General features: G+C 66.0%; 119 protein-coding genes and 3 tRNA genes (2 of these 122 only partly in view). 57 read left to right on the forward strand and 65 right to left on the reverse strand.

Going from position 1 to position 108699, the window contains the following annotated elements; genetic code table 11:
- Positions 1–142: the 5' portion of an isochorismatase family protein gene (locus ACH0AE_RS10455; protein WP_294443920.1), read on the reverse strand. 539 nt of this gene lie to the left of the window's left edge; 142 of the gene's 681 nt are visible here — the first part of the coding sequence; it begins with the start codon at positions 140–142; its stop codon lies beyond the left edge, outside the window.
- Positions 139–1071, reverse strand: a complete 933-nt coding sequence (locus ACH0AE_RS10460) for a hydroxymethylglutaryl-CoA lyase (RefSeq protein ID WP_294443921.1) — start codon at positions 1069–1071, stop codon at positions 139–141. Before ACH0AE_RS10460 ends, ACH0AE_RS10455 begins: the two co-directional genes overlap by 4 nt.
- 136 nt (positions 1072–1207) lie before the next feature.
- On the opposite strand from ACH0AE_RS10460, the gene ACH0AE_RS10465 reads away from it, so the two are divergent.
- The 9 genes from ACH0AE_RS10465 to ACH0AE_RS10505 all read left to right on the forward strand — a co-directional run bounded on the left by ACH0AE_RS10465 (position 1208) and on the right by ACH0AE_RS10505 (position 9631).
- On the forward strand, positions 1208–2389 hold the full coding sequence (locus tag ACH0AE_RS10465) for a CaiB/BaiF CoA transferase family protein (RefSeq protein WP_406875727.1): 1182 nt from the start codon (positions 1208–1210) through the stop codon (positions 2387–2389).
- Complete coding sequence (locus ACH0AE_RS10470; RefSeq protein WP_294443937.1) at positions 2386–3798, forward strand: 3-isopropylmalate dehydratase large subunit; 1413 nt, start codon at positions 2386–2388, stop codon at positions 3796–3798. The genes ACH0AE_RS10465 and ACH0AE_RS10470 overlap by 4 nt, the downstream gene beginning before the upstream one ends.
- Complete coding sequence (leuD, locus tag ACH0AE_RS10475; RefSeq protein WP_294443923.1) at positions 3795–4412, forward strand: 3-isopropylmalate dehydratase small subunit; 618 nt, start codon at positions 3795–3797, stop codon at positions 4410–4412. Before ACH0AE_RS10470 ends, leuD begins: the two co-directional genes overlap by 4 nt.
- Before the next feature lie 69 nt (positions 4413–4481).
- On the forward strand, positions 4482–5342 hold the full coding sequence (bla, locus tag ACH0AE_RS10480; RefSeq protein WP_294443924.1) for a subclass B3 metallo-beta-lactamase: 861 nt from the start codon (positions 4482–4484) through the stop codon (positions 5340–5342).
- On the forward strand, positions 5339–5758 hold the full coding sequence (locus tag ACH0AE_RS10485) for a GNAT family acetyltransferase (protein WP_294443925.1): 420 nt from the start codon (positions 5339–5341) through the stop codon (positions 5756–5758). The genes bla and ACH0AE_RS10485 overlap by 4 nt, the downstream gene beginning before the upstream one ends.
- A gap of 334 nt (positions 5759–6092) precedes the next feature.
- Positions 6093–7469 (forward strand): YeiH family protein, encoded by a 1377-nt coding sequence (locus tag ACH0AE_RS10490; protein WP_294443926.1) that lies wholly within the window; start codon positions 6093–6095, stop codon positions 7467–7469.
- 342 nt (positions 7470–7811) lie between these two features.
- A complete protein-coding gene (locus ACH0AE_RS10495; RefSeq protein ID WP_294443927.1) occupies positions 7812–8018 on the forward strand; it encodes a hypothetical protein in 207 nt (68 codons plus the stop codon).
- Positions 8019–8106: 88 nt separating this feature from the next.
- Complete coding sequence (locus ACH0AE_RS10500; protein ID WP_294443928.1) at positions 8107–8928, forward strand: hypothetical protein; 822 nt, start codon at positions 8107–8109, stop codon at positions 8926–8928.
- Between the two features lie 163 nt (positions 8929–9091).
- A complete protein-coding gene (locus tag ACH0AE_RS10505) occupies positions 9092–9631 on the forward strand; it encodes an MAPEG family protein (RefSeq protein WP_294443929.1) in 540 nt (179 codons plus the stop codon).
- Between the two features lie 9 nt (positions 9632–9640).
- Here ACH0AE_RS10505 and ACH0AE_RS10510 read toward each other — a convergent pair whose 3' ends face one another.
- The gene (locus tag ACH0AE_RS10510) at positions 9641–10297 is read right to left on the reverse strand and encodes a YoaK family protein (protein ID WP_294443931.1); all 657 of its coding nucleotides are present in this window, start codon (positions 10295–10297) and stop codon (positions 9641–9643) included.
- Positions 10298–10540: 243 nt separating this feature from the next.
- Between ACH0AE_RS10510 and ACH0AE_RS10515 the strand changes: the two genes are divergently transcribed.
- Positions 10541–11497, forward strand: coding sequence for a manganese catalase family protein (locus ACH0AE_RS10515; protein ID WP_294443933.1), 957 nt, complete (start codon positions 10541–10543; stop codon positions 11495–11497).
- A gap of 62 nt (positions 11498–11559) precedes the next feature.
- Here the strand turns inward: ACH0AE_RS10515 and aqpZ are convergent, their stop codons facing one another.
- Positions 11560–12294 carry an aquaporin Z gene (gene aqpZ, locus ACH0AE_RS10520; protein ID WP_294443934.1) on the reverse strand — a complete coding sequence of 245 codons (735 nt, stop codon included), beginning with the start codon at positions 12292–12294 and terminating at the stop codon, positions 11560–11562.
- Positions 12295–12499: 205 nt separating this feature from the next.
- Here aqpZ and ACH0AE_RS10525 point away from each other — a divergent pair, with 205 nt between their 5' ends.
- A complete protein-coding gene (locus ACH0AE_RS10525; RefSeq protein WP_294443935.1) occupies positions 12500–13126 on the forward strand; it encodes a glutathione S-transferase family protein in 627 nt (208 codons plus the stop codon).
- A 155-nt stretch (positions 13127–13281) separates the two neighbouring features.
- On the forward strand, positions 13282–13719 hold the full coding sequence (locus ACH0AE_RS10530) for an acetyltransferase (RefSeq protein ID WP_294443936.1): 438 nt from the start codon (positions 13282–13284) through the stop codon (positions 13717–13719).
- Positions 13720–14284: 565 nt separating this feature from the next.
- Here the strand turns inward: ACH0AE_RS10530 and ACH0AE_RS10535 are convergent.
- Both ACH0AE_RS10535 and ACH0AE_RS10540 read right to left on the reverse strand, forming a co-directional pair.
- Entirely contained in the window at positions 14285–14524 is a 240-nt protein-coding gene (locus ACH0AE_RS10535; RefSeq protein ID WP_406875728.1) for a hypothetical protein, read from the reverse strand.
- A 318-nt stretch (positions 14525–14842) separates the two neighbouring features.
- Positions 14843–15607, reverse strand: coding sequence for a Crp/Fnr family transcriptional regulator (locus ACH0AE_RS10540; RefSeq protein ID WP_294444913.1), 765 nt, complete (start codon positions 15605–15607; stop codon positions 14843–14845).
- Between the two features lie 281 nt (positions 15608–15888).
- Here ACH0AE_RS10540 and ACH0AE_RS10545 point away from each other — a divergent pair, with 281 nt between their 5' ends.
- From ACH0AE_RS10545 to ACH0AE_RS10575, 7 genes are all read left to right on the forward strand, one after another.
- The gene (locus ACH0AE_RS10545) at positions 15889–16242 is read left to right on the forward strand and encodes an ArsC family reductase (protein WP_294444914.1); all 354 of its coding nucleotides are present in this window, start codon (positions 15889–15891) and stop codon (positions 16240–16242) included.
- Between the two features lie 128 nt (positions 16243–16370).
- Positions 16371–16811, forward strand: a complete 441-nt coding sequence (locus ACH0AE_RS10550) for a hypothetical protein (protein WP_294444915.1) — start codon at positions 16371–16373, stop codon at positions 16809–16811.
- A 23-nt stretch (positions 16812–16834) separates the two neighbouring features.
- The gene (gene panB / locus ACH0AE_RS10555) at positions 16835–17695 is read left to right on the forward strand and encodes a 3-methyl-2-oxobutanoate hydroxymethyltransferase (protein WP_294444916.1); all 861 of its coding nucleotides are present in this window, start codon (positions 16835–16837) and stop codon (positions 17693–17695) included.
- Between the two features lie 68 nt (positions 17696–17763).
- Entirely contained in the window at positions 17764–18510 is a 747-nt protein-coding gene (locus ACH0AE_RS10560) for a tetratricopeptide repeat protein (RefSeq protein ID WP_294444917.1), read from the forward strand.
- On the forward strand, positions 18510–19832 hold the full coding sequence (locus tag ACH0AE_RS10565; RefSeq protein ID WP_294444918.1) for a PQQ-like beta-propeller repeat protein: 1323 nt from the start codon (positions 18510–18512) through the stop codon (positions 19830–19832). The genes ACH0AE_RS10560 and ACH0AE_RS10565 overlap by 1 nt, the downstream gene beginning before the upstream one ends.
- Positions 19833–19863: 31 nt before the next feature.
- Positions 19864–21216 (forward strand): ribosome biogenesis GTPase Der, encoded by a 1353-nt coding sequence (der, locus tag ACH0AE_RS10570; RefSeq protein ID WP_294444919.1) that lies wholly within the window; start codon positions 19864–19866, stop codon positions 21214–21216.
- A gap of 81 nt (positions 21217–21297) precedes the next feature.
- Complete coding sequence (locus ACH0AE_RS10575) at positions 21298–21732, forward strand: Hpt domain-containing protein (RefSeq protein WP_406875729.1); 435 nt, start codon at positions 21298–21300, stop codon at positions 21730–21732.
- A 45-nt stretch (positions 21733–21777) separates the two neighbouring features.
- On the opposite strand, the gene bfr is transcribed toward ACH0AE_RS10575, so the two are convergent.
- The 10 genes from bfr to aroQ form a co-directional block, all read right to left on the reverse strand.
- Positions 21778–22263: a bacterioferritin gene (gene bfr / locus ACH0AE_RS10580; RefSeq protein ID WP_406875730.1), complete on the reverse strand. Its 486-nt coding sequence runs from the start codon at positions 22261–22263 to the stop codon at positions 21778–21780.
- Between the two features lie 98 nt (positions 22264–22361).
- Entirely contained in the window at positions 22362–22532 is a 171-nt protein-coding gene (locus ACH0AE_RS10585) for a bacterioferritin-associated ferredoxin (protein ID WP_294444922.1), read from the reverse strand.
- Positions 22533–22611: 79 nt separating this feature from the next.
- Positions 22612–23862, reverse strand: coding sequence for a DUF418 domain-containing protein (locus ACH0AE_RS10590; protein WP_406875731.1), 1251 nt, complete (start codon positions 23860–23862; stop codon positions 22612–22614).
- A gap of 28 nt (positions 23863–23890) precedes the next feature.
- Positions 23891–26113: a phosphoribosylformylglycinamidine synthase subunit PurL gene (purL, locus tag ACH0AE_RS10595; RefSeq protein WP_406875732.1), complete on the reverse strand. Its 2223-nt coding sequence runs from the start codon at positions 26111–26113 to the stop codon at positions 23891–23893.
- Between the two features lie 62 nt (positions 26114–26175).
- Positions 26176–27612 carry a phospholipase D-like domain-containing protein gene (locus ACH0AE_RS10600; protein ID WP_406875733.1) on the reverse strand — a complete coding sequence of 479 codons (1437 nt, stop codon included), beginning with the start codon at positions 27610–27612 and terminating at the stop codon, positions 26176–26178.
- Positions 27609–27929: an arsenate reductase (glutaredoxin) gene (arsC, locus tag ACH0AE_RS10605; RefSeq protein WP_294444103.1), complete on the reverse strand. Its 321-nt coding sequence runs from the start codon at positions 27927–27929 to the stop codon at positions 27609–27611. Before arsC ends, ACH0AE_RS10600 begins: the two co-directional genes overlap by 4 nt.
- A gap of 11 nt (positions 27930–27940) precedes the next feature.
- The gene (locus ACH0AE_RS10610; RefSeq protein WP_294444104.1) at positions 27941–28630 is read right to left on the reverse strand and encodes a hypothetical protein; all 690 of its coding nucleotides are present in this window, start codon (positions 28628–28630) and stop codon (positions 27941–27943) included.
- Between the two features lie 49 nt (positions 28631–28679).
- Entirely contained in the window at positions 28680–30029 is a 1350-nt protein-coding gene (gene accC / locus ACH0AE_RS10615) for an acetyl-CoA carboxylase biotin carboxylase subunit (RefSeq protein WP_294444105.1), read from the reverse strand.
- A gap of 1 nt (position 30030) precedes the next feature.
- Positions 30031–30510: an acetyl-CoA carboxylase biotin carboxyl carrier protein gene (gene accB, locus ACH0AE_RS10620; RefSeq protein WP_294444106.1), complete on the reverse strand. Its 480-nt coding sequence runs from the start codon at positions 30508–30510 to the stop codon at positions 30031–30033.
- A gap of 35 nt (positions 30511–30545) precedes the next feature.
- On the reverse strand, positions 30546–30977 hold the full coding sequence (gene aroQ, locus ACH0AE_RS10625) for a type II 3-dehydroquinate dehydratase (protein ID WP_294444107.1): 432 nt from the start codon (positions 30975–30977) through the stop codon (positions 30546–30548).
- Positions 30978–31156: 179 nt separating this feature from the next.
- Here aroQ and thiS point away from each other — a divergent pair, with 179 nt between their 5' ends.
- Entirely contained in the window at positions 31157–32164 is a 1008-nt protein-coding gene (gene thiS, locus ACH0AE_RS10630) for a sulfur carrier protein ThiS (protein ID WP_294444108.1), read from the forward strand.
- Between the two features lie 61 nt (positions 32165–32225).
- On the opposite strand, the gene ACH0AE_RS10635 is transcribed toward thiS, so the two are convergent.
- The 5 genes from ACH0AE_RS10635 to rsmI all read right to left on the reverse strand — a co-directional run bounded on the left by ACH0AE_RS10635 (position 32226) and on the right by rsmI (position 36207).
- On the reverse strand, positions 32226–32837 hold the full coding sequence (locus tag ACH0AE_RS10635) for a DedA family protein (RefSeq protein ID WP_294444109.1): 612 nt from the start codon (positions 32835–32837) through the stop codon (positions 32226–32228).
- 147 nt (positions 32838–32984) lie between these two features.
- Entirely contained in the window at positions 32985–33938 is a 954-nt protein-coding gene (gene gshB / locus ACH0AE_RS10640; protein ID WP_294444110.1) for a glutathione synthase, read from the reverse strand.
- A gap of 124 nt (positions 33939–34062) precedes the next feature.
- Positions 34063–34443, reverse strand: a complete 381-nt coding sequence (locus tag ACH0AE_RS10645) for a YraN family protein (protein WP_294444111.1) — start codon at positions 34441–34443, stop codon at positions 34063–34065.
- 45 nt (positions 34444–34488) lie between these two features.
- On the reverse strand, positions 34489–35196 hold the full coding sequence (locus ACH0AE_RS10650) for a VIT family protein (RefSeq protein WP_294444112.1): 708 nt from the start codon (positions 35194–35196) through the stop codon (positions 34489–34491).
- A 177-nt stretch (positions 35197–35373) separates the two neighbouring features.
- Complete coding sequence (rsmI, locus tag ACH0AE_RS10655) at positions 35374–36207, reverse strand: 16S rRNA (cytidine(1402)-2'-O)-methyltransferase (protein ID WP_294444113.1); 834 nt, start codon at positions 36205–36207, stop codon at positions 35374–35376.
- 10 nt (positions 36208–36217) lie between these two features.
- Between rsmI and ACH0AE_RS10660 the strand changes: the two genes are divergently transcribed.
- Genes ACH0AE_RS10660 through ACH0AE_RS10670 form a run of 3 tightly spaced genes read left to right on the forward strand, consistent with a single transcriptional unit; the run spans position 36218 to position 39125 of the window.
- Complete coding sequence (locus ACH0AE_RS10660) at positions 36218–37414, forward strand: penicillin-binding protein activator (RefSeq protein ID WP_294444114.1); 1197 nt, start codon at positions 36218–36220, stop codon at positions 37412–37414.
- 33 nt (positions 37415–37447) lie between these two features.
- Entirely contained in the window at positions 37448–38098 is a 651-nt protein-coding gene (locus tag ACH0AE_RS10665; protein ID WP_294444115.1) for a DUF47 domain-containing protein, read from the forward strand.
- Between the two features lie 13 nt (positions 38099–38111).
- The gene (locus ACH0AE_RS10670) at positions 38112–39125 is read left to right on the forward strand and encodes an inorganic phosphate transporter (RefSeq protein ID WP_294444116.1); all 1014 of its coding nucleotides are present in this window, start codon (positions 38112–38114) and stop codon (positions 39123–39125) included.
- 24 nt (positions 39126–39149) lie between these two features.
- Here ACH0AE_RS10670 and ACH0AE_RS10675 read toward each other — a convergent pair whose 3' ends face one another.
- Together ACH0AE_RS10675 and ACH0AE_RS10680 are read right to left on the reverse strand one after the other, a co-directional pair.
- A complete protein-coding gene (locus ACH0AE_RS10675; RefSeq protein WP_294444118.1) occupies positions 39150–39452 on the reverse strand; it encodes a polyhydroxyalkanoic acid system family protein in 303 nt (100 codons plus the stop codon).
- A complete protein-coding gene (locus ACH0AE_RS10680; protein WP_294444126.1) occupies positions 39452–39895 on the reverse strand; it encodes a VOC family protein in 444 nt (147 codons plus the stop codon). The genes ACH0AE_RS10675 and ACH0AE_RS10680 overlap by 1 nt, the downstream gene beginning before the upstream one ends.
- Positions 39896–40089: 194 nt before the next feature.
- Here ACH0AE_RS10680 and lnt point away from each other — a divergent pair, with 194 nt between their 5' ends.
- Together lnt and metK are read left to right on the forward strand one after the other, a co-directional pair.
- Entirely contained in the window at positions 40090–41616 is a 1527-nt protein-coding gene (lnt, locus tag ACH0AE_RS10685) for an apolipoprotein N-acyltransferase (RefSeq protein ID WP_294444128.1), read from the forward strand.
- Positions 41617–41671: 55 nt separating this feature from the next.
- Positions 41672–42883, forward strand: a complete 1212-nt coding sequence (metK, locus tag ACH0AE_RS10690; RefSeq protein WP_294444119.1) for a methionine adenosyltransferase — start codon at positions 41672–41674, stop codon at positions 42881–42883.
- Positions 42884–42899: 16 nt separating this feature from the next.
- On the opposite strand, the gene ACH0AE_RS10695 is transcribed toward metK, so the two are convergent.
- A complete protein-coding gene (locus ACH0AE_RS10695) occupies positions 42900–43331 on the reverse strand; it encodes a phosphatase PAP2 family protein (RefSeq protein ID WP_294444120.1) in 432 nt (143 codons plus the stop codon).
- 263 nt (positions 43332–43594) lie between these two features.
- On the opposite strand from ACH0AE_RS10695, the gene ACH0AE_RS10700 reads away from it, so the two are divergent.
- The 4 genes from ACH0AE_RS10700 (at position 43595) to ACH0AE_RS10715 (ending at position 48584) form a co-directional block, all read left to right on the forward strand.
- The gene (locus tag ACH0AE_RS10700) at positions 43595–44275 is read left to right on the forward strand and encodes a tRNA (guanosine(46)-N(7))-methyltransferase TrmB (protein WP_294444121.1); all 681 of its coding nucleotides are present in this window, start codon (positions 43595–43597) and stop codon (positions 44273–44275) included.
- A gap of 151 nt (positions 44276–44426) precedes the next feature.
- Positions 44427–45005, forward strand: coding sequence for a polysaccharide biosynthesis/export family protein (locus tag ACH0AE_RS10705; protein WP_406875734.1), 579 nt, complete (start codon positions 44427–44429; stop codon positions 45003–45005).
- A gap of 117 nt (positions 45006–45122) precedes the next feature.
- Positions 45123–46394, forward strand: coding sequence for an outer membrane beta-barrel protein (locus tag ACH0AE_RS10710; protein WP_294444123.1), 1272 nt, complete (start codon positions 45123–45125; stop codon positions 46392–46394).
- A 54-nt stretch (positions 46395–46448) separates the two neighbouring features.
- The gene (locus tag ACH0AE_RS10715; RefSeq protein WP_294444125.1) at positions 46449–48584 is read left to right on the forward strand and encodes an AAA family ATPase; all 2136 of its coding nucleotides are present in this window, start codon (positions 46449–46451) and stop codon (positions 48582–48584) included.
- A gap of 513 nt (positions 48585–49097) precedes the next feature.
- Here the strand turns inward: ACH0AE_RS10715 and ACH0AE_RS10720 are convergent.
- The 10 genes from ACH0AE_RS10720 to ACH0AE_RS10765 form a co-directional block, all read right to left on the reverse strand.
- The gene (locus ACH0AE_RS10720; RefSeq protein ID WP_294443770.1) at positions 49098–49514 is read right to left on the reverse strand and encodes a SufE family protein; all 417 of its coding nucleotides are present in this window, start codon (positions 49512–49514) and stop codon (positions 49098–49100) included.
- Between the two features lie 43 nt (positions 49515–49557).
- The gene (locus ACH0AE_RS10725; protein ID WP_294443834.1) at positions 49558–49800 is read right to left on the reverse strand and encodes a hypothetical protein; all 243 of its coding nucleotides are present in this window, start codon (positions 49798–49800) and stop codon (positions 49558–49560) included.
- Positions 49801–49814: 14 nt separating this feature from the next.
- Positions 49815–50063: a hypothetical protein gene (locus ACH0AE_RS10730; RefSeq protein ID WP_294443771.1), complete on the reverse strand. Its 249-nt coding sequence runs from the start codon at positions 50061–50063 to the stop codon at positions 49815–49817.
- Positions 50064–50091: 28 nt separating this feature from the next.
- The gene (locus ACH0AE_RS10735) at positions 50092–50382 is read right to left on the reverse strand and encodes a hypothetical protein (RefSeq protein ID WP_294443773.1); all 291 of its coding nucleotides are present in this window, start codon (positions 50380–50382) and stop codon (positions 50092–50094) included.
- A gap of 12 nt (positions 50383–50394) precedes the next feature.
- Entirely contained in the window at positions 50395–50724 is a 330-nt protein-coding gene (locus ACH0AE_RS10740) for a hypothetical protein (RefSeq protein WP_294443775.1), read from the reverse strand.
- 14 nt (positions 50725–50738) lie between these two features.
- Entirely contained in the window at positions 50739–51011 is a 273-nt protein-coding gene (locus ACH0AE_RS10745) for a hypothetical protein (RefSeq protein WP_406875735.1), read from the reverse strand.
- A 49-nt stretch (positions 51012–51060) separates the two neighbouring features.
- Positions 51061–51444 carry an envelope stress response membrane protein PspC gene (gene pspC / locus ACH0AE_RS10750; protein WP_294443778.1) on the reverse strand — a complete coding sequence of 128 codons (384 nt, stop codon included), beginning with the start codon at positions 51442–51444 and terminating at the stop codon, positions 51061–51063.
- A complete protein-coding gene (pspB, locus tag ACH0AE_RS10755; RefSeq protein WP_294443779.1) occupies positions 51444–51731 on the reverse strand; it encodes an envelope stress response membrane protein PspB in 288 nt (95 codons plus the stop codon). Before pspB ends, pspC begins: the two co-directional genes overlap by 1 nt.
- A 1-nt stretch (position 51732) precedes the next feature.
- On the reverse strand, positions 51733–52413 hold the full coding sequence (gene pspA / locus ACH0AE_RS10760) for a phage shock protein PspA (protein WP_294443782.1): 681 nt from the start codon (positions 52411–52413) through the stop codon (positions 51733–51735).
- An 82-nt stretch (positions 52414–52495) separates the two neighbouring features.
- Complete coding sequence (locus ACH0AE_RS10765; RefSeq protein ID WP_294443785.1) at positions 52496–52633, reverse strand: hypothetical protein; 138 nt, start codon at positions 52631–52633, stop codon at positions 52496–52498.
- A gap of 259 nt (positions 52634–52892) precedes the next feature.
- Here ACH0AE_RS10765 and pspF point away from each other — a divergent pair, with 259 nt between their 5' ends.
- The 3 genes from pspF to ACH0AE_RS10780 all read left to right on the forward strand — a co-directional run bounded on the left by pspF (position 52893) and on the right by ACH0AE_RS10780 (position 54839).
- Complete coding sequence (pspF, locus tag ACH0AE_RS10770; protein WP_294443787.1) at positions 52893–53951, forward strand: phage shock protein operon transcriptional activator; 1059 nt, start codon at positions 52893–52895, stop codon at positions 53949–53951.
- A 97-nt stretch (positions 53952–54048) separates the two neighbouring features.
- Positions 54049–54654, forward strand: coding sequence for a superoxide dismutase (locus ACH0AE_RS10775; RefSeq protein ID WP_294443788.1), 606 nt, complete (start codon positions 54049–54051; stop codon positions 54652–54654).
- A gap of 110 nt (positions 54655–54764) precedes the next feature.
- Positions 54765–54839, forward strand: a tRNA-Asn gene (locus tag ACH0AE_RS10780).
- Positions 54840–55157: 318 nt separating this feature from the next.
- On the opposite strand, the gene ACH0AE_RS10785 is transcribed toward ACH0AE_RS10780, so the two are convergent.
- The 4 genes from ACH0AE_RS10785 to moaA form a co-directional block, all read right to left on the reverse strand.
- A complete protein-coding gene (locus ACH0AE_RS10785) occupies positions 55158–55733 on the reverse strand; it encodes a PilZ domain-containing protein (RefSeq protein WP_406875759.1) in 576 nt (191 codons plus the stop codon).
- 348 nt (positions 55734–56081) lie between these two features.
- The gene (locus ACH0AE_RS10790; RefSeq protein WP_406875736.1) at positions 56082–57014 is read right to left on the reverse strand and encodes an alpha/beta fold hydrolase; all 933 of its coding nucleotides are present in this window, start codon (positions 57012–57014) and stop codon (positions 56082–56084) included.
- A 152-nt stretch (positions 57015–57166) separates the two neighbouring features.
- Positions 57167–57946 (reverse strand): NAD kinase, encoded by a 780-nt coding sequence (locus ACH0AE_RS10795; protein ID WP_294443792.1) that lies wholly within the window; start codon positions 57944–57946, stop codon positions 57167–57169.
- Positions 57943–58965, reverse strand: coding sequence for a GTP 3',8-cyclase MoaA (gene moaA, locus ACH0AE_RS10800; protein ID WP_294443794.1), 1023 nt, complete (start codon positions 58963–58965; stop codon positions 57943–57945). Before moaA ends, ACH0AE_RS10795 begins: the two co-directional genes overlap by 4 nt.
- A gap of 85 nt (positions 58966–59050) precedes the next feature.
- Between moaA and ACH0AE_RS10805 the strand changes: the two genes are divergently transcribed.
- From ACH0AE_RS10805 to ACH0AE_RS10820, 4 genes are read left to right on the forward strand one after another with little or no spacing between them, the layout of a single operon-like run.
- Positions 59051–60640, forward strand: coding sequence for a bifunctional diguanylate cyclase/phosphodiesterase (locus ACH0AE_RS10805; protein ID WP_294443795.1), 1590 nt, complete (start codon positions 59051–59053; stop codon positions 60638–60640).
- Positions 60641–60642: 2 nt separating this feature from the next.
- Entirely contained in the window at positions 60643–61056 is a 414-nt protein-coding gene (locus ACH0AE_RS10810) for an SgcJ/EcaC family oxidoreductase (RefSeq protein WP_294443798.1), read from the forward strand.
- Entirely contained in the window at positions 61053–61682 is a 630-nt protein-coding gene (locus ACH0AE_RS10815) for a lysoplasmalogenase family protein (RefSeq protein WP_294443799.1), read from the forward strand. Before ACH0AE_RS10810 ends, ACH0AE_RS10815 begins: the two co-directional genes overlap by 4 nt.
- The gene (locus ACH0AE_RS10820) at positions 61657–62088 is read left to right on the forward strand and encodes a DUF488 family protein (protein ID WP_294443801.1); all 432 of its coding nucleotides are present in this window, start codon (positions 61657–61659) and stop codon (positions 62086–62088) included. The genes ACH0AE_RS10815 and ACH0AE_RS10820 overlap by 26 nt, the downstream gene beginning before the upstream one ends.
- Positions 62089–62110: 22 nt before the next feature.
- Here ACH0AE_RS10820 and ACH0AE_RS10825 read toward each other — a convergent pair whose 3' ends face one another.
- Genes ACH0AE_RS10825 through gyrA form a run of 3 tightly spaced genes read right to left on the reverse strand, consistent with a single transcriptional unit; the run spans position 62111 to position 65696 of the window.
- A complete protein-coding gene (locus ACH0AE_RS10825) occupies positions 62111–62554 on the reverse strand; it encodes a PaaI family thioesterase (RefSeq protein ID WP_294443803.1) in 444 nt (147 codons plus the stop codon).
- An 8-nt stretch (positions 62555–62562) separates the two neighbouring features.
- On the reverse strand, positions 62563–62868 hold the full coding sequence (locus tag ACH0AE_RS10830) for a DUF952 domain-containing protein (protein ID WP_294443837.1): 306 nt from the start codon (positions 62866–62868) through the stop codon (positions 62563–62565).
- 41 nt (positions 62869–62909) lie between these two features.
- Complete coding sequence (gene gyrA, locus ACH0AE_RS10835; protein ID WP_294443804.1) at positions 62910–65696, reverse strand: DNA gyrase subunit A; 2787 nt, start codon at positions 65694–65696, stop codon at positions 62910–62912.
- A 186-nt stretch (positions 65697–65882) separates the two neighbouring features.
- Between gyrA and ACH0AE_RS10840 the strand changes: the two genes are divergently transcribed.
- A complete protein-coding gene (locus ACH0AE_RS10840; protein WP_294443807.1) occupies positions 65883–66044 on the forward strand; it encodes a hypothetical protein in 162 nt (53 codons plus the stop codon).
- Between the two features lie 17 nt (positions 66045–66061).
- Here the strand turns inward: ACH0AE_RS10840 and ACH0AE_RS10845 are convergent, their stop codons facing one another.
- Positions 66062–66718, reverse strand: coding sequence for an SDR family NAD(P)-dependent oxidoreductase (locus ACH0AE_RS10845; protein WP_294443809.1), 657 nt, complete (start codon positions 66716–66718; stop codon positions 66062–66064).
- 125 nt (positions 66719–66843) lie between these two features.
- On the opposite strand from ACH0AE_RS10845, the gene ACH0AE_RS10850 reads away from it, so the two are divergent.
- A complete protein-coding gene (locus ACH0AE_RS10850; RefSeq protein ID WP_294443811.1) occupies positions 66844–68139 on the forward strand; it encodes a tol-pal system YbgF family protein in 1296 nt (431 codons plus the stop codon).
- Between the two features lie 76 nt (positions 68140–68215).
- Here the strand turns inward: ACH0AE_RS10850 and ACH0AE_RS10855 are convergent, their stop codons facing one another.
- Complete coding sequence (locus tag ACH0AE_RS10855) at positions 68216–68689, reverse strand: Lrp/AsnC family transcriptional regulator (protein WP_294443813.1); 474 nt, start codon at positions 68687–68689, stop codon at positions 68216–68218.
- A 179-nt stretch (positions 68690–68868) separates the two neighbouring features.
- Between ACH0AE_RS10855 and ACH0AE_RS10860 the strand changes: the two genes are divergently transcribed.
- Together ACH0AE_RS10860 and ACH0AE_RS10865 are read left to right on the forward strand one after the other, a co-directional pair.
- Positions 68869–70551 carry a sensor histidine kinase KdpD gene (locus tag ACH0AE_RS10860; RefSeq protein ID WP_294443816.1) on the forward strand — a complete coding sequence of 561 codons (1683 nt, stop codon included), beginning with the start codon at positions 68869–68871 and terminating at the stop codon, positions 70549–70551.
- Between the two features lie 8 nt (positions 70552–70559).
- Positions 70560–71576 (forward strand): polysaccharide deacetylase family protein, encoded by a 1017-nt coding sequence (locus tag ACH0AE_RS10865; RefSeq protein ID WP_294443819.1) that lies wholly within the window; start codon positions 70560–70562, stop codon positions 71574–71576.
- 274 nt (positions 71577–71850) lie between these two features.
- Here the strand turns inward: ACH0AE_RS10865 and ACH0AE_RS10870 are convergent, their stop codons facing one another.
- The 7 genes from ACH0AE_RS10870 to ACH0AE_RS10900 all read right to left on the reverse strand — a co-directional run bounded on the left by ACH0AE_RS10870 (position 71851) and on the right by ACH0AE_RS10900 (position 75577).
- A complete protein-coding gene (locus tag ACH0AE_RS10870) occupies positions 71851–72168 on the reverse strand; it encodes a hypothetical protein (RefSeq protein WP_406875737.1) in 318 nt (105 codons plus the stop codon).
- A 116-nt stretch (positions 72169–72284) separates the two neighbouring features.
- The gene (locus tag ACH0AE_RS10875; RefSeq protein WP_294443821.1) at positions 72285–72692 is read right to left on the reverse strand and encodes a lipocalin-like domain-containing protein; all 408 of its coding nucleotides are present in this window, start codon (positions 72690–72692) and stop codon (positions 72285–72287) included.
- 181 nt (positions 72693–72873) lie between these two features.
- On the reverse strand, positions 72874–73248 hold the full coding sequence (locus ACH0AE_RS10880; RefSeq protein ID WP_294443823.1) for an HdeA/HdeB family chaperone: 375 nt from the start codon (positions 73246–73248) through the stop codon (positions 72874–72876).
- A 134-nt stretch (positions 73249–73382) separates the two neighbouring features.
- Positions 73383–73459 (reverse strand) — tRNA-Pro (locus ACH0AE_RS10885).
- Between the two features lie 68 nt (positions 73460–73527).
- Positions 73528–73601 (reverse strand) — tRNA-Ile (locus tag ACH0AE_RS10890).
- 170 nt (positions 73602–73771) lie between these two features.
- Complete coding sequence (locus tag ACH0AE_RS10895) at positions 73772–74038, reverse strand: hypothetical protein (RefSeq protein ID WP_294443825.1); 267 nt, start codon at positions 74036–74038, stop codon at positions 73772–73774.
- A gap of 129 nt (positions 74039–74167) precedes the next feature.
- Positions 74168–75577 (reverse strand): M20/M25/M40 family metallo-hydrolase, encoded by a 1410-nt coding sequence (locus ACH0AE_RS10900; protein WP_294443828.1) that lies wholly within the window; start codon positions 75575–75577, stop codon positions 74168–74170.
- Between the two features lie 106 nt (positions 75578–75683).
- Between ACH0AE_RS10900 and ettA the strand changes: the two genes are divergently transcribed.
- Positions 75684–77363 (forward strand): energy-dependent translational throttle protein EttA, encoded by a 1680-nt coding sequence (ettA, locus tag ACH0AE_RS10905; protein WP_046408875.1) that lies wholly within the window; start codon positions 75684–75686, stop codon positions 77361–77363.
- Between the two features lie 102 nt (positions 77364–77465).
- Here the strand turns inward: ettA and ACH0AE_RS10910 are convergent, their stop codons facing one another.
- From ACH0AE_RS10910 to ACH0AE_RS10930, 5 genes are all read right to left on the reverse strand, one after another.
- Positions 77466–79109: a M28 family metallopeptidase gene (locus ACH0AE_RS10910; RefSeq protein WP_294443831.1), complete on the reverse strand. Its 1644-nt coding sequence runs from the start codon at positions 79107–79109 to the stop codon at positions 77466–77468.
- A complete protein-coding gene (locus tag ACH0AE_RS10915) occupies positions 79109–79972 on the reverse strand; it encodes an NYN domain-containing protein (RefSeq protein ID WP_406875738.1) in 864 nt (287 codons plus the stop codon). Before ACH0AE_RS10915 ends, ACH0AE_RS10910 begins: the two co-directional genes overlap by 1 nt.
- A 65-nt stretch (positions 79973–80037) precedes the next feature.
- Entirely contained in the window at positions 80038–80277 is a 240-nt protein-coding gene (locus tag ACH0AE_RS10920; RefSeq protein ID WP_294444407.1) for a hypothetical protein, read from the reverse strand.
- 53 nt (positions 80278–80330) lie between these two features.
- Positions 80331–80813, reverse strand: coding sequence for a transcription elongation factor GreB (greB, locus tag ACH0AE_RS10925; protein WP_294444408.1), 483 nt, complete (start codon positions 80811–80813; stop codon positions 80331–80333).
- A gap of 71 nt (positions 80814–80884) precedes the next feature.
- A complete protein-coding gene (locus ACH0AE_RS10930) occupies positions 80885–82864 on the reverse strand; it encodes a lytic transglycosylase domain-containing protein (RefSeq protein ID WP_294444409.1) in 1980 nt (659 codons plus the stop codon).
- Between the two features lie 112 nt (positions 82865–82976).
- Here ACH0AE_RS10930 and dapA point away from each other — a divergent pair, with 112 nt between their 5' ends.
- The 11 genes from dapA to ACH0AE_RS10985 all read left to right on the forward strand — a co-directional run bounded on the left by dapA (position 82977) and on the right by ACH0AE_RS10985 (position 95122).
- Complete coding sequence (gene dapA / locus ACH0AE_RS10935) at positions 82977–83852, forward strand: 4-hydroxy-tetrahydrodipicolinate synthase (protein ID WP_294444410.1); 876 nt, start codon at positions 82977–82979, stop codon at positions 83850–83852.
- A gap of 69 nt (positions 83853–83921) precedes the next feature.
- On the forward strand, positions 83922–84242 hold the full coding sequence (locus tag ACH0AE_RS10940) for a hypothetical protein (protein WP_294444411.1): 321 nt from the start codon (positions 83922–83924) through the stop codon (positions 84240–84242).
- Between the two features lie 48 nt (positions 84243–84290).
- Positions 84291–84773: an SsrA-binding protein SmpB gene (gene smpB, locus ACH0AE_RS10945; RefSeq protein ID WP_294444412.1), complete on the forward strand. Its 483-nt coding sequence runs from the start codon at positions 84291–84293 to the stop codon at positions 84771–84773.
- Positions 84773–85357 carry a DUF2062 domain-containing protein gene (locus tag ACH0AE_RS10950; RefSeq protein WP_294444413.1) on the forward strand — a complete coding sequence of 195 codons (585 nt, stop codon included), beginning with the start codon at positions 84773–84775 and terminating at the stop codon, positions 85355–85357. The genes smpB and ACH0AE_RS10950 overlap by 1 nt, the downstream gene beginning before the upstream one ends.
- A 43-nt stretch (positions 85358–85400) precedes the next feature.
- Positions 85401–87494: a M13 family metallopeptidase gene (locus ACH0AE_RS10955; RefSeq protein WP_294444414.1), complete on the forward strand. Its 2094-nt coding sequence runs from the start codon at positions 85401–85403 to the stop codon at positions 87492–87494.
- Between the two features lie 58 nt (positions 87495–87552).
- The gene (locus ACH0AE_RS10960) at positions 87553–89946 is read left to right on the forward strand and encodes a PAS domain-containing sensor histidine kinase (RefSeq protein WP_294444415.1); all 2394 of its coding nucleotides are present in this window, start codon (positions 87553–87555) and stop codon (positions 89944–89946) included.
- A gap of 64 nt (positions 89947–90010) precedes the next feature.
- Positions 90011–90355, forward strand: a complete 345-nt coding sequence (locus tag ACH0AE_RS10965) for a response regulator (protein ID WP_294444416.1) — start codon at positions 90011–90013, stop codon at positions 90353–90355.
- Positions 90356–90479: 124 nt separating this feature from the next.
- Positions 90480–92201, forward strand: a complete 1722-nt coding sequence (ilvD, locus tag ACH0AE_RS10970; RefSeq protein ID WP_294444417.1) for a dihydroxy-acid dehydratase — start codon at positions 90480–90482, stop codon at positions 92199–92201.
- Positions 92182–92577, forward strand: a complete 396-nt coding sequence (locus ACH0AE_RS10975; protein WP_294444418.1) for a hypothetical protein — start codon at positions 92182–92184, stop codon at positions 92575–92577. The genes ilvD and ACH0AE_RS10975 overlap by 20 nt, the downstream gene beginning before the upstream one ends.
- Positions 92574–93938 carry an NAD(P)H-hydrate dehydratase gene (locus ACH0AE_RS10980; protein WP_294444419.1) on the forward strand — a complete coding sequence of 455 codons (1365 nt, stop codon included), beginning with the start codon at positions 92574–92576 and terminating at the stop codon, positions 93936–93938. The genes ACH0AE_RS10975 and ACH0AE_RS10980 overlap by 4 nt, the downstream gene beginning before the upstream one ends.
- A gap of 5 nt (positions 93939–93943) precedes the next feature.
- A complete protein-coding gene (locus ACH0AE_RS10985) occupies positions 93944–95122 on the forward strand; it encodes a class I SAM-dependent RNA methyltransferase (RefSeq protein WP_294444420.1) in 1179 nt (392 codons plus the stop codon).
- A gap of 15 nt (positions 95123–95137) precedes the next feature.
- Here the strand turns inward: ACH0AE_RS10985 and truA are convergent, their stop codons facing one another.
- A complete protein-coding gene (gene truA, locus ACH0AE_RS10990; protein WP_294444421.1) occupies positions 95138–95878 on the reverse strand; it encodes a tRNA pseudouridine(38-40) synthase TruA in 741 nt (246 codons plus the stop codon).
- Entirely contained in the window at positions 95875–96777 is a 903-nt protein-coding gene (fmt, locus tag ACH0AE_RS10995) for a methionyl-tRNA formyltransferase (RefSeq protein ID WP_294444422.1), read from the reverse strand. The genes truA and fmt overlap by 4 nt, the downstream gene beginning before the upstream one ends.
- Before the next feature lie 56 nt (positions 96778–96833).
- On the opposite strand from fmt, the gene recR reads away from it, so the two are divergent.
- The 3 genes from recR (at position 96834) to rmuC (ending at position 99446) form a co-directional block, all read left to right on the forward strand.
- Positions 96834–97430 carry a recombination mediator RecR gene (gene recR / locus ACH0AE_RS11000; protein WP_294444423.1) on the forward strand — a complete coding sequence of 199 codons (597 nt, stop codon included), beginning with the start codon at positions 96834–96836 and terminating at the stop codon, positions 97428–97430.
- A gap of 31 nt (positions 97431–97461) precedes the next feature.
- Positions 97462–97998, forward strand: coding sequence for a peptide deformylase (def, locus tag ACH0AE_RS11005; RefSeq protein WP_294444424.1), 537 nt, complete (start codon positions 97462–97464; stop codon positions 97996–97998).
- A 62-nt stretch (positions 97999–98060) separates the two neighbouring features.
- Positions 98061–99446, forward strand: coding sequence for a DNA recombination protein RmuC (gene rmuC, locus ACH0AE_RS11010; RefSeq protein ID WP_294444425.1), 1386 nt, complete (start codon positions 98061–98063; stop codon positions 99444–99446).
- Between the two features lie 10 nt (positions 99447–99456).
- Here rmuC and eda read toward each other — a convergent pair whose 3' ends face one another.
- The 8 genes from eda to ACH0AE_RS11050 all read right to left on the reverse strand — a co-directional run bounded on the left by eda (position 99457) and on the right by ACH0AE_RS11050 (position 106892).
- A complete protein-coding gene (gene eda / locus ACH0AE_RS11015) occupies positions 99457–100062 on the reverse strand; it encodes a bifunctional 4-hydroxy-2-oxoglutarate aldolase/2-dehydro-3-deoxy-phosphogluconate aldolase (protein ID WP_406875739.1) in 606 nt (201 codons plus the stop codon).
- Entirely contained in the window at positions 100059–101027 is a 969-nt protein-coding gene (glk, locus tag ACH0AE_RS11020; protein WP_294442772.1) for a glucokinase, read from the reverse strand. The genes eda and glk overlap by 4 nt, the downstream gene beginning before the upstream one ends.
- Positions 101028–101045: 18 nt before the next feature.
- Positions 101046–102878, reverse strand: coding sequence for a phosphogluconate dehydratase (gene edd / locus ACH0AE_RS11025; protein ID WP_294442770.1), 1833 nt, complete (start codon positions 102876–102878; stop codon positions 101046–101048).
- Between the two features lie 123 nt (positions 102879–103001).
- The gene (gene pgl / locus ACH0AE_RS11030; RefSeq protein ID WP_294442769.1) at positions 103002–103709 is read right to left on the reverse strand and encodes a 6-phosphogluconolactonase; all 708 of its coding nucleotides are present in this window, start codon (positions 103707–103709) and stop codon (positions 103002–103004) included.
- 110 nt (positions 103710–103819) lie between these two features.
- Positions 103820–105283 (reverse strand): glucose-6-phosphate dehydrogenase, encoded by a 1464-nt coding sequence (zwf, locus tag ACH0AE_RS11035; RefSeq protein WP_294442768.1) that lies wholly within the window; start codon positions 105281–105283, stop codon positions 103820–103822.
- Between the two features lie 64 nt (positions 105284–105347).
- Complete coding sequence (argC, locus tag ACH0AE_RS11040) at positions 105348–106265, reverse strand: N-acetyl-gamma-glutamyl-phosphate reductase (RefSeq protein WP_294442767.1); 918 nt, start codon at positions 106263–106265, stop codon at positions 105348–105350.
- A complete protein-coding gene (locus ACH0AE_RS11045; protein WP_406875740.1) occupies positions 106262–106615 on the reverse strand; it encodes an SH3 domain-containing protein in 354 nt (117 codons plus the stop codon). Before ACH0AE_RS11045 ends, argC begins: the two co-directional genes overlap by 4 nt.
- Positions 106572–106892, reverse strand: coding sequence for a MarR family transcriptional regulator (locus ACH0AE_RS11050; protein ID WP_294442779.1), 321 nt, complete (start codon positions 106890–106892; stop codon positions 106572–106574). The genes ACH0AE_RS11045 and ACH0AE_RS11050 overlap by 44 nt, the downstream gene beginning before the upstream one ends.
- A gap of 224 nt (positions 106893–107116) precedes the next feature.
- Here ACH0AE_RS11050 and secG point away from each other — a divergent pair, with 224 nt between their 5' ends.
- Together secG and ACH0AE_RS11060 are read left to right on the forward strand one after the other, a co-directional pair.
- Positions 107117–107506, forward strand: a complete 390-nt coding sequence (gene secG / locus ACH0AE_RS11055) for a preprotein translocase subunit SecG (RefSeq protein ID WP_294442766.1) — start codon at positions 107117–107119, stop codon at positions 107504–107506.
- Between the two features lie 85 nt (positions 107507–107591).
- Positions 107592–108699, forward strand: the 5' portion of a protein-coding gene (locus ACH0AE_RS11060) for a CTP synthase (protein WP_294442765.1). The gene runs 527 nt beyond the window's last position; 1108 of the gene's 1635 nt are visible here — the first part of the coding sequence; the start codon lies at positions 107592–107594; its stop codon lies beyond the right edge, outside the window.

The following is a 108699-nucleotide window of genomic DNA, read 5'->3' on the forward strand; positions in this document are numbered from 1 at the left end:
AGGCCTGCTGGAAATCGACGTTCACGATCGCCAGCCGCTCGCCGAAGCCGAACTTCTTGCGGGCCGGGTTCGCCATCACCTCGTCGAACAGCTGGCGTGCCGTCTTGTCTTCGCACACCATGCGCGTGCCAACGATCGTCATGCTACCTCCAGCTTTTGTTCATGTGCCGGCCGGAAGCCGAGCGGCAGGCCGGCATCTGGCGTGAAACCGTAGAGCGGCTCGCCTGGCAGTTCTTTGGCCAGGATGTCGCGCACGGCGTTGAGTTTTTCGAGATCGATCCCGGTGCGAAGGCCCATCGCCTCCAGCATGAACACAAGATCTTCCGTCACGATATTGCCCGATGCGCCAGGGGCGAAGGGGCAGCCGCCCAGCCCGGCGAGCGAGCTGTCGATCGTGGTGAGGCCGCTGTCGAGCGCGGCGAGCGCGTTCGCAAGGCCGAGGCCGCGGGTGTTGTGGAGGTGGATGCCGGTGACGGCTTCCTCACCCACCACGCCGCGCACCAGCTTGATCAGGCGCTTCACCGACGCCGGATCAGCATAGCCGGTGGTATCGGAAATGCCGACCTCGTCGCAGCCGGCGGCCATCAGCCCCTCGGCAAGGCGCGCGATCTGCGCATCGGGGATAGCACCTTCCAGCGTGCAGCCGAAGGCGGTGGAGAGGCTGCCTTCGAAATGCGGGCGGCTGTCCTGCGGCACGGCGGCGACCATCGCGGCAATCTCGCGTGCTTCCGCCAGCACCTGATCGTGCGTGCGGCGCAGGTTGCGCAGCGAATGGGTTTCCGAGACCGACAAGGGGAGCGTCAATTTGTGTGCGCCGGCTTCGATCGCGGCGGCGGCGCCGCGCGCGTTCGGCACCAGCACCGCGACCGTGAGGCCCGGGATGGTGCGCGCGAAGGCGACCACCTCTGCCGTGTCGGCGAGCTGTGGCAGGACCTTGGCCGGCACGAAGCTGCCGACCTCGATCTCGCGCACGCCGGCGGCCGCTTCAGCGGCGATCCAGGCCTTTTTTGCCTCGAGCGGCAAAATGGGTGATATGCTCTGCAGCCCATCGCGGGGGCCGACTTCACTCACCAAAATATCGATTGGTTCTGTCACGTTACGCGCCGCCCCCGTTCCGGTTTATCATGCTGGCCGTTGCCTTATTTGTACTAAGCCTATATCAAATAGGAGACGCCGTTCAAGGCAGGACACCAGCTTCGGGAAAGATATGAACGCTGACGCGCTACCACTCGCCGGCCTCAAGGTCGTGGAGTTCACCCATATGGTGATGGGCCCTGTCGTTGGCGTCATCCTGGCGGACCTGGGCGCCGAGGTCATCAAGATCGAGCCGATCGGGGGCGATCAGACGCGCGAATTGCTGGGTTCGGGCGCGGGATATTTCCCGATGTTCAACCGCAACAAGCGCAGCATTTGCCTGGATCTGAAGAGCGAGGGCGGCGTTGCCGCAGCCAAGAAGCTGCTGGCGGATGCCGATGTGCTGATCGAGAATTTCCGGCCGGGCACGCTCGACAAGCTGGGCCTGTCCTATGAGACGCTGAAGGCGGAGAACCCGCGCCTGATCTATTGTTCGGCCAAGGGCTTTCTCGCCGGGCCGTACGAGAAGCGCACCGCGCTGGACGAAGTGACGCAGATGATGGGCGGCCTTGCCTACATGACGGGCCCTCCGGGACGTCCGCTGCGCGCCGGATCCTCGGTGATCGACATTACCGGCGGCATGTTCGGCGTGATCGGCGTGCTCGCGGCGCTGGAGCGGCGGCACCGGACGGGCGAGGGGGCGGACATCCGCTGTTCGCTGTTCGAGACGACGGCATTCCTGGTCGGCCAGCACATGGCGCAGTCGGCAGTGACGGGGCAGGCGGCCAAGCCGATGCCGGTGCGCATTTCCGCCTGGGCGATCTACGACGTGTTCGAGACGAAGGAGCCGGACCAGCAACTGTTCGTCGGCGTCGTCAGCGATTCGCAGTGGGTTTCCTTCTGCAAGGCGTTCGGGCTGGACGAACTGGGCAACAATCCGGATTTCGCCAAGAACAACCAGCGCGTGCTGGCGCGCGATACCATCCTGCCGCAGGTGCGCGCGCTGTTCGCCACCATGACGCGCGAGGAACTGATCGCGAAGCTGGAAACGACCGGCCTGCCGTTCGCGCCGATCACGCGGCCGGAGGATCTGTTCGAGGACGCGCAGCTGAATGCCGGCGGCCTCGTCGACGTGACGCTGGCGGACGGGCGGACCACTCGCCTGCCGGGCCTGCCGGTCGAGGTGGATGGCGCACGGATGGGCCTGCTCCGCGACATTCCGCAGCCGGGCGGGGACACCGATTCGGTGCTGGCGGAGGCCGGGTTCGACGCGGCGACGATCGCGGCGATGCGCGAACGGCGCGAGGTCGCCTGACGATGGCGCAGACGCTTTTCGACAAGCTGTGGGATCTGCACGCGATCGATGATCTGGGTGACGGCACCTGGCTGCTGCTGATCGACCGTATCCTGCTGCACGAGCGGACCGGCAGCGTGGCGCTGGAGAGCCTGCGCGATGCCGGCCGGGCAGTCGCCTCTCCGCAGCATGTGTTCGTGACGATGGACCATATCGTCGACACGCTGCCGGGGCGCAGCGACAAGACGATCATGCCGACGGGCACGCAGTTCATCACCGCCACCCGCGCCGCGGCGCAGGCGGCGGGGATCACGCTGTTCGACATCGGTGACGACCGGCAGGGGATCGTCCATGTCATCTCGCCCGAGAACGGCATCGTGCTGCCGGGCGCGACGCTGGTCTGCCCGGACAGCCACACCTGCACGCAAGGCGCGCTCGGCGCGCTGGCCTGGGGCATCGGATCCACCGAAGCGGAACATGCGCTCGCCACGCGCACGCTGCGGGTGAAGAAGCCGCGCACGATGCGGGTGCGGGTGGACGGTACGCTCGGCACCGGGGTGACGGCGAAGGACCTGGCGCTGCACGTGGTGGCGAAGCTGGGCGCGGCGGGGGCCGTCGGCCATATGGTGGAATATGCCGGCGAGGCGGTGCGCGCGCTCGACATCGAGGGGCGGCTGACGCTGTGCAACATGGCGACGGAGCTGTCCGCTTTCTCCGCGGTGATCGCGCCGGACGAGACGACGATCGCGTATCTCGAGGGGCGGCCCTATGCGCCCAAGGGCGCCGCGTGGGACGAGGCGGTCGGCTTCTGGCAGACGCTCTACACCGATGACGATGCGGCGTTCGATGCCGAGCATGTGATCGACGCGGCGGACGTGGCGCCGATGGTGACCTGGGGGACGAGCCCGCAGCAGGCGGTGCCGCTGGGCAATCCGGTGCCCGAATTCGCGCAGGGTCAGGGGCGCTGGACGGCGGAAGCGCACCAGCGGGCGCTGGAGTACATGGGGCTGGCGCCGGGCGAGCGGCTGGACGCGCTGCCGATCCAGGGCGCGTTCATCGGATCGTGCACCAATGCACGCCTGTCGGACCTGCGCCGGGCGGCGGGGGTGCTGAAAGGCAAGCGCGTGGCCGACGGCGTGCGCGCGATCTGCGTGCCGGGATCGACCAAGGTGAAGGCGGCCGCGGAGGCCGAGGGGCTCGACGCGGTGTTCCGCGAGGCCGGTTTCGAATGGCGCGAGGCGGGCTGCTCGATGTGCTTCTTCGCCGGGGGCGAGAGCTTCGGCCACCGCGAGCGGGTGATCACCTCCACCAATCGCAATTTCGAGAGCCGGCAGGGGCCGGAGACCCGGTCGCACCTCGCCTCGCCCGAGACGGTAGCGGCAGCGGCGATCGCCGGGCGAATCGTCGATCCGCGGGAGCTTCGCGCATGAGCGCCGCGCCGTTCGATCGCCTGACCAGCATCGCCGCGCCGCTGGTGCGCGACAATGTCGATACCGACGCGATCATCCCGTCGCGCGAGATGAAGTCCGTCTCCAAGAAGGGGCTGGCGGACGGGCTGTTCGCGGGCTGGCGCTATACCGCGGTGGGCGGGCGCGATCCTGATCCCACATTCGTGCTGAACCAGCCGGCCTTTGCGGGTGCGCAGATCCTGCTGGGCGGCGCCAACTTCGGCTGCGGATCGAGCCGCGAACATGCCGCCTGGGCGCTGGCCGAATACGGCTTTCGCGTGATCGTGGCGACGAGCTTCAACCCGATCTTTCGCGGTAATTGCATCCGCAACGGCATCGTGCCGGTGGAACTGGACGCGGCGACGATCGCGGAGCTTGCGCAGCTGAGCGAGGCGGGGGCGGCGATCACTGTCGACCTGGAGGCGCAAGTCGTAAGTGGGGGCGACCGGCGCTGGACATTCGCGATCGAGGACGAGGCGCGGCAGATGCTGCTCGCGGGGCTCGATGCGATCGACCTCACCCTGCAGCGGGCGGAGCAGATCCGCGCCTTTACCGAGCGGGATCGGGCCACGCGCGGCTGGGCGTATCTGGGCTAGCATCGGGCGGATGGCGGTTGCGCGGCCGGCGTGGCGCGCGCACAAACCCCCGCTTTGATGGGGGCGCCGATGACATTGCTTTGTTCCTTTGCCGGCAGGCGGCTTCTGCCCGCGGTGCTTGGCGCCGCTGCGCTCTTCGTTGCAGCGCCGGCCGTGGCGCAAGGTGATCCGCCGGCGTGGACGCGGCCGATTGCGCCGTTCAACGTGCTGGGGCCGATCGATTATGTGGGCACGGAGGGGCTGGCCGCCTATCTGATCCGCACCCCGGCCGGCGCGATCCTGATCGACGCGCCGATGGAGCAGAATGCGGCCGCGATCGAACGGTCGATCGCAGCGCGCGGGGTGAAGCTTGCCGACGTGAAGCTGATCCTGCTGAGCCATGCGCATTTCGATCATGCCGGCGGGCTGGCCGCATTGAAGAAGGCGACGGGCGCGAAGCTGGTGGTCGGCGCCGGGGACGCCGCCGCGGTGAACACCGGGACGCCGCCGGGCGAGACGAGCTACGGCGTCATCCGTTTCCCGGCTGCCAAGGTGGACCGGGCGATCCGTGACGGGCAGCAGGTGACGCTGGGTGGTGTGACGCTGACGGCGGTGGCGACGCCGGGGCACACGCCGGGCTGCACCAGCTGGTCGATGAAGCTGCCGCATCAGGGCCGAACGCTCGACGTGCTGTTCGCGTGCAGCGTGACGGTGGCGGGCAACAAGCTGGTCGGCAACAAGCGCTATCCGGGAATCGAGGCGGATTTCCGCCGCAGCTTCGCGACGCTGGGCGCGATGAAGGCGGACGTGGTGCTGCCGTTCCACCCCGAATCGGTCGACCTGCTCGGGCGGGTGAAGCGTGGGGCGCTGGTCGATCGCGCCGTCCTGCCGAAGATGGTGGCGGACGCGCGCACCGCCTTCGACGCGGATCTCGCCAAGCAGCGCCAATGACCGGGGACGGCATCGCGGAAGCTACCGCCAGTGACGAGGCGGCCGTGATCGCCTTGTGGGAGACGTGCGGGCTGACGCGGCCGTGGAACCCGCCGGCGGCGGATTTTCGCCGCGCGCTGAGCGGCGATGCGTCGGCGGTGCTGGTGCTGCGGCAAAGCGGCGCGATCACCGGAAGCGTGATGGTGGGTGACGATGGCCATCGTGGCTGGGTCTATTATCTTGCCATCGCGCCGGATCGGCGCCGCGGCGGCGCGGGACGGGCGCTGATGGCGGCGGCGGAGACTTGGCTGCGCGTGCGAGGCGCGCCGAAGCTGCAGCTGATGGTGCGCGACAGCAACGATGCGGCGCGCGGGTTCTACGAGGCGCTCGGCTTCGACGTGCAGCCGGTTACGGTGTTCGGGCGCTTCCTGGGTTGAGCGACGGCCCCGGCTGCGGGGGTTCGGGCGCGAGGCAAAATTCGCCCCGACCGGCCATCAACGTCTTCATGCGGGTGTTGAATTCCCTAAAATCGCGCGGGTCCAAGGGGCCGCTTGGCAGTGATCGCGCCAGAGTAATACCGGAATTACAAGTAGGTTAATCCCCAGCTTGATCGGGATCGGCAAAAACTGGACTAGACTGGACAGGTCACGACAAGCAGCGATCCAGCACCAAGTTGGAGGCCGGGCACATGACCGGAAGTCCTACCACGCCGCCATACCGCCCCGCCGCCCATCAGGCGCGCCGTTCGCGCGCGACGCCGACGTTGCGCTGATGCCCGCGGACACCATCAAGCCCCAGTCCGGCTGGCGCGAGCTTTGGACGAAGGAGGATTGGTGGGCGACGTGGATCGGCCTCGCGATCGTCCTCGTCGCTTGCGCCCTGTTCTGGAGTGGGGGCAGCCTGCGCTGGCTTGCGGTCGTGCCGCCGCGGTGGACGGATTTTCGCGAGGTCATCGAGGATCTCGCGGCTAACTGGCTTCGCTATATCGGCCTGTATCTTCTCTGGCTGGCGGCCTTCTCGCTGGGCCTTGCAGTGATGGGGCAGCGGGTGCGCGCCTTCGTGCCCGCCTTCACCCTGTTGTATCTTGCCGCCTATGCGATCTCCGTCATCGGCCAGTGGCAGGAGGCGTCGTCCTATAACCTCGAGCCGCCGCTGCTCGCGCTGCTGATCGGCCTGCTCATCGCCAACACGGTGCGCCTGCCGTCCTGGTTCGAGGCGGGGCTCAAGACGGAATTCTACGTCAAGACGGGCATCGTGCTGCTCGGCGCGACCCTGCCGCTCTCGCTCGTCGTGCAGGCGGGGCCTGTGGCCATGCTGCAGGCGGCGATCGTCTCGATCGTGACCTTCTCGGTCATCTACACGGTGGCGGTGCAGTTCGGTCTCGAACGGCGCTTCGCCGCAACGCTTGGCGTTGGCGGCGCGGCGTGCGGCGTCTCAGCAGCGATCGCGGTCGCCGGGGCGGTCGGCGGGAAGAAGGAAGATACTGCCGTCGTCATCACGATCGTCGTGATCTGGGCGGTGATCATGGTCTTCGCCCTTCCGCTCGTCGCCCGCGCGCTGGGGTTGCCGACGGGGGTGGCGGGGGCGTGGATCGGCACGTCCGAATTCGCCGACGCGGCGGGCTTTGCCGCCGCGCAGACCTATGGCGGCTATGCTGGCAAGGTGCCGGGGATCGCCGGCACCGCCGATCAGGCACTGACCGCCTTCACGCTGATGAAGGTCGTAGGCCGGGACATGTGGATCGGCGTGTGGGCGGTCGGCCTCGCGATCGTCGCGACGACTCGCTGGGAGGCGCACCCCGGCGGCAGCGCGCCCGACGCGGGCGAGATCTGGCGGCGCTTCCCGAAATTCGTGATCGGGCTGTTCATCGCCTCGGCGATCATCACGCTGGCGACCGCGCACTACAGCCTCGAGGAATATAACAGCATCGTCTCGCCGGCACTGACGAACCCGCTCAAGGATCTGCGTACCTGGGCGTTCATCTTCTGCTTCTTCAGCATCGGCCTGACGACGCGCTTCCGTGATCTGGCGTCCGCCGGGCGAACACCGTTCAGCGCGTTCACCACCGGCGTCGTCGTCAACGTGATCCTGGGCTTCATCCTCTCGGTCTATGTGTTCGGCGGCTATTGGGCGGCGCTGGGCCAATGAGGATCGCTACGATCCTGCGCGAGACTCTGAAGGCCGCGGCAAGAGAGCAGCCCTGCCGCCCATGCACCCATTTCTGCGACGATCCCGCGCGCCAGGAACGTGAACTGCCCGGACTGACGGCGCTGTCTTCAACCAGCGCCTCGGTCCGCGACCAGGACGGTTTATGCCTGCGCCATGGATTGATCATCAACGGCCGACGCCGCTGCCCTGCCTTTTCCCCGCCGTGCACCAGCCTTGAGCACAAGCCAGGGTCAGGCTGATTACGGAGACCGGCGCGAAGGGGGACTCTGCGCCGATGCCGTTCGGTCGGTTCGTGCGTTATGGGCGCGCAGGAGACCGTTCATGAACAAGCCGATGGATAGATTATTGCGTGGCCGAACCGGCGGCTGCTCCGCTGGCATCGATGGGCAAGATGAGGCCCCGGGCGGGATCATGGCGCTGCTCTGCCCGGCGGCGGCCATCCGTGGTGGCGAAGCGCTGGATGGGGGCCGCGCCACCGCATACGGCCCGATTGCTGCCAGCCAGCCTAATGGCGGCCATCTCGGCTGACGGTTGGGAGGGGAGAGTGAAGATCAGCCATTTTTGTGGTGTGCGTACGATAATGGCCAAGCATGCGGCGGATGACGTGGGGAATACGATGATATCGCGTGCGAATCTTGGCTGGGGCCTGCTGGGCGGACTGGCTGCCGCCCTGTCCGGCTGCGCCACGCCAACTGCGCCCGTGCAACCGCCGCCAGTTGTCGCGACGGTGACGCCGCCGCCGCCGAAGATGCCGCCGGGTGGGTATATCGGCATGCAAAGCCCGAAGAAGCGGGCGGACGGCAAGTATTTCACGCCCAACCTCGACAACACGGATCAGGCCGCCGTCTGGCATCTGCGCAACGCCTTGAACGTCGCTGCGCTGGGGTGCGACCAGGCAGGTGGCGGTGTGCTCGAGCATTACAATGCGTGGCTCAGGACCCGCGCCGCCGCGATCGATCGCTACTACAAGGCCTATATCCGGGAGTGGCAAGCGCCCGGTTGGTGGGACTGGCAGCGGGTCTATGACGACAATCAGACGCGCATCTACAATTTCTACGCCCAGCCGGCGATCCGGGCGGCCTTCTGCGCAGTGGCGCGAGAGGAGGTCGTGAAAGTCATCCAGGTGGAGGATGACGACCTGCCGGCTTTCGCGCGAGAGTCCCTGCTGCGGCTCGACCGGCCGTTCGTGGAGTTCTTCGCCGCCTATGATGCGTGGCGCGACTATTACCAGCCGGCGCCGCCACCGGTGGTTCCGCCACAGGTGGTAAGGACGATCGAGGCGCCGGTTGTGGTGACCCCGCCGGCCGCGGTGGCGACGCTGGACGGCGGTGATGCGGTAGCGAGCGCACCCGAAGCCTCGCCATCTCCTCCGGCCGGTGATGCCGAGGAGACCCCGCCGGCGAATGTTGCGGAGGCCGCGCCCCCTCCGCCTCAGTGACGGCTCGCCATTCGCGGTGCGTCAAGGGCGGGGGCAAGGCGAGGAACCGTCACCAGTTCCGAACTAGGGCCTGATGGTTTCACCAACCGCTCGACGATCCAGCGATGGTCAACGCCGGCCCGACCAGCCACCATGCGGGATCGGGGCACTGGAGTGAGAAGCCATGGCAGGCGGGCGGGCGTTCAGGCAGGAGCAGCGGGGCGTTGCGGCGGGGATGGCGGCGGCGCTGGCGACGACCGTCATCGTTCTTGGCGCCACGGCACTTGCCTGGCCGGGGGAGGCCTTGCCGTTCCCCGACCGGTTGCAGCTGACGCTTCGTGCGGACCTGATCGTCATTGTGTGGCTGGCCGCGGCGATCGGCAATGTGGCGCGGCTGCGGTTCTTTTCCGAACAGGACATTGGCGGCAGCAGCGCGGAGGACGCGTCCGCGAAGATCCGGGTGGCCGGCGCGATCCTTCAGAACACGTTCGAGCAGGCGGTGCTGGCGATCGTCACCCATCTGATCGTTGCGGCGACGTTCGCGCGCGCCGGAACGGCGATCATAATGCTGGCGTGCCTGTTCGCAGCCGGGCGCCTGCTGTTCTGGATCGGGTACCGGAAGGGCGCGCGGGCGCGGGCGTTCGGGTTTGCGCTTACCTTTTATCCGAGCGTTCTCGCCTTGCTAGCGGCAGCCGTGGCGATGGTGCTGGGTGTGGCGACTTGATCCTGCGGCTCAGTGCTCTGCCCGGCGGGTGCTCTTCATGATCCACCATGTGAGGGCTGAGAGGCCGCTGCCGGCGGCGGCGACGCACCACAGGCTGCCGTTGGGGGACCAGAGGAAGGTGCGGGCGCCCAGGATGCCGCCAGCGACCAGCGCGAGCCAGAGCTGGAGGAAGGGCAGCCACTGCGTATCAGGCTGGCCGCGGATCGCGTCCGCAAGGCGGTGGGCGAACTTCACCAGCGTGCCGGTCATGTAAGTGACGCCGATGCCGACGTCTCCCGCGCGGCGGAAGATCGCGTTGGCGGCGCCCATCGCGAGGCACAGGAAGCCGATCGCGGGCACCTCCTGGCCGAAGCTGTCGAACACCGCGGCGGCGAGCAGCAGGAGCGCGACACTGATCGTGGCGACGACCTTGCGGTGGCCGCTGGGCGCGCCTTCGCTGACGATGACGTTGAGGATCACGCCCGTCACGAACAGTGCGATGAGGCCCGTCGCCGCCGCTGCGAACGCGCCGGCTTGTGCGAAGCCGACGGCAAGGAGGGTGGAATTGCCGCTCATGAACGACACGAACAGGCCGCCCGATTTCAGGAAGCCGATGGCGTCGACCGCGCCGGCGAGCGCGGCGTAGCCGCCGGCAAGGTTCCGCAGGTTTCGACCATATTCCAGCATCGCCGTGCTCCGTTCGGATCAGCCCGTGGCATGATGCCGGCGGCTATCCTGCCCGGAAGAGTAGAATAGCCGGGCAGGCCCGCAATTGCGGATTACCACAGGTCCCGGTCGCAGCAGTCCAGCCGCCGCGCCGGCCGATCCGACCGCTAACTTAACCCATTTTAGTCAAACAACTGAATTCGTTAGGAACGGGCGCCGTGCTGGTGCGCTGGACCCCGCAGTCATCCCTGCGGAGAAGCGATCATGTTCATGCACAACAAGCGACTGCAATATACGGTGCGCGTGTCCGAGCCGAACCCGCGGCTCGCCACGATGATGATGGAGCAGTTCGGCGGCGCGGATGGCGAACTGGCGGCGGCGATGCGCTATTTCACGCAAGGGTTGGGCGAGGATGATCCCGGCCGCAAGGACATGCTGCTCGACATCGCCACCGAGGAATTGAGCCACCTCGAGATCATCGGATCGATCGTCGCCATGCTCACGAAGGGCGTGAAGGCGCAGCTGGCCGAGGGACAGATGAAGGAGGCCGAGCTGTACCAGCTGATCGGATCGACCGGCAGCAGCGCGAAGGAATCGATCCTGTTCGGCGGCGGGCCGGCGCTGTGCGATTCCGCGGGCGTGCCTTGGACCGCGGCCTATGTCGATTCGCGCGGCGAGCCAACCGTCGACCTGCGATCGAACATCGCCGCCGAGGCGCGCGCGAAGATCGTCTACGAGCGGCTGATCAACATCACCGACGATCCCGGCATCAAGGATGCGCTGGGCTTCCTGATGACGCGCGAGGTGGCGCACCAGAAATCGTTCGAGAAGGCGCTGTACGCGATCGAGAACAACTTCCCGTCGGGCAAGCTGCCGGGCGTGGAGAAATACGCCAGCATGTACGTCAACACCTCGCAGGGTGAGGGTGACACGACCGGGCCGTGGAACAGCGGCGAGGAATGGGACCGCGTTGACGACCTGCAGCAGGTGATGCCGGCGGACGGCGGCGACGGGACGGCAAGCGTGAAGCTGCCGGCAAAGGACACGAAGGTCGCGGCGAAGATGGCCGAGCGCACGATGTCCGACCCGGCATCGGACCCCACGACGGGCGCCGATCTTGGCGCCGGGCCGGGTGCAGGGCGGACCAAGAACGGTGACATGGGCGGCGCGCCGGATATCGAATCCGCGCCGGCGATGGCCGAAGCAACGCAGGGAAAATGACGTGGGAGGGCAGCGTCCGGTAACCGGGCGCTGCCTTTTCGATGTTCAGCGGAGCGGCGCCTTCAGTGCGGGCGCGCCGCGTCACCCACCACGTCCTGCTGCGGCATCGGGCTGATCCAGCGGTAGATCATGCCGCCGGCCGCGCCGCCGATCAGCGGCGCGAGCCAGAACAGCCAGAGCTGCGCCAGCGCCCAGCCGCCGACGAACAGTGCGGGCCCGGTGCTGCGCGCGGGGTTCACCGATGTGTTGGTGACCGGGATGCTGATGAGGTGGATGAGCGTCAGCGCCAGGCCGATCGCGATGGGCGCGAACTGGACCGGCGCGCGGCCGTGCGTCGCGCCCATGATGATGAACAGGAACACTGCCGTCAGCACGACCTCGGCGGTGAAGGCGGAGGCGAGCGAATAGCCGCCCGGCGAATGCGCGCCATAGCCATTGGCGGCGAAGCCCGAGGCGGGCGCGTCGAAGCCGGGCGCGCCGCTGGCGATGAGGTACAGGATGAAAGCGCCGAGGATCGCGCCGACCACCTGGGCGACGATGTACGGCACCACGTCCTTGCCCGGGAAGCGGCCGCCGACCGCCAGCCCGACCGTGACTGCGGGATTGAGGTGGCAGCCCGAGATGTGGCCGATCGCATAAGCCATCGTCAGCACGGTAAGGCCGAAGGCGAGCGAGACGCCGGCAAAGCCGATGCCGAGTTCCGGGAAGGCCGCCGCCAGCACGGCCGAGCCGCAGCCGCCGAAGGTGAGCCAGAAGGTGCCGATCAGTTCGGCAGTCAGCTTTCGGGTGTTCTCCACCTTCTCTCTCCGTCCACGGCCTGTCGTGAGACGTTGAGACACCAGATCGGCGGCGGCGGAAATACGGGGTTTGCCGGAGCGCGGAGCCAGACGCCCGGTTCAATAGCGGGGGCGATCGGGGCCGCGCCGTCGCACATGCCTTTTACACGCGCGCAGGCTGTGCTTCGCTGGGCCTGACCGTCGAGGATGATGGCGAGGAGGGCGTATGATCACCGTCTGGGGCGGGCAGGTTTCGCGATCGATCCGCGTGGTGTGGTTGCTGGAGGAGATGGGCCTTCCCTACACTGTGAGGCAGGTGGACATGCTGGCGCCCAATCGCGAGCCCGAGTTCCTGGCGCTCAATCCGGCGGATTACATCCCCGCGATTCAGGATGGCGATGTGACGATGGTCGAATCGATCGCGATCATGGAATATCTTCTCGGCCGCTACGGGCCGACGCCGCTCGCGCCGGCACCGAACGACGCCGCGTTCCCGGCCTATCAGCAGTTCCTGCATCTTGGCGAAGCCGGGCTGGCGACTCTGATGATGCCGGTGATCGTCAGCCGCTTCCTCGCACCCGAGGCCGAGCGCGACAATTGGGGTGCGACATGGTGCCTGCACTCGTTCGGGAAGCGGCTGCGGCTGGTGGCGGACCGGCTCGCCTCATCGCCATATCTGGCCGGCGACGCGTTCACGGCGGCGGACATTTCCGTCACCTACGCGCTCACGCTGGGGCTGCGAACGTGCGGCATCATGCTGGGTGACGCGGAGCATGACTATCTCGCGCGCACCACCGGGCGAGGCGCGTACCAGCGGGCGATGGCGCGATCGCATGAAGGGGTGAAGGCGTAGCTGCTCGCCCTGGGCGAGAGATATCGCGGTCGAGCTTCGATATGGGGCGTGGGTAAACACCAGGCGGCGTCTCCATTGTCCATTCGCGCCCGCCGCGCAGATGCCTGCTCCTTTGCAACTTGCGCGCAGCAGCCAAGGTGCAGCATCGGTGCCGGATGATAACGATCCGGCCATCCCGCACCGATGAGGGCGAGCGCGTTGTTGAGATCTGGCGAGGTGCTGTCGACGCGACGCACGGCTTTCTCACCCCCGCCGATCGTCTTGCGCTCGACGACCTTATCACAGGCTTTCTGCCACAGGCTCCGCTCTGGATCGCCGCAGACGAGAACGACCGGGCGCTGGCCTTCATGCTGGTGGAGGACGGGCACATGGAGGCGCTGTTCGTCGACCCCGCCGTTCGCGGCCGCGGGATCGGTGCCGCCCTCGTTCGGCACGGCTTGAGCCTCCACCCGGCCATGACCACCGACGTTAACGAGCAGAATGGCCAGGCTGTCGGGTTTTACGAGAGAATGGGCTTCAACCAGACCGGCCGCTCGCCGATCGATGGCCAGGGGAGGCCCTATCCCCTCCTGCACCTGGCTTTCCGGCCCTGATCGTTAGCCGTTGCGGATCGCGGGGAGATCGCTCTTGGGTGCGCTCGCGGCGAATATGAGTGGTTAAGGGTTTGTGGAAAGCTGCCGGTCGCTGTGCTTAGGGAAGCGCCCCTATCGTTAGGGCCAGGACCGAAAGGCACAATAGAACCCATGCAGACAATCGAAGTGAAAGATGCCGGACGCGCCACTTCCACAGCATCGCCGCTGATACCAGCGCGATGACCGCGCAAGCGGCCGCGAAATAGCGAAGTTGCATCGTCCCATCAGGATCACGCGGGGACCGCCCAACAAGGGCGAGCATACAAAATAAGACTGCCGTAACGATGAAAGCGCCACCAGTCATCTGCGGATACATGCGCCAAGCGCGACGGACTTCAGAACCTTCAGTGGCTATGGTTTGCTGCTCGGCGTGCAGCCACTCGTAGCGGTTCGGCTTCATAGCGGCATTGTGAACGCGTCAAAGGAACGTCCGCAATTGGGGCGCTTCCTGTCGGGCAGCTTTAGGAAGGCGTTGGCGCGGTTTCGAATGGCGGAGAGTGGGTGGATAGCGGACATACGTGCGCCGTCAGCCCGAATAGCCGAATATGGATGCTAGAAGGTAGATGGCCATCATAATCAAGACAGCCAGTCCTGTGGCATAGACGATCACGCTTACCCAGAAAGCCACGGGCTGGGACGACCGCACGAACGCGCCATAGCGATTTTCCAGCGTTCCCGTGACCAATCCTTTTCTTAAGAACCAGCCGGTCATCGCTGAGACAGCCACGTCTAAAATCAGCAGAAAAATGGCAGCCGCTGCACTCATTCTGCCAGTCTACCGCTCAGGGGCGGATGTCCGCAATTGGGGCGTTTCCTGCCGGACCGCTTTTTGCGCGCCGTCGCGGAGAACTCCTTCGCTGCGGGCGCGCATTTCCGCGAGTCCTAGAAGGCCCAATTCCCTCTCAGGTCGGGCGCGATAGCGATCGTCGCAGCCTTTCCTTTTGTGACGATTGTTGATGATCGGCTCCGTCACTTTGAGGCCATTAGTTAGCGCGGCAATGGCTAGCGTCCAGATGCTGTCGACTTGGGCGATGTCGAGCGCGGCGGCAGCCTTCTGTCGCTGACGCTTTCGTGTGCCGACCGATCAGGATTGTGAGAGGAGCCGCTTCTGCCGTTCCGGCTTGGTGTCGGCGATCAGATAGTTCGGCTCGAAATCGCCCGATTTGGCAAGCGCGTGCCAATCGTGGATGTGCACTCTGCCGCGCGAAAGATCGACGATACCAGTCTCGCGAAGCGCCTTCAGCGATCGGTTGACATGCACGGCGGTCAACGCGGTGGCGTCGGCCAGCTGCTCCTGCGTCACGGGAAAGTCGAACTTTGACAGTACCTCGCGGTCCCGGCCGTAGCGGATCGACATTTCGCAGATGGCGTGGGCGATCCTTGTTCGCGCATCGCGCCGGCCCACGTTGATCACCCACTGCATCAAGATCGCTGAATCCAGCAACGAGTCTCGCCAGAACGCCTCCGCAAGAGCCGGAAACCTTGCCGCGAGGATGCGGATTTCAGCGTGGGGGACACGCAGAATTGTCGTGTCGCAAAGCGCCGTCAAACCGCCCAGCCCGATCGGGCGGACCGCTGCGTGGAGATCGACCATGTCGCCGGGAATATGAAATGCGGTGAACTGCCGTGCACCCGATGCGGTCTGGCCGAAACGTCCCGCAAGACCCGAGGCGATGAAGCTACTGTACGTCACATGTTCGTTGATGTGAACGAAGTCCTGGCGATCCCAAACTTTGACCAAGTGCGTGGGAAGCGACAAGGCGGCCTGCTTTTCCCCTTCGGTGAGGATTGAGCGGCATGTGAGACGATCCACGAACGACTGTAGGCTGTTCTCGGCCGAGAAACCCATGGCCGGTGCTCCGAAACTGCAGGCGGGAGCACGTAACAACTCTCAGGCGTCAACGCTTGCGGGCGACGTGTTGACGATAAGTCCGGCCATAGCGCCAGCGAAGGAGCGCGCTCTGATGTAAATCAGCGTGGAGCACATTTCGTTACGCTTCGATATTGAGCTGCGTTACCAAGGCGGAGGCAGTTTCCGGCGCGGGCACGCGTATTCGCCATTCCGATAAGGGTGAATACCTGCGCGGCTCGTGCAATCCATCAGCCGCCGGGAGCACGATGAGGGCCACAATGACGCTTACCATGTACGGAATTCCCAATTGCGACACCGTGAAGAAGGCTCGGGTGTGGCTAGGCGAGCACGACGTCCCGTACCGCTTTCACGATTACAAGAAGGCGGGCGTTGACGTGGCGGTGCTGACGCAGGCGGTCGATGCGCTCGGCTGGGAGACGGTGCTGAACCGGCAGGGCACGACGTTCCGCAAGCTGCCCGAGGCGGAGCGGGCGGATCTGGATGCGGTGCGTGCGATGGCGATCATGGAAGCGCATCCATCGACGATCAAGCGCCCGCTGCTGGTGGGCGACGGCATCTTGGAGGCCGGGTTCAAGCCGGATCGCTACGCCGCGTTGTTCGACAAGGGCTGACGTTCCAGGGGGAGCAAGGCGCGACTCGGGGCACGGGGCGGCGTGCCTCGGCGAGACGCCGCCTTTGATGCCGACCATTGCGTGATCGCAACGAAAGGCGCAGCATCCTTCCGACAAGGCTGGGGAGGATGAAGATGGCATTGGCTCGTCGTGCACCGCCGTGGTTCTGGATCGTCACGTTGCTGCTGCTGCTCTGGCAGGCGATGGGGCTGCTGTCCTTCTACGAGCATGTGACGAACGGTGCCGAGGCGATGGGCGCGGTGCCGAGCGATTATGACCGGCAACTGATCGCGTCGCTGCCGCGCTGGTATGACTGGGTTTATGCGGTCGCGACGTGGGGCGGGCTGGCGGCGGGGATCGCGCTGGTGCTTCGGCGCGCCATCGCGGTGCCGCTGGCGATCGTCTCGCTCGCCGCGATCGTGGTGATGTTTGGCTGGATGTTCCTGGCGACCGACATCATCGCGATGAAGGGCTGGTGGACGACATATTTCCCCGCGGCGATCTTCGCGATCGGGGCCTTCACCTTGTGGTTCGCGATGACCGCCAAGGCACGCGGCTGGATCGTGTGAAGCGAACCGGCTAAGCGGCCCCCATGTCCACGACTTTCACGATCGACAGCTCCACCAGCCGCGCGACGCCTGTTTCGGCGCCGATGAAGCGGGTGACCGTTCCTGCCGTGCGCCAGCGCAAGGGCAAGGAGCCGCTGGTGATGCTGACCGCCTATACCGTGCGTACGGCGCAGCTGCTGGACCCGCATTGCGACATGCTGCTGGTGGGCGACAGCCTGGGACAGGTGATCTACGGCCTGCCTTCGACGGTGCCGGTGACGCTGGAGATGATGGCGGCACATGGCGCGGCGGTGGTACGCGGCAGCTATCACGCGATGGTGATCGTCGACATGCCGTTCGGCAGCTACGAAGCCAGCCCGGAAAAGGCGTTCGAGAGCGCTTCCTGGCTGCTGAAGCAGACCGGCGCGGCGGCGGTGAAGATGGAAGGCGGAACGGCGATGGCGTCGACCGTGGCGTTCCTTTCCGAGCGCGGCATTCCCGTAATGGGGCATGTCGGCCTGACACCGCAGGCGGTGAATGCGCTGGGCGGCTATGGCGCGCGCGGCCGATCGGAGGCCGAGGCGCGCAAGATCGTGGGCGATGCGGTGGCGGTGGCGGAGGCCGGCGCCTTCTCGGTGGTGATCGAAGGCGTGGTGGAGCCGATCGCGATCGAGATCACGCGATCGGTCAGCGTGCCGACGATCGGCATCGGCGCGTCGGCGGAATGCGACGGCCAGGTGCTGGTGACCGAGGACATGCTTGGCCTGTTCGAGCGCGTGCCGCGGTTCGTGAAGCGTTATGGCAACATGGCGAGCTTCATCGGCGATCACGCCGCGGCCTATGCCGAGGAAGTGAAAACGCGCGCATTTCCGGGGGCGGAGCAGACTTACGCCCCCAAAACGTGAGCCGCTTTCGTTTTCCGCCGGCAGGCCGTAAAGCTCGCCGCCGATTTCCTTTAGTATCGGAGTAGGTCGTGGCGCTCACGCCGCAGAACAACCAGGCATTCCTGCGCGAAGTCGACGAGGAACTGCGCAAGGAACAGGCTGCGGCGCTGGCGAAGCGCTGGGGCCTCATCATCGCTGCCGTGATCGTCGTGACGCTCGCGGCCTTCGGTGGATACCTCTTCTGGCAGCATCAGAAGCGCGAGGAAGCCGGACGCGAGGGTGAGAAGTTGCAGCTGGTGTGGGACGATCTGGCCGCCAATCGGCTGGAGAAGACGACCGCGCCGCTGGCCGAGCTCGCCCAGTCCAAGTCCGATGGCTATCGCGCGGTGGCGCTGTTCACCCAGGCCGACCTGCTGCTGCAGAAGGACGACCTGAAGGGCGCGGCGGCCAAGTTCGGACAGATCGCGGCCGACGAGTCGCTGGACGCGCCGTTCCGCCAGCTGGCGCTGGTGCGCCAGACGATGGCCGAGTTCGACACGATCAAGCCCGACCAGGTGGTCACGCGGCTGCGCGGGCTGGCGGTGCCGGAGAACCCCTATTTCGGCAGCGCCGGTGAACTGGTGGCGCTGGCCTACCTGAAGCAGGGCCGCCGCGATCTTGCCGGCAAGCTGTTCGGGCAGATCGCGCAGGACGAGAAGGTGCCGGCGACGATCCGTCAACGCGCGGTTCAGATGGCGGGCGTACTTGGTGTCGACGCCGTGCCGGCAGAGGCGGGCACGAAGAGTGATGGCGGCACCGGCCCGGCTGCGGGCGGGGCACAGAGCAAGGCACAGTAATGAAAAAGTCGATTGCCGCCCCGATCGCCGTGGCGAGCCTGATGGCTCTGAGCGCCTGCGGCATCTTCAAGGGCCAGGAAAAGAAGACGCCGACGGTCGGCAATCGCGTGCCGATCCTGGTATCGGAGAATGAGGCGGAGGTGGATCCGTCGCTGTCGGGCGTGCAGGTGCTGCTGCCGGCGGCCGAGGTGAACGCGGAGTGGACCCAGCCGGGCGGCAATGCCGCGAAGGACATGGGCCATCTGGCGCTTGGCGGATCGCCGGCGCGGATCTGGGGCGCGTCGATCAACGGCGGATCGAACCGCCAGCAGCTCGGCGGCACGCCAGTGATTGCGGACGGCAAGCTCTTCGTCGTCGACGTCGAGGCGCGGGTGCATGCGTTCAACGCGGACACCGGAAGCTCGATCTGGTCCACGGCATTGGCCAAGGACGAATCGAATAAGTCCGCGCTGTTCGGCGGCGGCGCCAGCGTCGACGGCGGCCGCGTCTATGCGACGAGCGGGCTTGGCGACGTGGTGGCGCTGAACGCCGCCGATGGCAGCGAAGTGTGGCGTTCCAAGCCGGGCGGGCCGCTGCGCGGCGCGCCGACCATCGCCAACGGCCAGATCTATGTGCTGAGCCAGGACAACCAGCTCTATGCGCTGGGCGAGGCTGACGGGAAGGTGCAGTGGACCGCGTCCGCCAGCGTCGAGACGCAGGGCGTGTTCGGCGTCGCGGCACCGGCTGCGGCAGCGGGCACGATCGTCGCCGGCTTCTCCTCGGGCGAACTCAATGCCTATCGCTACGAGAACGGCCGCACCCTGTGGCAGGACGCCTTGTCGCGCACCAGCATCTCCACCTCGGTTTCGAGCTTGGCCGATATCGACGCGGATCCGGTGATCGCTGACGGGCGCGTCTATGCCGTGGGGCAGGGCGGGCGCATGGTGGCGATCGAGATCGCGACCGGGCAGCGCCTGTGGGAGCAGAATTTCGCCAGCATCACGACGCCATGGATCGCGGGCGAGTGGCTGTTCGTCGTGACCGACGATGCGCGTCTGGTGTGCCTGTCGCGCGCCAACGGCAAGGTCCGCTGGATCGGCCAGCTGCGCGCGTACAAGAACGAGAAGAAGAAATCGAACCCCTACACCTGGTTCGGCCCGGTTCTCGCCGGTGACCGGCTGTGGCTTACCAATTCGCGCGGCGAACTGGTCGGCGTGTCGCCGGCCGACGGCAGCGTGCAGGTGACGATCGACGCGTCCGACAGCTTCACCTTGCCGCCGATCGTGGCGAACCAGACCCTGTACACGCTCGATCATAAGGGACGCATGTCCGCGTACAGGTGACGCGGGGGCGGCGAGCGGGTAGGGGGGCGCGATGGCACGTCTCCCCACCGTCGCGATCGTCGGCCGCCCTAATGTCGGCAAGTCCACGTTGTTCAACCGTCTCGTCGGCAAGAAGCTGGCGCTCGTGGATGATCGCCCCGGCGTAACCCGCGACCGGCGCGAGGGCGATGCGCACCTCCTGGGCCTGGATTTCCGCGTCGTCGATACCGCGGGCTACGAAGATCATGACGCGCACTCGCTGCCGGGCCGTATGCGCCTGCAGACCGAGGCGGCGGTGGCGGCGGCGGATGTCGCGCTGTTCATGGTCGACGCGCGTGCCGGGATCGTGCCGCTGGACGAGGAGATCGCGCGCTGGCTGCGGGGATCGACCACGCCGATCGTGCTGGTGGCTAACAAGGCGGAGGGGCGCTCCGGCGAACAAGGCATCCTGGAATCGCTCGCGCTGGGCTTTGGTGATCCCGTCCAGCTGTCGGCCGAACATGGCGAAGGCGTCGCCGACCTGTTCGACGCGCTGCTTCCGTATCTCGACAAGGAGGCGGAGGACGAGGAGGCGGATGACGAGGGGGAGAACCCTGACGCGCCGCTGAAGCTTGCGATCGTCGGGCGGCCGAACGCGGGCAAGTCGACGCTGGTCAACCGGATGCTGGGCGAGGATCGCATGATCACCGGGCCCGAGGCGGGGATCACGCGCGATTCGATCGCGATCGACTGGGAATGGCGCGGGCGGCCTGTGCGGCTGATCGATACCGCGGGGATGCGCAAGCGCGCCAAGGTGCAGGACAAGCTGGAAAAGCTTTCCGTCGCCGATGCGCTGCACGCGGTGGACTTCGCCGAAGTCGTCGTGCTGCTGCTGGACGCGACGCTTGGCCTTGAATCGCAGGATCTGCGCATCGCCGATCGCGTGCTGGAGGAAGGGCGCGCGCTGATCATCGCGCTGAACAAATGGGATGTCGCCGAAGACCCCTCGTCACTGTTCAACGGCGTGAAGGCGGCGCTTGGTGATGGCCTGAGCCAGGTGAAGGGCGTGCCGCTGATCACCGTATCGGCGATGACCGGCAAGGGTATCGACCAGCTGATCGGCGCAGCCTTCGAAACGCGGGAGGCATGGTCGCGCCGCGTGCCGACGGGCGAGCTCAACCGCTGGTTCGAACGGGCGATCGAAGCCAATCCGCCGCCCGCGCCGGGCGGCAAGCGGATCAAGATGCGCTATGTGACGCAGGTCAAGACACGGCCGCCGAGCTTCGTGATCTTCGGCACGCGCGTCGACCAATTGCCGGCGAGCTACGAACGCTATCTGGTCAATTCGATGCGTAAAGATCTTGGATTTGGTGCCGTTCCGGTCCGTCTGACGTTGCGAGCACCTAAGAACCCTTACAGTAGCTGACGCTTACCCGCTATTTACTTCACGGCGATAGATGATCTTACTTGCGCTGTAGTCACCCACAGCGCGCAGGGGAATGGGATCGTGTCGTTCGAAGGCAGCGCGTTGGTCGACTGGGCAGCCTTTGCGAAGGCGCGGGCGGAGCTTGGTGCCGACTTCGTGCGGATCCTCGGCTATTTCCGCGAGGACGGAGTGAAATCCGTTGCGGCGATCGAGGCGGGCATGCGCGCGCTCAATGCCGCGGCGATTGTGATTCCAGCGCATACGCTGAAGGGCGAGGCGGGCCAGTTCGGGGCGACGCCGCTCGCTGATCTGGCTGAAGCGATCGAGGTGATTGCGCGCGACTGCGTCGAGGCGCGCGAGACGCCTGAGGCCGCGGTGGAGGACGTCGCTCGGCTGCGGCCGCTGTTCAATGAAACGCTGGCGCTGCTGGAGCGTGAAGCCGGCCCGATGGCTGCACGCCGGCCAGCGACCGGGTTCGGCCGACGCCCGGCTGGCGGGACGTTCGGCCGATCCTGATCGTGCCCCGGTGAAAGGCGCCGGTCACCGGCCGGCACCGGACGATCAGCCGTCCGCCTGCTCCGGCTGGGCGTTGAGCTGGATATAATTCTGCAGACCCATGCGCTCGATCATCTCGAACTGCCGTTCGAGCGTGTCGACATGCTCTTCCTCGCTCAGCAGGATCTTGGTGAAGAGATCGCGGCTGACGAAATCCTTCACTTCCTCGCAATAGGCGATCGCGGCCTTAAGCTGCGCGACGGCCTCGATCTCCATGGCGAGATCGGCCTTCAGCACTTCCTCGACGGTCTCGCCGATGCGCAGGCGGCCGAGCAGCTGGAAATTGGGGAGGCCATCGAGGAACAGGATGCGCTCCGCCAGCCAATCGGCGTGCTTCATCTCGTCGATCGATTCGTGCCGCTCGAATTCGGCGAGCTTGCGCACGCCCCAGTGCTCGAGCAGGCGATAGTGCAACCAATATTGGTTGATCGCGGTAAGTTCGTTCTTGAGCGTTTCGTTCAAGAACTCGATGACGCGTGCGTCGCCCTTCATTGCAGTGCCTCCGTTACGGGGCCGGCTTGTATCGTCGGTGGGGCGTGAGCGCCATCTAAAAAATGGCGGATTTCTGCGGATTCCTGGGATTGCGAACGCTACGCAGCAGCGCGCTCTTCATCGATAATGGCTCGCGCGAACGTGACGCACTGGCCGCACTTGGGCTGGCGACCGAGCGAGCGATAGGCCTGACATGCCGTCTTCGATCCAGAGCGTGCAGCGTTGCGGACGTCGCTTTCGCGGATGGCATTACAGACGCAAACGACCATGTTGATCTCCCCTCACGGCTGAGCATGGGGTAGGGCTAATGCGAATGTGTCGCAAGTCCTTTTGCGTCTTATTCGCAAATTAGCGGTGCGTGATCGGCTGCAGCTTGAGCCGGGCCATGCTGCGCCACAGCCATTCGAACGGCCCGTAGGCGAACCGGTCGAGCCATGGCTTCGACCAAAGCAGCATCGCGGCGCAGATCACGGCGACGATGGGATAGAGCTGCCACCGCTCGAGACGGCCGAACCAGCCGAGGCCGTAGCCGTAGAAGAGCAAGGTGCAGAGGAGGCTGGTGGCGAGATAGTTGCTGAACGCCATCCGCCCGACCGCGGCGATCCGCCGGGTCAGGGCGCCGGCTGGCCCGCGCTGCATCAGGAGGATGATCGTCGCTGCATAGGCCAGCGCGAGGCCCGGGCGCAGCAGGACGAGGTGGAGCGGATTTGCCAGCAGCAAGGTGAGCGGATCGAAGTTCGTGCTGGAGATCCACCAGACGAGCGGGAGGTACAGCGGCAGGCAGATGCCGTAGCCGAGCAGCATCAGCTGCCGGTAGCGCCGGCGCGGCCATTCGCCAGCGAAGAAGCCGCTGCGGAACAGCGCCACGCCCAGCAGCATCAGTGCGATCGTTTCCGGAAGCAGCGAGGGCATGACCTCGGTCTGCGCCTCATAGGTGCGGACAATGCGGGCGGGCAGCACATCCGACCATCCGCCGCGGAAAGCGGCGATCTCCGCCGGGATTTCGGCGCGCAGTTCCGCGATGCCGCCCGTATAGCGCGACCATTTGTCCTGCAGCGCCACGGGCGCATCAGCCGCGGTGGCGCGCGCCTCGAAGTGCCGTGCGGCGGCGTGATCGGCGATGCCGGCGACGAGTTGCAGGAGCATGATGATCGTGGCCAGGGCGAGCAGCGCCTCGGTTCGCCAGCGTCGCGCGGCGAAGATGATCGCGCCGCCGATCGCATATGGAACGAGGATGTCGCCCGACCAGATCAGATAGGCGTGCACCATACCGATCAGGAACAGGGTGATCATGCGCGCATAATGGACGCGCGCCGGGCTTTGGCCGGCGGCGAGTGCGCGCTCCGCGATCAGCATCGTGGAGGCGCCGAACAGGATCGTGAACAGGCCGCGCATCTTGCCGTCGGCAAGAACGAAGGCGATCGCCCAAGCCCACCAGTTCGCCCCTGTCGCCCCGCCATAGAAGGTGGGATCGACATAGGCGTAACTCGGCATCGCGAAATCGACGATGTTGAGCAGCAGGATGCCCATCACCGCGACGCCGCGGATCACGTCAAGCGTGACGAGCCGGGCGGACGCTTCGGTCGGGACGGCGCGCATCGGGCGTGGCGGGGTGCCGGCGGGCGGATCAGCCCTCCAGCGACACCTCGCCGCCCATCAGTTTCGGGAAGAAGCCCTCGTGCGCCGCACGCAGCGTGTCGAGCGTGACGACATCGTCGCGGTCGGGTCGCTCGAAGATCAGGCGCTTGCCGCCGGTGCGGCCCATCGGCTCCGCCTCGACCCCGGCCTCAAGCGCGGCCTGGAGGAAATCGGCCAGCGCGTGATCGTGGACGGTGACGATGTAGACGCCCTGATCCTCGCCGAAGAAGCTTGCCGCGCAGCCGAACGGCTGCTTGCGATCGATCATCGCGCCGATGTTGCCGGCGAGCGCCATTTCGGCGAGCGTGACGGCGATGCCGCCGTCGGAGACGTCGTGAACGGCGGAGAGCTGGCCGAGGTCGATCGCGGTGCGGATGAGATCGCCGGTCGCCTTCTCCTGCGCCAGATCGACGCGGGGCGGGGGGCCTTCCTCGCGGCCGTGGACCTCGCGCAGCCAGAGCGACTGGCCGAGATCGCCGCGGCGGGTGCCGACCGCGAGGATGACGTCGCCCGCGCCCTTGAAGGCGATCGTGGCGCTCTTCGACCAGTCCGCCATCAGGCCGACGCCGCCGATCGCGGGGGTGGGGAGGATCGCGCTGCCGCCGCCGGTCGCCTTCGATTCATTGTAGAGCGAGACGTTGCCGGAGACGATCGGGTAGTCGAGCGCGCGGCACGCCTGCGCCATGCCATCGAGGCAGCCGACGATCTGGCCCATGATCTCCGGGCGCTGCGGATTGGCGAAGTTGAGGCAGTTGGTGATCGCGAGCGGCTTGGCGCCGACCGCGGTCAGGTTGCGCCAGGTTTCGGCGACGGCCTGCTTCCCGCCCTCGACCGGATCGGCGTAGCAATAGCGCGGGGTGCAATCGGTGGTGATCGCCAGCGCCTTGTCGGTGCCGTGGACGCGCACAACCGCGGCGTCGCCGCCCGGGCGCTGCACCGTGTCGGCGCCGACCATGTGGTCATACTGCTCCCAGATCCAGCGGCGGCTGGCGATGTCGGGCGAGCCCATCAGCGTGACGAGATCGGCTGCGATGTCCTTGCACTCCGGCACGTCGACCAGCGCCTTGGCCGGCGGGGTGGGGACGTGCGGGCGATCGTAGAGCGGGGCCTCGTCGGCGAGCGGGGCGAGCGGGATGTCGCAGACGGTGTCGCCCTTCCACTTCAGCACCATGCGGCCCGTGTCGGTGACATGGCCGATGACGGCGAAGTCGAGTTCCCACTTGCGGAAGATCGCCTCGGCAAAGGCCTCGCGGCCCGGCTTCAGCACCATCAGCATGCGCTCCTGCGATTCGGAGAGCATCATCTCGTAGGGCGTCATGCCCTCTTCGCGCTGCGGCACGTCGTCCATGATCAGCTCGATGCCGACGCCGCCCTTGGACGCCATCTCGACGCTGGAGGAGGTGAGGCCGGCGGCGCCCATGTCCTGGATCGCGACGATCGCGTCGGAGGCCATGAGCTCGAGGCAGGCCTCGATCAGCAGCTTCTCGGTAAAGGGATCGCCGACCTGCACCGTCGGGCGCTTCTCCTCCGCATCCTCGCCGAAATCGGCCGAGGCCATGGTGGCGCCGTGGATGCCGTCGCGGCCGGTCTTGGAGCCGACATAGACGATCGGATTGCCGATGCCGCTGGCGGCCGAATAGAAGATCTTGTCCTGATCGGCGACGCCGACGGTCATCGCGTTGACGAGGATGTTGCCGTCATAGGCGGGGTGGAAGTTCACCTCGCCGCCCACGGTGGGGACGCCGACGCAATTGCCATAGCCGCCGATGCCATGGACCACGCCCGAGATCAGGTGGCGCATCTTGGGGTGATCGGGGCGGCCGAAGCGAAGCGCGTTCATGTTCGCGATGGGGCGCGCGCCCATGGTGAAGACGTCGCGCAGGATGCCGCCGACACCCGTCGCCGCGCCCTGATAGGGCTCGATGTACGAGGGGTGGTTGTGCGATTCCATCTTGAAGATCGCAGCCTGGCCATCACCAATGTCGATGACGCCGGCATTCTCGCCCGGGCCGCAGATCACCCAGGGAGCTTCCGTGGGCAGCTTCTTCAGGTGGATTCGCGACGACTTGTAGGAGCAATGCTCCGACCACATCACCGAGAAGATGCCGAGTTCCACCAGGTTCGGCTCACGGCCGAGCGCGTGGAGGACGCGATCATATTCCTCGGGACTAAGGCCGTGTTCGGCGACGACTTCTGGCGTGATGGCGGTCATGTCCGCGCCGATAGCGTTGGTGGCCGCCGGTGTCACCACATCGGCGGCGCTGCGCGCGTCGATCAGTGCCGCCGTGCGAGGCGGCGCCGCTTGATCCGCGCGACGAGCCCCTCGCGCTGTGTCAGCGGCTCGAACATTCCCTCTGGCCCTTCGGGATCGAGGATCTCGTTGTCGGCGAGCCATTTCTCCACCTCCGAGAGGTTCGGCACCTCGTAGGGCACGAGCGTCTTTCCCTCGCCGCGCAGGCGCTCGATCGCGCCGATCAGGCCGTGAGCGGCGACCTGCGCGGTCACTTCCGCCGGCTCCACGCCGAGATGCTCGGCGACCAGATCGTCGCGGATGGCTGAAATGCAGTCGCCCTCATGCTCGATCGTGACGTCGCACTCGGTATCGAGGCGGAGCGAGCGATTGTTGAAGTTCGACGAGCCGACTCGGATCAGATCGTCATCGATCGCGAGCACCTTGGCGTGAACGTAGATCGGGACGCCGCCAGCGGTGTGCGGGTGATACATGCGCAGGCGATCGTGTCGATCGCGCTGCTTCAATGCCTGGAACAGGCGCGCGCGCGCCGTGTCCATGGCGATCGGCTCGAGCCAGCCCTGCGCGGTCACCGGGTTGATGATGACGATCTCGGGCCCGTCCGCCTCCTCCAGGCGCTTTGCCATGGCCTCGGCCACGCGGCGCGAGGCAAAATACTGGCTTTCGGCATAGATGCGCCGCTTCGCGCGGGCGATGAGCGCGAGGTAGAGTTCCTCGATCTCGAGCACGGCCTCTTGTGGGCCATGTTCGGGCTGCGAGCGCGAGATGGCGACATCAACCTCGCGGAAGTGCGGCGCCAGGCTCTCGGGCCAGCAGGCGTTCGAGGGGGGCGGGGGCTCGATCGGGCGGCCGCCGGCGATCTCCCACCGTGCCCGGCAGAGTTCGCCGAGCGCGGCCGCGACCGGGCCTTCGAGCGCGGTGGTGGCGTCATGCCATGGCTTGAAGGGCGATCCGCTGGGCGAGCGGCGATGTTCGTCGTTGTCGCTGTGAGCGCGCGTGTCCCAGCGCTCGTCCGTCATGTCGATGCCGCCGCAGAAGGCGAGGCAATCGTCGATCACGACGATCTTCTGATGCTGCGAGGCGCCGATCGGATGATGGCCATCGAGCTTCAGGTGGATCCGCTTGCGCAGGAAGCGCCACTTGGTGAGCGTCCACAGCGTCTTGCCTCGGAACAGCGTCTTCAGCGCGCCCTTGTCCCAGCGCAGGATGTGGACGCTGAGACCCGGTTTGCGGTGGACCAGCCAACTGATGAAATCGCCGACGGTGGTGGGCACGCCCGGCGGCTCATTGTCCCAGGCGAGCTTGATTCGCGCGTCGAAATCCCAGCCGACCAGCAGGATCTGATGCTCCGCATTCATCATCGCTTCGCGCGCGACGCGGAAATAGGGATCCGCATCGACGATGACCGCGGCACGGCTCGCCCGCTCGACACGCCAGCGGGCCTTTTCCGGAAGGCTCACAGGATGTCGCGGACGCGTTCTGGCGGCCGGCCGAGGACGACGCCCTTGTCGGTCTCGACCAGCGGGCGCTCGATCAGCGCGGGGTCGGCGGCCATGGCGTCGAGCGCGGCTTCGTCGTTCGCCACCTTGGGCGCGTCCTTTCGCATCGCGTCGCGCGGGGCGATGCCGGCGCGGGCATAGAGGCGCGCGAGCTCGGCGCGGCTGGGCGGGTCCTTGAGATATTCGACGATGATCGGCTCGATCCCGGCATCGCGGAGCAAAGCCAAGGCCTCCCGCGACTTGGAGCAGCGGGGGTTATGCCAGATCGTCGCGTTCATGGCGCCATCGTCTATAGCGTCCGCAGCCGCGGACCAAGCCTTGGGATGCGGCTGCGACCCGTCCACGCGGCGAGCAGGGCAAGAGCGGTGAAGACCGCGAGCGCGAGCAGCGATTGGGCGAGTGGCGCAGGATCGATGACGCGATCAGGCTGTGGCTCGGCCCAGTTGATCACCTGGACGAACGCCAGCGCGGTGGCGAGGATTGACGGGGCGAGAATGCCGGCGCGGCCGTGCGGCCTTGTTCTCACGAGATAGAAGCCGAGCGCAGCGGCGGTGAGGGCGATCTCCAGCGGCATCTCGATCATTGGGTGGTTCCAGAGCGCGAAGCCGTAGCGGCTGCCGGAGCCGGCGATCGTGAGATCCGGCGCGTGGACGAGAAGATCGAGGAACCAGTGCGATGCCACGACCGCGGCACCGATCATCGCCGTCACCCAGGCGCTGCCGGCGAGCCGCGCGATCGCGAGCCAGCCGAGCGCGAACAGAAGCGTTCCGGCGAGGCTGTGCGTGTAGCGCATGTCGTAAAGGTCGAGCGCGTTCATCACCGTGAAGCCTGGCACGAGACGCGCGTGCTCGATGCCGAGCGCGACGAAACCGAAGAACGCGAAATCGACGAGCTGTGCTGCGACGAACAGGGCGCCGAGACGGGGGGCCTTGGGACAGGCCGCGGCGATCAATGCCGGTGCGTAATGCCCGATGAACATGAAGCCTCTCCCCCGTAGGAGAGAGGCTTAGGTCAAGTGAAGAGCGCCGTCACGCCTGGCGTGCGAGCCACTCCTCCAGCCACTTGATGGTGTAATCGCCTTCCTGGAACTCGGGATCGTCGAGCAGGGCCTGATGCAAGGGAATGGTGGTCGTGATTCCCTCGATCACGAATTCCTCCAGCGCGCGGCGCAGGCGCCGGAGCGCACCCTGGCGCGTGGTGCCGTACACGATCAGCTTGGCGACCATGCTGTCGTAATAAGGCGGCACGCGATAGCCGGCGTAGAGACCCGAATCGACGCGCACGTTCATGCCGCCGGGCGCATGGTACAGCGAGACGAGGCCGGGCGACGGCGCGAAGGTGCGCGGATCCTCGGCATTGATGCGGCATTCGATGGCGTGGCCGCGGAAGATGACATCCTCCTGCCGCAGCGTCAGCGGGTGGCCCTCCGCGACGCGAATCTGCTCACGGACGAGATCGAGGCCGGTGATCGCCTCCGTCACCGGATGCTCCACCTGAAGGCGGGTGTTCATCTCGATGAAGTAGAACTCGCCGTTCTCCCACAGGAACTCGATCGTGCCGGCGCCGCGATACCCCATGTCGGCCATCGCGCGGGCGACGATGCCGCCCATCCGCTCGCGCTCTTCGGCCGTGATGACGGGCGAGGGAGCCTCCTCCAGCACCTTCTGGTGGCGGCGCTGCAGCGAGCAATCACGCTCGCCGAGATGGATCGCATTGCCCTTGCCGTCACCGAACACCTGGAATTCGATGTGCCGTGGATTGCCGAGGTACTTTTCCATGTAGACGGTGGCGTCGCCGAACGCGGACTTCGCCTCGTTGCCGGCCTGCGCCATCAACGTTTCCATCTGATCCTCGGACGGCACGACCTTCATGCCGCGCCCGCCGCCGCCCGATGCCGCCTTGATCAGCACCGGATAGCCGATGTCACGCGCGAGGCGCTTGGCCTCCGCCGAATCGGTCAGCGCGCCGTCCGAGCCGGGGACGAGCGGCAAGCCAAGCGCGCCGGCGGTGCGCTTTGCCTCCACCTTGTCGCCCATGGTGCGGATATGCTCGGGCTTGGGCCCGACGAAGATCAGCCCGTGCGCCTCGACGATCTCGGCGAACTTCGCGTTCTCGCTGAGGAAGCCGTAGCCCGGGTGGATCGCATCCGCGCCCGAGATCTCGGCCGCGGAAATGATGTTGGCGATGTTGAGGTAGCTCTCCGCCGCAGACGGCGGGCCGATGCAGATCGCCTCGTCTGCAAGGCGGACGTGCATCGCATCCGCGTCAGCGGTGGAATGCACCGCGACCGTCTTGATCCCCATTTCGTGGCAGGCGCGGTGGATTCGCAGCGCGATCTCACCACGATTGGCAATGAGGAGCTTCTTGATTTCGGGCATATTACTCGACGACCACCAGCGGCTGGTCGAACTCGACCGGCTGGCCATTGTCGACCAAGATCGCCGTCACCGTGCCAGCGCTGGGCGCGGTGATCGGGTTCATCACCTTCATTGCCTCGACGATCAGCAGCGTGTCGCCAGCCTGGACCTGGCGACCGACCGTGACGAACGGCGCAGCGCCCGGCTCGGCGGCGAGATAGGCAGTGCCAACCATCGGCGAGCGGACCGCATTGGCGTTGCTGGGCGAGGGGGCGGCAGATTCCGTCGTCGGCAGCGCTGCGACAGCGCTTGGCGCCGGTGCGGCGGGCGGCGCATGATACACGGTCGGCGCAGCGGCATGCATCACTTCACGCGCGACGCGGATGCGACGATCACCGTCTTCCACTTCAATTTCGGTGAGCTGCGTCGCATCGAGCAGCTCGGCAAGCTGGCGAACGAGATCGACGTCGACCTTCATCACCCCATTATCCTTATCGGCCATGTTCGACCCCTTCCCTGAACAGGGCGCGCGCTCTGTCAGATGCGCGCGGCAGCTTCAAGCGCGAGCATGTATGACATCGCACCGAAGCCGGCGATAGTTCCGCGTGCGGCACGACCCACGAACGAGACATGACGGAATTCTTCGCGGCTGTGCGGGTTCGACAAATGAACTTCGATCACTGGCGTGCGAATCGACTTGATCGCGTCGTGAACCGCGATCGATGTATGCGTGAACGCGCCCGCATTCAGGATCACTGCCTTGGCACTGCGGGCCTGCGCCTCGTGCAGCCAATCGACCAGATGCCCTTCATGATTGGACTGGCGCATATCGATTTCGAGATCGAGCGCCTGTGCACGATCCTCGAGCTGGCCGGCGATATCGTCCAGCGTGTCATGGCCATAAATTTCGGGCTCCCGCGTGCCGAGCAGGTTCAGGTTCGGGCCGTTCAGGACGAAGACGAGGGACAAGGCGCTTCCTTTCTTGAACGCTGTCTGCGTCAGCCCTAGTTGGAACGCAAATCTCCGATCCCCTGGGCCCTGCCGATCGCCGGGCTGCCGCTTCCTCCTCGAACGGGCGAGGGAAGGGGCAGGGTTCAGACAGCGCAGCCCGCAAAGAGGGGGCGGTTCCCCGCCCGCAAAAGGATCCCATGCCGCATTCTGACGGAACCATCTCCATCACCGTGAACGGCGAACACCGGCGCGTCGTCGCCGGGATCACGCTGGCCCAGCTGGCGACCGAACTCGGCCTGGTGCCGGAGAAGGTGGCGGTGGAGCGCAACCTCGAGGTGGTGCCGCGCTCTACGCTGAAGGACGTGGTGGTCGAGGACGGGGACGATCTGGAGATCGTGCATTTCGTCGGCGGCGGCGATCATGCCGCGCGGGTCGACAGCGACACCTGGACGGTTGCGGGCAAGACCTTCCGTTCGCGGCTGATCGTCGGCACCGGCAAGTACAAGGACTTCGCGCAGAACGCCGCGGCGCTCGAGGCGTCGGGCGCGGAGATCGTCACGGTTGCGGTGCGCCGCGTGAACGTCAGCGATCCCAAGGCGCCGATGTTGACGGACTTCATCGATCCAAAGCGCTTCACCTACCTGCCCAATACTGCCGGCTGCTTCACCGCCGATGAAGCGATCCGCACGCTGCGGCTGGCGCGGGAAGCGGGCGGCTGGGATTTGGTCAAGCTTGAGGTGCTGGGCGAGGCGCGCACGCTTTATCCCGACATGCGCGAGACGCTGAAGGCGACCGAAGTCCTGGTGAAGGAGGGCTTCAAGCCGATGGTCTATTGCGTCGACGATCCAATCGCCGCGAAACAGCTGGAAGAGGCGGGCGCGGTGGCGATCATGCCGCTGGGCGCGCCGATCGGATCGGGCCTTGGCATCCAGAACCGGGTGACGATCCGCCTCATCGTGGAGGGCGCCAAGGTGCCGGTACTGGTCGACGCTGGCGTCGGTACGGCGTCCGACGCAGCGGTGGCGATGGAGCTTGGCTGCGACGGTGTGCTGATGAACACGGCGATCGCCGAAGCGAAGGACCCGATCCTGATGGCGGCGGCGATGAAGGCGGCGGTGGAGGCGGGGCGCCTGTCCTATCGCGCGGGCCGCATGGGTATCCGCCGCTACGCCGACCCGTCGTCGCCGCTGGCGGGCCTTATCTGACCTGGGTGGCCGCGCCATCTGCTCCTGGCAAAGCGGATGGCGCGGATGAATGCGGCGGGCCTCAGTTGGCCCGCTCGCTCCGCGGCTTCCACGTGGCGACGCGGAAGAGATAGCCGATCACGATAAGGACGGTGACCGCGACGGCCGCCGGGCCAACAAACCGCTCCAGTTGGGTGAAATACGTGCCTAGCACGACGCCGCCGCCGGCCAGCACCGCATTCCAGATCGCGCTGCCGACGAAGGTGAACGCCAGGAACTTCAACATCGGCATCTTCGCCATGCCTGCCGGCAGCGAAATAACGGTGCGGAACGTGGGCAGGAAGCGGAAGACAAAGATCACCCAGTGGCCGTGCCGGTGGAAGAACCGGTCCAACCGGGCGACATCCTCCCAATCCATCGTCAGCCAGCGCTGGTGCCGCTCCACGAACGGGCGGAAGCGCACGATGCCCATGCGGCGGCCGATCTCGTACCAGAACAGATTGCCGAGCGTGGTGCCGACGGTGCCCCAGAAGATCAGCAGCGGCAGCGTCATCTCGCCGCGCGCGACTGCCATGCCGCCGAGGCCCATGATCACTTCCGACGGGATCGGCGGGATGATGTTCTCCAGCGCCATCAGCAGCAGAATGCCGAAGTATCCGCCCCGTGCGATCCAGTCGATGATGATGTCAGTCATTGGCACCTTGTTCTCGTTGAATGGCGAGCGCCTCGGTCTGGTCCGAGGCGCGTTCCGATCCTTCGCCGGCGATCGAAGGGATCGCTAGCGTTCGTCCCGCACCGCCAGGAGCGCGGGCTGATTAATCATGAAACGTCCGGCGCGGCCTTATCTATCCGCCACCCTGCGTTCGATGGCATCCCAGATGAGGCTGGCGACATCCGTTCCGTCGAACTTCTCGATCGCGACGATGCCGGTGGGGGACGTGACGTTGATCTCGGTCAGCCACTGGCCGCCGATGACATCGATTCCGACGAAGATCAGGCCGCGCTTCTTGAGCTCGGGCCCAAGGGCGGCGCAGATTTCGCGCTCCTTCTCGGTCAGTTCGGTCTTCTCCGCCGATCCGCCGACCGCGAGGTTGCTGCGGATCTCTCCTTCGCCCGGCAGGCGATTGATCGCGCCGGCGACTTCCCCGTCGACCAGCACGATCCGCTTGTCGCCCTTCGCCACGTCCGGAAGGAAGGCCTGCACCATGTGCGGCTCCCGCCACGCCTGGTTAAACACCTCCATCAGCGCGGACAGGTTTTCACCCTCCGGCCCGACGCGGAAGATCGCCTTGCCGCCATTTCCGTGGAGCGGCTTCACGACGATCGCGCCGTGCTGCTTCAGGAAGGCGCGCGCTTCATCAAGCGAGCGGGTGACCAGAGTCGGGGGCATGAAGCGCGCATAATCGAGCACGAACACCTTCTCGGGCGCGTTGCGGACGCTTGCCGGATCATTGACCACCAGGGTGCGATCGCTGATTCGCTCGAGCAGATGGGTGGCCGTGATATAGCCGAGGTCGAACGGTGGATCCTGGCGCATCAGCACCACATCGGCCTCTCCGCCGAGATCTAGGCTGACGGGATCGCCCGCGGTGAAATGATCACCCTCGACGCGCCGCACCTCGACGGGGCGCGCACGGGTCCAGAGCCGGCCATCCGACCAGTTGAGATCCTCCGCCGCATAATGGAACATGCGGTGCCCGCGCTTCTGACCCGCCAGCATGAGCGCAAAGCTCGAATCGCCTGCGATGTTGATCGATTCGAGTGGGTCCATCTGGACCGCGACGGTGAGAGCCACGAGCAACCTCCGTTCGCCCCGAGGCGGCCGAGGATTCGGCCTTCACCTCGTGAGCGGTAGAACAAACAGTGCGTCGACCAGGTCAGCACGGAAAGGGCTCAGGTAAGGGGATGGCCCCGGCTTGTCACCCGATCCACGCATTCTCGATGTGGCGCGGGCGGGTGCCCGGGGCGAGAAGGACAACGTCGACGCGGACGTCCTCGCCATTGAGGGCATAGCGGGACATGAGAATCTCAGCCGCCGCGGCGACGCGGGCGAGGCGCTGGTGATCGATCGCGAAATCAAGTTCGGCGACGGAGGCACGCGTCTTCACCTCGACGAAGGCGACGAGGTTGCCGCGCTTGGCGACCAGATCGACCTCGCCGGCTGGGGTCCGCACGCGCTGATCGAGGATCCTCCAGCCGCGTAGTCGCAGCCACCAGGCAGCGTAACGCTCACCGCGCCGCCCGGCCGCATCGGCGGCGCGGCGGGCCTCGCTGTTACGGCTGGGCGGGGAAGCAGGCACCAGCGGAATGTGCCTGAGCGCTCGTCCAGCGCAACCCCGGTGTCGTCAAACCGTCGCCCCGAACAATTTGCCGACGCCGGCGGTCAGCGCCATGGCGAGCGCGCCCCAGAAGACGACGCGCATCGCGGGGCGAAGCATGGATGCGCCGCCCGTGCGGGCGCCGATCGCACCAAGCAGCGCGAGGAACAGGATCGATCCGACCGCGACACCCGGCGCGATGATCGGGAGCGGCAGCGCGGCAGTGAGTGCGAGCGGCAGCGCGGCGCCGACGGTGAAGCTGGCGGCCGAGGCCATGGCGGCGACCACGGGGCGAGCCACGGTATCATCGGTGATGTGCAGTTCGTCACGGGCGTGCGCCTCCAGCGCATCATGCGCCATCATCTGCCGTGCGACGGTGCGGGCGGTATCGGGCTCGACACCGCGGCTGACATAGATGGCGGCGAGCTCCTGCAGCTCTGCTTCGGGCGAGGTGACGAGTTCGCGCCGCTCGCGCGCCAGATCGGCGCGTTCGGTGTCCGCCTGCGAGCTGACCGAGACATATTCGCCAGCCGCCATCGACATGGCACCGGCAACCAGCGACGCGACGCCGGCCGTCAGCACCGCGGCGTGACTTGAGCCCGCGGAAGCGACGCCGAGGATCAGGCTGGAGGTGGAAACGATGCCGTCGTTCGCGCCCAGCACCGCGGCGCGCAGCCACCCGACTCGTGTGACGAGATGGGTTTCCTTGTGCGGTTCCTTTGCGCGCGTTCGCATGGCGCCTCACCCGTCCGTGCCGCCGGCCGCGGGGGCGGGCATGCTGAGCGTAGCCGCAAAGGAAGGTTCGTGCGAGCAGAGAGTGCGCGAGTTATCGTTGCGCGCTTCTGCCTTGCTGACCTTGAGGTGAAGGCAACCTTCTTTTCAGCTTGTATAACGTTGCGCCCTGCGGGTGCTTCATTCGTCTTTCAGGGTGAGAGCGCGGGCGTACAGTTCCTTGCGGTCGAGCCCGAATTTCTTGGCGACCTCGCCAGCGGCCTTGGCGACCGGTAGCCGCGTCAGCGCGTCCGCCAGCGCCGCATCGGCGTCCTCGATGCTGGCAGGCGGTGCCTCGCCGGGCGGGCCGACGACGATCACGATCTCGCCCTTGGGCGGCGCTTCGGCATAGTGCGCCGCGAGGGTCGACAACGTGCCGGTGACAGCCTCTTCGAAGCGCTTGGTGATCTCGCGCGTCACCGCCGCCTCTCGATCCCCGAGCTGTTCCGCAAGCGCCGCCAGGGTGGCGCCGAGCCGGGGACCGCTTTCGTAGAAGATGAGCGTTGCGCGGATCGCGCCCAGTTCAGCAATCGCTTCCGTGCGCGCCTTCGCCTTGGACGGGAGGAAGCCGGCGAACAGGAATCGATCGGTGGGAAGGCCGGCGAGGGTAAGCGCGGCGACGGCGGCGCAGGGGCCGGGTATCGTCACCACCGTGTGGCCCGCCGCCCGCGCGTCGCGCACCAGCTTGTAGCCGGGATCCGAAATCAGTGGCGTGCCGGCGTCCGAGACAAGCGCGACCGCCTCCGTTGCCATGCGAGCGATCAGGTGGGGGCGGACGTGATCGGCGTTGTGATCGTGATAGGGTGTCATCGGCCGCTTCGTGCCGATGTGGCGAAGCAGGCCGGCGGTGACCCGCGTGTCCTCCGCAGCGATCACCGAGGCGCGCGAGAGGATGTCTGCGGCGCGCGGCGACAAGTCACCGAGATTGCCGATCGGGGTGGCGACGATGTAGAGGCCGGGGCTTAGAGGTTCCACGAGGGGTGTAATGGCAGAGGCCGTAACCAATCCGCAACGGGCGAGCAGGATCGTCCGTGGCTTTGCAGTCGCTGCCGCGCTGCTCGTGTCCGCATGCTCGACGGTGGTGCCCCGCGGGCCCGCACCGCCGCCCCCGGCCAAGAAGGCGCCGCCGCCTGCACCACGCCCGGACGCGGTGGAAGCTGGCATCCCGCGCGATACGGCGCGCAACCGCGTCGCGCTGCTGGTGCCGCTGTCCGGCACCAACGCCGGCGTCGGCAAGAGCCTGGCCAATGCGACCCAGCTGGCGCTGCTCGACACCGGCAACCAGCAGGTGCGAGTCACCAATTACGACACCGCGACCGGTGCTGCCGTGGCGGCACAGCGGGCGATCGCCGATGGCGCGCAGCTGATCCTCGGCCCGCTGCTGTCCGATGACGTTCGCGCCGTGGCGCCGATCGCACGCAAGGCAGGCGTCCCCGTCATTTCCTTCTCGAACGACACCAGCGTGGCCGGGGACGGTGTGTATCTGATGGGATACACGCCGAGCCAGTCGATCGAGCGCGTGGTGGCCTATGCCCGCAGCCGCGGCGTCACCAACTTCGGCGGCCTGGTGCCAAACGCGCTTTACGGCACGCGCGCGTCGACGGTGTTCCTGCGCGCGGTCGAATCGGCCGGCGGCCGGGTGGTTGCGCTGCAGACCTATGATCGCAACAACGGCTCAATCGGCGCTGCCGTCACCAAGATGGCGAAGGATGCGCCGTTCGACGCCGTTCTGATCGCCGATTCGAGCACAACGGCGGCGACGGCCGTGCCGCTGCTGCGCAAGTCGAGCCCGGATACAAAGATTCTGGGTACGGAGCTGTGGAACAGCGACAGCAGCGTCGCGACGCGCCCGGCGCTGAACGGCGCCTGGTTCGCCAGCGTGTCGAATGGTCTTTACCGGCAGTACGCTGCCAAGTACCGGGCGCGCTTCGGCACCGCGCCGTATCGGCTTTCAAGCCTCGGCTATGACGCGGTGCTGCTGACCGCCCGTATCTCGCGCGACTGGCGCGTCGGTGCACCTTTCCCGGAGGTGCGCCTGCGCTCGGGCGAGGGATATGCCGGGATCGACGGCGCGTTCCGCTTCGGCCGCGACGGCGTGGCTGAGCGCGCGTTGGAGGTGCAGGAGATTCGCGGCGGCAGTTCGGCCGTCGTGTCTCCGGCGCCAGCGAGCTTCGGTCGCTGATCAACCGACACGTATTCTTCTGAGGATTACTTGATGTTCGCCTGGTTCCAGCGCCTCCTGCCGAAGCGCGGTAATTTCTTCGAGCTGTTCGACGCCCATGCCGCGGTGACGCTGCAGGCGGCGGAAGCCACGACCCGCCTGTTCGCGGGCGAGGCCGACCGGGAAGCGCTGATCGCGCAGGTGAAGGACCTCGAGCATCAGGCCGACGACATCACCCGCACCGTGCTGCAGACCGTCCGCGTCACGTTCCTGACGCCGTTCGATCGCAGTGCCATCACCGACCTCATCGTCCGCATGGACGACGCGATGGATGCAATGGACGCGGCACTGACCGCCGTCAGCCTCTACGACGTCCGCAGCTTCGAGCCGGACATGCACGCGATGTCGAAGCTGATGCTGGAAGCGGCGCAAGTCACCGTCGAGGCGATGCCGCTGCTGCGTGATGTGGCGCGCAATGGACCCCGCCTGCATGTGCTGACGGAGCGGCTGGTGCGGCTGGAAGGAGAAGTCGACGGGCTGCACGAACAGGGCCTGAAGCGACTGTTCGAACATCACCGCGCGAGTGGCGGGGATCCGATGCGCTTCGTGATCGATCGCGAGATCTTCAAGCATCTGGAGAAGATCTCCGATGCCTTCGAGGATGTCGCGAACGAGATCGACGGTATCGTCATCGATCACGCCTGAGCGATCGACGACCATGCATGAGCTCGCGCTCCCGCTTCTGATCGGCCTGATTATCGTCGCGCTGGCGTTCGATTTTCTCAACGGCCTTCACGATGCGGCCAATTCGATCGCGACCGTGGTCGCGACGCGATTGCTATCCCCTGTCAAGGCGGTGATCTTTGCCGCCTTTTTCAATTTCGCTGCATATTTCCTGACGCTTGCCTTTCCCAGCCTGCACGCGGTCGCAGAAACGATCGGCAAGGGGCTGATCGACCAGAACGCCGTTACGCCGGCGGTGATCTTCGGCGCGCTGGGCGGCGCGATGTTCTGGAACGTGGTGACCTGGCGGAAGGGTATTCCTTCTTCATCGAGCCACGCGCTGATCGGCGGTCTGGTTGGTGCAGGCATCACGCATGCGGGCGTGAACAGCGTGCAGCTCGGCGGCCTGACCAAGACTCTGGCGGCCATCGTCATCTCGCCGACGCTGGGCATGATCCTGGCTATGTTCGTGATGCTGGCGAGCAGTTGGGCGCTGCGGCGTGCGACCGCGAACAAGGCGGAGCGCAGCTTCCGTTCGCTCCATCTCATCTCTTCCGCCGCCTATTCGCTCAGCCACGGCCTCAACGACGCGCAGAAGACGATGGGGATCATCACCGTCCTGCTGTATTCCACGGGCTATCTCAGCGGCGAGTTCGAAGTGCCGCACTGGGTGGCCATCGCCTGCTACGTGGCGATATCGCTCGGCACACTTTCTGGCGGGTGGAAGATCATCGAGACGATGGGCTCGCGCATCACCAAGCTGTCGCAGCACCAGGGGTTCAGCGCCTCGACCGGCGGATCCATCGTGCTCTTCACCGCGTCGGCGCTCGGCATTCCCGTGTCGACCACGCACACGATCACGGGTGCCATCATCGGCGCCGGCGTTGCGCGGCGCACCTCGGCAGTGCGCTGGGGCACGGCGAGCAGCGTGGTGATCGCCTGGATCATCACCATCCCGGCATCCGCCGTGGTGGGGGCCGGCTTCTACGCGCTGACGCTGTTGTTCTGATCCGGGGCGGACGCGCCGCCGCTGCTATTCGAGCAGCTTCGGCGCTTCCTTCTGGAGCTTCGCGCGGATCTTATCGGAGAACATCGCCAGGAACGCGGGCAGTTCGAAGGTGGCGTGCACCTTCGCCTCGAACACGTCGAGCCGCGCCGCAACGCGCTGCCCGAGACCCTCGACGGTGAAGTGAAGCGTATCGCGATCCCAGCGATGCTCGGTAACGGCGCCGCCGGGGATGAAGTCTGCCAGTTTTCCGAAGCTGCTGCCGATCCGCTCCTTGGCGGCGGCGACGCCGAGCTGGTGGGGAATATCGACCTCGATCGGGGCAGTCATCAATTCGTCTCCTTTGCCGCGAACGCGGTCGCGAACAATTGCGCGTCGTCTGCAAACGCCTTGAACTCAAGCGCGTTGCCCGAGGGATCACGGAAGAACATCGTGGCCTGCTCCCCCGGCTGCCCCTTGAAGCGCACGTGCGGCTCGATCCCGAAGCTGATTCCCGCGGCGGCGACACGGTCGGCCAGTGCCTGCCAATCATCCATCGTCAGCACGACGCCGAAATGGGGAACCGGCACGTCATGACCGTCCACCGGGTTGCTGGCACCCGCCGGCCGCACCGCCTCGTCGAGGTGTGCGACGATCTGGTGGCCGTAAAAGTCGAAATCGATCCAGCGGTCGCTCGACCGGCCTTCGCGGCACCCAAGCACGTCACCGTAGAAGGTGCGGGCCTCGGCAAGATCGTGAACGGGAAAGGCGAGGTGGAATGGCCTGAGTGTCATGGCCCGGTGATACACCGTGTGGATGTGGCCGTCACCCGCCACGAAGCTTGCGATCGGCACGCGGGATCATACCTGAGGGAGGGGCGGCTTGCCGGGGGAGGTGCGCTGCTTCAAGGGTTTTGCATCCTGCCCTTGCGGCATTGTTCCGGCGCGCGCCGCTGACGCTGAGGTTTCGGTTGTCGTTCTTGTCTCGATTGTCTCGCAAGCCTGCTCTTCTGTCGCTGCTGCTCGGTGTGGCCGCGGCGTGCGGCTTTGCGCCGTTGCAGCTGTGGCCGCTGACCGTCGCGTCGCTCGCGCTGTTCATGTGGCTGATCCACCGCGCCCCAAGCGGCAAGGCCGCACTGTGGCAGGGCTGGACCTTTGGCGTTGGCCACTTCACGATCAACAACAACTGGTTCCAGCACGCCTTTGATTTCCAGGACAAGATGCCGCCGGTGCTGGGGTACGCCGCACCGCTGGCGTTGGCGCTGTACCTCGCTGTTTATCCGGCTGCTGCTGCCTGGGTTGCCTGGCGCTTTCGCCGGCCGCGCATTGATGCCGGCTATGTGCTGATCTTCGCCGCGGCGTGGATCGTGGCGGAGTGGCTGCGCAGCGTGATGTTCACCGGCTACGCCTGGGATCCGCTCGGCGTCATCTGGGTGCCGGTGCAGCCGGTCGCAGCGCTGGCGGCATGGATCGGCACCTATGCGCTGTCCGGCCTGACCGTGCTGGGCGCAGGATTGCTGCTCCTCCTGCCGCTGCGCTGGGCCGCGGTGGCCGGGGTTGTGGCCGGCGCGATCCTCGGCGGACTGCAACTGGTTAGCTATCGCGGAATCGACGCGCCGGCCAAGCCTGACGCGCTGCGCGTCCGCGCGGTTCAGCCCAACGTTCCGCAGGACGAGCGGGGCGAGAGCGATGGCGAGATGATGCTCGCCAAGCTGTCCGAACTGTCCGGCAGGCCGGGCGCGGCGCCGCGCCTGGTGTTGTGGCCGGAAGGGGTGGTCCGCGACTATTTCGAGGATGGCTATCCCGACTACGCCTATATGAGCGACCCGGTCTGGCTGCGCTGGCGCATGGCGCGGCTGCTGGGGCCGCGCGACCTGTTGATGACAGGTGGCACGGCCTTGCAGTTCGACCAGATGGGCAGGGCAGTTACCGCCACAAACTCCGTGTTTGCCGTCGATCATCGTGCGCGGATCGTGGGCCGCTACGACAAGGCGCACCTTGTCCCCTACGGCGAGTATCTCCCGATGCCGTGGTTGCTGAAGCCGATCGGGCTCGATCGCCTGGTGCCGGGATCGATGGATTTTGCGGAAGGGCCGGGGCCGCGTGCGCTCACCGTGCCGGGCTTCGGGCCGATCGGCATCCAGATCTGCTACGAGATCATCTTCTCCGGCCAGGTGGTGGATCGCGCCAACCGGCCGCGTGCCTTGTTCAACCCGTCCAACGATGCCTGGTTCGGCAAATGGGGCCCGCCGCAGCATCTGGCGCAGGCGCGGATGCGGGCGATCGAGGAAGGGCTGCCGATCATCCGAGCGACGCCAAACGGTATTTCGGCGGTGATTGGAGCCGACGGGCGCCTGATCGGCACTGTGCCGCACGAGACCGCGGGGGCGGTCGAGGTGCCGATGCCGGAGCCGCTGCCGCCGACCTTGTTTTCTAGGCTCGGCAACTGGCTGGCGGTGATCGTGGCATTCGGTCTTGCTGCCGTGGCCATTGCCATCCGACGTCGCGCGGACTAGGGACATATAAAGCTATCTTTATATCGTTATCTCACCTCATTCAGGCGGAGTGAACATGCGCCAGTCGTACCTCTTCACCAGCGAATCGGTCTCCGAAGGCCACCCGGACAAGGTTGCCGACCAGATTTCCGACGCGATCGTGGACCTTTTCCTGTCCAAGGATCCTGAGGCGCGCATCGCCTGCGAAACGATGACCACCACGCAGTTGGTCGTCCTGGCGGGCGAGATTCGCTGCAAGGGCGTCTACGAGAACGGCGCCTGGGCGCCGGGTGCGGAAGAAGAGATTGAAGCGACCGTGCGCAATACGGTGAAGCGCATCGGTTATGAGCAGGAGGGCTTCCACTGGAAGACCTTCCGGTTCGAGAACAACCTGCATGGCCAGTCCGTACAGATCGCGCAGGGTGTCGATGCGAGCGGCAACAAGGACGAAGGCGCGGGCGACCAGGGCATCATGTTCGGCTTCGCCTGCGACGAGACGCCGGACCTCATGCCGGCGACGCTGTATTACAGCCACCGCATCCTGCAGCGCATGGCCGACGATCGTCACTCGGGCGCGGCGCCGTTCCTGGAGCCGGACGCCAAGAGCCAAGTCACGCTGCGCTTCGAGGACGGCAAGCCGGTCGCCTGCACCGCGATCGTCGTGTCGACGCAGCATGCCGCCGGCTATGACAAGGGCGACAAGGAAGCCGAGCTTCACGCTTATGTGAAGAAGGTGGTGGCCGATGTGCTGCCGGCCGAACTGCTGTCGGACGCCACGGTCTATCACATCAACCCGACCGGCAGCTTCGAGATCGGCGGCCCGGACGGCGATGCTGGTCTGACCGGCCGAAAGATCATCGTCGACACCTATGGCGGCGCGAGCCCGCACGGCGGCGGCGCGTTCAGCGGCAAGGACCCGACCAAGGTGGATCGTTCGGCGGCGTACATCACGCGCTATCTGGCGAAGAACATCGTCGCGGCCGGCCTTGCCAAGCGCTGCACGATCCAGCTCGCCTATGCGATCGGCGTCGCCAAGCCGCTGTCGCTCTATGTCGATACGCACGGCACCGGCACGGTGGGCGACGACAAGATTGAGGCGGCGATCGCGGGCATCGAGAAGCTGGGCGGCATGACGCCGCGTGGCATCCGCACGCACCTGGGCCTCAACAAGCCGATCTATGAGCGCAGCGCGGCCTATGGCCACTTCGGTCGCGAGGCAGACGGCGACTTCTTCCCGTGGGAGAAGCTGGACCTGGTTGAGGATCTGAAGGCCGCGCTACAGGCGTGACAGCCGGAGCGCATCCCTAGCTGGGATGCGCCTCCGCCTCGGCGATCGCGCGTTGGTCCGCGCGATTGCCGAGCGCCGACAATATCGCGCGCTCGGCGAAATGCAGGGCTGCCCCAGCCACGGCATCGGCCGTCCAGCCGATCGCTGCTCCGACCAACACATCACTTGGATAGTGGGCGCCGCGCGGCAGTTGCGCTGCCGCAATGCCTGCCGCCCAACTTCGCGCCGGACCGGCGAATTGCGGTGTTTCGTGAGCGATGGCCTGGGCGACGCCAACCGCGCCGGCCGTGTGGCCCGAGGGAAAAGAGTTGAAGTCCGTGTCGCTCGCACCCTCGGCTGCTTTCGCGCGGTGCCTGCCGTCTTTCAGCGCCCGACCCGGCCGCGTGCGATCGATTGACTTCTTCAAGATCGTTTTCGCACCGGTGGCAATGGCATGTGCAAGCAGCATCCGCGCGCCAGTGCGCGTGACCTTCGGTTCACGGAGGACCAGGCCGGTGCCGAGGGTGATGAGTGAGATGGCGACGAGCGGCGGCTGATCCGCGACCTCGCTTGCGGCGCCCAGAGCCGCGACTGGCGTGCGATGACGCGCGGCGGCGACGGAGCCTACCAGTTCATGTTCTGCGTCGGCAGCCTTGGTCGCTTTTCCCATGAGCGGTGAAACGGCAGCGGAGTGACTTTGCTCCCGCCCGTCATGTCGCTATCGCGCCGGCGATGAACGATCCAGTTACCATCCGTCGGCTTTACGGCCGGCGCCAGGGCCATAAGTTGCGCGACGGGCAGGCCGCGCTCGTCGAGGAATTGCTGCCGAAGGTCGAAGTGCCGCAATCCGGCCCGCTGGATGCTGAGGTGCTCTTCGGGGCCGCACGCCCGTTGCGGCTGGAGATCGGCTTTGGGGCCGGGGAGCATCTCGCAGGGCAGGCGTTGGCGGCGCCGGAGACGGGCTTCATCGGGTGCGAGCCCTTTCTGAACGGCGTCGTCGGCGCCTTGGGCCACATCCGCGATCAGAAGCTGGATAATGTCCGCCTGCACATGGGCGACGCGCTGACGGTGCTGGAGCGATTGCCGGATGCGTCGCTGGATGGCGTCTACCTGCTTCATCCCGATCCTTGGCCCAAGGCGCGGCACGCGAAGCGCCGCATGATCAACCACGGCCCACTCGACGTGATCGCCGCCAAGCTGAAGCCGGGCGCGGAGTTCCGGCTCGGCACCGATGATCCGACTTATTGCCGATGGTCGATGATGGTGATGGGGCAGCGGCGGGATTTCACCTGGACGGCCAAGCGCTCCGCCGACTTTCTCGAGCGACCGGCCGATTGGCCGCAGACGCGCTACGATCAGAAGGCGCGGCGGCACGGGAAGGAGGTCTGGTACTTCAGGTACCTTCGGGTGTGAACGGTCGGCTTGCCAACCGCAGATCGTGAGTGCACGGGTGTCCGTCCCTTGTATATTCTTTGGCCCACGTCCCTCTTCCGTGTTCGTTGTCTTAGAGCAAAGTCTATGCAAGATAAGCCGCTGACCATTTACTACAATGCTCAGAGGTTTCATGCTCCATCGGGTGGCGTTCATTTTCGGTATCTTTCTGATGCTCGCGTCATGCGCTGAAAAGGGCGACGGTCCTGTATTTTCCTCGGGCGATCGCTACGGCGGGCCGACCGATATGGTGAGAGACTACACGCTGGAGACTGGCGATCGTGTTCGCCTGACCGTCTTCAACGAGCCGAGCCTGACAGGTGAGTTTTGGGTAAATCCGGATGGCTTTCTCTCGCTGCCGCTGATCGGCAACGTGAAGGCGAGCGGGCGGACCGTAAACGAGATTTCATCCGAGGCAACGGCGCGCTTCGGTGACGGTTATCTGCGTAGTCCGCGGTTGGCGATGGAAGTTTCGGTATTTCGTCCGTTTTATATCCTGGGGGAAGTTTCGGAGCCCGGACAGTATCCGTACGTGTCTGGACTGACGGCGATCAACGCGGTTGCTACAGCCAAGGGATTCACCCCGCGTGCCAATCGCGACGTCATACGTATTCGGCGGCAGGGCGGAAGGGGGGAAGTCAATTATCGCCTTACATCCGAGCTTATGATCTATCCTGGCGACACCGTTCGCATCGGTGAACGTTTCTTCTGATCAGTGATACGACGATGACTATTAACAAGTTCATCTTGTGCTGGCCGAAAAATCTCTGCAGAGAGGTTGGGGCTATGGGGGCATCGGAAGTTGGCGTTCAGGCGCGCGCTATTCGTCATGGCGATTGCTGGTGGCCAGTTCGCGGCATCTATAGCTGCGGCGCAGGACGGCCTCGTAGTACAACCCGCGATCCCGCAGGGGTTTGATCGCGATCGAAATGTGAGTGTGCTGTCGCGGGCGAGACCATCCTATTCCGCGCTCGGCATTAGTTTCGGCGACTTGCTGCTTTATCCTGAAGTGGAAACAGGCGCCGGCGCGACGAGCAACGCTTATCTGACCGACCGGAACCGGGCCGAAGCGGCTTTCGCGTCGATGAAATCCTCACTTCGCATTGCATCGGCTTGGTCGCGACATGCGATCGGCGCGAACGCGAGCGTAGCCCGGCGGAGTTTTATTGGTCAGTCCCGGCGGAATGAGCGGACGTGGAACCTCCAGGCGAACAGTGAGGTCGAGTTAGGAAGGACCTTCTCCATTCTGGCCGAGGCGCAGTCCACGCGGGAGATCGAGAACCAGTTCTCGGGCGAGGTGAGCAGCCCGGTAGCTGCACTCTCCCGATTTCGGCGTGACCGCACGGCTGTGAGGGCAGAATATGTCTCAGGGAGGGTCCGCATCTTCGGCGTGGCCGATCATGCGGAATTCCGGTTCAGCCCTGTGCCACTGCTGGACGGAACATTGCGTGATCAGCAGAACCGCAACCGCGAGGTTTCACGTCTCACCGCACAGTTCGAATATGCGCGCACACCTAGCGCCTCGCTGTTCGTGCAGGCGGGATATACCGACATCATATTCCCGCGGCGGCATGGTTCCGCGTCGCGGCTGAATTCGAAGGCGGTGTGCACGCTTGTTGGTGCCAACGTCGATCTGGCGGGGCGCGCCCGGGGTACGGTGGGGTTCGGGTACAGCATCCGTGACTATCCCAGTTCTTTGCTCGGCCGTGTTCAGGGGATTGTAATTGAAGGTCGCGTCGAGCTGTTTCCAAGTGAGCGACTGACGATCACGACCAATGCCCAGCGGACGATAGAAGACTCGACCAGTGGAAATCTGGATCCGCGGCCCTTCTGGGACAATCGCGCATCGTTGCGTGGTGACTATGAGCTTCTTCACAACCTGATCATATCAGGCGCCGTGGACTTTTCTCGGCAAGCTTTCATGGGTCTAGACCACCGGAGTTCGATCTTCCAGGTCGGCGGAATTGGGCGATTTCTTGTGTCTCGTCGTCTTAGCCTCGAAGGAGCCGCCAGTTACGCTCAGCGCAAGTCAAATGGAGCGGACAGGAAAGACGCGCCCAGTGAGGCCCGGATTCAGGCCGGTTTGAATTTTCACATTTAGTTTCGATGATCCACTCGAACCGTCTCGCGGTTCACGATCGAAAGCCAGACGAGCATGGATGCCCGACACGAAGCGGACGAATATGAAACGCGGCTGGCAGATGTCATCAGCATGGTGCGCGTTGCTATCCGGCGTCGATGGCAGGTCCTCGTCGCTGTAACGGCGCTCGTGTTTGCAGCAGGCGCGGCGCTCGTGTCCTCCATGACACCGCAGTACACGTCAGTCGCGAAGATCCGGCTTGATCCCGCGCGCAATCCGCTTGCCAGCAATCCGAACCAGACGAGAGCCGAACTGACGCCAGAGGCGATCGAGACTGAAGTCACAGCGCTTCAATCGATGGACTTAGCGCGCTCGGTCGTGCGTTCGTACAAGCTGGGCAGCGATCCGGAGTTCACGGAGCATCTTTCCGACGAGCGCGCCTCGACAATCCTCACCAGCGACGCGGGCGCGAACGCTTGGGCGACGGCGGTTCTTGATCATCTGAATGTAGATCGAGAGAAGCTTACCTATGTCCTGAACGTCCGCTTCACCTCGGCCGACCGAGTCAAGGCTGCCACGCTCGCCAACGCGTTTGCCGATGGCTACATTGAATCGCGGATGAGCAACAAGGTCGGCACGGCCGCTCGGCAAAGTCAGTGGTTCCAGCAGCGCCTCGACGAGCTCGGCAAGGAAGCGCGCGACGCGGAGGCGCGAGCGGCGGACTTCCGCGCTCGCGCAGGCATCGTGGAGAGTAGTGGCACGAATAATTCTGCCGGCACCATCGCTGATCAGCAAGTGGCGCCGGTCGCAGGAAGCCTTGCTGCGGCCGAGTCCGATGCAGCGGCAGCGCGGTCGAACTTGGTCGCGGCTCGCGCCCAGGTGGCACGGGGCGGGCTGGATGCAGTATCGGAAGTGCTAGGCTCGCCGGTGGTCGCCGACTTGCGTCGCCAGCGGGCAGAAGTGCTTCGCAGCAAGGGCGAAGTGGAAGCTCGATATGGCGAGCGCCACCTGGAAAGCATCCGCGTCCGCGAACAGTTGCAGCAACTGGATGCCCAGATGCAAGCGGAAGCCGGGCGCGTCATGGGATCGCTTCAGGCCATGGCGGCAGCGGCGGAGGCACGTGCCGAGAGCCTGCGTTCGTCGTTGAAGGGGCTTGAGGTTCAGCGGGAGCGCACGACCCGAGACACTGTCGCCGCCGCGAGCCTTGAGCGTGAAGCAGCGGCAAAGCGCGCGCTGTTCGATAAGATGTCGCAAATGTCGCTGGAGAGCATGCAGGCGGCGCGTCTGTCGATCGCGCAGGCCGAGGTTATTGACCGCGCCGAGCCGCAGCCGCGACCTACCTCGCCCAACAAGCCGCTACTGTACGCGCTGTCGGCCATCGTCGCACTGGCGGTGGGCGCAGGGACGATCGGCTTGATCGAGACGATGAGCGGTGGGTTCCGTTCAGTCGAGCAGATCCAGGAGAAACTCGGTATCCCGGTGCTCGCCGCGGTTCCCAAGATACGCAAGAGCCAGAACCCAACGGACCTGATCTTGGAGCGGCCGACCTCGATGTTCGCGGAGTCCTTTCGTATCGCGCGCGCTGCGATCCTGGGAGTGAAGGGGACGGGCACGCCCAAGATCATTGCCATCACGTCCTCGTTGCCTGCCGAGGGCAAGACCACCTCGGCGGTTGCTCTCTCGCGCACCCTCGCGACATGCAACGCGCGGACGCTGCTTCTCGAGTGCGACGTCCGCCGCGCCGCGGTGCACCGGCTGGTGAGGACCCCCGCGCCCTCGATCGGCCTCGTCGAGGTGCTGCGTGGCGAGGCCAGCATAGATGAGGCAATCCAGTCTGGTGATGTGCCGAACCTGGACCAGGTGCTGGTGCTGAGCCCGTTCTTCTCGCCGGAAAACCTGTTCGGCGAGGGCCGCATGGAGCAACTGCTGGGCAATCTTCGTGACCGCTACGACCATATCGTGCTGGATCTGCCGCCGCTCATGGGCCTTGCCGACGGCCGGTTCCTGGCCGCACTTTCAGACGTGGTGGCGGTGGTGATCAAGTGGGGCAGTACGCCGGTAGCGGCGGCGACTTCTTCGCTGAACTTGCTGCGTACAGACGGCATCAATCCAGTCGGTGTCATCTGCACGCAGGTGGATCCCTCCGCCCGCTCCGTCGGCGGGCTGTATTACTATTCGAAGCAATATTCCGACTATTATCAGGATGCCTAGACTGGCGCTTCGTCTTGACTGAAACTTGCGCGTCCCTCAGTCGGCGACTGCTAGCGGCACCGGCCGATGTTAGCTGCCCTCCATCAGGATACAGATGCCGAAGGTGCGGCAGCGGGAAGTGAGTGGCGTTCCGGACGTCGGCATGCTTAGCGATGATCTAAAGTCACACTCCACATCCTTGGTATTGAAGGTGTAGACGCGAGCCGAGGCTGAGAGTCACCCGCTGCACGGGAAGGCGATGGGCGCTGCGGGGGTGTACGCCTATATCGTGTGCCGTTAGTTCTACGGGCAAGAAGTTCGTGGAGCGTTCCGGCGAGGACCGTGCGCGGCATCTAAGGTCATCAGCCGAGTCTCGGGTGGGGAAGACCGGCGCGTAGAACGTTCGCCACAGGCTATTATCTCGTATCGGCGTCGCGTCCTGCTGAATGGTGACAAAATCCATGTCGGCGACCCGTCGACGATCTCGACTTCGGACACCGACGTTGTGCCGCGCCTGAGGAGGTCGCGCGCGACTTAGAGATAGCGCGCCGCGGTTTCGTGGATGAGGGCTATCATGTTGGGGATGCCCTGGGTGCGGTTGGAGCTGAGCTGGGCTTTCAAATCGAACGGCGCGAGTGCTGCTTCGATGTCGGTTGCTGCGATCGCAGCTGGCGTCTGATCCTGCACCGTCTTCAGCACCAAGGCGATGATGCCCTTGGTGATTGCGGCGTTGCTGTCGGCCAGGAAGTGGAGCGTGCCGTCCTCGGCTCGGGTTGGGTAGACCCAGACCGATGCGGAGCAGCCGCGGACCAAGGTGGCGTCGGTCTTCAGTGCATCCGGCATCGGCTCGAGCGCGCGGCCCAGATCGATCAGCAGGCGGTAGCGATCGTCCGCATCGAGAAAATCATATTCGCTGTGGATGTCGGCGAGAACGGAGGCGGCGTCAGTCATCGGCGCTGCGTCTACCGCCTTGCGCCCGGGCGGGCAACGACGCCTAGAGATCGACGCCGGCGGCGATGGCTTCGAGCTTGCGGATCCGTTCCTTCAGATCCGCGATCTCGATCCGGGCGGTGGCGTTGCTGGGTGCGGCAGCTGCGCGTGAATCCGCGTCCTGCCGCAATTCCTGCTGCTTGAGCTGCAGCCAGCCGCGCCAGGCCGTGAGGACTGCCGAAACCAGGATCACGAGCCCGGCGAGCGCCGCCGATGCCATCGTGACATAGAAGCTCATGTCGGACATGATCATCTGCTCCGTTAGCGGTTACGCAGCTCTTCGATCTGACGGCTCAGATCGGCGCTGCCATGATTGTCGGTGATGACGCGCTCCAGGACGGCGATGCGTTCCTTGAGCTGGCGAATCTCTTCGCGGCTGGCGATCGCGTCGGCGGGCAGGGCGTGGTCTTCGCCAGCACGGCCCATGGCGCGGTACTTTTCCCGGGAGACCCGCGCGAGCGCGGTAATCAGCACGATCCCAAGGACCAGGAAAACGACGGACCAAGGCATCTGAAATCCTCTTCTTGCGCTGTTATTTTCAGTTCGGGCGGTCGGCCAGCGAGGGGCGATCGCGCAGCTGTTCGATCTGGTCGGCCACCAGCAGCCCCTTGTCCGTCACGATCCGTTCAAGGACGCGGACCCGCTGCTCCAACCGATCGGTATGGGCGGCATATTGCGCAGCCTTCTCGGCAGCCTGCGCATTGAGCGCGTCCACCATCTTCTCCTTGTGCTTCAGCCAGCGCTTGAACATGTCGCCACCTACGCCGAAGATCACCGGCAGGCCGACCACGATCATGAAGAACAACAGGACGAAGTAGCCCTTTTCCATTGGTCAGTTCCTTCAGTTCGCGCGGTCGCGCAGTTGTTCGATTTCCTGCGCCAGCAGGTGGCCGCTGTCGGTGACGATCCGCTCGACGTTCTGGAGCCGATCCTTCATCGCGCCGAGTTCGGCACGAAGCTGGCTGTTTTCCTGCGTCAGCAGCTTCACGCGTTCGACCGTTTCATCGTCCCGCTTGGGATAGAGCGCCTGCCCCCACTGGCCATCCAGTGGGTAGCCGCCCCTGATCCGCATCCAGGTGGTGGCGACCCAGCCAACGACACCGGCGATCCCGATCGTTGCGACGACCGGTGCAAGGGCGGAGAACAGCTGGATCTTTTCGGCAGCGGTCATAGACGTCGTTCCTTTCAGCGATTGCGCAGCTGTTCGATCTCGTGCGCCGTGCGGATGGCAGGATCGGTGGCGATCCGCTCAAGGACGGCGATCCTTTCCTCGAGCCGGCTGACCATCCCGGTCAGCCGGGCGTTCTCGTTGGTGAGGACCTCCACCTTGCGGGTGGCTTCCGGCGTGTCCTTGCCGATGTTGCGGCCCCAATCATCGCTGATCGAATAGCCGTGCTTGGCGCGGATCCAGTTGTTGATCAGCCAGGCCCCGGTGGCGATCGCCACGATCGCCAGCACAAAAAGGGTCCTCCGACGTGCATCGTCCGTCTCCTAACTCGCGCTATCTTCAGCGCAGGCGCTCGATCTCGTCAGCGAGCTGCGTGTTGCCGCTGGTGTAGTGCGTTTCGATGTCGGCGAGCCGGCGATCGAGTTCGCGGAACTTGGAGCGGACCTCCGCCGTGGTGCGCTTCGGATTGGAGCGCACGCCCTGCCAGAACTTCGCATCCTCAGGCGATCCGTAGAGGTTCGCCGGCCGATCCTGCGCCATCCAGCCGATCAGGAGATAGGCGATCAGCGTCCAGGGGAAGCCGCCGGCGAGGGTGAGGAGGATCATCGCGATCCGCACCCAGAGCACCTCGATCCCGGTATAGTCGGCGATCCCGGCGCAAACGCCCTTCCACTTGCGATCCTGACGGTTGAGGTAGAATTTCGTGCGGCTGTTGTCGGCCATCAGTTCCTCCTCTCGATGCGGTCTTCCAGCCGATAGTCAGGCTGCGAGCGGTAATCGGACAGGCCGGGGCGAAAATCGGGATTGTCGGCCGCGACGATGCGCTCGACGGTGTTGACCCGGTCCTCCAGGCGCTTGGCGAGCGAGTGAAGCTCGTCGAGCAACGCCTCGTCCTCGCTGGTCATCGACCCGGGGGCCTGCTTCCACTTCGTCACATAGTGCATGATCAGCCAGGGCAGCCCGATGAAGAGCATGCCCACGACGAAGATCGGTACGAGCACGTCGTCCATCTCAATTTTCCCCGTTGCTACGGTTGTTCATGCGCGCCTTGAGCGCGGCGAGTTCGGCATCCACCCGGTCGGCCGCCTTCAGCTCGGCGATCTCCTCGTCGAGGCTCTTGGGCAGGGCGCCCAGGCCCATGGCGTCGGCGCGGCCTTCGGCTTCGTCCACCTTGCGCTCCAGCATCTCGAAGCGGCTGAACGCCTCGTGAGTGCGCGGGCCGTTCCACATCTCGCGCAGGCGGCCACGGTTGGTGGCGCTTTCGAGGCGCGTGGCGATGTTGTTCTGCCGGGTGCGGGCCTCGCGCAGCTTGTTCTGAAGCTTCGCGATATCCTCTTCCGAGCTACGCAGCGTATCGTCGAGAACGGCGATTTCGGCGCGGAGCTGCTCGACCATGTCGGTCGCCTTCTGGCGCTCCATCAGCGCCGCCTTGGCGAGATCCTCACGATCCTTCGACAGGGCGAGCTCTGCCTTCTCGGTCCAGTTCGCCTCGATCTCGGACAGCTTTGCCATGTGGCGCCGCATTTCCTTGATATCCGCGATCGTGCGTGCCGCCGACGCCCGGACCTCGACCAGCGTCTCTTCCATCTCGAGGATGATCATGCGGATCATCTTCGCCGGATCTTCGGCCTTTTCGAGTAGCTCCGCCATGTTGGCGGCGACGATGTCGCGGGTTCGGGAAAAGATGCCCATCAACGAAACTCCTGGTGATGCCCTGTTATAGGCTTACCGCCGGGGCGGGGCGAGGGATAAGCGCCCGCCCCGGCGGCGTCGTTCACGCCATGACGCGAACGATGGTGGGGGCCGATCCCGTCTGGGCCGGGCCGACCGCGCCGAGCACCATGGTGGCGCTGAAGACGACGGTGCAGGCGATGGCGGCGAGGGTACGGCCGATCTGTGCGAACTGGGTCATGTGACTGCTCCTCTGAACCTGGTGTCTGTTTCCCGATTGCCGGGTTGCCAGGTGCTTTGCAGGGGGCGTGCCAATTTTCTGTGGAGGCGGCGCAGGCCAAGCACTTGATCCCGTGGGGTCTCAAAAAACCGAGTGAAAACACCGATGTGGAACGATCGGCGAGCGGTACCCGTGGCTACTCCAGGTGCTTTGGTGTCGCGAAACACGTCTTGCCAAGCATTGGGAAAATGCGCCAAGGGTTGGTTCAACGAGGTGGGTGATGGCGGAACGGGCGTCGCAGGTGATCGGGCAATCGGGGGCGTTCCTCGACGCGCTGGAGCGCGCGAGCCGCGCCGCCGCGCTCGATCGCCCGGTGCTGGTGATCGGTGAACGCGGGACCGGCAAGGAACTGGTCGCTGAGCGCCTGCATCGCCTTAGCCAGCGGTGGGACCAGCCACTGGTGATCATGAACTGCGCTGCCTTGCCCGAGACGCTGATCGAGGCGGAACTGTTCGGCCATGAGGCGGGCGCCTTCACCGGTGCGACCAAGGCGCGCGTCGGCCGCTTCGAGGAAGCGCATGGCGGAACGCTGTTCCTCGACGAGCTCGGCACCCTTTCAATGGGCGCGCAGGAGCGGCTGCTGCGGGCGGTGGAATATGGTGAGGTGACCCGGATCGGCTCCTCGCGCCCGATCCGCGTCGACGTGCGCATCGTGGCCGCGACCAACGAGCATCTGCCCGACAAGGTCGATCGCAACGAGTTTCGCGCCGACCTGCTCGATCGATTGTCGTTCGAGGTCGTGACACTGCCGCCGCTGCGCGCCCGCAAGAGCGACATCCTGGTGCTGGCGGACCATTTCGGCCGGCGCATGGCCGCCGAGATGGGCTGGAGCCATTGGGACGGCTTCGCACCGGCGGCGCAGGAGGCGCTGCGCGACTATCGCTGGCCGGGCAACGTGCGCGAGCTGCGCAACGTGGTGGAGCGCGCGGTCTATCGCTGGGACCGCGAGGGGCCGATCGAGACGATCGAGTTCGACCCGTTCCAGTCGCCCTATCGGCCGGGGAGTGGCGGGGCGCCGAGCGCGGCGACGCCGGCGCCGGCCTCAGCCCCCGTTTCAACGCAGCCGCAGGTGCCCAATGAGGGAGATGAGGTTGCGGCGTGCGATGTTGGGCCGTCGGACTTCAAGAGTCGGGTCGCGCTGTTCGAAAAGGAGCTGCTGTCGCGCGCGCTGGCGGAGAACCGGTTCAACCAGCGGGCGACGGCCGATGCGCTTGGCCTCAGCTACGATCAGCTGCGCCATGCGCTTCGCCGGCACGACATGATCGGGGCGAGCGGCTGAACAGCGGCCGCGCGGCGATCTGATCGGTTGCGTAACGAGGTCACCGGAGCCATTTGATCCTCGTCGCGTTCACTCGCGAACGCCAAAGGAGGATTTCATGGCTTTCGAACTCCCGCCGCTCCCGTACGATTATGACGCGCTGGAGCCGGTCATCTCCAAGGAGACGATGACCTACCACCACGACAAGCATCATGCGGCTTATACCGCCAAGCTGAACGAGGGCGTGGCGGCCGATCCGAAGCTGGAAGGCAAGTCGATCGAGGAAATCCTCGGCATGATCTCCCAGCTGCCGCCGCTGGTGCGCAACAATGGCGGTGGCTATTGGAACCACGACTTCTTCTGGAAGATCATGGCGCCCAAGGGCTCGACGCAGCCGTCAGGCGCGCTGAAGGACGCGATCGATGCGTACGGTGGCCTCGACAAGCTGAAGGAAGATTTCAACGGCAAGGGCGCGGGCCAGTTCGGTTCGGGCTGGGCCTGGGTGATCAAGGACGCCTCCGGCGCGCTGAAGGTGACCTCCACGCCCAACCAGGACAATCCGCTGATGGACGATGCCAAGGAGAAGGGCACGCCGATCCTGGGCAACGACGTGTGGGAGCACGCTTACTACCTCACCTACAAGAACGACCGCCCCGGCTACCTCAAGGCGTGGTGGGACGTGGTGAACTGGGACGAGGCAGGGCGCCGGTTCGACGCCGCCTGAGCGACCACGCGCAACGGTTTTTCGAAGGGGCGGCCTCGGCCGTCCCTTTTTTGCATTTGCGGGGCTTGCGCCGAAAAAAATGCCGGCTATAGACGCGCCTCCCGCAGCGTTCCCCGATAGCTCAGCGGTAGAGCTCTCGACTGTTAATCGAGCGGCCGTAGGTTCGAATCCTACTCGGGGAGCCACTTTCCACCCTTCGCGGTAAAGCAAATGCGTCAGCGACGAACGCGTCGCAGTGTGCGGGTGAGTCAACCCGATCGTGTTGTTCCATCGCCGTCTGGTGATGTGCGCGCACCGCGTCGCGGTCGGCGAAATGACGGTGATATTCTCCGTTGTTTGGTTGATCCTCCCTCGCTAGCGCCGCGCGCCCCATCCGAGGCGGATCAGAGCGAAAAACGGCGGGATAGCGGATTCGAACCTCAAGGCTGCCGCGGGAGAAAGGCGAAGGCGTTTCTGATCGTCGCAGCGACGCCGTGCTGGCAAGCGCCGCACGAAGGTGGAGGTCAGAGGCGGCTGATCGAGCCGAGTTCAGGAACGCTCAGTTCCTTTTCGAACTGCAGGCCGGCAAGGCCATCGCGCGACCAGCGAACCAGCCCGCGGCACTCGATCAGCGCCGTCAGCTGCAGCTTCACGTCCAGCCCCGTGGCGATTCGGCCGTCATGTACAATCTTGGCGCCGCGCTGCGATATGTCACGGAGGCGGACGACCTGCATGCCGAGCGGGCTGGTGCAAAGCACTTGCTTGTCGATCGGCAGCCGAAGCGGCCGTGTCTGCGGCGTGCGGACTTCGTCGCGCAAGCGCTTGAGGAGCGCTGCGCTGTCGATCGGCGCCTTGAACTTGAGGCCGCACTGGCCGGGGCGCACCCACACAACCTCGCCAGTAAGGGAGCAGGCCTCGGAGAGATCCACCGTTACGTCAGCACTCAGCCGGACTTCCAGATGCGTGGCGAGCATCAGTCCGTGGTCCGAAATGTTGACGACGCGCGCCAGACCGTGATCAGCGCCGGCGAAGACGCGTGCGACGCGGTACACTGTCTGCAAGCGGTTCTCCCCGCGGCGATCAGGGTCGCCGTCGGGCACACCAAGGGCTGAGTTCAGCGCCTCTTCGAAACTGTAGAACTCGTGACCCAAAGGGGTGCCTCCGAGAACGGCTATTGCAGGGGTGCCATAGGATGTAAAACGCAATGGGATGAACTCTATAACATTTTCCTCCGATCGCGCGGAACCAGCCAGGCCTCAAACGCCTTCTTCCCCCAAGGGGGTTCGCCTGAAGACGTGTTGTATGCAGAGCTGGTGTATTTCGAGGGCGCGTATTTTGCCCATATCGTGACGCGTGAGGAGTACCTCCGGTTGCGCAGGATTCATGAATCGCGCGGGAAGAGCAGGCCATGCCGGCGTCCGATCATGATGGTCGCGGCGGCGTGCTGATTATTGCGCGACGAACTCTCCGTCGCCCTCAGTGAGCGCGGAGGCTCTATGCGCGCTACTCCGGCTTGCTGGGGCTTTCCCCAAGGGGCCGCGAACAGTGGAGCGATCGCGGACTTCGGCGAGAAAACTCAATAACGATCGGTTGAACGCCTTGGTTTGCTCCCACGGGGCGAAGTGGCCAGCGCGGGGGAAGATCTGCAGCCGCGCGCGTGGGATGGTGCGGGCGAGATAGGCGGCGTGGTCGCTCTTGATGAACTCGTCGTTGGCGCCGGCGGCGACCATGATCGCGGGGCCTGTGATCATGCCGAGTTCAGCCGCCGTGTAGTTAGGTTCGGCGCGCAGCATAGCTTCGGCGGCGGCGTGTAGGGTTGGGAAGCCGTTGGGCGTCGGAGAGAGCGCTGCATAGTCGGCGAGGAGCAGCGGGCCGACCGTCTTCAGGATGGGCGCGTTGAAAGCGTCCGAGCGCACACTTTTCCGGTCCATGTTCGCGCCGAATGCGTAGACGGCGGTCAGCCGCTGCGGGTGGCGCATGGCGAGGATCAGCCCGATGATCGCGCCGTCGCTCCAGCCCACGATAGCCGTCCGACGCAAATCCAAACGGTCCATCACGGCTAGGACGTCCCGTGCCATGAGTTCGTAGCCAAGCGGGCGCGTGCCGAGCGCACTTCGGCCGTGACCGCGGCTGTCGATCAGGATGACGCGGTAGCCGGCAGCGACGAGGGCGGGGACCTGAAGGCTCCAGGTGCGGCTGCTGGCAGTGCCGCCGTGGAGCAGGATGATCGGCGGGCCCTGGCCGATCGTGCCGTACCAGATGCGCGCGGTTTCGTGTTCAACATGGCCTTGCAGCGGGAGGGGCGGCAGATCCGGGTAGCCGGGGAGCGGTCGAGCGGTGGCGGCCGTGGTGACGAGGACCAGGGCGAGAAGCGCTGCCACCAGCGAGTACATAGCAGCGCGAACTCGACAGATGATGGTCATCGCAATCCTTCCACCACGCTCGGGCGGGAAGCCCCGCATGAGCGGCGGTTGATTACGGTAGGCGCGCGTCAGCGGAAATGCGCGGGGCGTTGCAGTGGTAGGCGTTCAGATCAGGAGACGAACTGTTCCATGGTGATCCGATCGTCGAGCGCATGCTCGGGATCGAACAGGAGCGTAAGCTCTCGCGCACGATCGATGGCAATGTCGACTTCGGCGACCTCACGTACCTCGCGCTGGTCGGCCACCGCAGAGACGGGGCGCTTGCCCGGATCAAGCACCCGCAGCCTGATCCTGGCCTTGTCCGGCAGGATCGCGCCGCGCCAGCGCCGCGGGCGGAAGGCGCTGATCGGAGTAAGCGCGATCATTGCCGAGCCGAGCGGAAGGATCGGGCCATGGGCGGAGAGATTGTAGGCGGTGGAGCCGGCCGGCGTTGCGACGAGGATCCCGTCGCAGGCGAGTTCTTCCATGACGACGCGTTCGTTCACGCTGACCTCGAGCTTCGCGGTCTGACGTGTTTCGCGCAGCAGCGATACCTCGTTGATCGCGGGCATCGTGTGGACCCGCCCGTCGACGCCGATCGCCGTCATCATCAGCGGCGTCACCTTGAACGCACGCGCGTTGGCCAGTCGCTCATCCAGATCGTGCTGGCGCCATTCGTTCATCAGGAACCCGACGGTGCCAAGGTTCATGCCGAATACCGGCACCGCGAGGCGGCGCTGATCGAGCAAGGTGTGCAGCGTCTGCAGCATGAAGCCGTCACCGCCCAAGGCGATCACGACATCTGCCTCGTCGAGGGTGCACCAATCCCATGCATCGGCAAGCGCGGCGCGGGCCGCCTGGGCGGAGGCGGTAGGCGAGGCGACCAGTGCCCGCCGGGGATAAGCAGTCATCCGCCGGTGACACTCATGTGGCGGGCAACGGCCGGGGCGGCGCCCCGCTCAATTCGGAAATCGTGGCGGGCGGGCTTGCCGGCGATGCCAAGTCGGATCGCGTCGTCCAAGGCAGCCACGCCGCCTTCGCGCAGGGCAGCCTTGAGATCGACCTGGTCGTCATGGCCGAGACAGCTGTAGAGCTTGCCCTCCGTTGTCAGGCGTACGCGGTTGCAGCCATCGCAGAAGTTCGCGGTAAGCGGCGAGATGAGGCCGAGGCGGGTCTTGCTGCCCTCGACACGCCAGTAGCGGGCGGGGCCACCCGTGCCTGCAAGGTCGCGTGCCAAGGGAAATTTGGCGTCCAGATGATCAAAAACGGCGGTCAATGGCACGAAACGGTCGGTGCGATCCTCGTCAATGGCGCCCAATGGCATGGTTTCGATCAGCGTCAGATCATGCCCCTCCGCGATGCACCAATCGAGCATCGCCGGGATTTCTTCGTCATTGAGCCCCTTCAGGGCGACCATGTTGATCTTGACCGAAAGCCCTGCCTTCTTCGCGGCGGCGATCCCGCCCAGCACCTGTTCGACATCGCCATGGCGGGTGATGAAGCGGAAACGGTCGGGATCGCGACTGTCGAGGCTGACGTTCACGCGGCGCATGCCGGCGTCGACCAGCGCCTCGGCATGATCGGCGAGGTGCGTGGCGTTGGTCGTCATCGTCAGTTCGTCGAGCGTGTGGCCGACATGGGCGCCGAGCCGGCGCGTGAGATCGATGACGTCGCGCCGGACCAGCGGCTCACCGCCCGACAAGCGAATCTTGCGCACGCCGAAGCCGATGAAGCGTTCGGCGATGATTGCGATCTCTTCCAGCGCCAGCAACTTGCTGCGCGGCAGGAAGGTCATCTTTTCGGCCATGCAATAGCGGCAGCGAAGATCGCAGCGATCAGTGACGGAAATGCGCAAGTAACGGATCGTGCGGCCGAACCCGTCAACGAGATCGGTCGAAGGGCCGATCGAAGGGGCGGTCGCATCTCCCATAACGGAACAGCTAAGGGCTGAAAGGCGAGGGGACAAGAGCAGGCGGGCCGTTGCTGTGCCGGAAGGCGCAGCTTAACCCGAAGAAGTGGGAAAACTTTCAAGCCATACGGGCAATGTTGCCCTGGCGGCAGGATCCGAGGCGCTGGCGCCGATCGTGGAGGCGGCCGGGTGGCGCCTGATCGATAATAGCGCGGGCACCGGCGCGGATGTGCGCCTGGTGGATGCGCGTGACACGCTGGAGCAGATGGCGGGCGAGGATGCCGCCGCACTTGCCGAGCGAGCGGCGCTGCTGGCGATCGTGCGCGACGGCGAGGGCGCGGCACGCGCCTATGAGGCGGGCGCGACTCATGTGCTGAACGGTGAGGTCGACGCGGCGAAGCTTGGCCTTGCGCTGCAATTTGCGGGGCGGCACGCGCGGCGGCTGCGCGGCACCGGGCATGCGCGGCGGGCGGGAGAATGTGGCGACGGCGCGGTCGAGCGGTTCGTGACGGCGCTGAGCCACGATCAGGCGGCGACGGTGGCCGTGATCGCGATGAGCCGGTTCGACACGGTGAACGCAGCCTTCGGCCGGGAAGCAGGCGATGCGCTGCTGCGTGAAACGGGGGCGCGGATTGCGGCGGCGCTGCCGTCTGCGGCGGTGATCGAGCGTGACGAGGGAGCGCGCTTCCTCGTGGCGATGAAGGAGGATGAAGCGGACGCGGCAGTGCGAATCGCGACGATCGAGGCGGCGCTGACGCGGCGGTTCGCCATCGGCGCGGAGGAAGCGAACCTGGGCGTCCGGATCGGGGTGGCGCATCGCGGGGCGGGCGAAGCGGCGGCGATCCTGGTTCGGCGCGCGCGCGAGGCGCTGCATCAGGCGCTGGCCAGCGACGGGGCGAGCATTCGGGTGGCGCCTTCCGTCCATGCCGCGCATGGCCTGCGGCTGGCGGCGGACCTGCACCGCGCCATCGACCGCGACGAGATCGACATCTTGTTCCAGCCGCAAGTGGCGCTGGACGACGGGCGGATCACCGGGGTCGAGGCTCTGGCGCGGTGGGAGCATCCCGAGCATGGCGTGCTGGGCGCGGACACCTTGTTTGCGGCGGCGGAGCGCGCGGGCCTCGGCCTGGCGCTGTCCGAGCATATCCAGCGGCTCGCACTGACGATGGCAGCGCCATGGACCGGAGCACTCGCGGAACTGCGGGTGGCGATCAACGTGACCGCAGCGGACCTCGCGCGCGGCGATTTCACCGAGTATTTCCTGGCGCTGGTGGAGCGGAGCGGGATCGATCCCGCGCGGGTGACCGCCGAGGTGACGGAGAGTGGCTTCGTCACCGACCTGGAACTGGCGGCGGAGCGGCTGCAGCGGCTTCGCGAGGCGGGGCTGCGCGTGGCGATCGACGATTTCGGTACGGGTTATTCCAGCCTTGCCTATCTGAAGGCACTGCCGCTCGATTACCTGAAGATCGATCGCAGCCTGACGCAGGACATTGCCGGCGGCGACCGGGCGCGCACCGTGGTGCGTGGGGTGATCGCGATCGCGGCTGGCTTGGGCCTGGCGACGATTGCGGAGGGCGTGGAGGACGAAGAGCAACGATCACTGCTCGCCGCCGAGGGCTGCACCCTGTACCAGGGTTTCCTGTGCGCCGGGCCATTGCGCGAAAACGTGCTGGCGGCGCTGCTGGGGGAGGCATGATGATGATCCTGACGATCATGGCGCCGGTCGCGCTCGCAGCGAGCGCCGCGGCGACGCCTCAGGCGCAGATCGAGGCGGTGATGGCGGAAAGCTCGGCGGGATGGAACGCCGGGTCGCTTGACCGGTTCATGGCGGCCTATGCCGACGACGCAATCTACGTTGCCGGGCCGACGATCGCGCGCGGCAAGGCCGAGATCGCGGCGCGCTTTGCCAAGAGCTTCGTCGATCGCGGCAACAAGCGCGGGCGGCTGACCTTCCAGCCGATGGCGTGGCGGACGTTGAGCAACGTTCACATGCTGCTGGTGGCGCGGTGGACGCTGACGCCGGCGGACGGCAAGCCGGAAACGGGGCTGACCAGCCTGGTGTTCGAGCGGCGCAAGCCGGGCTGGCAGATCATTTCCGACCATAGTTCATGATCGGTCGCGGCCTGTTCGCCGCGGCGCTGATCGCAGGCGCTTCCTACACGATCGCCGCCTGGGCCGGGTGGAGCGGCCCAGCGGTGGTGGCGTGGAAGGGCGCTGGCGTGGCGCTGCTGGCCGGCTGGGCATGGCACGCCGCAGACACACGGGACGGGCGCCAGCTGGCGCTGGTTTTGGCATGTGGCGCCGCGGGTGACGTGCTGCTGGAGGCGGCGGGCCTGGTGGTGGGCGCGATCGCTTTCCTGATCGGGCATGTGATCGCGATCGACTTGTATCGGCGGCACGCGGGGCCGGGCGCTTGGCGGCTGATCGTTGGCTGTGCCGTAGTGGTGGCGGCGATTTCGGCGGCGTTGGCGCGTGATTTGGGCGTCGGGTTCTACGCGCTCGCGTTGGGTGCGATGGCTGCAGCAGCGACGGCGAGCCGGCTGCCGCGCCAGTTGGCGATCGGCGCGTGGCTGTTCGTCGCGTCGGACCTGCTGATCTTTGCCGAGCTTGGCCCCCTTCAGGAAAGCGCAGCGCCGCGGCTGCTGATCTGGCCGCTCTATTTCGCCGGCCAGGCATTGATCGCGCACGGCGGCGTCACGAGTTTGAGGCGCAATGAAAATCTACACCATCGGATATGAAGCCACGACGATGGCCGACTTTCTCGCCGCGCTGACGCGGGCGGGGGTGAAGCGGGTGATCGACGTGCGTGCGCTGCCGCTGTCGCGGCGGCCCGGCTTCTCCAAGTCGATCCTGGCGGCGACGCTGCGGGAGGCCGGGATCGACTATGTGCACCTGAAGGCGCTGGGCACACCCAAGCGCGGGCGCGACGCGGCGAAGAAGGGCGATGTCGTGACGTTGCGCGCGGTGTATGACGATCAGCTGGCGCTGCCCGAAGCGCAGGCCGCGGCGGCGCAGATGCGCGCGCTGGCGGCGGAGCTGCCTTCCGCCCTGCTGTGTTACGAGCGGGACCCCTGCCATTGCCACCGAACGCTGCTGTTGCAGGCGGAGGGCGAGGGCGCCGAGGTGGTCGACCTTTACACCTGAGCTACGAGACCCGCGGATAAGGTCAGGGCAGGGCGTAGCCGACGGTGGACTGGGCGATCAGCCGGTCCTCGCTGTCCTGCCAGATGCGAACATCGACGCTGGCGAGGCGGCGGCCGAGCTTCAGCAGGCGCGCGTCGGCGTAGATCGCGCGATGATTGCAGGCGCGAAGGAAGCTGATCGACAGCGCGTTCGTGACCGCCATCTGCTCCGGCCCATGATGCGCCGCGATCACCGCATAAGCGGCGAGATCGGCAAGCGTCATCAGCGTCGGGCCGGAGACGATATTCCCCGGCCGGAGCGTCGAGGCGTCGGGATCGAGCCGGATGCGCAAGTGGCCGGGCACCAGGCTGACCACTTGGCCCAGCTTCGACGGATCGCTGGACGGGAAGGCGGCGGTCAGGAACCCCGTCACCTCCGCCGGCGTGAGGCGGAGGGTGAAGGGCGCGGCGCCTGGGCGCGAGGGCAACGGGTCGCTCAACCGGTGACCGGAAGGCGAACGGTGCCGTCGTCCTCGCGCTCGAGCGGGCTGTAGGCCACGACCGTGTCGAGCGTGAGCGTGCCGTACAGGTGCGGGAAGAGTTGCCCGCCGCGGCTTTCCTCCCAGCGGATCTGATCGCCGAGCGCCTCAAGATCGACGGCGGCGACGTGGAGATCGTGCTGGCCGGCAAAATGCTTGTCGACCGTCTCGGTGAGCTGGGCGGCGGTGGAGAGGTGGATGTAGCCGTCCGCCACATCCACCGGCGCGCCGGCGAAGCTGCCGTCACGCTCCAGCACCGCCATCTGATCGGCGGTCAGGACTTTATAGGCGGTGACGGGCCGGCTCACTGCCCATCCTCCGGACCCGCGGCTGCATCGTCACCGACAATGGCGCCGGTGTCAGGCGCAGTTTCCGGCGCCGACAGGTCGGCGGCGACCGCTTCCTCTGCCGGGTTCTCGGGCTCCGGCTCCTCATCGATCCGCGCACAGCCCACGACATGTTCGTCGTCGCTGACGTTAAAGAGGCGCACGCCTGCCGAGTTGCGGCCGATGACGCGCAGGCTGGCAAGCGGCATGCGGATCAGCTTGGCCTGATCGGTGACGAGCATCAGCTGATCGCTCTTGCTCGCCGGGAAGCTGGCGACGACCGGGCCGTTGCGGGCGATATTGTCGATGTTGGTGATGCCCTGACCGCCGCGACCGGTGCGGCGGTACTCGAACGCCGACGACAGCTTGCCATAGCCGTTCGCACAGACGGTGAGGATGAACTGTTCGTGCGCGCGCAGGAATTCGAACCGGTCCATCGGGATCTGCGGCTCGCCGTCGCGCTCGGTCGCCTTCCAGGGGGCGAAGCGGAGATATTCCTCGCGCTCCTCCTGCGTGGCGCCCGTACGATGCAGGATCGAGAGCGAGATCACCTCGTCGCCGGGCGCGAGGCGCATGCCGCGCACGCCGGTGGAGTTGCGGCTCTGGAACTCGCGCACGTCGCTGCCCGGGAAGCGGATCGCCTTGCCCTGGCGGGTGGCAAGGAGAACGTCGTCATTCTCCTCCAGCAGCGCGACGCCGATCAGGCGATCGTCGGCATCGTCGCCTTCGAACTTCATCGCGATCTTGCCGTTCGAGGGCACGTTGGTGAATGCGTCCATCGCGTTGCGGCGTACGCTGCCCCGCGCTGTCGCGAACATGACGTGGAGCTTGCCCCATTCCGCCTCATCCTCCGGCAGCGGCAGAACGGTGGAGATCGTCTCGCCAGGCTGGAGCGGCAGGAGGTTGATCATCGGGCGGCCGCGGGTGTTCGCGCTGCCTTCCGGCAGGCGCCACACCTTCATGCGATAGACGCGGCCCAGCGTGGAGAAGAACAGCACCGGCGTGTGCGTCGAGGTGACGAACAGGCTGGTGACGGCATCCTCGTCCTTGGTTGCCATGCCGCTGCGGCCCTTGCCGCCACGTGCCTGGGCGCGGAACGCCTCGAGCGGGGTACGCTTAATATAGCCCTGCATGGTCACGGTGACGACCATGTCCTCGCGCTCGATCAGGTCCTCGTCGTCGATGCCGTCGGCGGCAGCGGCGATCTCGGTGCGGCGCGGGGTGGCGAAAAGTGCGCGAACCTCGGTCAGTTCCTCGCGCATTACCGCATAGAGCTTCACGCGGTCGGCGAGGATCGCGAGCAGCTCGGCGATCGATTCGGCCAGCGTCTTCAGCTCGTCGCCGATCTCGTCACGGCCGAGCGCGGTCAGGCGGTGGAGGCGCAGGTCAAGGATCGCGCGGACCTGGATTTCCGACAGGCGATAGGTGTCACCGGTAATCTCGGTCTCGACCGCCTCGACCAGCTTGATGTAGCCGGCGATCTCCGCAATCGGCCAATCACGAGCCATCAGCGCAGCGCGCGCCTCGGCGGGCGAAGACGAGCCACGGATCATCCGGACGACCTCGTCGAGGTTCGTCACGGCGATGACGAGGCCGAGCAAGATGTGCGCCCGGTCCCGCGCCTTCGCGAGTTCGAACTTCGAGCGGCGGGTGATGACCTGCTCGCGGAACTGGATGAAGGCGGCGATGATGTCGCGCAGCGGCAGCATTTCCGGACGGCCGCCGCGGATCGCGAGCATGTTGGCCGGGAAGCTGCCCTGTGCCGGCGTGTGACGCCACAGTTGGTTCAGCACCACTTCGGGCGTCGCATCACGCTTCAGCTCGATGACGACGCGAACGCCGTCGCGGTTCGATTCGTCGCGGACGTCGCCGATCCCTTCGATCCGCTTGTCCTTGGCGGCCTCCGCGATCTTCTCGACCAGCGCGTTCTTGCCCTGCTGGTACGGGATTTCGGTGAGGACGATCGACCGACGCTCGCCGCGGCCTTCCTCGATCACGTAGCGCGAGCGGACGATGATCGAGCCGCGGCCCGTCTCATAGGCGCTGCGCGCGCCCGCACGGCCGAGGATGACGGCGCCGGTCGGGAAGTCCGGCCCCGGCACGATTTCCATCAGTTCCTCGGTCGTAAGCGGATCACCGCCGCTGACCGCACGGTCGAGGTAGGCGAGGCAGGCGTCGATCACTTCGCCCAGATTATGCGGCGGGATGTTGGTCGCCATGCCGACCGCGATGCCGCCCGCGCCGTTGACGAGCAGGTTCGGGAAGCGGGCCGGGAGGACCGAGGGTTCGCTTTCCGAGCCGTCGTAATTCGGCTGGAAATCGACGGTATCTTTGTCGAGATCGTCCAGCAGGTAATCAGCGACGCGCGACAGGCGCGCCTCGGTGTAACGCATCGCGGCGGGCGGATCGGGATCCATCGAGCCGAAGTTGCCTTGGCCGTCGATCAGCGGCGCGCGCATCGACCAGTCCTGCGTCATGCGCGCCAAGGCGTCATAGATCGCGGTATCGCCGTGCGGGTGGTATTTACCGATCACGTCACCGACGATGCGGGCCGATTTGCGGTAGGGCCGGTTGTAGGTGAAGCCGCTTTCGTTCGCCGAATAGAGGATGCGGCGGTGAACCGGCTTCAGGCCGTCACGAACGTCGGGGAGCGCGCGCGCCACGATCACGCTCATCGCGTAATCGAGGTAGCTGGTCTTCATTTCCTCGACGATCGAGATCGGCGCAATGTCCGATGGGTCGGCGAGGACGGTCTCGTCGGTCAAAATGGTACCTTCGGTCTGGGATTCGTATCCCGGCCGATCTAGGACCCTGCAACCGAAAAGTCACGCGCGCGTACGCGTACGCGAGGACAGCTAAGGCCGCGAGTGCGCCGGCGCTAACCGAGGTAAGTGCGCGGCGCGCCCGTCGGTGCTTTGCTGCCCCCATATCTTCGATGATGGAGAGCAGAGATGGACAAGATTTCCGGGCTGATCAGCGAGCTGGAGCGTCGCGGGCGCAATGCGCCGACCCTTGCGGAAGGGCAGCGGCTGTTCATGGAGGCGGCGCGGCTGCGGCGCGAGCAGACCGCGACGCCGAAGGATCGGTTCGCGACACCCGTGCCGCGCAACTGATCCGGCGGGGACAAGGTTCAGGGCGCGATCTCGGTCCCGTCCCAGGCGAAGAACTTGCCGCTGTCCTGCGGCTTCAGGCCGTCGAGGACATCGAGGAGCTGGACCGCGGCACGGCCGGGCGTGAAGATGTCTCGCCCGGACTGCTGGAACGGCTGGCTCAGCCGGGTGTCGACGGTGCCGGGGTGGAGGGCAACGACGATGCCGCGATCGTTGCGGCGCTTGTCCTCCACTGCCAGCGTGCGGACGAACTGGTTGAGCGCCGCCTTCGAGGCGCGGTAGCCGTACCAGCCGCCCAGCCGATTGTCCGAGATGCTGCCGACGCGTGCCGAGAGGACGGCGAAGACGGACCGGCCGGATCTGGGCATGACGGGAAGGAAATGCTTGGCGACCAATGCGGGGCCGATCGCGTTGATCGCATATTGCTCCGCCAGCCAGGCCGGATCGAGATCGCGCAGGGCCTTTTCCGGGCCGCGCTCCCCGTCATGGAGCAGGCCGGTCGCAACGACGACCAGATCGGGCGTGCCGACGCTGGCGGCGGCTGCGGCGATGCTCGCCTCGTCCGTCAGGTCCAGCTCCGGCCGCGAGAAACGTCGTACGGTGGCATCTTCTTCCGCCAGCGCATCCGCCAGCGCTGCCCCGATCCCGCCCGAGGCACCGATGATTACTGCATTCATGGAACGGCCGGCTAAGCCGCTGGACCATTACGTTCAATGTCCATTCAGCGCGATTCCTTGATGCGGCCTTGCAACCGGATTAAGCGCCGGACGTAACACGTCACGCCTCAAGGAGAGCAGTTTCAATGAAGAGCATTTCCAAGGTCGCGGTTGCAGCCGCTCTGACGGCAGGTGTGGCGGGCATTGCCGTTTCCACCCCCGCTGCTGCCGCAAAGGAAAAGAAGCAGGAGCAGAAGGGCCCGGCCCTGAAGTTGAGCAAGGAAGTGCAGGGCCCGGCATCCGCCGCCCAGACTGCACTTGGCACCAAGGATTTCGCGACGGCTGCCGCCCAGCTGGCGACCGCGCAGGCCGCAGCGAAGACCGACGACGACCGCTATATCGTCGCGGCGCTGCAGCTGCAGATGGAAGCGACCAAGATCCAGGACGCGCGCGCGGCCAATCAGCCGGTGAGCGAGGAGGGCCTGAAGGCGCCGCTCGATGCGCTGATCGCCAATCCGAAGACCCCGGCAGTAGACCTGCCCAAGTATAACTACCAGCGCGGCATCATGGCGGCGAACGCCAAGGATTCCGCCAGCGCGATCCAGTTCTTCCAGCGCGCCCAGCAGCTTGGTTACAACGATCCGAACCTGACGCTGCAGATGGTGAAGATCCGCATGGATTCCGGTGACATCGCCGGCGGTTCGGCGGAACTGGAGAAGGCAATCGACGCGCAGATCGCAGCCGGCCAGAAGCCGTCCGAGGAACTGTATCGCTACGCCATCGCCAAGACCAACCAGAAGAAGATGGGCCCGCAGACCGTGGGCTGGATCAAGCGCTACGTCGTCGCTTACCCGACCGCCAAGAACTGGCGCGACGGGATCGTCACCTATGGCATGACGCAGTCGAGCGCGGTGACCTTGGACAAGGCGCAGAAGGTTGACCTGTACCGCCTGATGCGTGCGACCAAGTCGCTCGCCGACCAGTATGATTACGAGAATTACGCGCAGTGGACCTATGACATGGGCCTGCCGTACGAGACCAAGACCGTGCTGACCGAAGGCAAGGCCGCAGGGAAGATCCCGGCGAGCAGCGCGTCGGCCAACGACCTGCTGAAGGTGGCGAACCAGGCAATCGCCAACGAAGGTTCGCTGGCGCCGAGCGAAGCCAAGGCAAAGTCGGGCGCGAACGGCCGCGTCGCGGCGAACACCGGTGACGCGTATCTTGGCTCGGGCAATTACGCCAAGGCGATCGAGCTTTATAAGGTTGCGCTGCAGAAGGGCGGCGTCGACGCGGACACGGTGAACACGCGCCTCGGCATCGCGCTGGCGAATTCCGGCGACAAGGAAGGCGCGAAGGCTGCGTTCGCGCAGGTGAAGACCGCGCCGCGTGCGGACATCGCTTCGCTGTGGACGCTCTATCTCGACAACCCGCCGACCGCCTGAGCGGCCGGCTACCGACGAGACGGGAAGGGCGGCCTAGGCCGCCCTTTTTCGTGGTTCCGCGGTGATGAGGCGCCGATCACTCGGCAGGTATGTCGATCGGGACGCCCGGGGAGGATTTCGCGGTGCGGATCGTCAGCGACGATTTGACGCTGGCGACATTCGGCGCAGCGGTGAGATGCGTGGTGAGGATGCGCTGGAAGCTTTCCAGATCCGCCGCGACGATCTTCAGGATGAAGTCGATCTCCCCGTTCAGCATGTGGCATTCACGCACTTCCGGGATGCCGGCGACGTGCTTTTCGAAAGCGGCGAGATCCTGCTCCGCCTGGCTGCGCAGGCTGACCATGGCGAAAACGGTGATGGGGTAGCCCAGCGCGGCGGGATCGCATTGCGCGTGATAGCCACGGATGACGCCGCTTTGTTCAAGCGAGCGCACGCGCCGAAGGCACGGCGGGGCCGTCAACCCGACCCGTTCAGCCAGATCGACATTGGTCATCCGGCCGTCTTCCTGCAGCAGGGCGAGAATCCGACGGTCTATTCGGTCAATCGTCATTATACCCCTGAAACGCATGTTCATGACTAACGATGTGTTTTCATAATAGGATAATTGCGCGTCAACGCAATTGTGCCACCTCATGACAACCGTAAAATGACTAGTTACGCTTCTATGGCAGGCTCGCTAAGGCCGTTCGGCGCAGCGAGCGGGTCGCGGGCGTAACAATGGGGCGGCGAGTGCGGTTCGACGACAGTCTCAAGACCGTTCTTGCTGCCGACGCCTCGACTGCCTTTGGCGCGCAGGCGACGTTCCGACAGCTGGCGGACCTTCTGGCGCGCGGACGCGCGGAGCCCAATGCCGAGACGCTGGGGCGGCTGCGGGCGCTACGATCCCAGGTTCCGGCAAGCGCGCGTGCTGCTGCGGCGCGGGGACTGGCGCTGGGCCGGCCGAGCGCGGCGCTGGTCGCGCTGTTTGCCGAGGATGAGCCCGCCATCGCCCAAGCGGCGCTGCGCGGTGCGATGCTGCAAGCGGAGGAGTGGATCGCGATCCTGCCGCGCCTCGGGCCGGTCGGGCGTGCGGCGCTGCGCCAGCGGACGGATCTCGATCCGGTGGTCGTGCGGGCGCTGGAGAGTTTCGGACCGACAGATTTCGCGCTCGGCTATGACGCGCCGGCAGCGGCAGATCAGCCTGAGGAGATCGAGCCTGCGGCGGCGCTGGATGCGGTTGCCGAGATGATCGTCGAGGAGACGGTCGAGGCGACCGAACCGTCGAAGGTGGAGGCAATACCATCCCCGGCCCGGGCGCCGGCCGGTTTCGAGATCGCGGCGCTCGTCGACCGGATCGAGAGCTTCAAGCGCGATGGCGGGATGCCGATCGCGCCGCGGGCGCCCGCGCCGCCAGCTTCGGTGCTCGACCATTTCCGTTTCGAAACAGGGGCCGACGGCGTGATCCGTTGGTCCGATGCCGTGCCGCGGGGCGCTGTGGTCGGGCTATCCTTGTTCAGCCGTCATGAGGAGAGCGGCTTCCAGGCGCTGTTCGAGCGTCGTGCCGCGATTGCTGACGCGCCCGTGGTGCTTGACGGCGCGGGGGCGGTGGCAGGGGCTTGGTGCGTGTCGGCCATGCCGCTGTTCGAGCAGGCAACCGGGCAGTTCGTCGGTTACCGCGGCGAGGCACGGCGGCCGGCCACCGAGAAACGGGCGGGCGCCGCGACCGGCCATCGCAAGTCCGAGGGCCTTCGCCGACTCGTTCATGAACTGCGCACGCCGACCAACGCTATTGCTGGCTTCTCCGAACTGATTGAGGCGCAATTGCTGGGCCCGGTCGATCCGGTGCATCGCGAGCGCGCATCAACGATCCGATCGCTGGCGGCTGACCTGGTCGCGGCGATCGAGGATCTGGACCTCGCGGCGCGCATGGAAAGCGATGCGCTGGAGCTTCGCCCGGGCGTGGTGCCGCTGGCGCCGCTGCTGGAGCGCGTCGCTGGCGAGATGCAGTCGCTGGCGGCGCGTCGCGGTAGCAGCATTGGGGTGGAAACGGGCGACGTGGCGCTTGGCCTCGCTTGCGACGATCGTGCGGCCGAGCGGCTGTTCACGCGATTGATCGGCACCATGGTGTCAGCCAGCCGTGAGGGCGAGGCGATCCGGGTAGCGGCCGAGCAGCAGGCGGGCCAGCGCGTGCAGATCAGCATCACCCGGCCGCAAACACTGGCGGATATGAGCGAGACGGCGCTTCTGAACCTTGATGCCGAGCGCGAGACGGCTCTGGCCGGAGCGCCGCTGCTCGGCACGGGTTTCGCACTGCGGCTGATCGCGAACTTGGCGCTCGAGCTGGGCGGGCGGCTGACGATCGAGGCGGATCGCTTGACAGTGACGCTGCCGGCAGCTTCGATCGGCGACATGGGACAGGCGTCGACGAACTGAACGGGAGCGTGACGCCGAGGGGCTCGCATGGCTGGCGTGTTCCGGCGCCGGATCCCGATGATCTGATCCGCTGGCCCGCCGATTTCGGCAACCGCTTCATGCTCTTCGTCGATTGCGAGGAAGAATTCGACTGGTCGGCGCCGTTTTCGCGCGAGGCACGTTCGGTAAGTGCAATCGCCGCGCTGCCGGAGATGCACGCGCGGCTGGCGCATCAAGGCATCGCGCCGTGCTATTTGTGCGATTATCCGATTGTCACTGATGTCGGGGCGGTGGACGTGCTGCGCGGACTGGTGGCGGACGGTCGAACGACGATCGGCGCGCAGCTTCATCCGTGGGTGAATCCGCCACATGACGAAGCGCCGAGCGCAGCCTTGTCATTTGCCGGGAACCTGCCGGTCGATCTCGAAGCGGCAAAGCTAGACGCGTTGACCGATGTGATCACAACCGCATTCGGCAGGGCGCCGCTCGCCTATCGTGCGGGGCGCTACGGGATCGGCCCGGCAACGCTGCGGCTGCTGGCGGAACGTGGCTATCGCCTCGATACGTCAATGCGCGCCCGTCACGATTATTCCCAGGACGGCGGGCCAGATTTTAGGGGCGTCGGGGTGGAGGCGTTTCGCTTGCGCGGGAGCGGGATGATCGAGGTGCCGCTGTCGACGATCTTCACTGGCCGGCTGCGGCGCGCCGGCCGGTCGCTTCACGCGCTCGGCGGCGCGGTACCGCGGGGACGCGGACTGCTGGCGCGCACTGGACTCGTTTCGCGTGTGCCGCTGACGCCGGAAGGCGTGCCGATCGGGGAGGCCGCGGAAGCCGTGCGGATCGCAGCAGGAGAGGGCGCCCGGTTGCTGACTTTCTCCTTCCACTCACCCAGCCTTGTGCCGGGCCACACCCCCTACGTGCGCGATGCGGCCGACCTCGCACGCTTCATGCGCTGGTGGGATGTGATGTTGGATTTGTTGGACCGGTTCGGATTCTCGCCTGCCTCTTTAGATGAACTGCTCGCGGCGGCGGATCGCACACCTTGACGCATCATCGTCTTGCTTCGACACCGCTTCTCTTAGCCGGAAGAAACTGCAGGTTCCGCAAACGGGCTGGGACGCGCACAAGCAAAGCGCGCGGTCGGGTGGAACCAAAACCCACGGGATTGGCGCAGCGCAGGCAGCGGGCTCGCCGTGCTACTGCTTACCAGCGCCAGCAAAGACCCAGATCGTCCCGACAGCAACTCATGTCGTTGGATCGACAGGCGACGAAGAGATCGGGCGGATCCAGTTGATCCGCCCATCAGGCTGCTTGCCGCGGTTACCAGCGATACGGATTGCGATAGCGCGGCGCGTAATAGGCGCGTGGTGGCCCGTTGCGATAATAGCGCGGGCTCCGATAATGCCTCCGATCCCAATGGCGGCGATCGTGATGGCGATACGCGCGGTGCCCGCGATGCTTGCGATAATCGCGATAGGCATGGCGCGGCGGCACGTAGCGACGGCCCCGATCGCGATCATAGCCATGGTGGCCATTGCGATAGGATTGGGCCTGGGCGACGGTCGGCGTGACGCTGACGCCGACGGTGGTGAAGGTCATGGCAAGGGCAGCAAAGAGCCCCATCATTCTGTTACGCATACACACATCTCCTGGCGCGTTTGGCGCGCTCTACCAAAGATAACGTGTGCTAAACTTTGATCGTTCCAGTCCCCATGGCTTTGCGGCCGACGGGTGCGTCGACGTGATGGGCTGGCCTATTGCGCGGCGGTGACCCGCTGCCACTCCAGTCGGGTCACGTACGTGCGACCTGATTTGGAGACCTCAGGCTCGGTGACGAGCTGGATCGTGTCAGGTGCGATCGGAACGATCCGACGCACGAAGCTGGTGCCGACCCTCGCCGGTTGCGACGCGAACAGGATTTTGTGCGTGATCATGTCACCCTGACGGTGCCAAGTGCCGGCATATGCAAAGAATTCGGTAAAGCTGTCCGCGGCCGGGTCGCCGGCGGCTGCCCAGGCCGAATCCATGAGGAACGCCGACATGCGCCCGTCGGCGGTATACTGGAGCTGACCGGCGGGTGGATTTCCGAACGTCCTGACCTCAGTGCCGCCGCGATCGTTGATGCAGGAAACCAGCGTCCAGGTGCCGAGCAGGTCGGTCATCGTCTCTCCTTCCGCCATTGGCGCAGGAGGCGGTGTGAACCGAATTGCCGGAGGAAATGCAAACCCGTTCGATGATCGTCTTTGGAAAAGGGGGCAGGGCGCACCGTCGCGACAAGGCGCATCCCGCCCCGCACATGGCGGATGCAGGCGGCCGGCGCTGAACGACGCCGGCGCCCGTCCATCAGTTCGAGCCGCGCTTCATCCCCGCGCGTTGCTGGGCGAGCGCCTTCTGAACGGCACCGACGAATTGATCACCGGGCCGCGCACGGCAGGCATCCACCACCATTGGCGTTACGGTTTCGACGCCCGCCACCGTAACCGTCGGATGCGCCTTGCCCTTTGGCCCGTAATTGGCGGCGTAGACGATCGCCTGCGGCCGATATTGCACATCGACCAGGTTGAAATCCCGGCATGTGACCGTCTCCAGGCGCTTGTTGACCTTGAAGACCGTGACGTCAGTCATTCCATCTTGCTGTGGAATATGGGCCTGTTCCTTCACCGTCTGTGCTGCGCCGATCGTCGCGCCACATGCAGCGCAGAGCGCGCCGGCGATCACAAAGCTTCTCAACATGGAGGACTCCTCTTCACTGAGCAGTCCAGATTTACCCGTCGTGAGAGGACACTGCCCTACGTATCTTCCGAAGGGGAAGGGGTCCCGGCGCCCGAGGCGCCTGGCGTCGCGGCTCGGGATGGTCGGGGAGACAGGATTCGAACCTGCGACATCCTGCTCCCAAAGCAGGCGCGCTACCAGACTGCGCCACTCCCCGACGCCCGGTGCGCCTAGGCGTATTGATCCGCCGGCGCAAGCGATCCGATGGTGAAGAAATTCACGCGGTGGGCCCGGCAGGACTTGAACCCGCAACCTAGCCGTTATGAGCGGCCAGCTCTAACCAATTGAGCTACAGGCCCCCCGCGTTGATCATGCCTATAAGCTGCATTGCGCGGCGGCAATGCCTGTCGTGGTACTTGGGGCTGCAAAAGGAGCGTGCGGGACCGGCAAAAGAAAAGGGCGCCTCCGCAATGCGGAAGCGCCCCGTTCCTTGTCAGCAAGCGGCGGGCCTAAATGGCCCGCGGCGCACTTACTGCAGGTTGTCGGCCTTTTCCTCGCCGGCGTCACGGACGTTGTCCGCAGCGTCTTCGAGGTTGTCAGCTGCGTTCTCGAGACCAGCAGCAGCAACCGCGTTCGACGAGTTGTCAGCTAGATCTTCGAGGTTGTCCGCCATCATTTCCATGTTGTCGGCCATCATGTCGGCGTTGTTCTCGACCGCGGCGGCCTCCGGCGACTTCGAGCAAGCAGCCACGGACATCAGGCCGGCGGCGGCAGCGATCAGAACGATCTTCTTCATTCGAATGCTCCCAAGCATATATTCGTTTCGCAGCCGACCCTGTGCCGTTGCGAGCCCCGGCAAATACCGCACCTTTTCGGTGGGTCAATGCCGAAATTCATCTGACAGCAAGGTTCGCGACGAACGGATTCAGCGCACGGGCCGCTCGACCGGCCCGATTTCCTCCGGCGCATCGGCCACGATCGCCAGCATCGCCGTCCATGCCGCGACGTTCTGGCGGAGGTTTTCGGGGTCCACGCGATCGAGCGTGTCGTCGGGGGTGTGGTGCACGTCGAAATAGTCGAGGCCGGACTGGTTGAGATCAACGCCCGCGACGCCGAGCGCCACCGTTGGGCCGATGTCGGCGCCGCTGCCGCCAGGGCCGTCGCCACGCACGATGCCGAGCGGGGCGAGCGCGGCCGCAAGGCGATCCCCCACCGGCTTGGCTGATTCCGGCAGCGTCATGCCGAGCCGCCAGATCTTGTCCGCGCCAAAATCGCTTTCGGCGGCGAGCGCGTGGCGCTCCTTGCCGTGCTTCGCGGCATAATCGCGGCCACCGAAGCCGCCGACTTCTTCCGCGCCGAACCAGACGACGCGGATCGTGCGGCGCGGGCGCTTGCCGCTGTCGAGGATCCGCTTCGCCGCCGCCGCGGTGATCGCGACGCCGCTGGCATCGTCGATCGCGCCGGTGGCTAGGTCCCAGCTGTCGAGGTGGCCGCCGATGAGGACAATGCCCGCGTTCGAATCGGTACCCGGCACCTCCGCGATGACGTTGCCCGATTCCTGCTCGCCCACCTGGCGCGGGGTGAGGACCAGCTTCATGCGGATCGGCTTGCCGCGCTTCGCCAGAGCCTCGATCAGCTTGGCGTCGGGCACGGACAGCGCGGCAGCTGGGATGGCAGGACCATCGCGGAAATAGGTGGTGCCGGTGTGGGGGAGGCGGTGCGTATCGGTGCCGATCGAGCGGATCACGATCGCCGCGGCGCCCTTCTTGGCGGCGAGCGCGGGGCCGGCAAAGCGCGCGACACCAGCCTGGCCGTAGCTCGACCCGTCCTGCGTCTTCATCATCGTGTTGCCGACATAGGCGATCTTGCCGGTGAGGCTGCCGTTCGGCGCGGCGGCGAGATCGGCATAGGTGGGGAAGATCACCACTTCGGCCTCGATCCCTGCCGCGGGGGTGGCGCCCGAATTGCCCAGCGCCGTTAGGTGCAGCTTCTGCGGCACGGGCGCGACCACTTCGCCGCGCTCCTCACCGCGCACCCAGACCGGCATCTGGTAGGTTTCGATCCGCACGTTTTTGAAACCCAGCGCCTTCAGCTTCGCTGCGCTCCAGGTGCGGGCGCGGGCCTCCGCCTCGGTGCCGGCGAGCCGCTGGCCAACCTCGGTCGTCATGCCCTCGACGATGTCATAGGCGACATCATCCTTCAGCGCGGCATCGCGCAGCGCGGCGACGCGCGGGTCGACGCCCGCGGGTGCGGCCGGTGCGGCGCGCTGCGCAACGGCCGGTACGGCGGCGGAGGTGGCGAGGAGAAGGGCGGCGAGGGCGCAACGACTGATCATGCCTACCGCGTAGGTCGGCGCGTGAGGTTTGCCAACGGCTCGTCGCATCATTACATGCGCGGCAACATTTTCCAGCCATTCCAGTCTACGGAGCGACAGGCGACCCATGGCCGTCCAGTATACCTACGTCATGAAGGGTCTGACCAAGACCTTCCCGGGCGCCAACAAGCCCGTGCTCAACAACATCCACCTGCAGTTCCTGCCGGGCGCGAAGATCGCGATCATCGGCCCGAACGGCTCCGGCAAGTCCACGCTCATGAAGATCATGGGCGGGATCGACACCGATTTCACCGGTGAGGCGTGGGCCGCCGAGGGGATCAAGGTCGGTTACCTGCCGCAGGAGCCGCAGCTCGACCCCGACAAGACGGTGATCGAGAACGTCCGCATGGGCGCCGGCCCGGTCGTGCAGATGGTCGAGCGGTTCAACGCCATTTCCGCCGAAATGGGCGATCCGAAGGACGATACCGACTTCGACGCGCTGATGGAGGAGATGGGCGAGCTTCAGGCGAAGATCGACGCGGCCGACGGCTGGAGCCTCGATTCTCAGCTGGAGCAGGCGATGGAGGCGATGCGCTGCCCGCCGTCCGACAGCCCGGTCACCAACCTGTCGGGTGGTGAGAAGCGCCGCGTCGCGCTGGTCCGCCTGCTGCTCGAGAAGCCGGACATCCTGCTGCTCGACGAACCGACCAACCACCTCGACGCCGAAAGCGTCAGCTGGCTCGAAAACTTCCTCAAGGAATATACCGGCAACGTCATCCTGGTGACGCACGACCGCTACTTCCTCGACAATGTCGTGAACTGGGTGCTCGAGCTCGATCGCGGCCGCTACTACACCTACGAATCGAACTACTCCGGCTATCTGGAGAAGAAGGCCAAGCGGCTGGAGCAGGAAGAGCGCGAGGAGGCCGGCCGCCAGAAGGCGATCGCCGACGAGCTCGCGTGGATGCGGCAGACGCCCAAGGCGCGCCAGACCAAGAGCAAGGCGCGTATCCGTGCGTTCGACGAGCTGGTTGAGAAGCAGGAGAACCGCGCGATCGGCAAGGCGCAGATCCTGATCCAGATCCCCGAGCGCCTCGGCGGCAAGGTGATCGAGGCCAAGGGGCTGACCAAGGCCTATGGTGACAAGCTGCTGTTCGAGAACCTCGACTTCAACCTGCCGCCGGGCGGCATCGTTGGCGTCATCGGCCCGAACGGCGCCGGCAAGTCGACCCTGTTCAAGCTGATCACCGGCCAGGAGCAGCCAGACGGCGGCACGATCGAGGTCGGCCAGACGGTGAAGCTGGGCTATGTCGACCAGAGCCGCGATGCGCTCGACCCGAACAAGAACGTCTGGGAAGAGATTTCCGACGGGCTCGACGTGTTCCGCTTCGGCAAGCAGGAACTGGGCACGCGCGCCTACGTCGGTGCGTTCAACTTCAAGGGGCAGGACCAGCAGAAGAAGGTCGGCCAGCTGTCGGGTGGTGAGCGCAACCGCGTGCACATCGCCAAGATGCTGAAGGAGGGCGGCAACGTCCTGCTGCTCGACGAACCGACCAACGACCTCGACGTCGAGACGCTGCGCGCGCTCGAAGAGGCGCTGGAAAGCTTCGCGGGCTGCGCCGTGGTGATCAGCCACGATCGCTTCTTCCTCGATCGCCTCTGCACGCACATCCTGGCCTTTGAAGGCAACAGCCATGTCGAATGGTTCGAGGGCAATTTCGAGGCGTATGAAGAGGACAAGCGGCGCCGCATGGGCGACGCGGCGGATCGTCCGACGCGGCTTGCCTACAAGAAGCTGACGCGCTGATTTGACAGGATCGTCACCTGGCCGTCTGGCCGGGATGACGTGAAGCAAGAAAAAGGCCCGCCCGGCTGATGCCGTGGCGGGTCTTTTCGTTATCTGCGATGGTTACCGGCGCTGGCCGGCGCTTTTGGCGCGGATCGCGCGGAACTCGGAGGCGGGGCGCCATTCGGGCCACACACCCGCCTTCGCGAGCCGCTGGCCCATGGTGTAGAACAGGTCAACGTCCTGCGCCGCGCCGGTGAAGTTCCAGTCCGGCGCCCATGCGTCGCAGGTCTTGTGGTAACAGGCCATATAGCCGTCCAGCCACTTCTGCCCCGCCTCGCGCCCGCCCACACGCATGTCGCTGGCGCCGCCCAGCGCCATCAGCTGAAGCGCGGGAACGCCGCGCCGGACCACCGAGAAATGATCCGCGCGGTAGAACAGGCCGCGTTCGCTGGCTTCCTCCGGCGTGATGACACGGTTCTGCGCCCGCGCTGCCTCGGTCAGCAGATCCTCGAGCGAGGACTGACCAGCGCCGACGAGGATCACGTCCTTCGACTCGCCCGCGGTCTGCAGGATGTCGAGCGTCAGGTTCGCGACGGTCTTTTCCAGCGGCGCGGTGGGACGCGTGGCGTACCATTCGGAGCCGAGCAGCCCGCGCTCCTCCGCGGTCCACAACGCAAAGACGAGCGTGCGGTCAGGCGCAGGGCCGGCCTTGAACAGGCGGGCAAGCTCCATCACGCCAGCGACGCCCAGGGCGTCGTCGTTCGCGCCGGGGCGGATGGTGCGGCCCTGCGCGTCGGGCGGGCCTTCGCCGTAGGCGTCCCAATGGGCGGCGAACTGAACGGTCTCGTCCGGCTTCACCGTGCCCGGGATCTTGGCGATGACATTGGCGCTTTCGATCCGTTCGACGCTGATGGGCAGCTTGGCGGTGAAGCGCGCCTTCATCGTGATCGGGCGGAAGGCGGCGGAGCGGGCCTGCTTGCGCAGCGCCGCGAGATCGAGCCCCTCGGCGGCAAAGACGCGATTCGCCGCCTCGCCCGACAGCCAGCCCTGCAGCGCGATGCGCTGGTCCTCGGGGCCGCGGACGATGTCGTAATTCTCCCCGTTGGAGACGTTGGCAGTGGACCAGGGATAGCCGGCGCCCGCGGTGTCATGGACGATCAGCGCGCCGATCGCGCCGCGCCGTGCTGCTTCCTCGTACTTGTAGGTCCAGCGGCCGTAATAGGTCATCCGCTTGTCGCCGAAGCGACCCTTGGCGTCTTCGCCCGCGACCGCTTCGAAATCGGGATCGTTGACCAGGAAGACGGCGACCTTGCCCTTCAGGTCCACGCCCTTGAAATCGTCCCACTTCGCCTCGGGCGCGCTGACGCCATAGCCGACGAACACGAGCGGTGCGTTCTCGATCGCGACGGCCGCGTCGGGGCGGACGGTGGTGAGCGCGACGTCGGTGCCCTGCTTCAGGCTGGTCGTGCCAAAGCTGACCGGGCCATCGCCCAGCCGGGTGTGGATCAGCGGCACCTTTTGCGTCCAGGCGCCGTCCGGCCCGCCGGGCTCAAGCCCCAGCGCCTTGAAGCGCGCGATCGACCATTCGATCGTCTTCTTCTCGCCCTTGGTCCCCGGCGACCGGCCGCCGAATGCGTCGGAGGCAAGCACCTTGGTCATTTCGGACAGCTGGGCGGGGTCGGTCTTTGCCGGGGCAGTCTGGGGCGGTTCGGTGGCCGCGATGGCGATCAGCGGGAGGAGATAGGCAACAGTCTTGTTCTTCATCAACGCAACCTTCGCACGAATACACGGCCATCCTCGCGCCGCTCGGTCTGGAAATTGGGCACGGCGGCGATCAGGTCCGACAGGCGCTTGTAGCCATAGTTGCGCACGTCGAAGCTCGATCGGTTGGCGGCGAGCTGTCCCATCGCAGACAGACTGACGAAGCCCTTTTCGTCGCGCTTCACCGCGGAATAGGCGTCGATCAGCAACTTCACCAATTCGTCGTCGATCCGGGCTGACCCCTGCGATGCGGCGGGCTCTGCCGCGCTGCCTTCGGGTGCGGCGCTATCTGCCGGAGCTGCGTCGGAGGTCGCGGGGCGGGCCGGCGGGGCGGCTGCTTCCTTGCCGTTAGCGGGCGCCGCCTGCGCCTCCTTGGACGATGCGGCGGGGAGGGCCGGCGGGGGGCTCTCCTCCTCGGCCGCCATCAGCTTGTCGACATCGATGAAGCGGGTGCAGGCGCGCTTGAAGCCCTCCGGCGTCTTGGACTGGCCAAAGCCATAGACGGGCAGGCCATCCTGCCGCAGCCGGGTGGCGAGCGGCATGAAGTCGCTGTCCGACGACATGATCCCGAAGCCTTCGACACGCCCGCGGAACAGAAGGTCCATCGCGTCGATGGTCATCTTCATGTCGGTGGCGTTCTTGCCCTTGGTGATGTCGAACTGCTGCTGCGGCTCGATGCCGTGCTTGATCGTCATGTCGCGCCAGCCGCTCAGCGCCGGTTTGGACCAATTGCCATAGACGCGGCGGATGTTGACCGTCCCGAGTTCGGCAAGGACGGTCAGCACCGGATCGATCGCGTGCCAGCTGGCATTGTCCGCGTCGATCAGGAGGGCGATGTTGCGGGTCGGGGTGTCATCGGTCGCCATGGATCAAGCCATCGGCGCTCGATCCGCCCGCGTCAATCGCCGCCCGATGTTGGCAGGCGTGATGGTCAGCCACCCACTGGTCGTGAGCTGCGGAACGCCTGGTTGGCGTCGATGTCGGCCTGCTTGGTCAGCGGGGTCGAGCCGTCGGGATCATCCACCTGCTTCAGGTCGGCGCGCGAGCCCAGATCACGAGCGAGCGCGCCGCCGCTGGTGCCGGCCTGTGCGTCACCCGCGGGAATCATGCCCTCGATCAGGTCCTTGTCGTCATGATCGCGGGCACTGGTGGTGCGGGGATTCTCTGCCATTTTCACTCTCCTTCACTGCGCGGAAGAACGAGCGGGCAGGGGTGCGGGTTTCCTCAGACGGCGGGATAGGTGATGGCGGTCACCTCATATTCCTTCTCGCCGGCCGGCAGGGTGACGCGGCGCAGATCGCCGACCGCCGCGCCGCGCAAGGCGCGGGCGAGCGGGGCATTCCAGCCGATCAGCCCCTTTCCGGCATCCGCCTCGTCATCGCCGACGATGGTCACGCTGCGGTGGTTGTCATCCTCATCGGCGATGGTGACGCTGGCGCCGAAATAAACGCGGCTTCGATCGGGCGCTCGCGCCGGATCGACCACCCTCGCCGCCTTCATCCGACGCGACAGGAAGCCCAACCGGCGATCGATCTCGCGCAGTCGCTTGCGACCGTAGATGTAATCACCGTTTTCCGATCGGTCGCCGTTACCGGCGGCCCAGGCGATCGTCTCGACCAGTGCGGGCCGCTCACTGGCAAAGAGCTGGTCATATTCGGCGCGGAGCGTCGCATAGCCGGCGGGGGTGATGTAGTTCGGGCGATCCATGCGTGTGCCTTAGCCAAGCCGCCGCGGATCTGCGACCTTCCCGTCGCGACGGACGGGAAGGTCGCGATGCGTCAGCCGGCGCGGTTGCGGCCGAGATACCAGCTGAGATTGGCCGGGCCGCGGCTCTTGGCCCGCGCCGGGTTCATCAGGTCGTACACGACGGCATTTTCCAGCACGCGCTGCACATAGTTGCGCGTTTCGGAGAATGGGATCGCCTCGATCCAGTCGACCATATCGATTCCGCCGGTGCGCGGGTCGCCATTGGCCCGCAGCCACTTGTTCACGTTGCCCGGCCCGGCATTGTAGGCGGCGATCGCCAACGGATAGCTGCCGAAGCTGCCGAAGACGCGCTGGAAATAGCTGGAGCCGAGCTGCGCATTGTAGCTGGTGTCGGTGAGCAGGCGGCCGGCGTCGTAGGGAAGGCCCATCTTGCCTGCCTGTTCGCGGGCGGTGCCCGGCATCAGTTGCATCAGCCCGCGCGCGCCGGCCGAGGAGATTGCGGCACGGTCGAACTGGCTTTCCTGCCGCGCGATGGCGTGGATCATCGTCCACTGGCTTTCGTAGCCAGCGGGGACGGAGACGGTGGGAAAAGCAATCGCGCTATAATCCGTCAGCCCGTTCTGCATTGCCACGCGGCCGACGAGCACGCCAAGGTCCGGGCGACTGATGCTGCGCGACAGTTCGTCCGCCAGAAAATGATCATCATCGCTGTCGAGCGAGGACGCAATCACCTTCACGAAGGCGGTCTGATCCTGATACTGGCCGATCGAGCCGAGGAACTGAGCCGCGCGAACGATCTCTCGCGCGTAGAACGCCTGGCGCGCCGCCGGATCGACGGTGCGCTGCGCGACCGCGGGCGGCGCGGTGAGCGGACGGCGAAGATGCTCGAGCGCGAGCTGACCGTAATATTGATCGCGATATCCCGCGGCGGTGTTGAAGAAGGTGGTCGCTTCGGCACGGCGACCGGCTGCTTCCGCGGCGCGCGCGGCCCAGTAAAAGCCCTTGGCGCGCGTCTGCGGCGACTGGCTGCCGCGGCCGTAGCGATCGAACATCGTCATCGCGTCGGCCGGCCGGTTGAGCTGCCGCAGCGCGGTTTGGCCGGCGAGCCAGGCGAGGCTCGTGTAATCGTCCCGTTCGCCATAGGGCTTTTTCGAGACGTCGGTGCCGGCCGGATAGGCGTCGTCGATCTGGCGCGCGATATCATAGGCGGTCTGATACTGACCATCCGCGGCCGCCGCGCGCGCGTTGGTGAGCAGCACCTCGTAGAATTTCTCGACGTTGCCAGGCAGCGTCATGCCCGCGGGGCGGGTCCGCGCAAGCCAGGAGCGCGCACTGGGCGAGGCACCGCTGTTGCGCAGCCACGTCGCCTTGTCAGCGATATAGCCGGCGTCGCGCGCGCCGATCGCATCGTTTGCGGCAGCGAGCTCGGAAGCATTCTGCGCGCCGGTGCGGAAGGCGAGCCGTGCCTCGAACAATCCGCGCCGCGCCGGCGAAGTGTAGCCAAGCTGTCGCGCCGCTGCGGTCGTCGATCCCTGCCACAGCAGAGCATTCATCCGCGCATCATGATCGTCCGGCCGGATCGCGCCGGGGAACGAGGTGACCAGTACCGCCTCGTCCGATGGCGTCAGCGTGCCGCGGCGCCAGGCGTTACGCGCAGCCTCGTTCGCTTCACCGGTAGCTCCGGTCGCCTGCAGCGCGCGGGCGTAGGCGACTGCGCCCGCTGCGCTTTGCGGTGGAAAGCGGCGGAAGAAGGCGACGACGCTGGTTGGAGAGGCGGTGCTCGCCTGTCGCTCCGCCGCGCGCCGGTTGGCCGTTTCGCCGGGCCAGCCGGGGTGGGCGAGGAGGAAACCAGCGTAGCTGTCGAACGGCAGAGCGTCCGTCTGCTGCAGCGCGCGCCACTGCGCCAGGGCAGCGGCGATCGCGCCATCGTTGCTGTAGACTTGCGTCGTCGCGGGGCGCGATTGCTGCCCGATGAGGTTCGCGGCGCGGGTGCGTGCGGCCTCATCCTGATCCTGCGATACGACGAGGGCCCCGCCAAGACCCAATGCCATTCCAATGAGCGCGCCTGCTTTCAATCCTGTCACCATGTGGACAGACTAGCGAAGCTACCCGTATCTGTCCTGAACAGATCAACGCATCTCATCCGATTTCAGGAGCAATTGCATGTTTTCCGGTTCGATTCCGGCGCTCGTCACGCCTTTTGACGCTGACGGCCGGTTCGTTGAGGCCGCCTATCGCGACCTGATCGAGTGGCAGATCGCGGAAGGTTCGTCGGCGTTGGTGCCGTGCGGAACGACCGGCGAGGCAGCGACGCTGACCAAGGATGAGCAGTTCGCGATCGTGAAAGTGTGCGTTGATCAGGCACGCGGGCGGGTGCCGGTGATTGCGGGTGCGGGATCGAACGACACGCGCGTCGCGGCGGCCAACATCGCGGCGGCGAAGGAAGCGGGTGCGGATGCGGCGCTGATGGTGCCGCCCTACTACAACCGGCCTTCACAGGAGGGAATCTTCCAGCATTTTGCCGCGCTGGCACCGACGGCGGCGCTGCCGATCGTGCTGTACAACGTGCCGGCGCGTACCGTGACCGACATCCAGCCCGAAACGCTGATCCGCATCGTCGAAGCGTTCCCGAAGGTGTTTGTAGCGGTAAAGGATGCGTCCGGCGTTCTGCAGCGTGTGTCGCAGCATCGCGCCGCGCTCGGCAGCGGATTCTGCCAGCTGTCGGGCAATGACGATTTGTCGCTCGCCTATAACGCGATGGGCGGCGCGGGGTGCATCTCGGTGACTGCAAATGTTGCGCCGAAACTGTGCGCGGAGTTCCAGGCGGCCGGAGCCGGGCCCGAGGCGCTGGCACTTCACGATCGGCTTTTCGCACTGCACACGTCATTGTTCACCGACGCCTCACCCGGGCCGGTCAAGTACGCGATGACGAAGGTGCGGCCTGGCTTCCCAGGGGGGCTCCGTCTACCCATGACCTGGCCTAGTGCCACGAGCCGTGCGGCGGTGGATGAAGGGCTGGTGCGGGCCGGCCTCGCCTGAGGCGCAAGCCACTCATAATCCTGCCGCAATCGCTGCGCACCTTCGGGAGATCATAACGCCGGAGGTGCGATGGCGGCTTGGTTTCTGCTCGCGTTACAGGTTGCCGGGCCGCCAGCGCCAGCACCCCCGCGCCGGCCCTCCGATCGGCCGTGCCCGGTGCCGCAGCCGGGTGAGGACATCGTCGTATGCGCCCGGCCGAACGATTCTTTCCGGCTGAAGCCCGTGCCGGAACGCTACAGCGCGGAGCGTGCGCCTCCGAAGGCGGAGGCGAGCATTCCCGGCTTCGGGGCCATCGTGGCGGAGGCGGAGCGGGGAGCCGATGCGCAAGGCGCGCCGATCAACCGAGCGATGATTCGCCTCCGCGTTCCGCTGGGCGGCGAGAAACGCTGAACGGGCCGGCTTTCCAGCGGACGCGCGACGCCCTACATCGCGCCGTCCATGTCACGCCCAAAGCCCGCCACCTTCGACAAGAAGAAGATCGTCGCCGAGAACCGGCGCGCTCGCTTCGATTACGCCATCGACACCACCTATGAGGCGGGAATCGTCCTGACCGGTACCGAGGTGAAGAGCCTACGCTTCGGCGAGGGCTCGATTGCGGAAAGCTACGCCGAGATTTCCGACGGAGGCGTGTGGCTGGTGAATTCGAACATTCCCGAATTTAGCCACGGCAACCGTTACAACCATGAGCCCAAGCGCCCGCGGAAGTTGCTGTTGCATGAGCGCGAGGTCAACAAGCTGCACGGCGCGGTCGCGCGCGAGGGCATGACGCTCGTCCCGCTGATGATCTATTTCAACAGCCAGGGCCGCGCGAAGGTGGAACTGGCATTGGCCAAGGGCCGGAAGGCACACGACAAGCGCGACGCGATCAAGGAGCGCGAGTGGAAGCGCGAGGCTGGCCGCCTGATGCGTGATCGGGCCTGATGGCCACGCGCCAGGCATCGATCCGGCGGCGCTTCGTCGACTGGTGCCGGCGCAACCTGCCGACACGCGAATCGATGGAGCAGAGCCGGTTGCTGCGCCCGGTGGCGCATCGCGTGCTCGCACCGGAACTGTGGCGCCCGACGCGCCGTTCCGTGCCGCGTGGCGTCGCGCTTGGCATGGTCACGGGTATCCTCTTCCCGGTGGCGCAGATCGGCTTTTCGGCGCTGCTTGCGCTGCCGTCACGCGCCAATATTCCGGCAGCTGCGCTGACCACCTTCGTGACCAACCCCTTCACGACGCCGCCCTTGTGGGTGGCGGCCTATTATATCGGCAAGTGGACGCTTCACCTGGATGAGGCTTTGCCCGGCGATCCGGTCCGCAATGCCGCGCACGACGCGGCAAACTCAAGCTGGATGCAGTGGCTGATGTCCGATGCGGCGCCAGCGACGGCATTGGGGCTGCTGATCGTGACGGCGGTTCTGTCGATTTCCGGCTATGGCCTCTCGGCGTTGGGATGGCGGCTGTGGATCGCGCGCAAGTGGCGAAATCGTCACGGTCGTAACGAGATTGACGAGGCGTATTAAGAGGATAGAACACGCGACCATGTTTACCAAAGGTCGCTTATCCATGCGTTCATCGTTGTTACTCGTTGCCATTCTTTCCACCACCGCCGCCACCGCGATCGCCCAGACCGAAGCAGTGACCCCGGCGCAGCAGGCGAAGCAGACCGCAACCGTCGCGAAGTCCGCCACCGGGCCGGTGAAGCCGGCATCGGCGAACGGCCCGCAGATCGGCACCTTCGGCTTCGACATGGCGGGCCGTGACACGAGCGTGGCGCCGGGCGACGACTTCTACAATTTCGCGAGTGGCACCTGGGATCGCACGACCGAGATCCCGGCTGACCGTGCCAACTACGGCATGTTCCACGTGCTGCAGGACCTGTCGCGCGAACAGACGCGTACGATCCTGGAGGAGCAGGCGAAGACCCCGGGCAGCAAGGCCGGCGACTTCTACGCCAGCTTCCTCGACGAGGCGGCGGTGAACGCCAAGGGCGTGACGCCAGTGAAGCCGTGGATCGACGCGATCAAGGCTGCGCCAACCAAGGCAGCATTGGCAAGCGAGGCCGGCAAGCTGCAGCGCCGCGGCGTCGGCACGCTGTTCGGTATGTACGTAAGCCAGGACGACAAGAACCCGGAGCAATACGTTCTGCAGATGGCGCAAGGCGGCCTGGGCCTGCCGGACCGCGACTATTACCTGAAGGACGATCCCAAACTCGCCGCGAACCGGACCGCCTACCAGGCATATCTGGCGCAGATGCTGACGCTGGCGGGCGAAAAGGATGCAGCCACCCGCGCGGCGGCGGTCTTCAACTTCGAGAAGGAACTTGCGACCGTCCACTGGACGCGCGTGGAAAGCCGGGACGCAGACAAGACCTATAACAGCCTGACCTTCGACGAACTGCGCAAGCAGGGCGCAGGGTTCGAGTGGAACGAATATCTCGGTGCGCTTGGCGTGAAGCCGGCCGGCACAGTGCTGTTCGCGCAGCCGTCCGCGCTGGCTGGCGAGGCGAAGGTGTGGGCGGGCACCCCGCTGCCGGTGCTGCGCGATTACCTGACGTTGCGCATGCTCTCGAGCTACGCCCGGTATCTGTCGAAGGATTTCGACGATGCCCGCTTTGCGTTCTACGGCACGGTCCTGTCCGGTCAGCCCGAGCAGCAGGCGCGCTGGAAGCGCGGCGTCGACCTCGTCAGCAACGCGCTCGGCGAGGATGTGGGCCAGGCTTATGTCGCCAAGTACTTCCCGCCGGAATCGAAGGCGGCCGCCGACGAACTGGTGAAGAACGTCATCACCGCGATGGGTGATCGGCTACAGAAGCTGGAGTGGATGGCGCCCGAGACGAAGCAGAAGGCGCTGGCGAAGCTCGCGTCGTTCACGCCGAAGATCGGTTATCCCGACAAGTGGCGCGACTACTCCGCGCTGACCGTGCAGCGTGGCGATCTGGTCGGCAACGTGGCGCGGGCCAATGAGTTCGAGTTCCAGCGCAACCTGAACAAGATCGGCGCGCCGATCGATCGCGGCGAATGGTTCATGACGCCGATGACGATCAACGCGTACGCCAATCCGACGATGAACGAGATCGTTTTCCCGGCGGCGATCCTGCAGCCGCCGTTCTTCGACCCGAAGGCTGATCCGGCCGTGAACTATGGCGGCATCGGCGCCGTCATCGGCCACGAGATCAGCCACCATTTTGATGATCAGGGCCGCAAGTACGACGCGTCGGGCAAGCTGACGGACTGGTGGACGCCGCAGGACGTGGAGCGCTTTAAGGCATTCACCGATCGCCTTGTGGCGCAATATGACGCCTATGAGCCGCTGCCTGGGCAGCATGTGCAGGGCGCGCTGACGCTTGGTGAGAACATTGCCGATCTAGCCGGCCTCACCGTGGCGCTTGACGCCTATCATCGTTCGCTCGGCGGGAAGAAAGCGCCGGTGATTGACGGCACGACGGGGGATCAGCGCTTCTATCTTGGCTGGGCGCAGGTGTGGCGGACGAAGTACCGCGAGCCGATGCTGCGCCAGTTGCTGCTCTCCGATCCGCATTCGCCGGGCCCGCAGCGTGCAAACGTCGTTCGCAACCTTGACCCCTGGTATGCAGCGTTCGGGGCGAAGCCCGGCCAGAAGCTGTTCCTGACGGACGATCAGCGGGTTCGCATCTGGTGATCGTGCGGGTGCCGCGCAGGCGCTTGACGGCAGCGCGGCACCCATCAATGGCCCACTGATGGCAGCGCTTTCTCGTCTGAGCATCGGGCGTCTGACGCCGGACGGCGCAATGGCGGTTGCGGTTGGCGCCGGTCTCGCGGCCGCGTTGCTGGTTCTATGGGTGATTGGCAACCTCGTGGTCGCCGCCGGCTTTTTGGCCGCGGCGATCGTCGTCGGCGGCGGCGTGATCGCCTGGCGCGCACTTGCGCCGGCACCCGCCGCGCCTGACGCAGGGATCGACTGGAATCTCGTTCGCACCCTGGCTGCGAGAAGCGGGGACGCAATAGCGATAACCGATCGCGCCGGGCAGCTCGTCTATGCCAACGATGAGTATGAAGCGCTGTTTGCCGATCTCCCGGCGCCGCCGGACTTGCCGATCGGGGAAGCCGGGATCGCCGCACTGGCGGCCGCGGGTCGCGCCGCTTGGCGAGATGGCAGAGCGAGGATTGATCGGGCCGAAGTCGCCGGCAAGACGATCAAGATCGACGTGCTGCGCAGCGGGCAGCAACAGGATCTGCTGGTTTGGCGCGCTGAACCATTGGCGGGCCGGGACGGCAGCGCGGCGCTGGTTGCTGCTCTTTCCGGAGGCCTCGGACGGCGACTTGCCGAAGCGGGGATCATGGCGGCGCTGTTGACGCCGGATGGCCGCGTCATGTCGGCCGATCCGGTGCTGCGTGCCCGCGCGATGGGGCATAGCGAAGCGGCAGTGGAAGGTGCCGATTTCGCGCGTTTTCTAATCACCGACGGTCACGGCCGGATCCGCTTCGCGAATGAGGGGACTCAGGGCAATCCGCTCCGGCTGCTGCAGGTGCCCTTCACGAAGGAAGAAGACGCGCCGATCCTCGTCGCGCTGCTCGACGAGGAGGATAATGCGCTGACCACCGGGACAGGGGCGGCAGGGCATATCCGCACGCTCGTCCAGCTCATGCCGGTGGGAATAGCTCTGGTCGATCGCGACGGCCGCTTCATCGAGATGAACGACGCTTTCATGCGCGCGGCCTCTCTCGATCCGTCGGCACCGCCGATCTACCCCGGCGATCTGGTTGTGCGCGAGGACAAGGCCGCCGTTGCGGACGCGATGCGGCGCTTCGCGGCGGGCGGAGCTGCTCATGCCGCTGATATGGCGGTGCGGCTGCGCGACCATCCGGAGGAACCTGTCATCCTCTCGATCGCGGGTGCCCGGGGGCTGGGTGACGCGGCGGTGGTGCTGAGCCTTAAGGACAATAGCGAGGAATCGCGGCTCAAGCGCGAGGTGGCGCAGGCAACGAAGATGCAGGCCGTCGGCCAGCTGGCCGGCGGCGTCGCCCATGACTTCAACAACATCCTGACCGCGATCATCGGCCACTGCGACTTGATGCTGATGCGCCACTCGCCGGGAGACAGCGATTACGACGACATCCAGCAGGTACGGAACAACTCGAACCGTGCGGCCGCGCTGACCCGCCAGTTGCTCGCCTTCTCGCGCCAGCAGACGTTGCGCCCGCAGGTCCTGCAGTTGCCGGACGTCGTTTCTGAAGTGTCTAACCTGTTGAAGCGCCTGCTGGGGGAGACGGTATCGCTCGAGGTGCGCCATGGGCGCGATCTGGGCCCGGTACGCGCTGATCCAGGCCAACTCGAACAGGTGGTCGTCAATCTGGCGGTGAACGCGCGTGATGCGATGATCGCGAAGTATCCGCACGGCGGTGGAAAGCTTACGATCCAGACGCGTACCGCGACCGTCGGCGAGATCCGGCGCCGCGGGCCAGACATCATGCCTGTCGGCGACTACACGGCGCTGGAGATTTCGGACACCGGATCCGGTATCCCCGCGGACGTCCTGCCCAAGATCTTCGAGCCGTTCTTCACCACCAAGGAAGTGGGCAAGGGCACGGGCCTCGGCCTTTCCACCGTCTACGGCATCGTGAAGCAATCGGGCGGTTACATCTTCGCCGATTCGCCCCCGGGACAGGGCGCGACCTTCACCATCTATCTGCCCGTCCATGCCACTGGCGAGCCGGTGACGCCGCGCAAGGCCGCTGCCAAGCCACGCCCGGCCGAGCTATGGGGAACCGGCACCGTCCTCCTGGTGGAGGACGAGGACATGGTACGCGCGGTGGCGGAGCGGGCGCTGACGCGGCAGGGGTACACCGTCCTTACCGCCGAGAACGGCGAGGCCGCGCTGGAGATCATCGAGAGCAATCCGCGGCCAGACCTGGTGGTTTCCGACGTGGTAATGCCGGTGATGGATGGTCCGACAATGGCGCGACATGTACGCGCACGGTATCCGGATATGCCGATCCTGTTCATGTCTGGCTATGCCGAGGAACAGTTGCGCCGCTCCATATCGCTGGAGAACGTCGCCTTCATCCCGAAGCCGTTTTCGGTCCAGCAACTCGCGGAGGCGGCACGTGATGCTCTGGCGCAACAGGGCTGATACGTAATATTGCTCGAATGACACAGCCGTTGCGGTTTCGTTCCGCGCCACCTAATGAGCCCGCATGACCACTCGCGTCCTGCTCGTCGAAGACGAGCCGCTTATCGCCATGATGCTCGAGGACTTCCTCGATCTGCTCGAGCGGCAATGTGCCGGCACTGCCGATTCCGTCGAGACGGCGCTGGCGCTCGTCGAGGCAGGAGGCTTCGACTGCGCGATCCTCGATGTGAACCTGCGCGGCGGCGAGAAAAGCTGGCCGATCGCAGCGGCCCTCGCAGAGAAGGGTATCCCCTTCGTCTTTGCGACTGGCGGGGCGGACGACATGCTGATCGAGGAATTCCGCGGCCGGCCCGTGCTGCAGAAGCCGTTCACCATGGACGGTGTCGAACAGGCGCTCGCTCAGCTCTGAGGTGGTGAAAGGCTAACCGCCCGCGTCTTTGCGGTCGGAAAGTTGCGCGCAGCCTGATCAAATCATCGGGTTGTTGCGCAAGGCGGGTTGCGCGCCACGGCCGAGCGGCATAGCGACCGCAGCCATGACCCACAGCTTCGACAAGAACCGGCTGCCGAGCCGCCATGTGTCGGTCGGCCCCGAACGCGCGCCGCACCGCAGCTATTATTATGCGATGGGGCTGAGCGAAGAGGAGATCGCGCGGCCGTTCGTCGCGCTCGCCTCCGCCGGCAATGACAGCGCGCCCTGCAACACGACGCTCGATGCGCAGGCTGACGCGGCGCGGCGCGGCGTGGAGCAGGGCGGCGGCATGCCGCGGCGGTTCAACACCATCACCGTCACCGACGGGATCGCCATGGGCCATCAAGGCATGAAGGCGAGCCTTGTCAGCCGCGAAGTGATCGCCGACTCGGTCGAGCTGTCCGTGCGCGGCCATTGCTATGACGCGCTCGTCGGCTTCGCGGGGTGCGACAAGTCTCTGCCGGGCATGATGATGGCGATGCTGCGGCTGAATATCCCGTCGATCTTCGTTTATGGCGGGTCGATCCTCCCGGGCCGCTATCAGGATCGCGACGTGACCGTCGTCGATGTGTTCGAGGTGGTCGGCAAGTATGCCGCGGGCACGTGCCCGATCGAAGACGTTCATGCGCTGGAAAAGGTAGCGTGCCCCGGCCACGGCGCATGCGGCGGTCAGTATACCGCGAACACCATGGCCTGCGTCGCGGAAGCGATCGGCCTGTCGCTGCCGAACAGCAACATGGTGCCTGCTCCTTACACTACGCGCGAGCAGATCGCGGTTGCGGCCGGCGCGCAGGTGATGGAGCTGTTGGCGCGCAACATTCGCCCGCGCGATATCTGCACCCGCGAAGCGTTCGAGAACGCGGCACGCATCGTGGCGGCGACCGGCGGCTCCACAAACGGGGCGCTCCATCTGCCCGCCATGGCGCATGAGGCAGGGATTGAGTTTGACCTGTTCGACGTCGCAGAGATCTTCAAGTCGACGCCGTATTGCGCCGATCTGAAGCCGGGCGGGCAGTATGTAGCGAAGGACATGTACGAGGCAGGCGGCGCGTACATGCTGATGAAGTCGCTGCTGGCGGAGGGTCTGCTGCACGGCGATTGCATGACCGTGACCGGCAAAACGCTGGGCGAGAATATCGACGAGGTCACCTGGAACCCCGACCAGAAGGTGATCTACGATGCGAGGGCGCCGATCACGCCGACCGGCGGCGTCGTGGGACTTCGCGGTAGCCTGGCGCCCGATGGCGCGATCGTGAAGGTCGCCGGCATGCACCGCCTGCAGTTCGAAGGGCCAGCGCGCTGCTTCGACTGCGAGGAGGATGCCTTCCAGGCGGTGGAGCATCGCCAGATCAAGGAAGGCGAGGTGGTCATCATCCGCTACGAAGGACCCAAGGGCGGGCCGGGAATGCGCGAGATGCTGTCGACCACTGCTGCGCTTTACGGCCTAGGCATGGGTGAGAAGGTGGCGCTGATCACCGACGGTCGTTTCTCAGGTGCGACGCGCGGCTTCTGCATTGGGCACGTCGGCCCGGAGGCAGCCGAGGGCGGCCCGATCGCGCTGGTCGAGGATGGCGACATCATCCGTATCGACGCCGAGACGGGAACGATCGACCTTCTCGTCGACGAGGCCGTGCTGGCGGCGCGCAAGGCGGCGTGGCAGCCGCGTGTGTCCGATTACGGGTCAGGCGCGTTGTGGCGCTATGCGCAGAATGTCGGCCCGGCGTACAAGGGAGCGGTCACCCATCCGGGAGCTGCTGCCGAACGCCATGTTTACGCGGATATCTAGCGCATTTCTGATCCTTGCGCTTGCCGCCTGCGGCGAGCCAAAGGCCGATACCAAGGTGCTGGCGAAGGCGGAGGCTGAGCAGGCGGTGGCCGCCGCGGAAGACGGCCGGGTGCAATGCGCGCCCGGCGGCGCCAAGGCATTCGCCCGCGTGTGCGAGATCGAGCGGGCGGAAAGCGACGGTGGGCTGGTGCTGACGATGCGGCACCCCGATGGCGGCTTCCGCCGGTTGCTGGTCGCGAGCGACGGGCGCGGCGTCGTCGCGGCCGACGGCGCGGAGCCGGCGGTGGTCACCTTGGCCGGCGCCGACGAGATCGAAGTGGCGCTGGGCGACGATCATTATCGTTTGCCGGCAACGATGAAGGCCGCTGCTCGATGAACTCGCTTGCCGGCCAGCCGATCCTGACCGCGGCCGAAATGCGTGCGGCCGAACAGCGGGCGATCGATGCCGGCGCTACCGTCGAAAGCCTGATGCAGCGCGCCGGTGAAGCGGTGGCGGAGCAGGTGCGCCGGCTGGCCGCTGGCGCGGAGGTTCTGGTGCTGTGCGGGCCAGGCAACAATGGCGGTGACGGTTATGTCGTCGCGACGACGCTGCGTCGGGCAGGGCTGCCGGTCCGGGTCGCGGCGAGCGGCGAGCCGAAAACGCCTGCTGCGCAGGCTGCCCGCCAGCAATGGGGCGGGCCGGTGGAAATGATCGGTGATGCCGCGCCTGCGCCCGTGGTGGTTGACGCCCTGTTCGGCGTCGGCCTGACACGGGCGCTGGACGATGTGCTGGCAACGCTTCTTTGCGCGTTGGTTGCCGCTGCGCGCCTGTCGATCGCGGTTGACGTGCCGAGCGGCGCAGCGAGCGACGACGGTGCTTGCCTAGGCAAGGTACCGCGGTTTGACCTGACCCTGACGCTGGGCGCGGCGAAGCCGGCGCATGTGCTGGAACCGGCCGCCAGCCGCTGCGGGGCAGTGCGCGTTCTCGACATCGGCATCCCTGCGGACAGCAAGGTGCAGGTGGCCGCGGAGCCCCGACGCGAAGCGCCGAGCGTCAACGCGCATAAATATTCGCGCGGGATGATGACGGTGATCGCCGGCGCCATGCCGGGGGCCGCGGCCTTGTGCGCAACCGCCGCGGCGAAGGCCGGGGCAGGCTATGTACTGTTGCTCGGCAGCGCGACGGATCGGCTGCCACATGCGATCGTTCGCCGCCGGTTCGACGCCGCGCTGCTTGCGGACCGGCGCAGCGGCGCGGTTGTCGTCGGGCCCGGCCTTGGGCGCGGCGATGATGCGGTGACGAAGCTGGACGCGGCGCTGCGATGTGGCCGGCCATTGGTGATCGATGGCGATGCTTTAGCTCTCATTGGAAGTCATGCGCTGCCGCCCCAGACGATCCTGACCCCGCATGGCGGCGAGTTCGCGGGGATGTTCGGCGAGCAAGGAGGCAGCAAGATCGAGCGGGCGCTTTCTGCGGCGCGTGGGGCTCGCGCGATCGTGGTCTACAAGGGGGTGGACACCGTCATCGCATCGCCGGATGGCCGCGCCGTCGTCCATTCGGGTGCCCCGACGTGGCTTTCGACCGCCGGGACTGGCGACGTTCTCGCCGGCGTGATCGCGGCGCGGCTTGCCGGCGGGGCCGATCCGTTGCAGGCGGCGGCGGACGGGGTATGGCTGCACGCGCAAGCGGCGCGACTCGCCGGGCCCGCCTTTGTCGCCGACGATCTGGCGGCGCATCTACCGAGTGCGATTGGATAGTATTGGTGAGTGAAGAAGCGACGATCGTGCGGATCGCCGGGCGCGGCGATGGCGTGACGGATGACGGGCGGCATGTGGCGCTAACTGCGCCGGGCGACCGCGTCGCAGCGGATGGCACGATCGTGCGCGGACCGCATTATCAAGTGCCGCCGTGCCGCCACTTCCCGGAATGCGGCGGGTGCCAGCTGCAGCAGCTGGACGATGCATCGTGGAGCGACTTCATCGTCGACCGGATCGCGGGGGCATTGTCAGCGCAGGGGCTCCCGACCGACGTTCGCGCGCCGGCCTTGTCACCGCCGCGGACGCGCCGCCGGGCGACACTCCATGCCGAGGCGGCGGGGCGGATCGGTTTCGCGGTGGAGAAGAGCCACGCCATCGTCGATCTTGCCGAATGCCACGTGCTTCGTCCCGAGCTGTTCGCGCTGGTGGCACCGCTTCGCCGGCTGATCCATGTGCTGCGGCCCAAGCGGCGGCTGGACGTCCACCTGACGCTGGCCGATCAGGGCGTTGACCTCCTCATCAACGGGATCATGCCGGAGGGGTTGAAAGCGGCCGAGGCGATCAGCGGCTTTGCCGAGGCACATGGCCTGGCGCGGATCGCATTCGACGAAGGCTATGGCCCGGAGGTGCGGTGGGAGCCGGACGCCGTGACGATCACGCTTGGCGGCGTGCCGGTGCCGCTGCCGCCTGCAGCGTTCCTGCAGGCGACGGCAGAGGGCGAGGCCGCGCTGGTCTCCGCCGTGCGCGAGGCGGTGGGTGATGCCGCTGTGACCGCGGATCTCTTCGCCGGGCTTGGCACCTTCGCACTAGCGCTGCCGGGGCGGGTCTATGCCGCGGAGGGCGGACGTGAGGCGATCGGGTCACTCAAGGCAGCGGCGTCGCGCGCGCAGCTGCCGGTGTTCACCGAGCATCGCGATCTGTTCCGCCGCCCGCTGACCCCGGCCGAGCTTGACCGGTTTGGCGCCATCGTGATCGATCCGCCGCGCGCCGGCGCGCGCGAGCAGGCGCACGCGCTGGCCGGTGCACGCGTGCCGCGCCTCGCCTATGTATCGTGTAATCCCAGCAGTTTCGCACGCGATGTGAAGACGATGGTGGAAGGCGGCTGGCGGCTCGACTGGATCCAGCCGGTGGGGCAGTTCCGCTGGTCGACGCACGTCGAACTGGCAGCTCAGTTGACACGCTGAGCGGCGTCGCGCCCCTTAGGGGTAGCGCGCGTTCATGAAGTAAAGACCGTCGGGCGGGGCGTTGAGGCCGAGCCGCGTGCGATCCGCAGCTTCCAGCGCGTCGCCCATGTTGGCGACCGACCAGCGGCCCATGCCGACGAGTGCGAGGCAACCGACCATCGACCGCACCTGATGGTGAAGGAAGGAACGCGCCGCAGCGGTGACGATCAGGCGGTCTCCATTGCGCGTCACGTCGAGCCGATCGATCGACTTAACCGGGCTTTGTGCCTGGCAGTGGGCCGAGCGGAAGGTCGTGAAATCATGCCGGCCGACGAGCAGCTGAGCCGCCCGGTGCATCGCCGCTTCGTCGAGCGGCTGCGGCACTTGCCATGCGAGGCCCTTTTCCCACGTTAGCGGCGCGCGTCGGTTGACGATGCGATATTCATAGGACCGGCCAAGGCACGAGAAGCGCGCGTGCCAACCATCCGGAACGATCTCGCAGCCGAGGATAGCGATCGGCGCCGGCCGCAGGCGGGCGTTGAGTGCCTCGCCCAGCCGGAAGGGGGTGAGATCCTTCAACAGATCGAGATGCGCGCGCATGGCCACCCCGTGGACCCCCGCATCGGTGCGGCCGGCGGCGTGAACGGTGGTGCGCTCCCCCGTCACAGCAAAGGCTGCGTCCTCGATCGCCTGTTGGACGCTCGGCCCGTGATCCTGCCGCTGCCAGCCCATGAAGGGGCGGCCGTCGAACTCCACGGTGAGCGCGAACCGGGTCACAGGCGTGTGCCGGCCGGGATGGCGAAGCCGCGCAGCAGTTCGTGGACGCTCATCACGCCGCGACCGGCCCGCTGGGCGGACGTTGGCAGTATCGCACCCGCTGCGCAGGCAATCGTCAGCTGATTGTCCAGCACCTCGCCACTTTCCCCGGCCCCATCGACGACATCTGCTGAAAGCACGCGGATGCGCTCGCTGCCGACTTCGAACCATGCGCCCGGCGGATTGAAGGCGCGTATCTGGCGTTCGACCGCCTCAGCGTCCCGGGTGAAGTCGAGCCGAAACTCCTCCTTGGCGATCTTTGCGGCATAGGTGACGCCGTGTGCCGGCTGCGGGACCGGCGGATGGGCATCAATGTCAGCGAGAACCTCCACCATCAGCTTCGCGCCCATGCCGGCCAATTCGGTGGTAAGCTCGCCCGCGGTCTTGCCTTCGATCGGCGTGCGGCCCTCCAGGCGGACGGGCCCGGTATCGAGACCGGCCTCCATCTGCATGATCCCGACGCCGGTCTCCGCGTCACCGGCGAGGATCGCACGCTGGATCGGTGCGGCTCCGCGCCAGCGCGGCAAGAGCGAGCCGTGGATGTTGAGACAGCCGTGACGCGGCGCCTCGAGGATCGGGCGCGGAAGGATAAGCCCGTAAGCGGCCACTACGGCGACGTCGGCGCCCAGCGCGGCGAAAGCCTCCTGCTCCGGCGCGGCTTTTAATGAGACGGGGGTGCGTACCTCGATGCCGAGCGCTTCGGCGCGCTGGTGCACCGGCGAGGGGACGAGGGCGCGGCCGCGTCGGCCGCCGGGGCGGGGTGGCTGGCTGTAGGCCGCGACGATGTGATGACCCGCAGCAACGAGCGCGTCGAGCGCCGGCACCGCGAACTCGGGCGTTCCCATGAAGACGATCCGCATGGCGGGCGCTTCAACGCGCTGGCGAAGCCAGGCGCAACCCCCTATCTGTTCCGGCGATGGCATCACAGGAGATCGAAGCGCTGACGGGCGCGTTGGCGCGGCTTCCTGGGCTCGGCCCGCGATCGGCGCGCCGTGCGGTGCTCCACCTCGTAAAGAAGCGAGAAGGGGCGCTCGTGCCGCTGCTCGCCGCGCTGCAGGCGGTGGAGGAGCGGCTGGCGACCTGCTCGATCTGCGGCAACGTCGACACCACGGATCCGTGCGCGATTTGCGTCGATCCGCGCCGCGATGCGCGGGCCTTGTGCGTGGTTGAGGAAGTTGCGGATCTCTGGGCACTCGATCGGTCGCGGCTCTTTCCCGGGCGTTTCCACGTGCTGGGCGGGCGACTATCCGCGCTGGAGGGTGTCAGGCCCGAGGATCTGGCGATCGACCAGCTGGTTCGGCGGGTGGAAGCAGGGGGCGTCGACGAGGTGGTGCTTGCCATGAACGCCACGCTCGAGGGGCAGACGACCGCGCATTACATTGCCGAGCGGCTGGAGCGCTTTCCGATTCGCCTCACGCAGCTTGCCCATGGCCTGCCGGTCGGCGGGGAACTCGATTACCTTGATGAGGGCACATTGGCACAGGCGCTGAGGGCGCGGCGACCCGTCGCTTGATTCGGCGGGCGTCCGCCAATATCTCGCGCGCATGGCCATTCTTCCGATTGTCGAGGTTCCCGATCCGCGTCTGCGTCTTGTCTGCGCGCCTGTTGAAACGATTGACGACGAGGTGCGTCAGCTCGTCGCTGACATGACCGAGACGATGTACGACGCGCGAGGCATCGGCCTTGCCGCGATCCAGGTGGGCGTCGCCCGCCGCGTCGTCGTGATCGACCTTCAGGAGCGCGAGACCGAGGACGAGGAAAAGCCCGAAGCGGTTCGCGATCCTAGGGCCTACATCAATCCGGAGATCATCTCGGTCTCCGAGGAGACCTCGCGATACAACGAGGGCTGCCTGTCGATCCCGGAGCAATATGCCGAGGTGGAGCGGCCGGCGCGCTGCCGCGTTGCGTGGCTCGATCTCGATGGCCAGCGCCATGAGGAGGATATGGACGGCCTGATGGCGACGTGCATGCAGCACGAGATCGACCATCTGAACGGCGTGCTGTTCATCGATCATATCACGCGGCTGAAGCGCGACATGCTGCTGAAGAAGCTGGCAAAGGCGCGCAAGAACGCCGCTTGATCGCGCTTGCCTCTGCGTAGGCCGAGGGTTAGGTTCGCGCTTCGTTCTCTTCTGGAGGAAGCGTGGAGCCAGTCGCCGCATTGTTGATCGTCGTCGCCCTGCTCATCGGGCTCGCGGCGGGATGGTGGCTCGCCAGCCGCGGCGTGGCGGCACTTCGTGCCGAGCGCGATGCGCGGACCGACGAATTCAAGAAGGCGATCGTTGATCTTGCCGGCGCCGAAGAGCGCGCCAAGGCGGCGGATGCGCTGCGCCAGGAACTGGCGGCGATCCGTGACGATCGTGATGCCGGCCGTGCCGAGATCGCGCGCTTGCAGGCCGAGGCGCGCGCGTTCGACGCGCGGTTGATCGAACTGCGTGAGTCGAAGGATGCGCTGGCGGCGCAATTCAGCCAAGTCGGCCAGCAACTGCTGGCGGAGGCGCAGGATCGGTTTCTTCAGCGTGCGAATGAGCGTTTCCGCGAGTCCGAAGAGACGGCCGGTCAGAACCTGCGTGCCATGCTGCAGCCGGTGAGCGAGCGGCTGCAGCGTTATGAAGAGGGCGTGCAGAAGGTGGAGGCGGAGCGCCGCGATGCCTTCGGCGAACTGCGCGGCCAGATCGAGCAGATGCGGATCGGGCAGGAATCGGTACGCAGCGAGGCAGCCAAGCTGGTCAACGCGCTGCGCAACGCGCCCAAGGCGCGCGGCCGCTGGGGCGAGCAGCAGCTTCGCAATGTGCTGGAAAGCTGCGGGCTTTCCGAGCATGCGGATTTTGCCACGGAAGTGTCGGTGACCGATGCGGATGGCGCGCGATTCCGTCCCGACGTGATCGTTCGGATACCCGGCGGCAAATCGCTGGTGATCGACGCAAAGGTGTCGCTGAACGCCTATCAGGATGCGTTCGGCGCTGTCGACGAGGCGGATCGTTCCGCCGGCCTGACAGCGCATGCCGCAGCGATGCGGGCGCACGTTAATGGGCTGGGTGCCAAGGCTTACTGGAACCAGTTCGATGATGCCCCGGACTATGTGGTGATGTTCGTCCCGGGCGAGCATTTCCTGTCCGCGGCATTGGAACATGATCCGACACTTTGGGACTATGCCTTCGAACGGCGCGTGCTGCTCGCAACGCCGACGAACCTGATCGCCATCGCCCGCACGGTTGCAGCGGTCTGGCGGCAGGAGCAGCTCGCCGAGCAGGCGAGGGAGATCGCGCAGCTCGGCAAGGATCTCTACGCCCGCCTGGCGGTGATGGGCGGCCATGTGGCGAAGCTTGGCAAGAACCTCGACACCGCGATGGGCGCATATAATGCGTTCGTGGGCAGTCTCGAATCGCAGGTGCTGACCCAGGCCCGGCGCTTCGACACGCTCAAGATCGATACCGCTGGCAAGACGCTCGAGTCGCCGCCGGTCATCGAGCAGAGTGCCCGGCCCTTGACGAAGTTGACGGCCGACGCGGGGGAGGCGGCCGAATAACGCTTCGGGCTTAACGCCGGAGCGCAGCCGCCGCGCGCGCCTTGGCTTCGATCTCCGCTGGCGAACCAGTCGCAACCCAGCTGCCGCCGACGCAGAGCACCGGATCGAACGCGAGCCAGTCGGCAGCGTTGGCCTCCGAAACTCCGCCGGTCGGGCAGAAGCGGCATTGGTAGAAGGGGGCGGCGAGCGCCTTCAGCGCCTTCAACCCCCCGGAAGTTTCGGCCGGAAAGAACTTGAAGTGCGTGAGGCCAAGGTCGAGCCCGCGCATGATGTCACCCGCGGTTGCGACGCCCGGAAGATAAGGCACGCCGCTGGCAATGATCGGGCGCGCGAGCTGTTCGGTAAGGCCGGGGGATACGATGAACTCGGCGCCGGCCTCCACGACCTGCTCAAACTGATCGGCGGAGACGACCGTGCCGGCACCGACGATCGCGCCGCGCACTTGCTTCATCTCCCGGATGGCGTCGATCGCGGCCGGGGTGCGCATCGTTACTTCGAGCACGCGCAGGCCACCGGCGACAAGCGCCTCAGCGAGCGGCCGGGCGGTTGCCGCATCCTCGATCACCAGTACGGGGATGACCGCACTGGTGCGCATGATCTGGCCGATATCGGTCATGCCGTATGTTCCTGTGCGAAGGCCGCCGCGGCACCGAACAGGCCGGGCTGGGGATGGGTGATGAGCTTGACCGGGATGTTTGCCATCATCGACTGGAAACGTCCCTTGGCAACGAAGCGCTGATCAAAGCCCGAGCGGATCAGCTTGTCCTTGATCCGCAGGCCGAGCCCGCCAGCGATGACAACGCCGTTGGCGCCGTGGGCCAGCGCGAGATCGCCGGCCGTGGCGCCAAGCGCGAGGCAGAAGCGATCGAGCGCGGCAAGTGCGATCGAGTCGGTGCCTTCCAGCGCCTCCGTCCAGATAACCTTGTCGTCGCGGCTGGGAACGTGGCGGCCCTCCATCTCGGCAAGCAACTCGTAGATCGCGACGATGCCCGGGCCAGCGCAGATTCGCTCGGCCGAGACGCGGGTGAACGTGCCGCGCAGCCGCTTCAGCAGCGCGTCCTCGATCCCGTCCAGCGGCGCGTAATTGATGTGCCCGCCCTCAGTGGGAAGAACGTGATAGCCGTTGCCATGGCGGAACACCTGCGCGACGCCGAGGCCAGTGCCGGGCCCGCAGACGGTCGTCACACCCTTGTCGGGCAGCGTGATATCTGGCCCGCAGAGGTGATCGAAATGCTCCGGCGGCAGCTGAGCGACGGCATGGCCGATCGCACCGAAATCGTTGATGATCGTGAAGGTCGCGGCGCCGAGTCGTTCGGGGATCAGCGAAGGGCGGATGACCCACGGATTGTTGGTCAGGCGGATCACGTCACCGGTGATTGGCGAGGCGACGGCGATTGCCGCAGCCGAGGGAATCGGCCGATCCAGCTTCCGCTCGAACGCCTGCCACGCCGTCTGCAGACTGGCGTGATCGGATGTGTTGAGCGTGATCGGCTCGCCGAGCGAGACGACGCGACCGCCCTCGACCTCCGCGATCGCGAAGCGCGCATGCGTGCCGCCGATGTCGACCGATACCAGTTCCATGTCAGCCTTCGTCCCGATCTAGAGGTGCGCGCCGGCGAGTATGGCCGAGGCGCCTTTCTCGGCTTCATCCGCCAGGCCGCGGAACATGCCGAACAGTTCGCGGCCGAAGCCGTCAGCGGCGGGTGGCGCGGGCGCGGGCGTCCGCTCAGCCCATTCTCCAGCGTCAACCAGAGCGTCAATCGTGCCGGCGACCGCATCGACCCGGATCATGTCGCCATCGCGGATCAGCGCGATGGCCCCGCCGTCGCCGCTCAGCCCAGGCAGCGCTTCCGGCGACACGTGGATTGCGGCGGGGACCTTGCCTGAAGCGCCCGACATGCGACCGTCGGTGACAAGAGCCACGCGATAGCCCTTGTTCTGCAGGACGCCGAGCGCCGGCGTTAACTTGTGAAGCTCGGGCATGCCGTTGGCACGTGGGCCCTGGAAGCGGACGACGACCACCACATCGCGGTCCAGTTCGCCGCGCTGGAAGGCCGCGAGCACTTCTGCCTGATCGTGAAACACGGCTGCCGGTGCCTCGATGATCCAGCGGTCGGGATCCACGGCCGACACCTTGATGCAGGCGCGACCGATATTACCGGCCAGGATGCGCATCCCACCATCCGGCGAGAAAGGGTCCGCTGGGGTACGAAGGATCGTATCGTCTCCGCTGGCCCCCGGATCACGCCATACAAGCGCGTCACCGTCGAGCATCGGTTTGCCCGAGGCATCGGAGAGCGTGTCGCTGCCGGCGGTGAGGATATCGGCATGAAGATGGCCGCTGGCGATCAGTTCGCGGATGACGAAGGCCATGCCGCCGGCAGCCTCGAAGCCGTTCACGTCTGCCGCGCCGTTTGGATAGACGCGCGCGATCAACGGCACCGCACGCGACAGGCGGTCCATATCCTCCCAGTCAATCACGATCCCCGCAGCGCGGGCGATCGCGGGAAGGTGAAGCAGGTGGTTGGTGGAGCCGCCGGTGGCGAGCAGGCCCACGGCTGCGTTCACGATCGCGCGCTCGTCAACGCAATGGCCGATCGGCCGGTAATCCTCGCCGCGCCAGCCGAGACCGGCAACGCGGTGCACCGCCGCGCGGGTCAGCGCCTGGCGAAGCTTCGTGCCGGGATTGACGAAGGCGGCGTTGGGGATGTGGAGGCCCATCACCTCCATCATCATCTGGTTGGTATTGGCCGTGCCGAAGAAGGTGCAGGTGCCCTGGGTGTGATAAGCCGCAATTTCGCTGTCGAGCAGCTCCTCGCGGTCCGCCTCCCCCATGGCGTAGCGCTCGCGGACGGCCGCCTTACTCTTGTTAGAGATCCCGGTCGGCATCGGGCCGCCTGGCACCATCAGCATGGGCAAGTGTCCGAAGCGGAGCGCGCCCATCAGCAGGCCGGGAACGATCTTGTCACAGATGCCGAGCAGCAGCGCACCCTCGAAGGTGCCGTGGGACAAGGCGATCGCCGTCGCCAGGGCGATCGTATCGCGGCTGAACAGCGACAACTCCATCCCGGCATAGCCCTGGGTCACGCCGTCGCACATCGCCGGCACGCCGCCGGCGACCTGCGCCGTTGCCCCGACCTCGCGCGCCCAGACCTTCATCTGCTCGGGGTACCGGTAATAGACGGCATGGGCCGAGAGCATGTCGTTGTAGGCCGTGACGATGCCGATGTTCATCCCGTCGCCGGCCTTCATCGCCGCACGGTCCTCTTCCGTACCTGCATAAGCGTGCGCGAGGTTGGCGCAGCCAAGCGCCGGGCGGCCGATCCACTGATCCCGCTCCCGCGTGAGGAGATCGAGGTAACGCGAACGGCTGTCGCGCGACCGGGCGATCACGCGATCAGTGACGGCGGAGACGACGGAGTTCAGGGGCATTTCAGTCTCTCAGTCCCCTCCAGGTGAAAGGAGGGTCAGGGGAGGGCATATCTATGTACGCCGAAGCGCCGGAAGGCGACAGGCCTCTCCCCCATCCCGCCCGTGAGTGGGAGGGTAGGGCGGCTACTCCGCCCAGTGGATGTCCACGGGAAGCTCGGCATCCGCGAGCACCCGGCCGATCGGATAAGCCGAGCCGGCGCCCTGGGCGATCGCATCCTCCAGCACCTTACGCTTCTTGGCGCCGGTGATGGCGATCATCAGCGCCTTGGCGGAGATGATGCCGGCACGCGACAGCGTGACGCGCGCAACCGGCGCCTCTTCCGGCAGCGGCTCCGGCATCACGCCAAGTGCACGACGCTCGCGCGGGCCATTCAACGCTTCGTCATAGTCCGGCCCAGGGAAGATCGATGCCGTGTGACCGTCCGCCCCAACGCCAAGCAGGCAGAGGTCGAGCGGCCAGTGCAGGTCCTGCATCAGCGCGTCGGCCGAACGGCCGGCGGCCTTATAGTCGGCGGTCGCCTGCGGCACGATCGGGATCACGCGCGCGCCCTTGGGAATGAAGGTCTTGCCGATCATCGTCACGTTGCTGAGCGGATCGCCCAGCGGCACGATCCGTTCGTCCGTCGGCAGGATCGTCACGCGCTTCCAATCGAGCTTGGCGCTGGCCAGCTTCTGGTAGATCGGGATCGGCGTCTTGCCGCCGGAAAGCGCGATAACGGCCGCGCCGCGCGCATCAATCGCGCTTTCGATGATGAACTGAACGTCGCCTGCGACCGCATCTGCCATCTCGGCCGCGTCGTCATATTCCCACCATTCGATTTCGTCGCTCATAGATCCAATTCCGTAGGTCCCGAAGCAATGTCGCGGGACAGAAAGTGAGGCAAAACGTGTCTCGGCTTCGCCTGACACGAACGGGTGAGGGGAAGCGTAAGCTCCCTCGATCAATCGTCCTGCCAGGTAACGCCGTCGCGCTCGGTCAGCGCGATCGAAGCTGCAGGACCCCAGGTGCCGGCGGCATAATGCTTCGGCTTCATGTCGTTGGCCTTCCAGCCCGCGCGGATCGCATCGATCCACGTCCATTGCGCCTCCACTTCGTCGCGGCGCACGAACAAGGTCTGGTCGCCCTCGATCAGATCGAGAAGCAGGCGTTCGTAGGCGATACGGCGGCGGGTGCCGGCAAACTCTGCGTCGAGGCTGAGGTTTAGCGGCACTTCGCGCAGGCGGATGCCTTCCCGATCGAGCCCGGGCTCCTTCGCCATGACGAGAAGCTGAATATATTCTTCCGGCTGGAGGCGAATGATCAGCATGTTGGGCTGTAGCAGCCCGCCGCGTCCGGAGAACATCGAGTGCGGGACCGGCTTGAACTGGATCGCAATCTCGCTTCGCCGAGTGGGCATGCGCTTGCCGGTGCGAAGATAGAAGGGCACGCCCTGCCAGCGCCAGTTATCAACGTGTGCCTTGATCGCGACAAAGGTTTCGGTGTTCGAATCTTTGCCGAGTTCCTCGTCGTAGCCCTTGACGATCTCGCCCTTCACCGCCCCGCCGAGATACTGGCCGATGACCGTGCAGGTCGGCGCTTCTTCGGGCCGGATCTCGCGCAGCGAACGGAACACCTTCGCCTTCTCGTCGCGAATTTCGGTGACGTCGTAACGTGCCGGCGGCTCCATCGCGATCAGCGCAACGAGCTGCAGGATGTGGTTCGCCACCATGTCGCGCAGGGCGCCGGCGCCGTCATAATAGCCTGCGCGATCTTCCAGTCCCACCGTCTCGCTGACGGTGATCTGCACGTTATCGATGCCCTGCGCATTCCACACAGGTTCGAAGAAGGAATTGCCAAAGCGCAGGGCGAGGATGTTCTGCACCGTCTCCTTGCCGAGATAGTGGTCGATGCGGAAAATCCGCTCTTCCGGGAAGGCGGTGGCGACGGTGTCGTTAATTTCGCGGCTGGACGCGAGATCATAGCCGAGCGGCTTTTCCAGCCCGATCCGGACGGTGTCACCCGCCAGGCCGGCCTTGGAGAGCCCGCCGATCACCTGCTTGAATAGAGAGGGCGCCGTCGACAGGAAGATGGCGAGTCCCCCCGAGACGTCGCCCACCTTCTTCGCCAGATCGCCGTAATGGTCGACGTCGGTTGCATCGAGGGGCTGGTAATTCAGCCGCTTGAGGAAGCTGTCGATCGCATCCGAATCGCGCCGGTCCTTCGGCAGGAACTCGTCCAGCGCCTCCCGTGCGAAGGCGCGATAGCTTTCATCGTCATGATCCGACCGCGCCGTGCCGGTGATCGTCAGGCCGGCGGGCAACAGGTGATCGGCGTGAAGGCCATAGAGAGAGGGCAGGAGCATCCGCTGGGCGAGATCGCCAGTCGCGCCGAACAGCAGGAGCTTTGCTACCGGGTTGCGCTGCATTCGGATTCCTCTTTTCGCTTCGAGCGGCGCATGGCCGTGCCGGATACAGTAACGCCCAACTTCTTCAGAGGACCAACCCTACCAAAGGAGGGGCACCGATCATCAGGTTGAGGTTCTGCACTGCCGCGCCAGCGGCGCCCTTGCCCAGATTGTCTAGCCGGGCAACAAGCCGGGCCTGCTGCCCGGCAGCGTCGGCGAACACCCACAGGTCGAGCCGGTCGTCTGGCGCGGCGTCACGCGCCATCAGCAGCTCCGCGGGCTGATCCTGATGCACGGTGACGAGCGGCGCGCCGTCGAATGTGGCCGCAAGCGCATCGAGCACGGCGGCGCGCGACGGGGGGGAGGGCAGCGCAGCCAGCTGAAGCGGGACCTCCACGATCATGCCCCGAAAGGCGCGGACTACCGCAGGCGCGAACAGGGGGGCGTGCGCGAGTCCGGCGTGCTGCTGCATCTCCGGCACATGTTTGTGGCCCATCGCCAGGCCGTAGCTGCGGTAGGCGAGTTCGGGATCCGAATCGAAGCGCTCGATCAGCGCCTTGCCGCCGCCGGAATATCCCGACACCGCGTTCACCGTCAGCGGCCAATCCGGCGGGAGCAATCCGGCGCGAACAAGTGGGGCCACGAGTGCCAGGAATCCGGTTGGGTAGCAGCCGGGATTCGACACGCGCGCGGCCGCCGCAACATCGAAACCGAGCTCCGGAAAGCCGTAGGTCCAACCCCCGGCCACGCGATGCGCGCTGGAGGCGTCGATCACGCGGGTACGGGGATTGTCGATCAGCGCCACGGCCTCGCGCGCGGCATCGTCGGGGAGGCACAGGATGACGAGATCCGCATCGTTCAGCGCTTCACGTCGAGCGGCCTGATCCTTGCGCCGATCGTCGGGCAGGGTGACGAGACTCAAATCCTCGCGGCCGGCAAGCCGCTCGCGAATCTCGAGCCCCGTCGTACCGGCAGCACCATCGATGAAGACGCTGGTCGTCACGCGGAAGGTTCCAGGCTGGCTTCGTCTATATAGCCGACGAGGCCGTGTGCGGGTGCAATGCCCCAGGCCTGAGCGCCGGTCACGTCTAGCACTTCGAACGTCTCGCCTTTTGCAAGAGTTGCCAGCGTAGCCGAATCGGTAGCGCGGCTTTCGCGAAGGCTGGTTTCACCGGAAAGCACGCGCGGCAGAGGCGCTGCGTAATGGGGGGCGAAAACGTGCTCAGCGAGCCGAACGTCGGCGATGTCGCCACGAACAGCATAGCGTGTGGGATCAAGATGCCGCGACGGGCCGACCAGCGCGAATGATTTACGCGCTGGCGCGGCGGGGTTCCGGCTCTTCGCCGTCGCCAATGAACTGCCCGAACTCCTCAAGAAAATCTGCCCCTTCGGAAGTGCGCGCGACAAAGATATTGCGCTTGTCGCTGTCGTCGCGTTGGCGGCGCAGATAGCCGAGCGCCCCAAGCCTGTTCAAGGCGCGAGTGACGACGGGCTTCGAGACGTTGAGGATCCGGGCCAAGCCGCGAACGGTATGCGGCCCAGGCTTGAGATAGACGACCAGCAGCAAGGCCATCTGACGGTTGGTCAGATCAGGTTCACCCGAGCGGACATAATCCACGAGGGTCTTCATCCATGAACTGAGCTCGGAATGTGCGTAACTAGCCACGTGCATCATCCGGGTTCCAGGGGCCGGCTGTCTCCGACCACTCGGGGCGAATAACGCGGTCATCCGCGGCTGGTTTCAGTACTGTCACGAAATCGACCAACGGTTGATCGCGGGATCAGCGGCGCCTATGTGCGCGTATCGTTCGGCGGGCAGCCCCCACCGGAACAGCCAGTAAAGCCAGGATTGCCATGTTCACCTTCCTCCTCGTCGTTCAGGCGATCATCGCCGCCGCCCTCGTGACGGTGATCCTGATGCAGCGATCGGAAGGCGGCGGCCTCACCAGCGGCGGGAGCCCATCAGGCCTGATGTCGGCGCGCGGCGCGGCGGATTTCCTGACACGCGCAACCTCCATCCTCGCCAGCATCTTCGTCCTGCTGTCGATCACGCTCGCCGTTCTGGCCGCGACGCGGGGCACGACCAGCGTCGACACGTCGCTCGAGCGGACTGCTCCGGTCACTGCGCCGGCGCCGCAGCCGCAGGCTGACGACGCGGCGCTGTCCGCGGCCGAGGCAGATGCTGCCGCAGCCGCGGCGAACCAGGCCGCGCCCGCCGACAACGGCGTTCCGCTCGCCCGCTGATCCACCCGGTTCGCCGGCTTCGTAGCGCCCGCGGTGACGCGGGCGCTTGTCCATTGTGCATGTTAGAGGCTAATCCGATATCCCCATGGCGCGGTTCATTTTCATCACCGGCGGCGTGGTCTCCTCGCTCGGCAAGGGTCTCATGGCGGCGAGCCTCGCGGCTCTCCTGCAGGCGCGTGGTTACCGCGTGCGGATCCGCAAGTTCGATCCTTACCTGAACGTCGATCCGGGCACGATGAGCCCGTACCAGCATGGCGAAGTCTATGTGACCGACGACGGAGCGGAGACCGATCTCGATCTTGGCCATTATGAACGTTTCACCGGCGTGGCAGCGCGCCAGAGCGACAACGTAACGTCCGGCCGGATTTATCAGCAGATCATCCAGCGTGAGCGCCGCGGCGACTATCTTGGCGCCACCGTGCAGGTCATTCCGCACGTTACCGACGCGATCAAGGCGTTCGCACGTGCCGAGACGGACGACCTCGATTTTGTCCTGTGCGAGATTGGCGGGACGGTCGGCGATATCGAATCGCTGCCGTTCATCGAGGCGATCCGCCAGCTCAAAAACGAAGTGGGCCGCGGCAATGCGATCAGCGTCCACGTGACGTTGGTGCCGTACATCGCCGCTGCGGGTGAGCTGAAGACCAAGCCGACACAGCATTCGGTGCGCGAACTGGCAGCGCTTGGCGTGCAGCCTGACGTGCTGGTCTGCCGCTGCGAACAGCCGCTCCCGCCCTCCGAGCGAGCGAAGATCGCGCTGTTCTGCAATGTGCCGGAAGGCGCCGTCATCCCGGCGCTCGACGCGAAGAGCATCTACGCGGTCCCGCTGCAGTATCACGCTGAGGGGCTCGATTCTGAGGTGCTGCGCGCCTTTGGTATCACGCCTTCTTCTCCGCCCGATCTCACCCGTTGGGAGGAGATCGTCGATCGCCTCACCAACCCTGAAGGCGAAGTGACGGTCGGCGTAGTCGGCAAATATGTCGGCCTGCAGGACGCGTACAAGTCGCTCAACGAGGCGCTTGTCCATGGCGGCATCGCCAACAAGGTAAAGGTCAACATCCGGTGGATCGACGCCGAGTTGTTCGAGAACGACGATGCGGAGATCGCCTCGCAGCTCGAGCCGTGCGACGCGATTCTGGTGCCGGGGGCCTTTGGTGAACGCGGTGCGGAAGGAAAGATCGCCAGTGTGCGTT

This window comes from Sphingomonas sp. 179-A 2A2 NHS (assembly GCF_045371305.1).
In the GTDB taxonomy this organism is placed as follows: Bacteria; Pseudomonadota; Alphaproteobacteria; order Sphingomonadales; family Sphingomonadaceae; genus Sphingomonas.

What these genes read in the sequence shown, in the direction of transcription:
- ACH0AE_RS10585 (WP_294444922.1), bottom strand. Translation starts at nt 22,532, where the DNA reads ATGGTCGTTTGCGTCTGTAATGCCATCCGCGAAAGCGACGTCCGCAAC.
- ACH0AE_RS10705 (WP_406875734.1), top strand. Translation starts at nt 44,427, where the DNA reads ATGCTCCATCGGGTGGCGTTCATTTTCGGTATCTTTCTGATGCTCGCG.
- ACH0AE_RS10820 (WP_294443801.1), top strand. Translation starts at nt 61,657, where the DNA reads ATGAAAATCTACACCATCGGATATGAAGCCACGACGATGGCCGACTTT.
- ACH0AE_RS10920 (WP_294444407.1), bottom strand. Translation starts at nt 80,277, where the DNA reads ATGGCAGAGAATCCCCGCACCACCAGTGCCCGCGATCATGACGACAAG.
- thiS (WP_294444108.1), top strand. Translation starts at nt 31,157, where the DNA reads ATGCCGCATTCTGACGGAACCATCTCCATCACCGTGAACGGCGAACAC.
- ACH0AE_RS10965 (WP_294444416.1), top strand. Translation starts at nt 90,011, where the DNA reads ATGACCACTCGCGTCCTGCTCGTCGAAGACGAGCCGCTTATCGCCATG.
- bla (WP_294443924.1), top strand. Translation starts at nt 4,482, where the DNA reads ATGACATTGCTTTGTTCCTTTGCCGGCAGGCGGCTTCTGCCCGCGGTG.
- pspF (WP_294443787.1), top strand. Translation starts at nt 52,893, where the DNA reads ATGGCGGAACGGGCGTCGCAGGTGATCGGGCAATCGGGGGCGTTCCTC.
- der (WP_294444919.1), top strand. Translation starts at nt 19,864, where the DNA reads ATGGCACGTCTCCCCACCGTCGCGATCGTCGGCCGCCCTAATGTCGGC.
- ACH0AE_RS10950 (WP_294444413.1), top strand. Translation starts at nt 84,773, where the DNA reads ATGGCCACGCGCCAGGCATCGATCCGGCGGCGCTTCGTCGACTGGTGC.
- ACH0AE_RS10680 (WP_294444126.1), bottom strand. Translation starts at nt 39,895, where the DNA reads ATGACACTCAGGCCATTCCACCTCGCCTTTCCCGTTCACGATCTTGCC.
- ACH0AE_RS10740 (WP_294443775.1), bottom strand. Translation starts at nt 50,724, where the DNA reads ATGACCGCTGCCGAAAAGATCCAGCTGTTCTCCGCCCTTGCACCGGTC.
- ACH0AE_RS10815 (WP_294443799.1), top strand. Translation starts at nt 61,053, where the DNA reads ATGATCGGTCGCGGCCTGTTCGCCGCGGCGCTGATCGCAGGCGCTTCC.
- pgl (WP_294442769.1), bottom strand. Translation starts at nt 103,709, where the DNA reads ATGAGCGACGAAATCGAATGGTGGGAATATGACGACGCGGCCGAGATG.
- metK (WP_294444119.1), top strand. Translation starts at nt 41,672, where the DNA reads ATGCGCCAGTCGTACCTCTTCACCAGCGAATCGGTCTCCGAAGGCCAC.
- ACH0AE_RS10485 (WP_294443925.1), top strand. Translation starts at nt 5,339, where the DNA reads ATGACCGGGGACGGCATCGCGGAAGCTACCGCCAGTGACGAGGCGGCC.
- ACH0AE_RS10855 (WP_294443813.1), bottom strand. Translation starts at nt 68,689, where the DNA reads ATGACGATTGACCGAATAGACCGTCGGATTCTCGCCCTGCTGCAGGAA.
- ACH0AE_RS10540 (WP_294444913.1), bottom strand. Translation starts at nt 15,607, where the DNA reads ATGGGTTTCTCGGCCGAGAACAGCCTACAGTCGTTCGTGGATCGTCTC.
- ACH0AE_RS10915 (WP_406875738.1), bottom strand. Translation starts at nt 79,972, where the DNA reads ATGGCGACCGATGACACCCCGACCCGCAACATCGCCCTCCTGATCGAC.
- fmt (WP_294444422.1), bottom strand. Translation starts at nt 96,777, where the DNA reads ATGCGGATCGTCTTCATGGGAACGCCCGAGTTCGCGGTGCCGGCGCTC.
- dapA (WP_294444410.1), top strand. Translation starts at nt 82,977, where the DNA reads ATGTTTTCCGGTTCGATTCCGGCGCTCGTCACGCCTTTTGACGCTGAC.
- ACH0AE_RS11050 (WP_294442779.1), bottom strand. Translation starts at nt 106,892, where the DNA reads ATGAAGACCCTCGTGGATTATGTCCGCTCGGGTGAACCTGATCTGACC.
- ACH0AE_RS10765 (WP_294443785.1), bottom strand. Translation starts at nt 52,633, where the DNA reads ATGACCCAGTTCGCACAGATCGGCCGTACCCTCGCCGCCATCGCCTGC.
- ACH0AE_RS10490 (WP_294443926.1), top strand. Translation starts at nt 6,093, where the DNA reads ATGCCCGCGGACACCATCAAGCCCCAGTCCGGCTGGCGCGAGCTTTGG.
- ACH0AE_RS10725 (WP_294443834.1), bottom strand. Translation starts at nt 49,800, where the DNA reads ATGTCCGACATGAGCTTCTATGTCACGATGGCATCGGCGGCGCTCGCC.
- edd (WP_294442770.1), bottom strand. Translation starts at nt 102,878, where the DNA reads ATGCCCCTGAACTCCGTCGTCTCCGCCGTCACTGATCGCGTGATCGCC.
- ACH0AE_RS10530 (WP_294443936.1), top strand. Translation starts at nt 13,282, where the DNA reads ATGATAACGATCCGGCCATCCCGCACCGATGAGGGCGAGCGCGTTGTT.
- ACH0AE_RS10980 (WP_294444419.1), top strand. Translation starts at nt 92,574, where the DNA reads ATGAACTCGCTTGCCGGCCAGCCGATCCTGACCGCGGCCGAAATGCGT.
- ACH0AE_RS10850 (WP_294443811.1), top strand. Translation starts at nt 66,844, where the DNA reads ATGAAGAGCATTTCCAAGGTCGCGGTTGCAGCCGCTCTGACGGCAGGT.
- panB (WP_294444916.1), top strand. Translation starts at nt 16,835, where the DNA reads ATGTCCACGACTTTCACGATCGACAGCTCCACCAGCCGCGCGACGCCT.
- ACH0AE_RS10730 (WP_294443771.1), bottom strand. Translation starts at nt 50,063, where the DNA reads ATGCCTTGGTCCGTCGTTTTCCTGGTCCTTGGGATCGTGCTGATTACC.
- ACH0AE_RS10900 (WP_294443828.1), bottom strand. Translation starts at nt 75,577, where the DNA reads ATGATCAGTCGTTGCGCCCTCGCCGCCCTTCTCCTCGCCACCTCCGCC.
- ACH0AE_RS10930 (WP_294444409.1), bottom strand. Translation starts at nt 82,864, where the DNA reads ATGGCATTGGGTCTTGGCGGGGCCCTCGTCGTATCGCAGGATCAGGAT.
- arsC (WP_294444103.1), bottom strand. Translation starts at nt 27,929, where the DNA reads ATGAACGCGACGATCTGGCATAACCCCCGCTGCTCCAAGTCGCGGGAG.
- ACH0AE_RS10550 (WP_294444915.1), top strand. Translation starts at nt 16,371, where the DNA reads ATGAAGATGGCATTGGCTCGTCGTGCACCGCCGTGGTTCTGGATCGTC.
- ACH0AE_RS10875 (WP_294443821.1), bottom strand. Translation starts at nt 72,692, where the DNA reads ATGACCGACCTGCTCGGCACCTGGACGCTGGTTTCCTGCATCAACGAT.
- ilvD (WP_294444417.1), top strand. Translation starts at nt 90,480, where the DNA reads ATGACCCACAGCTTCGACAAGAACCGGCTGCCGAGCCGCCATGTGTCG.
- ACH0AE_RS10635 (WP_294444109.1), bottom strand. Translation starts at nt 32,837, where the DNA reads ATGACTGACATCATCATCGACTGGATCGCACGGGGCGGATACTTCGGC.
- ACH0AE_RS10940 (WP_294444411.1), top strand. Translation starts at nt 83,922, where the DNA reads ATGGCGGCTTGGTTTCTGCTCGCGTTACAGGTTGCCGGGCCGCCAGCG.
- ACH0AE_RS10505 (WP_294443929.1), top strand. Translation starts at nt 9,092, where the DNA reads ATGGCAGGCGGGCGGGCGTTCAGGCAGGAGCAGCGGGGCGTTGCGGCG.
- leuD (WP_294443923.1), top strand. Translation starts at nt 3,795, where the DNA reads ATGAGCGCCGCGCCGTTCGATCGCCTGACCAGCATCGCCGCGCCGCTG.
- ACH0AE_RS10870 (WP_406875737.1), bottom strand. Translation starts at nt 72,168, where the DNA reads ATGCGTAACAGAATGATGGGGCTCTTTGCTGCCCTTGCCATGACCTTC.
- pspA (WP_294443782.1), bottom strand. Translation starts at nt 52,413, where the DNA reads ATGGGCATCTTTTCCCGAACCCGCGACATCGTCGCCGCCAACATGGCG.
- smpB (WP_294444412.1), top strand. Translation starts at nt 84,291, where the DNA reads ATGTCACGCCCAAAGCCCGCCACCTTCGACAAGAAGAAGATCGTCGCC.
- ACH0AE_RS10975 (WP_294444418.1), top strand. Translation starts at nt 92,182, where the DNA reads ATGTTTACGCGGATATCTAGCGCATTTCTGATCCTTGCGCTTGCCGCC.
- ACH0AE_RS10775 (WP_294443788.1), top strand. Translation starts at nt 54,049, where the DNA reads ATGGCTTTCGAACTCCCGCCGCTCCCGTACGATTATGACGCGCTGGAG.
- ACH0AE_RS10960 (WP_294444415.1), top strand. Translation starts at nt 87,553, where the DNA reads ATGGCAGCGCTTTCTCGTCTGAGCATCGGGCGTCTGACGCCGGACGGC.
- pspB (WP_294443779.1), bottom strand. Translation starts at nt 51,731, where the DNA reads ATGGACGACGTGCTCGTACCGATCTTCGTCGTGGGCATGCTCTTCATC.
- pspC (WP_294443778.1), bottom strand. Translation starts at nt 51,444, where the DNA reads ATGGCCGACAACAGCCGCACGAAATTCTACCTCAACCGTCAGGATCGC.
- ACH0AE_RS10590 (WP_406875731.1), bottom strand. Translation starts at nt 23,862, where the DNA reads ATGCGCGCCGTCCCGACCGAAGCGTCCGCCCGGCTCGTCACGCTTGAC.
- ACH0AE_RS10665 (WP_294444115.1), top strand. Translation starts at nt 37,448, where the DNA reads ATGTTCGCCTGGTTCCAGCGCCTCCTGCCGAAGCGCGGTAATTTCTTC.
- ACH0AE_RS10695 (WP_294444120.1), bottom strand. Translation starts at nt 43,331, where the DNA reads ATGCTGCTTGCACATGCCATTGCCACCGGTGCGAAAACGATCTTGAAG.
- greB (WP_294444408.1), bottom strand. Translation starts at nt 80,813, where the DNA reads ATGGATCGCCCGAACTACATCACCCCCGCCGGCTATGCGACGCTCCGC.
- ACH0AE_RS10710 (WP_294444123.1), top strand. Translation starts at nt 45,123, where the DNA reads ATGGCGATTGCTGGTGGCCAGTTCGCGGCATCTATAGCTGCGGCGCAG.
- ACH0AE_RS10525 (WP_294443935.1), top strand. Translation starts at nt 12,500, where the DNA reads ATGATCACCGTCTGGGGCGGGCAGGTTTCGCGATCGATCCGCGTGGTG.
- ACH0AE_RS10795 (WP_294443792.1), bottom strand. Translation starts at nt 57,946, where the DNA reads ATGACTGCTTATCCCCGGCGGGCACTGGTCGCCTCGCCTACCGCCTCC.
- ACH0AE_RS10675 (WP_294444118.1), bottom strand. Translation starts at nt 39,452, where the DNA reads ATGACTGCCCCGATCGAGGTCGATATTCCCCACCAGCTCGGCGTCGCC.
- ACH0AE_RS10895 (WP_294443825.1), bottom strand. Translation starts at nt 74,038, where the DNA reads ATGAAGAAGATCGTTCTGATCGCTGCCGCCGCCGGCCTGATGTCCGTG.
- bfr (WP_406875730.1), bottom strand. Translation starts at nt 22,263, where the DNA reads ATGAAGGGCGACGCACGCGTCATCGAGTTCTTGAACGAAACGCTCAAG.
- ACH0AE_RS10735 (WP_294443773.1), bottom strand. Translation starts at nt 50,382, where the DNA reads ATGGAAAAGGGCTACTTCGTCCTGTTGTTCTTCATGATCGTGGTCGGC.
- ACH0AE_RS10565 (WP_294444918.1), top strand. Translation starts at nt 18,510, where the DNA reads ATGAAAAAGTCGATTGCCGCCCCGATCGCCGTGGCGAGCCTGATGGCT.
- ACH0AE_RS10810 (WP_294443798.1), top strand. Translation starts at nt 60,643, where the DNA reads ATGATCCTGACGATCATGGCGCCGGTCGCGCTCGCAGCGAGCGCCGCG.
- ACH0AE_RS10700 (WP_294444121.1), top strand. Translation starts at nt 43,595, where the DNA reads ATGAACGATCCAGTTACCATCCGTCGGCTTTACGGCCGGCGCCAGGGC.
- recR (WP_294444423.1), top strand. Translation starts at nt 96,834, where the DNA reads ATGGCATCACAGGAGATCGAAGCGCTGACGGGCGCGTTGGCGCGGCTT.
- ACH0AE_RS10830 (WP_294443837.1), bottom strand. Translation starts at nt 62,868, where the DNA reads ATGGCGGTGCTGGAGCGTGACGGCAGCTTCGCCGGCGCGCCGGTGGAT.
- ACH0AE_RS10535 (WP_406875728.1), bottom strand. Translation starts at nt 14,524, where the DNA reads ATGAGTGCAGCGGCTGCCATTTTTCTGCTGATTTTAGACGTGGCTGTC.
- ACH0AE_RS10610 (WP_294444104.1), bottom strand. Translation starts at nt 28,630, where the DNA reads ATGTTCATCGGGCATTACGCACCGGCATTGATCGCCGCGGCCTGTCCC.
- ACH0AE_RS10515 (WP_294443933.1), top strand. Translation starts at nt 10,541, where the DNA reads ATGTTCATGCACAACAAGCGACTGCAATATACGGTGCGCGTGTCCGAG.
- ACH0AE_RS10955 (WP_294444414.1), top strand. Translation starts at nt 85,401, where the DNA reads ATGCGTTCATCGTTGTTACTCGTTGCCATTCTTTCCACCACCGCCGCC.
- moaA (WP_294443794.1), bottom strand. Translation starts at nt 58,965, where the DNA reads ATGGGAGATGCGACCGCCCCTTCGATCGGCCCTTCGACCGATCTCGTT.
- ACH0AE_RS10495 (WP_294443927.1), top strand. Translation starts at nt 7,812, where the DNA reads ATGAACAAGCCGATGGATAGATTATTGCGTGGCCGAACCGGCGGCTGC.
- secG (WP_294442766.1), top strand. Translation starts at nt 107,117, where the DNA reads ATGTTCACCTTCCTCCTCGTCGTTCAGGCGATCATCGCCGCCGCCCTC.
- ACH0AE_RS10650 (WP_294444112.1), bottom strand. Translation starts at nt 35,196, where the DNA reads ATGCGAACGCGCGCAAAGGAACCGCACAAGGAAACCCATCTCGTCACA.
- ACH0AE_RS10715 (WP_294444125.1), top strand. Translation starts at nt 46,449, where the DNA reads ATGGATGCCCGACACGAAGCGGACGAATATGAAACGCGGCTGGCAGAT.
- ettA (WP_046408875.1), top strand. Translation starts at nt 75,684, where the DNA reads ATGGCCGTCCAGTATACCTACGTCATGAAGGGTCTGACCAAGACCTTC.
- ACH0AE_RS10545 (WP_294444914.1), top strand. Translation starts at nt 15,889, where the DNA reads ATGACGCTTACCATGTACGGAATTCCCAATTGCGACACCGTGAAGAAG.
- ACH0AE_RS10720 (WP_294443770.1), bottom strand. Translation starts at nt 49,514, where the DNA reads ATGACTGACGCCGCCTCCGTTCTCGCCGACATCCACAGCGAATATGAT.
- ACH0AE_RS10465 (WP_406875727.1), top strand. Translation starts at nt 1,208, where the DNA reads ATGAACGCTGACGCGCTACCACTCGCCGGCCTCAAGGTCGTGGAGTTC.
- accB (WP_294444106.1), bottom strand. Translation starts at nt 30,510, where the DNA reads ATGGCCGATAAGGATAATGGGGTGATGAAGGTCGACGTCGATCTCGTT.
- zwf (WP_294442768.1), bottom strand. Translation starts at nt 105,283, where the DNA reads ATGCAGCGCAACCCGGTAGCAAAGCTCCTGCTGTTCGGCGCGACTGGC.
- ACH0AE_RS10660 (WP_294444114.1), top strand. Translation starts at nt 36,218, where the DNA reads ATGGCAGAGGCCGTAACCAATCCGCAACGGGCGAGCAGGATCGTCCGT.
- ACH0AE_RS10910 (WP_294443831.1), bottom strand. Translation starts at nt 79,109, where the DNA reads ATGAAGAACAAGACTGTTGCCTATCTCCTCCCGCTGATCGCCATCGCG.
- eda (WP_406875739.1), bottom strand. Translation starts at nt 100,062, where the DNA reads ATGACCGATATCGGCCAGATCATGCGCACCAGTGCGGTCATCCCCGTA.
- ACH0AE_RS10670 (WP_294444116.1), top strand. Translation starts at nt 38,112, where the DNA reads ATGCATGAGCTCGCGCTCCCGCTTCTGATCGGCCTGATTATCGTCGCG.
- glk (WP_294442772.1), bottom strand. Translation starts at nt 101,027, where the DNA reads ATGGAACTGGTATCGGTCGACATCGGCGGCACGCATGCGCGCTTCGCG.
- accC (WP_294444105.1), bottom strand. Translation starts at nt 30,029, where the DNA reads ATGCCCGAAATCAAGAAGCTCCTCATTGCCAATCGTGGTGAGATCGCG.
- purL (WP_406875732.1), bottom strand. Translation starts at nt 26,113, where the DNA reads ATGACCGCCATCACGCCAGAAGTCGTCGCCGAACACGGCCTTAGTCCC.
- ACH0AE_RS10840 (WP_294443807.1), top strand. Translation starts at nt 65,883, where the DNA reads ATGGACAAGATTTCCGGGCTGATCAGCGAGCTGGAGCGTCGCGGGCGC.
- ACH0AE_RS10510 (WP_294443931.1), bottom strand. Translation starts at nt 10,297, where the DNA reads ATGCTGGAATATGGTCGAAACCTGCGGAACCTTGCCGGCGGCTACGCC.
- def (WP_294444424.1), top strand. Translation starts at nt 97,462, where the DNA reads ATGGCCATTCTTCCGATTGTCGAGGTTCCCGATCCGCGTCTGCGTCTT.
- ACH0AE_RS10845 (WP_294443809.1), bottom strand. Translation starts at nt 66,718, where the DNA reads ATGAATGCAGTAATCATCGGTGCCTCGGGCGGGATCGGGGCAGCGCTG.
- ACH0AE_RS10500 (WP_294443928.1), top strand. Translation starts at nt 8,107, where the DNA reads ATGATATCGCGTGCGAATCTTGGCTGGGGCCTGCTGGGCGGACTGGCT.